This window comes from Vibrio sp. Y29_XK_CS5, assembly GCF_024181835.1.
Classification (GTDB): Bacteria; Pseudomonadota; Gammaproteobacteria; order Enterobacterales; family Vibrionaceae; genus Vibrio; species Vibrio harveyi.
Genome location: NZ_JAMZAM010000001.1, coordinates 346,030 through 460,168 on the forward strand (window position 1 = coordinate 346,030; position 114,139 = coordinate 460,168).

The following is a 114,139-nucleotide window of genomic DNA, read 5'->3' on the forward strand; positions in this document are numbered from 1 at the left end:
AGGGAGAGCGTAATTGCTGCCAGTAATGAGATGCGACTACTTACTGGTGCAGAGTTGCTGGTAAAGTCCATAGTAACCGTCTCGGAATTTGTCGATGGTGTATAACTTGGCGCGATTAACTGAGTACTCGCTTGCTCTGTTGTACATTTCTTGGGTGGTGCAAAGTTGAGTTAATTTGTGGGCAAGTTGCTTTGAATCTCCCAGATCAAACAGGTATTCGCTGCTGCCCATGACTTCATCTAATCCAGGTACGTCAGAAGACAATACTGGCAAACCTGCTGCCATCGCCTCAACCGCAGCTAAACCGAAGCCTTCCACTTTAGAAGACTGGACGTATACGTCGATGTCGCTCAGGAATGACGGAATATCAGAGATGATGCCGTGAAAATGAACCCTTTCGGCAATATTGAGTTGATGACTAAGAGACTGTAGTTCGGTGCGTTTACTACCATCTCCCGCTAAGTGAAGCTCATAATTGGTCGGCATTAGGGCAGTCGCACGAATCAAGGTTTCATGGTCTTTATGCTCATGCAGTCTTCCGACCATACCGATATTAATAACTGGCTTTTGTAGCACTGAACTGGCGGACTTTGCGACCATTGGAAAACGTTCGAGATCAACGCCATTGTGTACAACACGATATTTGTGTTGGTAGTGAGGCATGAATTTCACGAGCTCTTCTTGCACTTTTTCACTGATGCTAACAGTAAGGTTATGACCTCTGTAAAGCAGGTGTTCCATGAATTTGAATAGGGGGTAGTCACGGCGGCGGTTATAAGAACAATGCTCGGTTTGAATTCGTTTTTTCCCCACAGCTAATAGCGCGAGATAGATGGAAGGATATAGGTGACCATGAACTAAATCAGGCCAACGCAACAGTGACCACTTTTCTTTTAGTGAAAGCGTTTTCCAGTTAAAACATTCGATGCCTTGAGCAGATAACAAGTCCAGATAGTCGTTGTCATCGCACAATACAAGAATCTTTATATCGTATTGAGGTGCGTGTTCCATCACAAGATCCACAAGGAATTTTTGCGCGCCCCCATTTTTGGATAAGTCATTGATGATATGAAGTATTTTTGTTTTCATAATTAGGCAGATAAGTAATCTTTTTTGAACTTTTCGATCTCAGATGCAGAAAAGAAATGCTTAGTGAATTTAGAAGTGAGCATTTCTTCAATGAGCGCTACTTTGGGATGAAAAGTACGTTTAAATTCAACAAGAAGAGGGGAGTACCACTTGTTATCGGCTTGGTTGTCATGCTGCACCTTTACTTCTTGTTGTAAAAAGGTGCTAATTGCTTTTTGTGACTGATCGAGTTTATCGACACGAACAACCATAAGAGAGAAGTTGTCCTTTTGGTAAACTTGATATCCAAGCTCATGATCAAAAGGGTGTGTAAACACGTCGATGCCAGTGAGTGGCTTGATTTCATTATCAAACCATTCCAATGGATATTGATGGTTTACATGCTCCTCAAAAGCTTCATGTAACAATTGAGAACGTTCAGAGCGTACTGCACTGTCATCGTTTAAGTACTTTGCCGCCATCCAGAATGGTAGGGATTGGAAGAACATGGATATGTTTCGACCAATCGGCTCACGCACTAAAGAAATGATGCGGACTTGTTTCTTACGCTTGAGCATGCGACTCATGATCAAGCGCTTTAATAAGCGCTTGATGTAGTTGGTCGCAGGGTTATGCAGTTGTGCACGAACTGGAGATATCTGTTTTTCTGCATCGATAGACATCAGATCGTGTAGATGAATCGATTTTGGAATCGATTTCTCCAACGCGCTCGACCCCACTTTTCCCATTTGATAAATCAGTACCGGGCTGTCCTGCTCCTTTAACAGTTGGTACCACTGCATGCTAAGGCTAATAGGCGTACTGCTGGACATAATTCGCTTCTCCTTCCTTTGATTTTGCCTTAGTAATCAGAACGCCAAGCGAAGGAACTGAGTGTTGAATTTGTTTAGATAGCGCTGCGTTAACCAATGATGCCTTGGTCGATTCTGATCGGATTACCGTAATTAATCCGTTTGCTTTCTTACCTAGAATGAGTGCATCGCTCACTGATAGCAGTGGAGGCGTATCAATAATGATGCGGTCATATTTCCCCTTGAGGTATTCGATCAATTTGTCGAAACGATCGGATGCCAACAACTCTTGTGGGTTTGGTGGAATAATCCCTGCAGGCAATACATCTAGATTCGCCTCCTCGCTGCGAACAATACACTCACTTAGCGATGTATCCATCGTAAGGATATTGGTGAGTCCAGGGCTCGACTCCGAGATATTAAAACGTTTGGCGATCGATGGTCTGCGTAAGTCGCAATCGATGATCAAGACTTTCTCCATGGTGGAAAAAGACACTGCCATATTGATGCTCGTTGATGTTTTGCCTTCTTCTGGAATAGCTGAAGTGAAAGGGAGCACTTTCTGTTTCGAGTTTGTTAATCTGAGCAGGAGAGAGGTTCTGACCGAGCGGCAGGCTTCGCTGAACAGTTTCTCATCTTTGTCGAGATAAGCGGTATAGCTCACCCCACCTTTGCGTAGATTACGCTTTTTCACTCTTGGTATTGTGCCTAGGCAGGTGACACCCAGCTTTTCTTGTACATCTGAAGAAGTACGAATCACTTCACGCAATGTTTCTAAAATGATGACAAGCGCACAGGCAATAGCAAAACCAAAGAAGGTTGCAATTAACACCAGCTTCATACGTTGTGGTGCAATTGGGAAAAGCGGAATGATTGCTGGATCAGTAAAACGCGCAGTGACGTTTTTGTAATCGCTAGTGGCGCTGGTCTCTTTCTCGCGGTTCAAAAACGCTTCATACAAATCTTTGTTCGATTCGACCTCTCGCTTCAGTTGCTCATACTTGGCTTTTTGGGAGCCTAACATTTGGAAATCTGACTTTTTGCTGTCTAATTCCGCGCGAAGCATATCTTCTTGCGCTTTCGCTGCGAGTAAGTCTTGTTGTTTGCTGAATGAGATTTCGCGAATCAGCTGTTGAGTTCGGGTGCGAATTGAATCTAGCTGAGCCCTAGCTTGAACCATACGGTCATGCTTTGGTCCATAGCGTTGAGAAAGCTCAGAGACATTTTTCTCAGCTTGAGCTTCAGAAAGTTTAAGATCGCGGATCTGCGCTTGGTTTGCAAATTCGTCGATAGACAGAAGGCTATCTAAGTCTTGTGAAGATTTACGCTTCAAAAGGTCGATCAGAGTCTGCGCTTCAATACGGTTATTAATCGCGGCATTTAACTTGCGGCTTAGCTCTTCGAGTTCACTGGCGTAGATATCATCAATACCATTGATATCAATAAGACCTTCTTGCAATAAGAAGTCTTGTAGCGCTTGCTCAGACGTTCTCAAGCGTTGTTCTAGCTTTTGTGAGTTATTGGTCAACCAAGTCGCTGCGTTTTGAGTAATTACTAACTTGGCTTCGAAGTTGGTATCGATGTATGCCTGACCGACGGCATTCGCAATCTTGGTAGCAAGCTCGGGATCAGTAGAGCGAAAGCGAATTTTCACTAGCTGAGTGTTACGTACAGGTTCGATCTCTAGCTTCTCTTTGAATGCTTGAAGAGCTTGGTAGTATGGCTTTGCATGCTGTTGAGTTTCTTCAGGGTTTGGAGACACTCGTAACACATCTTGTACTAGTGGGATGGACTTAATCTCATCGATTTTCTGCTCAAATCTACTTGACCCTGTGAACTCAGGGTGCTGGGTTAAGTTAAGCTGAGTAATCACTTTGTCGGCAATGTGATTTGATTTAAGAATGGCGATTTGAGTTTGAAAGTACTCTTTTTTAGTGGTGTCCACGCCGTACACTTCTTCAATTGAGAGTGCACTTTTTTGCTCTTCTTGAATAAGAAGGGTAGCAGTGGCTTGGTATACCGACTTTTTCGAATAGATATACCAAGTGCAAGTGAGAGAAAAGATGATGGTAAACGCTAAAATGCTTAACCAATTCTTTTTAAGTGTTCGGTAGTGATGCCCAAAACGAATCAACTCGATGCGATTGGAAGAAGGATGAGTAGAATGAATTCCGTTCATTGAATTGCCTGTCATTAGAAGAAGCTCTGATCGATAAATACAATGTCGCCAGGCTCTACCGAGCGCTGCATGTTGACGCTTTCAACAGTTTTACCTGTTGCATGTTGGGTAAGGTTGATACTTTTTCTTGATGCTCGGTCGGTCAAACCACCGGCTAGAGCGATCGCTTTTTCTATGGTGAGCCCTGGTTGATATTCAAACCCACCTGGTTTTCTTACTTCACCGTTCACATAGAAAAGTCGAAAGCTGTTGATTGTGACCATGACTTTAGGGTTAATGAGGTAATCACCTTTTAGCCCGGTTTCTATTTCGTATTTCAGCTGTTTTGGTGTTTTGTTGATCGCCTTGATGCGTCCTAGGTATGGGTAATCGAAGTAGCCATCTGACGTAATTAGGATGTTTTTTATCGTCAGATCTTCTTCGCCATACACTTGTACAGAAATGGTATCGCCTGTATCGAGCAAATAATCTTGCTCACTGGTATTTGCCGAAACAAAGGCGCTAAATAGAACCAGCGTTAAGCCAAGCAGCGTTGTTAAAAGGTTCATTGATATTCCTTGTTATAAAGAGAATCGGGCACTGATAGACCAAACGTTTTGGTCAAAACTATAGCCCTGCAAGTTGGAGTTTTTATCTTGATAGCGCCAATCTGCCTTAAGTAGTACCCAGCGCTTAATTTGATAATCCACACCTGCGGACAAGGCGTAGCGATCCTCGTGACGTGTGACGCCGGTATAGTCATCTTGCTGATAGAGCGCTTCTAACCGTGTGGTTAAGTAGCTGTTCCAATCTTGCTTGAGTGCTAGCGTATAACGAGTTTGCAAGTTGTAATCGCCATCCTGATCTGGACTAACCGCAGCTTGAGTCGTCTTTAAGGTCAGGAGCGTGTGTTCCTGTGGTTGCCATTCCAATCCGATATCCCAACTAAATCCCTCAAAGGTTTCTCTTTGATGACTATCGAAGTCCTTTATTTGGTAACCCAATCGCGCGATACCTTGTGTTTTCCCCGTGACTTCCCACTGAGCACCGGTGTAATAGAAGCCCGAGTGATTGTCTTTGGAAGGTACATTTGGATTATCTGTTTGATAATCTGTTAAGGTTTGTTTTGTTCCGATTAACCAATAAGTCCTGGGTGTGGCGCGCAAATAGAATTCGAGATGCGCGCTCGGCGCTCGAAAGTCGTTGTATTTGGTTTTAGAGTCAGGCTTTCCTGGCAGTCCATCACGGTAGTTCTGATAGGTTTTATCTTGGTAACCTATACCAAACTCAAATCGTCCTTTTGAACCGTCAGAGCCCAATATGTAATTGGATCTGAAAACATTGCGATGAAACTCCAACGGATCGGTAATTTGGTTGCCTTGCCCCTCAGTAAACTCTTCACCTTTTTCTTCATGCTGAGCGCGAAATTGGTAATCCAAGACCAAGCGGTTACGATGATTAAACTCAAAGAAGTTAGTGAATTGAATAAGATGATCATCGTAATCATTTTGTTCATCAGAGGAGAAGCCCGCGCTTAACTTATAAAGCAAGTCTGCACGGTATTGATTGCGTTCAATCTTTGTTAATAGGCTTGGCTCAACACCCCAAATATTTACTGATTCAACGTTTTCACCTTGGTCAGCTTTCGCAATGTTGTCATTGCCTTCATAAAACACGCCTACGGTAGGAATAAACTCAATGCCTGATTCGGTTCTGTAAGCCATCGGTTCTGCCATTGAAGCAGCAGAGCTTAGTACCAGAACAACCCCCAAGTACGTCTTTTTTATCATGATCGACTTAGTACGCATTTGAACCTGTAAATCCTTTGAATATCGTCAGGAAGATGATTTTGATGTCCATCCAAACTGACCATTGGTGGATGTAATCCAAATCGAACTCGACACGCTTTTCCATTTTATCGAGTGTATCGGTCTCACCACGGTAGCCATTGATTTGCGCCCAGCCTGTGATGCCTGGTTTTACTTTGTGTCTTAGCATGTAACGGTCGACGATTTGGCGATATTCCTCATTGTGTGAAACCGCATGCGGACGCGGGCCGACAATCGACATCGTGCCTTGCAGAACATTGATAAACTGGGGTAGTTCATCAAGAGAAGTGCGACGTAGGAACCCACCAAATGGTGTAATGCGAGGATCGTTTTTGGTGGCTTGTTTTACGTCGTTCCCTTGCTCCATCGTGGTCATTGAACGGAACTTCCAAACTTCAATTTTTCTGCCATCCAATCCGTAGCGGAATTGCTTAAAGATAACCGGACCTTTAGATGTAGCTTTAATGCCGATAGCAATTGCGAGTAGGATTGGTGAAATAAGAAGCAAGATAATGCTTGATAAAACAATATCTTCTAGACGTTTTACCCATGATGAAATACCAGCGAAAGGTGTATCGAAAACGCTGAGTGTTTGAACTTGACCTATTTGATCCCAACGAGAGTGCAGTAAGTTATAGGTAAAGAAATCAGGGATAAGGTAAGTGTTCGCCGTGGTGTCTGAAAACTGAGTCAGGAATGATGCAATACGCTCGTTAGCGTGCATTGGCATAGCGATATAAACGTAATCCACTTCACCGCGTTTAGCTCGTTCTAAGGCTAGACCAACATTGCCTTTTATTGGGTATTCGGATTCTGGCAATCGGTCTTTAGAGCGCTCATCGTAGAAACCATCAAATAAGACACCATGCTCTGTGTGGCTTTCTAGTTCATTTGCAAGTGTTAAGCCGTGTGGCGTTTGACCAATAATAATTGCAGTTCTAGTGTTGTAGCCCATCTTTCTCATGTATGCCAAGACCGCACGAAACGCAACGCGCCAAGAAAGAAGTAGTACTGGTGTAATTAAGAACCAAGATGCAAGAATGTAGCGCTCGAACAAGACATGTACTTGAGAAAAGTACAGAACCATAAACAGGAAGGTGCAGGTCACTAACCATGAAATGCACAGGATAAATATTTGTTCTTTAAATGAACTGGTGCGCCAAGAACGATATAGCTTTCCGCTCTCAGCCATGATGAGGAAAGAAACGCTGCCTACGAAAGATAGGATAACGTAATCTTTGTAGAGTGACGTGTTGGCATCTTTGACAACCAAAAACAGCATAAACGAGACGATGACTACGAGATCAGAGATGCGGTATAAAAATGCGAATTCCATCTCATGAGAACGTATGAGTCCTTTGTGTTTCATAACCTAATTTCCCTTAAGACACGCTACCGCCATTGGGTGTCGTTTCCCAATATCCGTGTCGTTAACGCTTTTTAGTGATAAATAAAATGTGTTTGTCGGTGACCGCAGAAAACCGATCTATCAATCACCATAATTCGGAAATTAGTTTAAAAATTCGCTCTGTTTAGGTAAGTGGAAATAAGAATGAAATTTAGACCTTCGGCTAATATTGGCAGTTTAGGAAAAACTTAATACTTGTCTGAGTAGGGCGGGTAAAAGTACTAATCGTAAAGGATTGAAAAGAAACTAAGGTTTTAATTTGCTTATGATCTATCGAATTAATTCTTAGGACGGAAAATTAATACGTTAGTTTCGGAAATAAAAAATCCCTCTCGAATGAGAGGGATTGGTAGCAAGCAAAGGTGAAAGAAGTTTTACTCGAAATCTACGCCGTTTTCTTTATGTAGTCGGCGGCATGCGCGACCATCGCTGTGGAATAGGTGACAACGATGTGCAGGGATACCGATTTCTAGTTTGTCACCAGACTCTACTGGTAGTGTATCTGGTTGACGGTAGATAACGTCTGCGTCCGCACCTTCTAGGTTTAGGTAAACTTGAGTCTCGTTACCTAGTTTCTCTACGATCATCACTTCACCGTGAATTGTCGCATCAGCGTCAACGGCTTGAACTAAGTGCTCTGGGCGAATACCTAGTGACATACGGTCACCGCGGTTCACCGTCGTACCATCTACTGGGATCCAGAATGATACACCGTTAGAAAGTTGTACTTTTACGCGCTCTGATTCGACTTCGTCAATGAAAACACTCATAAAGTTCATCTTTGGTGAACCAATGAAACCAGCAACAAAACGGTTTTGTGGGTAGTGGTAAAGCTCTAATGGCTTACCAACTTGTGATACATAACCACCATCAAGAACGACAATTTTGTCAGCCATTGTCATCGCTTCAACCTGATCGTGCGTAACGTAGATCATGGTACAACCAAGCTGGCGTTGTAGCTTCGTGATTTGCGCACGCATGTTTACACGCAGTGCTGCGTCCAAGTTTGATAATGGTTCATCAAGAAGGAATACATCTGGTTGAGACACAAGCGTACGACCGATCGCAACACGTTGACGTTGACCACCAGAAAGTGCTTTTGGTTGACGCTCTAGCAGGTGACCCAACTGTAGAATTTCTGCTGCGTGTTCAACACGCTTATCGATTTCAGCTTTGTCAGCTTTTGCTAGTTTCAGACCAAATGACATGTTGTCATATAGGTTTAGGTGTGGGTAAAGAGCATAAGACTGGAACACCATACCAACACCACGTTTGGATGGTTCTACGTCATTCATGCGCTGGTCACCAATATACAAATCACCTGAAGTAATGTCTTCAAGACCGGCAATACAACGTAGCAGGGTAGATTTACCACAACCTGATGGACCTACGAAAACAACGAATTCACCTTCGTTGATCTCTAGATCTACGTTCTTAGAAATCAGTACGTCGCCATACGCTTTACAAACATTTTTTAACGTGACACTCGCCATGTAGCTCGTCCTCGATCAATTTTTATTATTCACCGCTCATCATTATATGAATTATCTAGCGAGCAGTAACAGTAGGAATCGGTAAGTTATTGGGATTGGTAAGAAAAACAGGGTAGCGCTCCAAATGTCCTGAACTGGAGCACTACCCATCATAGCCAAATACGAGTTTCTCTCCCCCACATTATTCGTGTTGTCTCCCCCGTGAAATAATTACCACAAACAACACCAATAATGACATTCCACTCGTATGGCAATGAAAAACCAGCAAATCTTTTCACCTATAGGGTAGGTACTGCTGGGAAAGGGTTCTTACCATCCACTCTTGGATGACTGCAGTTTCTAAGATTGTGTTCACTGCTACATCCTCCTAATCGAAATAATTGTAGGGGGAGTAGGCGGGGAGGAGTCAAAAAGGAGGAATAGAGTGGGAGTTGGGCTGAAATCACATTATTGCGTGACCTAAAGTTGAAACCGATCACAGGAAGCATTCATTTTGTGATTTGAGTCTCTAACCCTTGGCGATTCAGATCACGAAAATACGTCATAATTGCAAGGGCGTAGGGATTAGGAGGATGAGACATATAGGATTATTTCAGATGATATATGTCGAAATACGGCTGAACCTCAATGGACTAGCCCTACATCAAAAATATAAAAAGGATACGAACATGAAAAAATTAAGCGCTGTAGCACTAGGTACTCTTGTTGCTTTGGGTTCTTTTGGTGCTAATGCTGCCATAGAAGAAGGACAACTGACTATCTGGATCAACGGCGACAAAGGCTATAACGGTCTTGCTGAAGTTGGTAAGAAGTTTGAAGAAGACACTGGCATCAAGGTAACAGTGGCTCACCCAGACGGTCTACAAGACAAGTTCCCTCAAACTGCAGCGACAGGTGATGGTCCTGATATCGTATTCTGGGCTCACGACCGTTTCGGTGGCTACGCAGAATCTGGTCTACTAGCTGAAATCAAACCATCTAAAGAAATTCAAGACGGCATCGTTGATTTTGCATGGGATGCAGTTCGTTATGACGGCAAACTTATCGGTTACCCAGTAGCAGTTGAGTCTCTATCTCTAATCTACAACAAAGACCTTGTTCCAAACCCACCTAAGACTTGGGAAGAAGTAGCAGCGCTAGATGCGAAGCTTAAGAAAGACGGTAAGTCTGCGATCATGTGGAACCTAAAAGAACCGTACTTCACATGGCCACTAATGGCAGCTGATGGCGGCTACGCGTTTAAATACACATCTGAAGGTTACGACATTAAAGATGCTGGTATCGCGAAAGAAGGCGTGAAAGACGCGATGAACTTCGTTAAAGGTCTAGTAGACAAAGGCGTAATCTCTGCGGATATGGACTACTCAGTATCTGAGTCTGCGTTCAACCAAGGTACTGCAGCAATGACTATCAACGGTCCGTGGTCTTGGGGCAACATCGAGAAGTCTGGCATCAACTACGGTGTAACAACACTGCCTAAATTCCAAGGTCAGTCTTCTAAGCCATTCGTTGGTGTACTAACTGCTGGTATCAGCACTGCATCACCTAACAAAGACCTAGCGGTAGAGTTCATCGAGAACTACTTACTAACTAACGATGGTCTACGTATGGTTAACAACGACAAGCCTCTAGGTGCAGTAGCGCTTAACTCGTTCCAACGTGAGCTAGATTCAGATACTCGTATCGCAGCAACAATGGACAACGCGATGAACGGCGAAATCATGCCAAACATCCCACAAATGAACGCATTCTGGGGTGCAGCTAAGAACGCTATCATCAACGTTGTTGACGGTCGTCAAACTGTAGATGCTGCTCTAGCAGATGCAGAAAAACAAATGACTAAATAATTCAGTAATACCCTTTTTAAGGAGGGGGCAACTCCTCCTTACTTTTCTATATTTATCCTATATTCGCTAGCAGGTTCCCTATGCAGTCAGTTCAAGGTACAGATGCTATGACAGCACCAGAAGCCAGCCTACCAAGCAGCAAGAAAGTGTTCACCAAATGGGCACTATTGGGCACAGTCGGCATTATCAATGGCTACGCAACTATCTTAATGTATTCTCGCGGTGAGATTGCGTTTGCGCTACTTACGATTATTCTAACCGCATTAGCGCTATTCATTTTTGGTAGTAAGAAAACTTACGCTCACCGATACATCTACCCTGGTATTGCCGGGATGATTCTATTCATCCTGTTCCCTTTGGCATATACCGTCGGTCTGGCGTTTACTAACTACAGCGCGAAAAACCAGCTTTCTTTCGATCGTGCACAGACTGTACTGTTAGACAGAACTTATCAGAGTGGTGAAAGTTTTCCATTCACTCTGTACAAGACTGAGCAAGGTCACCAAATTGTTGTGAAGAAAGGCGACGAGCTATTAGCAACGCCAACCTTCCAACTTGACGGCTTCTCTGCAACGGATCTTGTTTTAGCGCCTATCACTGAAGCGACTGGTGACAAAGAGCCAATCAAAACTATCGTTAAGAACCGCAGTGCACTAAGCAGCGTTGACTTGCACCTTCCAAGCGGCGATGACATTCGTATGAGCGGTCTACGTAAGTTCGCAGCTGTGGTTCCGCTATACACACTTCAAGATGATGGCGAATCACTGTTCAACAACCGTACTCAAGAACTATTGCGTCCAAACATGGATGTGGGTTACTACCAACCCGTTGATGAGAATGGTCAGTTTGTTGGCAACACAGTTTCTCCTGGTTTTGTCGTAAACATTGGTACAGATAACTTTGAGCGAGTTTGGAAAGACGACGGCATCAAAGAGCCTTTCATCAGTATCTTCATCTGGACGGTCGTATTCTCAATCCTGACGGTTGTGTTCACGCTAGTTATTGGCTTAGTTCTAGCGAGTGTTGTTCAGTGGGAGGAGCTCAAAGGTCGAGCAGTGTACCGAGTACTATTGATTCTGCCTTATGCGGTTCCGGCGTTTATCTCAATCCTAATCTTTAAAGGTCTCTTCAACCAAAGCTTTGGTGAGATCAACATGGTATTGAACGCTATCTTTGGTATTAGCCCATCTTGGTTCTCTGACCCATTCCTAGCGAAAACCATGGTAATGATCGTGAACACTTGGCTTGGTTTCCCTTACATGATGATTCTATGTATGGGTCTACTAAAAGCGATTCCTGATGACCTTTATGAAGCGTCTGCAATCGATGGTGCGAACTTCGTCCAAAACTTCATGAAAGTAACGTTACCTATGATGATTAAACCTCTGACTCCACTACTGATTGCGAGCTTTGCGTTTAACTTCAACAACTTTGTAATGATTCAGCTATTGACTGGCGGTGGTCCAAACATGATTGGTACTTCAGAGCCAGCGGGTTACACCGACCTACTAGTAAGCTACACGTACCGTATCGCGTTTGAAGGTGCAGGTGGTCAAGATTTCGGTCTAGCAAGTGCAATCGCAACGCTTATCTTCCTATTGGTTGGCGCGCTAGCACTATTGAACCTACGTTTCACTAAGCTATCTCAGGACTAAGGAGTAACGACCATGGCTATAGTACAAGGTAAATCTTTAAAGTACCGTGTATGGGCGACCCATATTGCTCTTTGGGCTTTCCTGTCACTGATTATTTTCCCACTGCTGATGATCATTGCGATCTCATTCCGTGAGGGTAACTTTGCAACGGGTAGTCTGATTCCAGACAACCCATCGCTAGAGCACTGGAAGTTAGCACTAGGCTTCTCGGTAACAAATGCAGATGGTTCTGTAACACCGCCTCCATTCCCAGTACTAACTTGGCTTTGGAACTCAGTAAAAGTTGCGGGTATCACGTCAATCCTTATCGTGGCACTGTCAACAACTTCGGCTTACGCGTTTGCACGTCTACGCTTCAAAGGTAAGAACACCATCTTGAAAGCGATGATGATCTTCCAAATGTTCCCGGCGGTACTTGCGCTTGTGGCTCTTTACGCATTGTTTGACAAACTAGGTCAGTACATTCCGTTCCTGGGGTTAAACACGCACGGTGGTTTGATCTTCTCTTACCTAGGTGGTATTGCACTGCACGTGTGGACCATTAAAGGTTACTTTGAGACGATTGATAACTCGCTAGAAGAGGCCGCGGCATTGGATGGTGCTACGCCATGGCAAGCGTTCCGTTTGGTACTACTACCACTATCTGTGCCAATTCTAGCTGTAGTGTTCATCTTGTCATTTATCGGTGTTGTAGGTGAGGTACCGGTAGCATCTCTACTACTTTCTGATGTAAACTCCTACACACTAGCAGTTGGTATGCAGCAGTACCTATACCCGCAGAACTATCTATGGGGTGATTTCGCAGCTGCAGCAGTATTGTCTGCACTACCAATTACAATCGTATTCTTGCTTGCACAACGCTGGTTAGTCGGTGGTCTGACAGCTGGTGGTGTGAAAGGATAATCTCAGTTGGTCTCTGAGAGAAAAGAATAACTAGAAAAGGGCGACCAAATGGTCGCCCTTATATTTAGCATCGATATTACGCTTTTGGTTTGGCCGCCGATCAGTAATATCAGGCTTTATTGGCGTTACGCATAGCTGGCTGTTAGCTTAGTTCCTTACGCTTTAATCACTAACAGTTTCTTGTAACCATAACCTGAGTCTCGACTCAGGTTTTTTTATACCCGTAGAATCTCTATGCTTTCTTGTTTCCGACACAGACTAACCAGTTTGCAATGGATTACACAGTGACATCAGAATGCCCTGCGTATCACTTCACAGAATTAATTTAAGCGTATTTAGAGGGAAGGGGCTGGATTTTCTGAGAAAGCGTTAAAACTCGCGGCTAGAGGGAGCACAGCCTACATATTGAAGTAAGGTATATAAACTTTCTTGCTGTAGAGCAACACGGCGGAATAGATCGGCAAAAGTTGAGTCACCACCAAAACAAGTTTGTATGTAATGGTTAATTTCTTCTTCGTTATAGCCTTCGACATACATGGTTCTGACCCACTGATATTCGACCGCTTTTAAATTGGTTAATGTATTTTCACTTAATGTGGTCTTTTTTAAGCTCAAGATCCAAACTCTACCCAACACCAAAATTGTGGGTGGATTTAACCAAATCAAAGTGAAAGATTTATGACAATTTGAACCTGGCATGAAGTGAATGACAGAACCATGACATTACTTCACGGGTACACCCAAGTGTCTGGAGGACACTTGGGTATATAAGTTGATTTATTTGAGATATTTGACGTGAGCTTCCATTTCTTCGCCAATCTGCTTGCGCATATTCATTAGGCGAATAGCCGATTGTTCGAGCGCTTTATCTTCTTCAGACTCCGGTTTCCACTTAGGAACATCAGTTGGCTTTCCGTCTTCGTCAACCGCAACCATGATGACGATGCAATGTGTTGTAAGGCGGTTTTTCAATTCTTTTGGATCGCTGGCTTGTACATCAATAGCAATGTGCATTGAACTGCGCCCCGTATAAATGACCTTGGCACTGACCTCGACTAAATTCCCAACATGAATTGGGGCGACAAAGCGAATACCACCAGCGTACGCGGTAATGCAGTATTTTCCACTCCAAGCTGCACTACATGCGTAAGCTGCTAAATCGATCCACTTCATTACGGCGCCGCCGTGTACTTTGCCACCGAAGTTTACGTCTCCAGGTTCTGCAAGAAAACGAAGGGTAATGTCTCTTTGACCACTGCTCATCTGTCATTCCTTTGTGCGTTGTTTAGCTTCAATGTAACAGCAATGCAACGACTCTTAAATACGTCAGCAAAACATTTATCACATCAGTGTCGTTTCGAGTTGGATTAAGTAATCCGAAAGCTGGCTAAAAATCCTTCAAAAATCGAGTTTTATCATTTTATAGATAAAACATAAGTCACACTTATTAAAAAAATACACTATTGATAAAAAGCGCACTAATTCAATTAATTGAATATCTGTTTTGTTGGTTATCTTACTTTTGAGAATGATGTGTCTTTGTTTGTAAGGGTTGTGTAAGGACCTGTAATTGTGGAATGAATATCACATAATTTCATTTGTGAATAAATATTCATTCGGAATGCTGTTTGGTGATTGTTTGCTCAATTGCATACGGTTTAATTATTTCGTATGGTTCTGACCGTTTTTAAATAACACTTTATGGTTAGTCTCTTGTTCCGTGTTTTAAGTCTTAGTTTAGCTATCTCACTAATTAGTATAAAGATATATGCAGGGGTGGACTCTGGGTATCTGTATGCTTCAGGATTTGGTGACGCTGAACATGTCGCTCTAAAAGATGCTAAGAAGCAATTGGCACTTAACTTGATTAGTGTTATCGAAGTGAATGAAAAGTCATCTATTGTTAAGACTTCCCATGGTGTCGACTCCTCTTTTTCTCAGGATTCATCCATACATTCACTTCCAATTGAAATCCCTCACTTGGAAGTTTTAAGTCATGAATGTGGCGAGAAAGGTTGTGAGTATCGCTATCGGCTGAGTAAGAAAACCTGGCAGAAACAGATTGAGCATGATTTGACGGTCTCGTACCAAACGGCTGCGATAAAACTTAAAAATCTCAACAACAACTGGCGTGGTGTGAAGGACTACTTTCATGCTGAAGAGCTAATGACGAAAAGTGCCGTTCAGCTCGATGTGCTCGGTATTTTAGATTCTGATGCTGCACAGTCATACCGTGCACAACACCTACAGATTAGCGAAACGATGAACGCGAAGAGAGAAATGCTCTCGATTTCGTTTGTCGCATCGAATGATGCTTTTTCTCATCAAATTCACGAGTTGCTATCACGTCACGCATTTGCGTCGAATCATGGTGGCATCTCCGTTTATATCAAGACGAAATCCCAGCAGGGACGACAAGGGAAAGACTTTGTCGCCAAGCAAAGTATTCAACTTAAAGTCTTCGATTCAAATTCATCTCATATGGTGACCCAAAAGGTGATCACCGTGTTAGGTAAATCCCAAGCTAGCTCTGCGGCGGCAAAACACGCTGCTGAGCAAAAAATAATTAAAAAGCTTACTAATAAATCTATCTATTCAGTATTGATCTAAAGGATACAGAAATGTTTAAAAAAACAGTCATGGCTTCTCTATTTGCTACCGCACTAGCAGGTTGTTCTTCAATGCCAGGTATGGAGTCTGCGACGGTTGACCGCAACGAAATGAGTGCAGCTCTTGTTAAATCTTGTACTGAGCTAGGCTCTGAGTACACACCAGTATCTTACGCTGTAGACAAAGTATCTAAAGTGATGGTGTCGATTCAAGAGCGTCAATGTGCTGTATTCCAAGACTACCGCACACTAGCAGACAAGCATGCAGACGTAGCAGGTTTCCTAAAGATCAATGCTGATAAGAGTGATGAAGAGCTTCTTGTTGCGATGAATGAATTCGATGAAGGCAAAGCTGAAAACAAGAAAATTCGCCCACAAGTTGAAGCGTACAAAGCGGCGTCTGATTCAATCTTTGACAAGAACGTTGAGCTAGCGAAAGACATCGCGCTTGAGGCAGCTGAAATTGCAATTATTGCTTCAGACAACGCGGCAGTAATTGCGCAAGATTCTGCAATGGCGGGTTTAGGCAACGCACTTTCTTTCCTATCGAATGAGTCTGAAGAAGAAGGCGAAGCGGATGCAGAAGCAAAAGAAGAAGTGCCAGTTGTTGAAGCTTACAACGAGATGAAAGCACGTTCTCTTCTTGTTTACGACGCAAACGACATGATTTCTCTAGACCAAAACACAATCGAGCAACTAGAGAACCTAGACAAAGTTTTAGCAGAGAAAGTTAAGTCGTAATGAAATATTCAAAGATCGCAACACTTGTCGCTGCTGGTCTTGTTTTGGCTGGGTGTAATAGCACGCCCAGCCAACAAACTTACGCAGTTGAGAGTAACGCAGGCAACTCGTCTTTAATCATTGGTAAGTCAGCGTTTGAATTCACCAACAGTGACATCGAAGTTCCAGCATACTTCAACACTCAAGGTCTTCAATTCTGTACTTACGAAGCAAACGAGAAAGACAGCCGTTGTCCGTTAGCAAAAAAGACTATTCGCCTTTACTTCGGTGACGTTCAAACTGACGTTAGCGAGAACCTTCAAGGCAAATCTGCCGATGTATTCAATGCAATGCATTCAAGTATTGGTAAGTTCGAAACGAAAGCGCTTGAGAACACGTTAGAAAACCAATTTGCGGGTGTGAACCGTTTCCGTATCTTGACGCGTGACACTAAGTCAGTAAACGCGGCGATGGAAGAGATTCTTGCCGATGAAGGTGCAGCAAAAGTCGCACAAAAAATGAGTGGTCGTGACAAGTTATCGACGGACTACATCATGAAGGTCGACGTGCTTAAAACTGGCGATATGCTCTTTGGTTCTACGCAGTCTTTATTCCAAACATCAATGGAAATGACGACGGGTGTTATTGACCCGTACACTCGTGAAAAGCTGAGCTACCCGAATATCGGTAAGATCCGCGTTTCTAACTTTGATGTTCGTGATAAGGAAAGCTTCACAACCGTAATCGCAAATGGTGACTACTACCGCGGTTTTAACTACACCAGTAGTAAAGACGTTGATTCTGTGATGAACGAAATGGCGTCACGTGGTTTCGATATCATGTTGACTCGTCTGCTAAAAGAGATGCCAGCAACAGCACAAGTTATGGGCATTAAAGGCGACCGAATCTCGCTAGATCGTGGTCAAAATGCTGGTGTATTACCAAATGAAACCATGGTTGTATTTGAGTACAGTGCAGGTTTTGTTGAGCCAATCGGTGTGGCGACGGTTAACCCTAGCCAACAAAGTGCTCAAGGCAAAATTGTCCGCTGGAAAGACAGTAAGCTTGCTGATCAAGTGAAAGACGAAGCTGCGCAGGGTATTTACCGTCCAGATCGTCAGCGTCGAATCTTTGCAGTTAGCGTCGGTGTCCCGATGGAATTCATGAAGGAACGCAGCACATGGGCGCAAAAGGGATAAGTCTTAGTCTTACCCTCGGTGGATTGCTTTCGGCTGCACCTGCAGCTGCGCTTGAACTTGATAAGAGCCAGTCAACACTGGCTCTTGTTGAGCAGGGGTGCGCATATGGTCGTGGTGCGTTAGCGATAGAGGGGGCGAAAGCGGATGCGATCAATAACCTGCGACTGTTTTTAAACGGGCAGGTTTCACTTTCTTTATCTTCTGAAGATTCCGAATTACTCAACGAACAGTTTAATCAAGCTGCTCGAGAAATGTTAGTAACTGGAATCGAGAGAGGGATGATCACTGCGGATTTTGGGCAACCTGAGATCTACGGCGATGATACCTGTGTGAATGTGCGTCTTATGCCACCAACGCAAACAGAAGAAGACTCAGACGAGGGTATTGTTTGGGGTTCTGACTCGACGGTTTCTGTTGTGGTCATCGGTGAGGGTATCCCGAACGCTAAGCAAGGTTTAAGTGCGCGCCAAGCGGCTGAGCAAGATGCATTTCGTCGTGCTATCAGCCAAGTTTTGGGCGTGATGGTTAAATCTGGCTACCTTCAGCAAACCTATTCAAGCATGTCGGCAAATGCGGTCAGTGATGACTTTAACTTGCATGATGTGGCTGTCCAATCCTTATCAATGCAATCGCAAGGTATGATTACTGGTTGGAGCGAAATTTCTAGCCAAACTAAACCAAATGGTGTGCTTGTCGTGACGCTCGATGTGTCTGTTGAACGCCAAAAGGTTGAGGCTAAGATCGCTCAACTTATCAAGAGTCTAGGGCAACCTGCCGTTTACGTGGATGCGCACCTTCCGGTTGTTCAAACCACGTTCAGTAGCTCTCTTGCTCAGATGGGCTTCGATCTCTCTGGTACTCCAGAGCAGGCAACCATCATTCTTCAAGTTCAAGAAAAAGAGAAAGTGACGCCTTCCGGCTTGCAGTTGGAATTGGCGGCTAAGCTATTAGACCGAGCGGGTAATGAATACGGTAATTGGCACAACGATCCAACACTGATGACCCTTCCTAACAAAGAGGGGATGCTGAATGAACTAGCGTCAGTGCACTTGGCTGTCGATCAAAACCAGAAAATGCTGACTCAAGCGTTACATAGCGCCGTCCAAAAAATGGCAATGCGTGGTGGCCCGGTTAGAGAATTGATCTTTACGCCGAAAGCGGCGGGTCAACAAGGTCAACTTTATACCTTGCTTAGTGCGATTAACGGCGTTTCTGATATCAAGATTGAAAGTCGTTCTGGCAAGGTGATTGTCCGACTTCGCTCATTAAACAACGCCAATGACCTTGCTCAGTTTATCCAGCCAACGTTGCGCATTCATCAGCCAAATTATCAGTCCAAGCTACGTGTTTTGAACGATTACCAAATCAACGTGCTTTAAGACCTCTACAGGATATTTATGTTTAAAAAAACACTTCTTTCATTGGTACTAGCAAGTGCCTTTGGTTCTGCACATGCAAATGTAGATTTTGACCTTAATGATCTCGTTCCTGCAACCGATGCACCTTCTGAAACACAAGCTGTAAATACAGATGACGTAAAAGAGGTGGGTGATCTAGTTGTGGCGGCAGACCCGAAAGCCGCGGTACTTGTTGCTCACCAAAGCCTGATCGAAGACGAAGGTGATGGCGTTAAGATGATCGCAGTTGGCTCGGGTATCGGTATTCTATCTACGGGTTCTGGTAGCTACGAAACTTACGAAAACCGTAACGCGACGTTGTTATCTAAGCGTGGTGCATACATGAAAGCTTTCCAAATTGCGAAAAAGCAATTAGTGGAAAACATGGAAGGCATGAGCAACATGTGTGCGACAGCGATCAACGAAACCATGGATGTGATTGATACTGCGACAGAAGGCGCGGCAAACACCACAAGCATGATGAGCGATAACTGTGCTGAGTCAGTAAAAGGCGCGTTGGCAGGTTACGTGACGTTCGATGTGTATGATGATCCAAGTGAAAACCTAGTTCGTGTTAGTTTGATTTCAACGCCGAAAACACGTGAGCAAACGAAGCGTAAAGTGGGCGCTCTGACTCAGACTACAGAACCAAACGTGATTTTCAAACAAATCATCGCTGATCTGCAGGCGGGTGTGATGCCTCCTGTTGGTGCGAAAGTGATTACCAACGCTGAAACGGGCGAGTCGTTTGTACTTGGTTTCGGTTCTTCGATCATTCGTGACAACAAGAATAAGAGCGTGAAACGCAAGCTGCTTGGTATGTCTAAATCTCAAGCGCAAGCAAAAGCGAGAAACGGTCTGATTGCAGTAATGCAAGGTGAACAAGTTTACTGGGAAGGTGGTTTCACAGAGAACCAGTTAGAGAAGAATGAACAGTTCGAGTACCCACCTGAGAGCGTTAACCCAGCAGATGCGAAAGTATTGGCAGAAGACAAACATACGTTCATGAACAACATCAAGAGCTTTGATTCGTACAAGTCATTTGCAGCGGGTCAAGTTCCTCCAGGTGTTTCTGTTAAAACCTTTAAGAGCAGCGATGGTGACTGGATGTTAGCCGTTGCGGTTTATGCCCCTTCTCTAGAGGCGACGGCAAAGCAAGCAGCTGCAGAAAACAAAAAGCGCGTTCGTGAAGGTCAAAACGCAAGCTCAGACCACAAAATTTCAACAACCGGTGGTCTGACTGACGGAAGCAACAATACTCAAGGACCATCTGGTCAAGTGAGTAACGCAAATGATCTGTAACCACAGATACTTGCTTGTTCTGGTAGGCCTTTTAGGTCTACCAGTTTTTGCTTCCGACTCTCATTCTTGGTCGTTCAACGGCACGGATTATGAGCTTAAAACCAGTGACTCAGAAGTGTCAGTTGAAGTGAAAAGACAGCATGAACTGACCACGAAACAAATGAAGTCATTGTGTCGTAAAGGGCTCGGTTTAGAGCTTCGCAAAAAATACGAAGACAAGTTGCTTGAAGGTGGTTTCATTCGTGAAACTTTAGATTCGTGGCCTTTTGCGAGTCTAACTTACGAACTGACCAATATTCAGTTTTCTTCAGTGAGTAAGAGTCAAGCTCAGTGCCGTGCGAATGTGAATGATACTGGCTACAAAACCAATCTCCAAACCACAGCGCTGAACTATGCCGTTGCGTATTACTCAACAAAGCAGTACCAGCACATCAAGCCGATATTACCGTTGATCATCAAAGAACCTAGCGTTGCGATGGATGCCGCAGGTTTGGTCACCTTGCTCTTATCTCAATCAGACGTGACCAAAGCTGAAAACTACTATCAACAGTATGTCGATGTTCCCGCAATTTCCAACAGTGAAATCAAACACTGGCTAGCTCAATGGCAGTTTGAGCAAGGAGAACTTGAGGAAAGCTTGTTCATCGCAAAGCAGTGCTCAAGCAAAGAATGCGAGCGTTTGGTGATAGACATTGAAGATCAAATGTTTGAGCAACAAGCTGAGAGTGTCGGAGATCTGTCTTCTTATTTCTGATTTAACAAATTACGGTAACTCAATTTATGAAATTGAAATATTGCGCACTGGCTGCGTTGTTAAACCTAATTGTGATGCAACCAAGTTTTGCAAATGATCCTTTTGCTGAACTGGACCAAGAAATCGAACAATTAACCGCTGATGATACGGATGAGTTTGAGCAATGGTATGCCGCCCAAATTCAAGAGTTCAATCAATGGCAGCAAGCTTACTTAGCGGATTGGGACAAAAAACAGAAAGCCTCTATTCAAAAATGGGGTGACACCAAAATACCTTCTCCGGATGTGGTAGTGGTTTATGACGAACAACATAACGCACGAACCGTTGTTGATTTGGAGAAAGGTGAGATTACGGTTAGCTACTTACCGCCTGCGGAAGAAGAAAAAGCCGAAGCTCCAGTTGTTGAAGCTGAAGTCGTCAATGCCGTTATCGAGAAAAACGCCAAGGTGTTTGAAGAAGTTGGTGTAACTCAACCTAAAAAAGCCGAGCCAACAATGGTTTTCGTTGAGGAAATTAAAGTAGAACCAAAGACTTTCGAAGAGGTGAAGAAAGAGATTGAGGCGCAAACTGAGCGCCAAATGAGTCAACTTGACATCTTTGCTGCTGAGAAAAGTGCAGTGTTAAGTGAACAAAAGCAAGAGCAAGTGATTGTTCAGCAAAAACAACAAATGGTGAAGCTGGAAGAAAAACGCATTGCTGCTGTGAAGCAAGAATTAGCTCAGCAAGAAAAGCAGCTAAAGCAACAGCCTAAAAAGATTGTTGAGTATAAGGTCAAGATTCCAAAATCATCACTGGCGAACCGCGCCAATCAGTACCTTCCTGCGATTCAACAAGAAAGTGCAAAGCGAGAACTACCGCCTGCACTTGTTTTGGCAATCATGCACGAAGAGTCGCATTTCAACCCGAAAGCAAAATCTCATGTGCCAGCATACGGGCTGATGCAAATCGTGCCGACAACCGCTGGTCATGACGTGAATAAGCTATATCGCGGTAAAGATAAGCCGATGAAAGCGAATGACTTATACGATCCCAATTTGAATATCGAAACTGGCACAGCGTATCTAAAAATTCTTCAGAGTCGATACCTAAAAGGCATTAAAGACCCACAAAGTGCGACTTACAGTGTGATCGCGGCTTACAACACCGGGTCAGGTAATGTGGCCAAAGCATTTGGTGAGCGACGTGTTTCTAGTGCGATTAAGAAAATCAATACCATGAGTTCTGATGAAGTATATGAGCACCTTATCAAGAACTTACCTTATAACGAGACTCGCAAATATCTCAAAAAGGTCAACGATAGAATGAAAACCTATCATGCGCAGTCCAACTCAATTATCTAAAAGGAATTGAAGATGAAATATCAAATTCTTACCGCTGCAATCAGCGCAGTGATCTTATCTGGTTGTGCGAGTCAAAGTGGTTCTGAAAACACGGCGAAAGTGGAAACCAACAAAGGCAGCAATGTGCCTAGCTGGGTACTAAACCCAACTTCAGCGAATGGCTTTGCAGCGTCAAACTGTGTTACGGCGTCAGGTAACTTTTCTGTTGATCGTAACCACGCTATCTCTCTAGCACGTAACACGCTTGCGCAAAACCTTGATATTAAAGTCAGTGTGTTAGAGAAGAACTATCAAAAAATTGATAGCTCAGTTGACGGTCAAACCTCTGGCACATCTTTTGAGCAAATCGCTAAGCAAATAACTAATACTTCAATTCAAAAGAGCCAAGTTGAGCAAGTATCACTGGTTGAAATTGGTGGTGTAGAGCAAATTTGTGCGCTAGTAGTCATGCCAAAGATTGAATCAGAAAAGATGTTTAACTCTGCTGTAACGGCAGGTACGGACATTGATCCAACGGATAAAGCGGCGCTATACAAAGAGTTTGTGAGCCAAAAGACAAGCAAAGAATTGGAACAGCAGGCTGAAGCCCTTTAATCCAAATGAAAGCAAAAAGAAAAGAGCCATGATGGCTCTTTTCTTTTTAGTTGCTATGAGCTCGTTGCAGTTTGAGCTTCTGGGTCGATGGCTTTGCCTTTTCTGTGTACTTTAATTTGCGACAAGATAACGCCAGAGATAACCAGCATGCCGCCAATGATGTGGTAAACATGAACTTCTTCGCCGAGCATGGTTGAAGCGAGAGCTACCGAAACCACAGGCATCAGGTTCATGAACATGGCACTTGAGTCTGCACCAATCAAGTCAATCGCTTTTACCCACATCAATGGAGCAAAGATAGACGCGGCAATACCAGCGTAAGCAATTAAAGGTAATGCGCTTTGGCTTGGTAGAAGTTGATCGCTGCTTAGCCACAATGGCGCAAGCATAACCAATGAGAAAAAGCCTTGCATGTAAACCAAAGTCATACTGTTGAAAGGCATCTTCCAGCGTTTTAGTAACACACAGTAAATTGCGTAGCAAAGCGCAGCCAGCAGCATCAAGCTGTCACCTTGCGTCATATCTTGATGCAGGAAGTAGGTGATATCGCCGTGCCCTAACATAAACGCCAAGCCGCCTAATGAAACCACGCCACCTGCCACGCTCAGCATGGAAATCGACTTGCCAAGTAAAGGTACACTCAAGAAAACACTGATCAAAGGAACGAGAGACGTAATCAGTGCCATATTAGAAGCGGTCGTTGTTAGCCCTGCGTAATAACCTAGGGATTGGTTTAGCACCATGCCTAATAGTGCGAGGAAAGCCAATTTAGCCAAGTATGGGCGAATCACATGACGTTGTTTGATCACTGCTGGTAAGCAAAATGGCGTTAAAAGTACCATAGCAACAAACCATCGGTAGAAACTCATTGCGCTAGGTTCGATTGCACTTGCTGCCATTTTATTTACGATGGAATTCCCACCCCAAATCATGACAGTAAAAAACGGAAGCAAATAAACCATGAGAACCTCATCGCAGAATAATTAATGGCGCTAGTCTGACAGGTCTTTATAATGAAAAGTATCTCTGGAAAGACATCGTAAGCGATAGGAAGACAAATTTGAAAAAGAGCACAAGGAATCTTCATCCGTCATTATCAATCGATAGAGCACCATCAGATGTGTTTATGAATTTTGAAGCCTTTTTGTCGAATACAGAAACTCGCATTCACAGCCACCCGTGGGGACAAGTTCAACTGATCAGTGGCGGTATTCTAGAAATGGATGCGGAAGACACACGTTTCTTAGCGCCTCCGCATCTTGCGATTTGGGTACCGGCTGGGATCCGTCACACCAGTTATAATCGTAAGCCTTTGGAATACTGCTCGTTAAATATCGACCCAGAGTTGACTCAGCACTTTCCATCCAAAACGAGCTTGATCAAAGTGACGCCCATTGTTTCGGCGATTGTGGAAGACTTTCGCCAACGTGATATTAATGTTGCTAAGAGCGAAGAAGATAAACGCCTCGTTCAGGTCTTGTTGGATCAGCTAGCCAAACAAGAAGTCGAACATCACTTTTTGCCAACCACAGACAACAAATATCTGGAGCCAATTCTTAAAGCCGTCGAAGAAGCGCCAACTGATGAAATTAGCTTGGGGGAATGGGCGGAAAAGGTTCATACCACGGAGCGCACTTTAGCTCGCCATTGCCAAAGTGAGTTAGGGATGAGTTTTACCGAGTGGCGATTGCGAGTGCGTTACTTGCATTCGATGGAGTTGTTAAGGAAGGGGCAAACCGTAAAAGAGGTGGCGTTGACATTGGGTTACAACCAGGCCAGTCCTTTTATCGCCATGTTTAAGAAATACTCCGGCATTACACCGGAGCAATATAAGAACCGCTTGTTATAGCTGAGTAAGCACGTAATCTAAACCACCTACAACTGCTGCAACTTGAGCGTCGTTACACTCTTCATCAGTGACTTTCGGGCTGTCTGGGTAAACTTCTGTTGTAGTGCCGTAAGTGCAGTTGGTGACGCCGCCACACAGACCCAGTTTCACCATTGGGTAATTAATCACACCAAATTGCACCACTGGCGAACCAATGATTTCGCCTTTATCGTCAGCAGGTGCAATGTGCGTTACTTTCGCTACTGACTCGATGACGGCTTTTTGGAACTCAGGTTGCGGGTTTTCTGTATCGCCCACCGTGTAGAAACCATCTGGGATCATGCCTTCGATGTATTCAAGACCATCACGTGCTGCAAGTGCAGGGCGGAATTCGGTCTCGTCAGAATCGGTGGTTTCGTGCAGGTCGATGTGCATTAGAACATCACCTAAGGTCGCAACAAGCTTAATCAAGTTAGCTGACTCTTCCGCAGGGCTATTTGCGTAGAAAGAGCGGTTTGGGTCAATCGCATTTGGATTCCAGCGGTTGATCACCTCGTACCCCCAAGGGCTGACACATGGTGCAACGACAATATTGAAGTGTTCTGCATAACGCTCTGCCTGCGTATCAACAAACTTCAGCGCACCATGTACGCCACTTGTCTCGTAGCCATGTACGCCGCCAGTTACTAAAACAACCGGTTTTGCAGCATCCCAGTTACGAGTCTTGATACAAAACAGAGGGAAGCGTGCTTCGTCGTAAGAGAGTGCGCCGTATTGCTCAACATCAAAACGCTCGCGAAGAGCATCAATTTTGGTCACGACTTCTTCTTGGTAGCTACGTTTTACGTCACGTTGCTCACGCCAAGCTTTACGTTCTGCTTCACCCCATGACTGACCTGGGGTACCAATTGGGTAAGTGTATCCGCTTTTCATCTATACTTTTTCTTTTGTGTGCGTGAAAGGTAAGACAAGACTAGTCCTGTCTCAAAGCCACGGCAATAGAAAACACAATTTGTGACCTTATTCTTTGCGAAATCATAACTTTGCTGAGTAGTTTATTGGTGTTACATTTTGTTACTTATTCAATTCCATAAAAGAGATAAATAAATGGCTGGAGCAAGTTTACTAACACTGTTGGATGACATTGCAGCTGTATTGGATGATGTCGCGTTGATGTCGAAGATGGCGGCGAAAAAGACCGCTGGTGTACTGGGCGACGATTTAGCGCTAAATGCGCAACAGGTGTCTGGCGTAGCGTCAGAACGAGAAATCCCGGTGGTTTGGGCGGTGGCAAAAGGGTCGTTTAAAAACAAACTGATTCTAGTGCCATCGGCGTTGTTGATCAGTGCCTTCATTCCTTGGCTGATCATGCCATTACTTCTCATTGGTGGTTTGTTTCTTTGCTTTGAAGGGGCTGAGAAGATCTTAGAAAAGCTTTTTCCTCATGCGCACCAACATGAAGAGAAGAAAGAAGAGCTCAATACCGGAGAATCGGTTGAAGAGTACGAGAAGAGAAAGGTCGCCGGTGCGATTCGTACTGACTTTATCCTCTCTGCAGAAATCATCGTGATTGCTTTGGGTACGGTGACAGGCTCAAGCATCGTAACGCAAATTCTTGTGGTCAGCTTAATCGCGGTATTGATGACCATTGGTGTTTACGGCTTAGTCGCTGGCATCGTTAAGCTTGATGACTTAGGTTTTTACCTAGAACGCACATCAAATGGTGAAGGACTGAAAGCCAAGCTAGGTGGAGCGTTAGTGGCGTTTGCGCCTAAGTTGATGAAGATGCTTGCTGTGGTGGGTACTGCGGCAATGTTCCTTGTTGGGGGCGGTATTGTTGTCCATAACGTGCCTGCAATTCATCATCTGATTGAACCGATCATCATGGATTTCCGTGGTCATACGATTGCGACGGCGATTGTGCCGACATTGCTTAATGGTGTGATTGGTGTCATCGCTGGCTTGGTTGTGGTTGCAGCTTGGACTTTAGTAGAGAAAGTTCGTGGTAAATAATTACTCTGTAGACAGTAGACAGTAGACAGTAGACAGTAGACAGTAGACATAAGGCTTTATAGGAGCCAAAAGAAAAGGGTCATGCGTTTCCATATCGAATATGGTGGCATGACCCTTTTTCATTTCGTGGAGATGATTACTTCACTTCCCACTCAATCTTTTCATTTGCACGGATTGGCACAACGATATCGCTACCAAACGGCATCGTTTCTGGCACATCCCAAGCTGCTTTTTCTAGCGTTACAGTGTCTGAGTTGCGAGCTATACCGTAAAAATCAGGACCATTTAAGCTTGCGAATGCTTCTAGGTTTTCGAGTTTGCCTTCATTCTCAAACACTTCTGCATAAAGTTCTAGTGCTGCGTGTGCGGTATAAGAACCTGCACAACCACAAGCTGATTCTTTTGCGCCTTTTGCGTGCGGCGCTGAATCTGTACCTAGGAAGAATTTCTTGCTACCGCCTGTTGCTGCTTCGATAAGCGCTTGTTGGTGGGTATTGCGCTTAAGGATTGGCAGGCAGTAGAAGTGAGGCTTAATGCCACCGACTAGCATGTGGTTGCGGTTGAACAGCAGGTGGTGAGCAGTGATGGTTGCTGCGACGTTATCAGAAGCGTTCTTAACGAAGTTTGCGGCATCCGCCGTCGTGATGTGTTCAAGAACGATTTTTAGGTTAGGGAAGTCGTTAACGATAGGAGCAAGAACCGTGTCTAGGAATTCCTTCTCACGGTCAAAAATATCAACGTGGTTGTGAGTCACTTCTCCATGAACCAAAAGCAGCATGCCAACTTCTTCCATCGCTTCAAAAACGTGGTAGATGTTCTTTGCATCGGTTACGCCAGAATCAGAGTTGGTGGTTGCACCTGCTGGGTAAAGCTTTGCTGCGACAATTTTGCCTGTTGCTTTGGCTTTGCGGATTTCATCTGGCGTGGTGTTGTCTGTCAGGTATAGCGCCATAAGAGGTTCGAATTGCTCGCCGTGTTGCTCAGCAAGGATTCGATCACGGTAGGCTAATGCCATTTCAGTATTGGTCACTGGTGGGACGGTGTTTGGCATGATCAGCGCACGGCCGTTATAACGGCTAATATCGCGAACGGTATCTTTTAGAACTTCACCATCGCGTAAGTGAACGTGCCAATCGTCAGGACGAGTAATAGTCAGTGTTGTCATTAATTGCTCCCACCATTAAAAAGTTATGTTTGGAGCCTAAACGCTGCATTTACCTCAAGAGCAAACGCTTGCGCTTAGGCGACAGGATGATAGAGGAATTGCAGTTCTATTTCACCCCATTTTTCACATTTCTTTACGGTAGGAGCTCAGTTGGTTACTTCATCGTCAACCAAAGCGCGTGAATTGTGCCGGGTAGGAAGAAGAAGAAAGTCAGGATCAGGTTGATGAAGAAGTCTTTCTCTAGACCTTTTTCCATGTAAACCGCCACTGGTGGAAGGAAGATACAAAGTAGAATTAGAATCAGTTTATTAGTATCCATGGTCTATGCTCCGGATAGATTATCTATAGTGTCAAAAAGTTGGCGAATTATGTGCTCTATATCACATCTTGGCAATCCTAGTTTCGTCAATACTATGCAAATTTATGGGACTCCATTCATAAAAAGAAGTTCTTCCACCTGCAAAGCAAGTGTCATATCGGGTGACTGACGAAGGTGCGGTTATAAATCGATATTTTATAGAGGCTTGGGTCATAACTGTTATAAGGATATGATAGTCCAATAATGAGAAAGTACCTGTAGGAAGAAGGCTATGTCGCAATCAGTTTTGTCCCAAATTAATGTTTTTCCAGTCAAATCCGTCGGAGGCGTTGCGTTATCTTCCGCTTGGGTAGAAAAACAAGGATTGAGTTTTGATCGTCGATTTATGATTGCGACGTCAGATGGCTCAATGGTGACAGCTCGAAAGTTCCCTCAAATGGTGACCATCAAGTCCGCGCTGTTGTCAGACGGAGTGGTGTTTACCAGCCTTGGCGAAGAGCCACTAAAGATTCGCTATCAAGATTTCAAAATGCAGGAAGCACCTGCAACGGTTTGGAAAGACAGTTTTACGGCATATACCACCACGGATGAAGCGGATGATTGGTTTAGCAAAGTATTAGGTCTTCGCGTCGAGTTACTTTTTACTGGTGAGCAATCAAATCGCATAAGAGAGAAACTGGGTCACAACGTCAGCTTTGCCGATGGCTACCCAGTACTTGTCATCAGTGAGGCATCACTGGAAGAATTAAACCGCAGAAGCTCTGAGCTGCACTCAATGGATCAATTCCGAACCAACCTTGTGGTATCTGATACCAAGCCATTTGAAGAAGACTCATGGAAGCGTATTCGCATTGGCGAAGTGGAATTTGAATCAGTAAAACCATGTGAGCGATGTATTCTAACTACCGTTAATACTCAGCGAGGCACATTTCGAGAAAGCAAAGAACCACTGAAGACATTGCAAGAGTTTCGTGCAAACGAGCGTGGGGGCGTGTTCTTCGGTCAAAACCTTGTTGCTCTGAACGAAGGCATTATTCGTTCTGGTGACAAAGTTGAAGTGCTGGAATACAAAGAGCCAGAGTTCTATCCAGACAACTCTCCTCAGCGAATGACGCTAACTTGTGTCGAACGAGAAGAAATCGCACGCGACTTTGTCACCTTGTGGCTTGAGCCAAGCAAAGGTCAATTACCAACGTACTTACCGGGACAGCATTTACCTATTGAAGTGGATATAGACGGTAAGAAAGTAGGGCGTCGTTATACGCTGTCATCTAGCCCGTCTCGCCCGGGACGCTACGCAATTTCGGTGAAACGTGTTTCTGGTGGGCGCGTATCCAATGCTTTGCTTGACAACCTACAAGTGGGGGATGTTCTGGAAGCGGAAACGCCAGGTGGTCAATTTCATCTAAAAGAGCATTCTGTTCAGCCTCTATTGCTGTTGTCTGCTGGTAGCGGCGTAACACCAATGCTGTCGATGGTTCGTTACTTGGCTGATCACAACCAACTCGATGATGTGGTGTTCTACCATCAGTGCAGCAGCGAGATTGATATTCCATGCAAAGATGAGTTAAACGAGTTAAAGCGCCAACACTCGGGGTTGGATGTAAAGATCTGCTTAACGCAACCGGCGATAGATTGGTTTGGCCTTAAGGGGCGAATCAGTCTATCTCATATAAAACAGATCAAAGATGTTGAACAGCGCCAAGTGTTTGTTTGTGGTCCTGACGGCTTTATGCAAAAGGCGAAAAACCTATTGCTTAAGAAGGGCCTTCCAGAAGACAATTATCATCAAGAAGCATTTGGTGTTGCAGCGACAAAAGCTAAGCCAGAGAAAAGTGTTGAGATTGAATTCAACGGCTTTAAGTTGATGGGTAACAACCAACAAACGTTACTTGAGCAAGTTGAGAATGCCGGTAAAAGTATTACCAATAGTTGTCGTGCGGGCTTGTGTGGTGCTTGTAAGGTTCAATTAGAATCAGGACAGGTAGAGCATCCTGACGTGCCTGCACTGAGCGCAGAAGAGCGCGCGATGGGTAAAGTGCTCGCGTGTTGTGCTATTCCGGAAACGGATGTGACGCTAACAGACTAACGTTGCTGAGCATAAACACTGCTTGTAACAAGCAAACAAAAACGCCGCTAAATTAGCGGCGTTTTTATCTATAGCAGAACGATTTAAAAACGAATCGTTGATGTGCACAATCGTGATTTAGTCGTAGATCGTTGGGATCGGCTGACGCTTGTGCTGAGTCATTTTGTAGATAGCCACAAGGCGATCGCTGACTTCTTGAGATACTGGCTTGCCTTCTAGGAAGTCATCGATTTGTTCGTAAGTTAAACTCAGAGCATCTTCATCAGCTTTTTGAGGATCAAGCTCTTCTAAGTCTGCCGTTGGTACTTTCTTAACAAGTTGCTCAGGTGCCCCCAATGTTGCTGCAACTTCGCGAACTTGACGTTTGCTCAAGCCGAATAGTGGTGCCATATCGCACGCGCCATCACCGAACTTAGTGTAAAAACCAGTGATGTTTTCTGCTGAGTGATCAGTACCAAGAACCAAGCCACCAACGTAACCAGCAATTTCGTATTGAGCGACCATGCGTGCACGCGCTTTTACGTTACCCTTCACGAAGTCCACTTTTGCAGCATCCGTTGGAAGAAGGTCTGTTCCTTCAAGTGCGATGTGAGAAGCGGCATGGAGACCATCGACACCAGCTTTAATGTTTACTGATACAGAGTGCGTTGGTTGGATGAAAGAAAGTGCGAGCTGTGCTTCATCTTCGTCTTTTTGTTCGCCATAAGGCAAACGAACAGCGATAAACTGGTAGTTGTTGTCACCAGCTTCTTCGTTTAGTTGGTCTACAGCCAGTTGAGCCAAGCGACCACATGTCGTTGAGTCAACGCCACCGCTAATGCCAAGAACAAGAGACTTACAGCCTGCTTCTTGCAATTTACGCTTAATAAAAGCGACACGGCGTTCAATTTCGAAATGCGGATCGATAGAAGGGAGTACTCGCATTTCATCGCGGATGGATTGTTCCATTTAGGGTTCCTTTTCCTGCAAATATGTACGACACCAAGTGAGTGTGAATAAATTCATACTGTCGCAGGCGTTTATAGTTCACAAATGGCGATAAACCATGCAGTTGATGTCTATAAACGTCGCTTTAGTGTCAAAAAGCTCTAAAGATTAGTAGTATCATACCGAATTCATCGGATTAGAAAACTCTCTTCAACCAGGTAATCACCGGATATGAAAAAAATCGCCGTTTTTGGCAGCGCATTTAACCCACCAAGCTTAGGTCACAAGAGTGTGATCGAGTCACTGAGCCACTTTGATCTTGTGCTACTAGAACCAAGCATTGCACACGCTTGGGGCAAAAATATGTTGGATTACCCAATTCGGTGCAAACTGGTTGATGCCTTTATTAAAGACATGGGGCTTTCTAATGTTCAACGCTCAGACCTTGAGCAAACTTTGTACCAACCAGGACAAAGTGTGACGACTTTTGCGTTATTAGAAAAAATTCAAGAAATCCACACGCAAGCCGATATAACTTTTGTCATAGGTCCTGATAATTTTTTCAAATTTGCTAAATTTTACAGAGCAGAAGAAATAACCGAACGTTGGACTGTGATGGCGTGTCCTGAAAAAGTCAAAATCAGAAGCACGGACATTCGTAATGCACTATTAGAGGGTGAAGACATCAGTGCATTCACGACACCAACGGTCAATAAATTATTACTAAGCGAAGGCTTATACAAACAATCGTAATCTGAAAACGAAGAGGTCAGATTTTCATGGTCAGAGTTGTGGTTCTTAGTGCATGCGCGCTGCTTGTGGCAACACAGGCTAGCTCTGCTTGTAACTATTTATCTGATCGTTCCGTCGTGTTTGCTGATAACACCATGCCAGTTTGTGAAGACATCTTTGACAGTGTTGGCGTTCTTAGCATCGATACGCTCAATTGGTATACCGCAGAAAAACAGATAGAAGGTCCGACAGAAAGTTACTGGGATCAATGGGCGTTCAAGTCTGAAGACTCTCCAATACTTACTCAAAATTTAGATAGTAACTATTTTGGGCTCGGGTTATGGATGCCAGAAGAACTGCGTGATGATGAAGCCAAAATGAGTACAGAAGAGTGGCTGAGAAGTCATGGCTTAATGTTCAGCATCGGCTTTGGTGACAAGAACGGCAGTGAACCACGAATGCGTGTTGATTATCGCTGGCATGAATACTATGACGCTGATTGGATGATGCAGATCGAAGTACCGTTTTAATATTCGAATCAAAATAAAAAGGACGCACATTGATGCGTCCTTTTTGTATTCTATTGCGACTTACCCTTTATAGCGCTTCCCCAAACACCAAAAAGCAAAGCTGTTCGTATTCTTCTTCATTGTCGTTAAATAGCTTCGCAACGATATCCGCTTGTTTTTTGCCGGATAACTTCATCTTGCGTGCTTCTCGAAGCGTTAATACTAGACAAAGCTCAATGGAAATCTGAGATTCACAGCCTGGTTTCCACTTATTGATAGAATCCGTTAATGCTGAACTGGTAAGCATTGGTTTGAGTGTTAGCACTTCGTGTTTCACAACCGCTAGCAAGTCGAGCTGATGTTCACTGCGTGCTTTTGTCATCACCAACTTTTCAATCAGCGCTGACAATAACACTGGTAGTTTCACGTAGCCTGCTTGTTGAGCAAATGCATCAGTTAAGCGCACAGAGAAGTCACAGCGAGTTACTCGTGTGTTAGGTAAAAAGGTGAGGGAGCTCAAACATCCCTGAGGAATCCAGAAGTGTTGACCCGGTTCAATGGCATACTCATGTTTACCCAATTTAATGATCGCCAAACCTTCCACTACTGATAGTAAGCTGTGTTTTAGCGCTTTTTTACGCGCAGCAACATTAAGAAAAGGGTAATTAGCGTCGTGAAATTCAATTGCGTAGTTCATTGTGAATACCAGAGTTTTTGGGGCGCTAAGGGTAACGCTAAACCCCTAAATTGCCAACCGGATAACAGATTTTTTTGCGAATAGAAATTGTAATGCTACTGGTATGACCATGTTAAAAGTATGGTCTGAAATGCTGCGGGTTGGCAAAACAATGCGTAAAATGTGCCAGCTTTTTTTGAAATGAATTGAATAATGACTGCCAATAACGATCCTTATATTGAAATTCGTCCATACAACGACGAAGAAATTCCAGCTGCGCTGGACCGCCTGATCAAAGACGATGAGTTTATCAGTGCGATTTTAAACCACCGTTTTGCAAACAAAGCGGCGTGGTTCAAAACACTCATGAGTCCGATTATCCGTGTCTACTTAAAAGCGAAGTGGAGTAAACTGGATTCTGTGGAAGCCATTCAGCTAGAAGTGAAGAAGTACCTTAAAGACACACTAGATACGACTACTGACGGAGTTACTTTTTCTGGTTTGGACAAACTCGACAAGAACACATCGTACTTGTTTGTCTCTAATCACCGCGATATCGCAATGGACCCCGCGCTTGTTAACTTTGGTTTACACCAAACAGACCACCGTACAGTGCGTATTGCGATTGGTGATAACCTGCTTAAGAAACCTTGTGCGACGGAGCTAATGAGACTCAACAAGAGCTTTATCGTAAAACGTTCTGCGAAAGCACCACGTGAAATGATGAAAGCGCTTGGTCTACTGTCGGGCTATATCAAGCACTCTTTAGATACCGGTAACTCAATCTGGATTGCGCAAAAAGAAGGTCGTGCGAAAGACGGTAATGATTTCACTGACCCAGCAATCTTGAAGATGTTCCATGTTGAAGGTCGTAAGCAAAAAATCAGCTTTGGTGAATACACTCGTTCACTGAAGATTGTGCCTGTTTCTATCTCTTACCAAAATGACCCTTGTGATATTGCAAAAGCTAAAGAACTGTATGAAAAAGCAGAGAACGGCAGTTATGAAAAAGGTGAGTTTGAAGATATTGAAAGCATCATCCAAGGTATCGTGGGTTACAAAGGTAAAGTGCATGTCGCATTTGGTGATGTGATCGATCAAGAGTTCGAGACGCCGGATGAGTTGGCAAACGAAATCGATCGCCAAATCCACAATAACTACCGCGTATTCCCTATCAACTTGCTCGCTGCGGGTCGTGAAGACGAATCGATCACTGAGTCAGTAAAATCTCAGTTGCAAGAGAAACTTGAACAGCTACCGACAGGTGCGCACAGTTACTTGGTTGCAAGTTACGCTAACCCAGTAAATAACCAAGAATAACCTTGCTATTGTCCATTGCGCGAAGTAGCAATGGACATTCAATTGCGAGGAACGGGACCTAATCGGAATCTATCTCAGGCGTGTTATTTGTTAGATTCTGAGCTCGTTCCTCACTTCAATTACTTTTATGGTGCAACCGAACCGCCTAAGGTCAAATTCGTTGGCCACTTTGTCACTCGATTTCCTCCCAAGAAGATGCTGCCTTTGACTGTCATGGTGTCAGGAAATGTTGTGACCTTTGAACCTCCTATATAGAGGTTACCATCCACCACCAATCCTTCTGGTAGTTCGGTCAATGGTGTCTGAATGACGCTCAAGTCGCCTTTTACTCTTAGTCTTGCTGGTAGGTTAGCTAACGGGGTATCGGTTAAATTCAAATAACCACCCAGTTTTACACCGCGAGGCCAGCGTTCAACTTTACTACCAAGTAAATTTGCATAGCCTTTAATTTTAACTCCTGGTCTTATCGTTTTGAGGGCGCTATTCGTTGCTTCAAGGCTGCCTTGAACATCGAGTCCTTTAGGAAGTTTAGTAATCGGTGTCTGGGAAATATTGAGGTTTCCTTTTACGACAAGACCATCAGGTAGGGTCGTATAGGGCTTGTTGCGGAGATCGATATTACCGTAGTTGTCGGTATGACCGAATTTAGCATAGTAATCAAGCTCGTAAGCGATAGAAGAGCTCGAGAAAAACACCAGAGCTAATAAAAGAGGAAAAATGCGCATAGCAGCCACAGTATTGGTAAAAGCGAGAAAAGGATAACGTAAAGCTTGGGGGGCTGCTACCTATCCATGTCTCAAGAATATGAGATGCTGCCAAGAACTGAAAGCACTTCTTTGTTAGTTTTATGGCTCTTCATTAAGGGGATATTCATGAATGTAAGATCGATTTCTGTTTTGCTTGCAAGCGTTGCTGCTGTTTTATCAAGTTTTGCGATGGCGAAATCCTATAGTACGCCAGATTCAAAAGCGTTAGTGGTGGCAGACGGTAAGCTAGGGCAGCGTGTTTGTTACTATGACGACAAAGCCTACACTACTGGGGCAGTGCTAAACGTAGATGGGGTGCTACTGATGTGTACCGATGAAAATGATTTTGAAACTAATGGCTCGTTGAAGTGGGTTGTGTTTCAGAAAGACAAGAAATAGATAGGTTCATCAGAGATCAAAAAAGCGAGCTGGATGCTCGCTTTTACCTATCTAACGATGAAATATCGACGATTAACGCGCTAGAGAGCGAGTCTTAAGTTCGAAGATTAGCTTTTCAGCGCTTACTTCAAACTTGAATCGAGCAGTAAGCTCTTTCGAATCTTCCGTTAGTTCAGAAACGTTGTATTCAACGCCTGCACAAACTTGTTTTGCTAGTTCGATGTATTTCGCCAACTCAGCTTCAAGTGCTGCTTTAGTCTCTGCGAAAATCGTTACGTCAGCGACATCGTCGCCTTCTTTGATGATAAAACCCATTTCACCAGCGCAACCGCAAGCTTCACATACTTGGTTTTCTTCTAATTCGACACTCATAACGAATCCTCTTGTAAATACTGTCAGTATTCTATCAGGTATTTGATCTCTATCTACAAAAATGAACGATTTTGGATAAAAAAAGGACAGTATGTTATGTTGTTAATAGAGGGTTAACTAATTTTATTAGAACTTCCTTAAGGAAATTAGTGTGATATGTATCAATATTTAAAATCAATTAACCTAGATATTCGTGAGATTTCTGTCAGGTGAGTTGAACTGGGGTTCAATTTATAAGACTATTTCCGGATTAATTATTTTTACATAATTATCATTCTTAGCCTGAGAATAGTTTCGATGAATGATTTGGTGCAAGGTTTTGATGGAGTGGACTTTTCGCCATATTTTGAGTCACATGTATTGACAGAAATATCACTGTAAATTGCACGTTACGCAGTGCAGTTTAGTTATGATTGGTCCTCTAACTTTGATGTTTGAGGTATACAGTACATAATGCTGAGGATGATTTTCATTCTGGCCTCATTTAATTGTGAGTTAGATGGATTTACAAAGAGAAGAGCTTAAAATATGCCAAAGCGTAGTAAAGAAGATACCGAAATCACTATCCAGAAGATCATGGATGCCGTTGTTGATCAGCTTCTGAGACTTGGTTATGACAAAATGTCTTACACCACGTTAAGCCAGCAGACAGGTGTATCGCGTACAGGTATTAGCCACCATTTCCCTAAGAAAACGGACTTTACCGCCGCTTTAGACGGTCGTATTTTCAAAATGTTCGTTGAACATCTAGAATTCGATAAAGGTCTAGAAGCGTTTTCAAAGAGCTGGATCACGGCTCTAGAAGACTCTGAATTCTTAGCGATTTTGCGTCTATTATTCCACCATATTGTTACTTCTGAGAGCGCGCACGAGTTTGCGGCAAACGGCATTGATCGTTTGTACAAAATGGCTGAGAGCCAGTTTGGCGTAGGCAGTGACAAAGAGCTAGAGTGGTTGATTGGTCGCTCATTGATCCAAATGAGCAAGTAACACCACAGTAAATAGCTAAAACCAAGAGGCTGTTTGGCTCTTGAGTATGTTTAGACCTGAGTTCAAAGTGTTTGAAGTCAGGTCTTTTAATTTCTTTATGTTGGTGTTTAGCCAACGTTTTTGCTTTCTATCTTTCTCATTAAACGCAGCATGTTTGATGGCATTAACCTTTCCTATCTCCTCTAGACTTCACCCCCATCATCTCTTTTCTTTGCTGCCTATCGAGTCGAAGATCTTCATACATTGACAGCAGGAATGTAATGTATGTATGGCGTCAGACGATGAGTTCATTTACAAATTTGCGTCGTCATTTATTTCTTTTTTCAAAATAATCTTACTGTCTGTTTTGTTATTTTTGTGTCATAGAGAGTTATCGAGCGCAAAGAATTCATGCACTTCGGTTGGAAACTGCGCCAATCTGTTCTTATGCTGAATAATAACCTCAAGTTATTAACGAAGTGGAACATGGCTAAAGATCTATTCTCAACTCTTGACTTAAACCTGCTCAGGACATTCATCATTCTTCATCAAGAGCGCAATATGCGGCGCGCTGCTGAACGTTTGTTTGTTTCCCAACCCGCCGTGAGCAAAGCGCTACAAAGATTGCGTGATCATTTTGAAGATGAGCTTTTTGTGAAAACTCACCATGGTTTGCGAGCAACCGAATATGCCAATGATCTTGCAGAGAGCTTAGCGCCTTTGTTGGATGATATTTCCATAACGTTAAATGGTTCCAAGGCATTTAACCCATTGGAAATGAACGGCACGGTAAAGATCGCTCTGGCACCATTTATTCTTAGTTCTTACGCGAGTGAGATCTTTCAAGCCATCAGGCAAGCTGCCCCTCATGTCCAAATTCATTTGCTGAATTGGTCTCGCTCAACCATGGAAGAGATCATCAAGGACGAAGTTGTGTTAGGAGTTAATTACGAAATAAACCATGCACCCAAAGAGCTTCTGACCAAAATGATCGTTAAAGATGAATTCTGTGCTTATGTGCGAAAAGATCATCCTCTGCAAGGTCACCGACTGCAGATATCTGATTGCAATGATCTAGAATTTGCAACTGTCATCGCTGCTGACTGGAACTCGAACATTTCTTTTTCAGAAAAGATCATGAAAATTAAAGGGGTAGAGCCAAAAATTGCTTTTAGATCAGAGCTTCCATCAGCCATCATCGACGTAGTCGCAAACTCAGATATGGTGTTTCCTGCATCAAAAACCGTCAATGTCGATAAACTTTATAAGCTACGTAGGTTGGATATTGAGTTGGATGGCATGGTGATAGAACCGTGTTTGAACGCTTACTTCCATCATAAGAATCGTCGCAACGAAACCGTGCACTGGTTACGTAATATCGTGACCGAAGTGATCATTAGTCACCTCGAACGCCCTCAAGAACAATAATAACCATCGGTTATCAAGCTCTCTACCTTGGTTTATTAATAACCCGCCGTTAATGGCGGGTTTCTTATAAGCGATTAGAGCAATAAAACACCGCTCAATATACTTCTCTTCATCGGGCAGGGAGTCCACTGAATCTGCAAGAGGCAGCCCTGAATTTCGACAAATTAAGAGAGTAAATCATGAAAGTTAAATTACTAAGTGCAGTTATCGCAGCGTCTTTTCTAGCCGGTTGTTCATCATCTGGTTCTTCGGACTCCCCAAGTGAGCCTGCAGGAGTTGCATCGGTACAAACCTTCGAAGGTGAGCACTTTGATGGCATGGCAATTCAAGGTGACAACGGCGAATACAACACAGTGGCTATTCGCGGCGTAGAAGGTAACACCGTATTCAACGTTGGCGGTGAGCTGTACTTCACTGACGGCGATGTGGTGAAAGACGCTTCTGGTAACGTAGTTGGTAACATTGAAGTTCGCAATAATGAATTGGTGTTTGTGAATGACAAAGGCTTTATTCACTTATCTGTTGACGATGGTCGTCTAGTAGTCGAAGAGGTAAAACCTAAGATCGAGCATCCTATTGAAGAAGATGTAGATCCTGGTTACGGAGGCGGCGTTGTTCCTACATATGGTGACATCATCGAGCTTGAAGGCGCTGCGGTTATCGTTGGTGATAATGGCAACCATGTGTTCATCAGTAAAGACGAAACAGACACGATAAACATTGCCGTTGGTGATTCGGGTGCCTCTTACACCGTTAATGGTAGTGAGATTCGAAATGAAGACGGTGAGGTTGTCGGACACACTTCAAAAGAGGGTGATAACTACATCGTACGCTTAGAAGATGGTACAGAAGTCGTATTCCGTAATGAAGATGGTCGTTTATTCGCAGGCGTTACGAACCGCCCGGATATTAGCCATCCAATTGAAGGTGTGCCAATGCATCCAATTGAACTGCCGTCGCCAGTTAACCCAATCGAGCCGGAAATTGGTCACCCGATCGAAGGTCCAGTAAATCTTCCTGCAAATGAGTTAACCAAAGAACAGCGTGCGGAGCTGAAACAAAAGGTTCAATCTCTGTCACAAGAGCAACGTCAGCAAATAAAAAGAGCGATTCGTGACCGCGTTGAGCGTTCGTAAGCTAATCGCATAAGGGTAAGTAGCAAGGAGCCGCTTGAATAAAGTGGCTCCTTTTTTGTTTTAACTCTTCTTCACAGGTCTCCCTAATGAATAAATCTTTGACATTGCTTTGCGCGCTCTTTGCTGTCCCGTGTTTTTCCGCTGACTATAAAATGCCAGAGTTTGGATTGGACGTATCCAATACAGATGATGAATGGATTGTCACTGCCAGCGGCTACTTACAAGCAACGGAAGAGTGGAATATTTCAGCGGAAATCGACTCGACTGGTTACCTAGAACTTGGGACTGGATATGGTGTCATGCTGGGACAGTTTTATACCGAGGCTTTTGTGAGTTACGGACGTGCTGATTTGTTTGATGTGTATGACGCCGGCGTATTTACTGGGACAGCGTTGGGTGAAGATTGGATGGTTTATGCCAATAGCTCTCACGAATGGAGAAAAAGCGCTATTGGTAAGTCATTTCCGGCATTCGAAAATACAACAAGAGAATGGAAAAACACCATCGGGGCAAGTTATACACCAATTGAATTTGTCAGCCTCGGCTATGCTTATAACTACGATAAAAAGCTCACGGAGGGCGGTCATCGTACAAACCATGAAGTGCGAATTACATTAAAACCAAAGTGGGTTGAACCTTACGTGAAATACACATTTGGTGAACATAGAGTCTCTCCAGGTTCCACGAAGGTAAGTGAAGAAAATAGTGTGGAGCTAGGCGTTAACTTCAACTTTTAAGGAGTCGATATGAACATACAATCAACGATGATTGAATACGCAGTGGCGATTATGGGGTTGCTCTTGACGGGAATCACCCTCTAAGTCGGAAGCTTAGAGGGTTTAGTAAATTAACGATTGATATTGTAGCGAGCCATTGCTGCTTCTTTTGTTGTCACGACTGTTTTACCGATCGGAGCTAGAGAGATAACCGCAAGTTTCAGGTGTTGAAGGGCAAACGGGATGCCGATGATGGTGACAAAGCACGCTACGGCAGAAAGTACGTGACCGATTGCCAACCAGATACCTGCAAACACAAACCAAATTACGTTACCAATGACACCAAGTGGGCTCGTGCCTATGTCCATTTCATTGGTTAATTCATCTCGTGAGACTGCTTCTTTACCGAATGGGAAGAACGAGAAGTTCCCCATTACAAAACAAGCGCGTCCCCATGGAATGCCGATGATGCTGATGAATGCTAGAAGTCCAAAGAACCACCATAGCAAACCCATGAATACGCCACCGAATACAAACCAGATGATGTTGCCGAGTGTTCTCATTTAAAACCCTTTTTGATTTATAGCGTTGTGTTAAGTATGTCACACGAATCTTAACAGAGGATGAATGGACACACTTTATCTTAAATAAGCAATCATTGATGAGAATACAGATTTAATACAGGTAATAGACCGCATGAGATGGAGTAAAGAAAAGGCTCTCAACGAGAAATGTCGAGAGCCTTTCAGGTTAGGCAGTAGCTAAGTTCAAGCGAGGGACTGGCTTGTCATTGATTGGCAGGTGAATCAGTGCTGCAATAAATGCTAATACAACGGTTGACCACCAGATTGGGTCGTACGAACCGTAGTAATCGTAAATACGACCACCAACCCAAGCTCCTAAGAAGCTGCCTACTTGGTGCGTAAAGAACACCAAGCCATACAAGGTGGAAAGGTAACGAGCTCCAAAGATTTGACGAACTAAGCCGGAAGTCAGTGGCACTGTGCCTAACCAGCAAAAGCCAATTGCACCGCCAAAGATAGCAGCGGTGTGTTCGGTGACAGGTAGCGTCACAAAAGCACCGATTACGACTGTGCGCATCAAATAAAGTGCAGACATAACATGACGCTTGTTAAAGCGGTCTGCCATTACACCCCAGAAGTACGAGCCAAAGATGTTGAAAATACCGACGTACGCTAGCGCCATTGCCGCCGTTGATGCGGGTAAATCTTTATCGGCTAAGTAACTCGGCAGGTGAGTCGCGATGAACATTACGTGGAAACCACAAACAAAGAAGCCAGCATGGATTAGCCAATAGCCTTTATGTGAAAAGGCTTCTTTCAATGCTTCTTTTAGAGTTTGTGTGTCTTCTTGAGCATTAGTTGCATTGCTCGCTTGTGGTTTCGCCGTTCTCATGAACAGTGCAAACATGATTATAAAGCTACACAGTACAGCGAATGCTTGAAGCGCGCCTTGCCAGCCAAAATCACTCAACAGCGCTTGGGCACCTGGGATCATGGCGAACATACCGAATGAACCAGCGGCTGTTGTCAAACCAAATGCTTTCGCAGCATGTTGCGCAGGGACGACCTTTGCAACGGCACCTAGCACGATCACGTAACTGGTCGCGCTCAGACCAAAACCGACCAAAACGCCAAGTGACAGGTACATCATGGTTGGTTCAACTGCGATGGAAGTCAGGTAGAGACCCAAAGCGTAAGAAATGGCACCTAAAATGATAATACGCTTCGCGCCCCAACGATCTGAAGCCATACCAACAAACGGTTGGAACACACCAAACAACAAGTTTTGCAATGCAATAGCAAAGCTAAAGAACTCGCGACCAGTGTGAAAGTAGTCTGAAATTGGCATCATGAAAATGCCGAAAGATTGTCTGATCCCTAGACAAATAATCAAAATCCCTATTCCAAGCCAAACAAGAATTGGAAATCGGAAAATACTCATAATTTGCTCTTATTAATGATGATGAGAATGATCATGATGCTCGCCGTCGCCTGTGGTTTGGTGACAGCCGCTGTTGATGGCTTGCTCTGCTAATATTTCCAGCAACCTAGGAGAGTGATGGACGATAACTAAAGATAGCCCCAACATGACGGACATTCTCAGCACCTGAGCGAAAATGGATTGAGAAAAAAGCATGCATTGTGCGCTCAAGTAGAAAAATGAGCGCGAAGTGTAGAGATAATTGTCTAGCGAGACAAATTACAAAAAGTGAATAGAGGTATGCGTTCTATGCATACCTCTATAATATTTCGTTTATAGCTTTTGTTCTGCAGTTATTAGGGGGACGCGGGTAGAGACTGCGTGTAAGGCAATGTTGTGGATCATTTCGTCAACCGTTGTGCAGCAGTCCATAAGAATTGAGACATCATACTTTTCTGCCGCTTTAGAAATCGCAGTATGAGTGACACAGTTTTGCGTCATCATACCGCATACCAATAGTTCTGTTACCCCATGTTTTTGCAGCACTTCTTCAAGGTTTGTTTGCTCAAAGCTGTCTGCAAAGTGCTTGATAACTACATCTGCACTCGGCGCCAGCGATAAGATCTCAGGGTGAATATCAGCACCTTCGGACCCCTCATTAAAGAAAGGTGCAATACCCATTGCCGGATCCGCAATGTGCTGAATATGAATGATAGGAATATTTTTCTCATTCGCTTTAGCAATTGCGCTCTTGATGTTGTTTAGTGTTGCTTCTGTATTCCATAGAGGAAATTTACCGTTTGGGAAGTAGTCGTTTTGTAGATCGATAACAAGAAGTGCTGCTTGGCTCATGGTGTTTTCCTTTTGTTTTCAGTGAATGTATTGCTTTGGTATGGGAGCTATTATGCGTGCTTTCTTTTATCTTGCTCAGTGTCTAAAATGACAAAAAATAGGTTAAAAACGACAATTGGAATGAACAAGATAAACATTGCTATTGTGAACTATCCGGGGGCTTCAAAAGCGTCAGTCTATGGTTTGCAGGAGCTGTTTGAGATGGCAAGCCACGCTGCGATTGAGTTGGGTGCTGAATGTCGCTTTGATGCAGACATCATTGATTGGCAAGAAGACGTTATTCGAGATGGTGATTTCACGGTCGTCATATTGCCGCCAAGCGGCGCGGAGCAATATTATCTTTCGCCAAGTGAGGCGTTAACGTCTTGGCTGTTTGAGCAACACAAAGCAGGAGCGGTTGTTACGTCTGCATGTGCCGGGGCTTTTGTTCTCGCTCAAGCTGGTTTGTTGAACAACAAAGCGTGCACGACACACTGGGGGCTGGCAGGGTTATTCAGAGACAAGTTTCCTAACGTGAGGCTTAAGCCAGAATCCATCCTTATCAATGAGGGCAGTGTCATCACGGCTGGTGGCATGATGTCTTGGCTCGATCTGGGGCTGGAGTTGGTATCTCAGTTAAGCACGCCTTCGGTGATGCGGTTATTGGGAAAGATGCTGGTGGTTGATACTGGTGCCAGAGAGCAACGTTTTTATCAGCAATTCATGCCTAATTTTCAACACGGCGATAGTGCCGTTCTTAGTGCTCAGCACTACATGGCCGATCATTTCTCCCATGTGATTTCAAACCAAGCTCTATCGGAGATCAGTTGTTTAACTGAGCGCACGCTTCAGAGACGTTTTCAAAAAGCGACAGGTTTGAACTTGAATCAGTATCTACAACACCTCCGGGTACAAAAAGCATGTAACTTGCTGGAATCAAGCAACCTCGCTTTTGAGGCGATTGCTTACCACGTGGGGTATCAAGATGCGAGCGCGTTTCGAAAAGTATTCATTAAAACCATGGGACTGGCACCCAAAGCATTCCGCGCTCGTTTTAGTGCTTAATTAACGACGTGCTACGTGTTCGATATGAAGGCAGAGCGCTTCTGCAAGTTGATGACTAGCAATGTTGCGCTGGACAATTTCAGTGGCGACTTTACCTGACTGAATGACGTTAAACCAATCAAGCAACATAGAGTGGAAACCTTTACTGGTTAGCATTGGCGTCCAATCTTTCAAGCTGAGCTTTTGCTCTTGATTGTCTTGCCACATTTTCCCTTCAACAAATGAATCAAATTCAATCGCTTTATTTGAATAGCAAGCTTGGACTCGCTCCGTTGTGATACCAAAATGGCGGTTCATTGATGCGTGAAACAGTGTCTCACCATGCTGCCATTGGATATCTAAACGAGCCAGTTGGTCGCCTTCCATTTGGTGAGTAATGTAAGCGTCTTGTAGATCTGCTTTTTTCGTAATGTTCACGCTATCGAGAGGGTGGATGAAGTCATCGAAAATGAAGGTACGAATATCCCCCGGTAATTGATGACGATTCTTCTCCCAACGTATTGATTTCAAGCCTGAAAGTTCGCCTTGCTGTACGCCCGGCATATGCTGATTGTAGAGCGGAATGTGACGGCGATTGAAACCGACATACAAAGGCTGATTCACGCGTTCTGCTAGTTCGTATAGCTTTTCCACCTCAGCAGCGCTGTCTGCCAAAGGTTTGTCAACAAATGTCGGGATGCCTTGTTCTAAAAAGAAAGATGCGATTTGAGGGTGAATGCTCGTCGCTGCATGAATCATTACTGCATCCACACCCATGCCAACCAACTGTTGGTAGTCCTGACAGGTTTCTGTGATGCGATATTGTTGAGCCAGTGTGTTAAGTGTATTTGCGTTACGGGTACAAAATACCAGTTCAACATTTGGAATCTGGGTGATAACTGGAAGGTAGGCTTTTTGAGCAATGTCGCCCAAGCCAATGATGCCAATTTTCATTTGGTTCTACTTTGTTCGTTGACGGGATAAACATTATAACGAGAACCTGTTGGATTTCTGAGAGCAAAAGGTCATAAAAAAGCCTGATTCATATGAATCAGGCTTTATCGTGCTGTTTGATACTAAGATGTTCTGCAGGTTTTAAAGATATCCAAATCTCCATCATAAGCATCGGTTTCTACGTCCATGATGCCGAGTAAAGAGTGGAATACATTATCGTGAGAGTGCGTCGCGGTTTGTTGCGCCTCTTGTTCCAAACAATCAGTATTGATGTGTTTAGCTTGCTTAAAGCCCGGAGACATCCAAAGTATCATAGGAACACGCTTTTGGAAATCAGGCGCCAATCCGTAAGGCATGCCGTGTAAGAACAAGCCATTTTCACCTAAAGACTCACCGTGATCAGAAACATAAATCATGGCCGTATTGTATTTGTCTTCTAGCGCTTTCAATTTCGCTATAGTTTGATCCAAAACGAAGTCCGTGTAGCGAATAGTATTGTCATAAGTATTGACGATTTGTTCAACGCTACAGTTTTCGATGTCTGCACGAGGGCAGTCTGGTTGGAAGAAGGCTTTGTCTTTTGGATAGCGTTGGAAATACGTTGGACCATGACTACCAATGAGATGCAGCGCAACAAGGCGGTTACCTTTCATGCTTGCGATTTGATCATCTAGGTTATTTAGCAATGCGATGTCATAGCAAGTGCTGCCGTTGCACTGTTCATTTTTCTGGCTGCGGTCCACATCCATCTTATTGATCTTATGCGCGACGCCTTTATCTCCGCCGTCATTGTCTTTCCACATCAAATCAATGCCAGCACGTTGCATTATATCCAAAGCATTGTCTTGGTTATCTGCTGTACTACGATCGAAGTCGCTACGAGGCAGTTGCGAAAACATACAAGGAACGGACACCGCTGTTGCTGTACCGCAAGAGGAAACGTCTTGGAATGAAATGACGTCTAGCTTGCTGGTGTATGGGTTGGTTTCGCGATCGTAACCGTTGATTTGGTAGTTTTGAGTACGCGCAGTTTCTCCTAATACGAAGACAACCAGAGTAGGCTTCTCTTTGGCTTGTTCTAAAGCTAGCTGAGATTGCTTAGCATCAGTGCCAATCTCACGGTATGGTTGTGGCGTTGTCAGGTAGGTTTCTTTGACATAACTAGAGATCGCATACACGTACTGAGTAGGGATAATGATTTTCTTTAGGTAGCTATTATTACGACCAACGGATGCGTAGTCTTGGTAATACAAACCAGCAATCACGGCAATGATCACTAAAGAAGCAAGCATTGAGACGATTTTAGTTAATGTGAATCTTAGCCAGTTTCCTTTTAGCGGTTGAAACTTCACTTTAAAGACAAGTAATGCAGGAAGTACCCCCATCAAAACTGTCCAGATCAACGAGTAAGCGCTGAAGTAAGAACTTGCTTCACTGGTATCAGTTTCGACAATATTGGTGATCATGTCGGTATCGAAGAGTGTGCCGTAGTTGTAGCTCGCGTAACTCACTATACCAGAGGTGATCAGCAATAAGATAAAGAATGGTTTACTGATCCAAGGCCAACTGAACAAGTTGAATAAGAAGTTCAGCGCTGCAAAAAAGAAGATGGGAATGGTAATAATGAAACCGATCTTAACTTGATCGAGATTAGTAAGGATGTGAACCAATTCCTTGTAAATGGGAATGTTCACCACAAGGGCGAAATACAAGGCGAGTAAAAGCGTAAAGGTAACGTAAGAGAGACCTTTAGTTGGTAGTTCAATTGTCTTCATAATTGACGTACTTCGATGTAACTAAATTAAAATCGACGCCCAAACAAATAGGGCGAGAACAAGCGCAACAAATACTGCTGCGGAACCAATGTCCTTGGCTCTTCCACTGAGTTCATGCCAGTCATCGCTGACACGATCGACAACCGCTTCGATGGCGGAATTAATCAATTCAACTATTACAACCAGCAGCAAGCTGCTGATCATCATTGTTCGTTCAAGCATGGTGACGGGAAGCAAGAATGCAGCGATAGAGAGTACTAACGTCAGTACTAACTCTTGTCTAAATGCTGCTTCGTTAATCCATGCTGCTTTCAATCCTTGAAGTGAATAGCCGGTTGCGTCCAATATCCGGCGAATGCCTGTTTTTCCTGGTTTCAAAATGGGGCCTATACTGCTGAGCCAAAAAAGAAGGGGCGCTTGAGGGATAAGCATCCCCTGATAAAAGAAAAGGCATCAAATTGCGAAAGTTGAGAGTAATAGGTCGAGCGTGAAACATTTGTGAAAAAGATGTCGCCTGACCATTATTTTATGCAATTGATGCTAATTTATACGTTATGAATCAAGGTCGTATACGGTATAGCCTTTATTTGCTAGGCATTTACGAAGCACGAGCGATTGGGTTTTGGTTGAGTCATTTGCACCGCCAAGTGCACCTGCGCCAGCACCGACTGCTGAACCAGCTACGGCACCTACGGCAGCACCACCGACGCCATCTTCTAGTGCGCCAGCTACGGCACCAACAAGAGCACCCGTCACAGCTCCATTTTTTGCTTCAGTTTTCGCCGCTTCGCCTTTGTCGACTTTTTCGGCATAACCTTGGCAATAAGCGAAGTCTTGCTCGTATTGAGCTTGGTCGACATTGGTCATATCAACGACAGGCTTTTGGTTGTAGGCACAAGCAGCAAGTGTGGAAGAAAGGGTGAGGAGAAAAAGGTGTTTATACATTTTTGTAATCCATTATTGCTGTGAATTGATGGATTAAATGTACACTGTTTTATTTTTGAGCTCTGTCTATCGTATGTATTGAAATGTCGTGTTTTGTAACAACAAGATAGGAGTTACTGATAAGTTTATGATTTTATTTTTGAAAGCATACCGTAAAGCATGCGCCGCCCAAAGGACTGTGAGAGACAGACACGCAGCCATCTTGTAACTCGACAATCTGTTTTACGATGGCGAGCCCTAAGCCAAAACCACTGGTGCTTTTGTTTCGCGCTTTATCGGCGCTATAAAATGCATCGAACAAGTGAGGCCAGTCTTTCTCTTCAATTCCGCAGCCGTCATCGTGGATCTGAATACAGCAGTGGTCGGGAGTATCAACCAGCTCCAAAACGATCTGCTTTTTCGCATAACGCATTGCATTGCGAAGTAGGTTATCGAGTGCACGTTTGAGCAGTGTTGGATCGGCGTTGACAACCACGCCTTGTGATTCGGCATCATCAATCACAATGGATAAAGGCGTATCGCGCTGCCATTTAGGAAGAAGCGATTGAAGAAAGCGAGATAACACCACGGTAGATGTTTGTATCTCGGAATTTGGTCGCTCCATTTTTGCGTAGTAGAGCAGTTCTTCAACCATTTTTTCCATATCGTCAATGTCTTCTACAATGCTATCGACGTATTTTTGCTGATGCTCATTTAACGAAGCGTCCGCCAGAAGATCGGCTTGCCACTGGAGTCGGAAGATTGGTGTTCTTAACTCATGAGCGACAGCATTGGTTAGCATTTTGTTACTCGTAATAAGACGAGAGACCTTCTCTGCCATATGGTTAAAGCTTTTGTTTAATGTTCCCACCGACTTCGCGCTGGAAGTATCGGCGCGAGCATTAAAATCACCGGATGCAAAATCCATCGTAACCTTCTCTAATGCTCTTACGCGGCGGCTTAAAAACCAAATCAGCAGAACACAATACAGTGCAAATCCAGCGAGGAAGAACAGCCAAACGATATTGTCGTCAAAATTAATGGCTTGAATGATTGGGCTGTTGGGGTTTTGGCTTAATTTGAATACTGGCGAGCCTGGTTCAAATCGAAACCATAAATCTCGATCCTCATCAAACGCGGTATTGACGGAAGGATCTTCATCGAAAGCCTGTTGAACCTCAAGAGGGACACTAGTCATCTCTTGAGCGATCAACAACATATGGCTAGAGGTTGCGAATTTCTCCAATTGTTGAATGGTGTAGTCTTCACCTTTTTCACGATAAATCGGATAAATAAGCTCATGGAAAGCTTGCGCCTCATGCTCTTCCAGTAGGTAATCGTAGTCAGTGTTCAGTTGATAAACAATGATTTCGTAACCAACTAAACTGGCGACAAAAAGAATAATCAGACCTAAGAAGCTTTCCAGATAAATACGTTTCATTACGCATTCCAAGCATCAGGCATAAACAAGTAGCCTTTACCACGCACAGTGATGATCTTTTGTGGTGGAGTGGTGCTGTCGCCCAGCTTTTTGCGTAAGGTAACGATGCGGTTATCGATAGTACGGTCAGTGCCGTCATATTCGATACCACGTAAGGTTTTTGTTAGCCACTCGCGAGAAAGAGTTTGTTCAGGGTGGTTTGCGAGGACCCAAAGTAAGTCAAATTCACCATCGGTTAGGGCAATGGGCTCATGATTTAGAGCGCAAGCCTTACGTAGGCGGTTAAGGCATAATAACCCCACTTCTAGACAAGTATCGGAATCAGACGTCGTTGCCTCCTTACGACGCAAAAGCATGCGGATTCGAGCAAGCAAAACTCGTGGTTTGATTGGCTTGTTTACGAAGTCATCTGCGCCGATTTCAAGGGCAGCGACGTGGTCAAAATCATCGTCGCTAGCAGTTAGCATCAAGACTTTGCCTTTAAAGCACTCGCGAATCTGGCGGCAGACGCTCAATCCATCTTGGCCAGGCAACATTAAATCAAGCAGTACGAGGTCGGGCTGAGCCTCTATAATCGCATCTGGAGCATCTGTTCCATTATCGATACAACGGACGTCGAAGCCTTGTTCAACAAAGTATTCGCTTAACATGGCTTGCAGTTTAGGATCGTCTTCAACGATGAAAATTGATTGCTTAGTGTCTTGTACATTCATGGCAGTGATGCGCTTTGTAGGAATTCTTCCTGAAACTTAAACAAATTTGTCAGTGATTTCAATAAACATCAATAGTCTTGTGGAATTTATAGACGGTAGTGATTGAACTTAACAACCAATAAAAAAAGCTCCGACGTTTATCGGAGCTTTTGAGAGTTAGAAGTCGATGCTAGCTAGCTTGAGGAGCGGGTGTCGAGTTTGTTACTTCAACTTGTTGCTCTTGTGCTTGTTTTGCAAGAAGTTCGTCTTGTTGGCGTTGATGCTCCATAATTTGTCCGTAGTTTTGCTTAAGGTATTGGAGTGTTTTAACCGCCGCGATGAAGAACACTGGCACGATCAATACGATGATCAGTACAGGGAACGCTTTAAGGATATTCAAGTCAGCATTAATCAGTAAGAAGATGATTGGTAGTGCTGTTAGCAATAAGCACCAGAACAGACGAAACATTGGGTTTACGTTTGCTTCTTCATCTAGCTGTTTAGTTGCGATGCCTGCTAGTGAATACGAGGTGCCATCTAGTGTTGTTACTGTAAACAGAATCATCGTGACTAGGTAGATAGCGGTTAGCAACATTGGAATAGATGTTGAGTCAAATACTTGCTTCACCAACTCAGTTGGCTGACCTTCACCAATCAGTTTGACACCATCAACGACGCCGTTGTTTACAAGATCCATTGAGAAGGTGCCACATACACCGAAGATAACCGCAGAGCCCATTGTGCCGCCAATCACGAGGATGAGAACCACGTCTTTTAGCTTCTGACCTTGGATGATCTTAGTGATGAAGACACCTACACCCGGTGAGTAAGAAATCCAGTTCGCTAGGAAGAATACCGTCCAGTATTGAGGGAACAACGTTGTGCCATATGGATCTGTGTTGGTGCTCATGCGGATGTATTCAGTCAACATGATACCAATGCCATTGGTTAAGTTGTTCATGATCAGAGCTGATGGTCCGATGATGAAGATGATGCCAACAAACGCTGCACAGATATAAATGGTTGCACTAGATAGGCGGGCCATGCCTTTCTCAATGCCGATGTAAGAGCTGAGAGAGAAGATCACTGACAACCCAAGGATAACGCCAATACCCAACATTAAATTGTCTGGAATGCCCGTTAAGCTCGCTAGGTTAGAGGAAATCATCGGGATGCCCAAACCTAATGTTAATGCGGTTGCGGCAAGCGTTGTGATGATAAACAGTAGGTCAATAAACTTTTGCGCCCAAACCGGTAATCGGTCATCAAACAGTGAGTTAATGACACCACTTAAGCTCATTCGACGGCTTTTCTTTAGGTAGAATACGACGGCGAATGGGATGGCTACAATGAGGTAGATAAACCAGCCTGCTGCGCCCCAGTGGAACATGTTGTAAGCCGTAGCGTATTCCATTGCCATGGCTTTATCTGTAATACCGAACTGAGGGTCCATGAAGTAGTATACCGCTTCAATAAAGCCCCAGTACATGGTGCTTGCACCCATGCCCGCAGACAATGCCATTGCGAACAGTTGGAATTTCGTAAACTTAGGTTTGGTGTCACCCATACGAATATCGCCATATTTAGAAAAGGCGAGGAACAATAGGGCACCTGTTGCAAAAAGTGTGTACCAAAGGAAACCAGAACCGAAGTTAATGACGGTAAAATCTAGCATGCCGCTCATGGTGCTTTTTACGGCTTCTGGGTATACCACTGCAAGAATACCTAGAAGCAGTACAAATCCAAAACTGCCAAAAGTAAGTTTCCAGTCGATTTCTGAAGTATTCAATTTCATTGTGACTTTCCAATATTGTCTATTAATGAGAATACTCGGACGGCCTTGTTTATTGTCACTGACACTCAGGGTGTCTGCCTTTCTCCCGTTCCCATACGAGTAATTAGAAAGGCAGACAGTGTAGGGGTAGAGGGATGTCAGTCTTTTGCTGTCTCTGTATTAATTGTTTATGTCGTGAAGCATGCGGTTTATTCGAAAACGTACGACGCCACAGACATTTCTTTCACTTTGTCCCAATCCATTTCAACACCTAAGCCATTGCCTTCAGGAGCACGGACATAACCTTCTTTGTCGGTGCGGATAACGGTTTTCGACGCTAGCTCAAAGTCTTCGTAAGGGTAGAATTGTTCAAAGAATTTACAGTTGTTATGCGCAAGAGCGACGTGCAGGTTTGCGGCTTGCGTTAGCGTGTAACCCATTGATTGGATCTCTAGGTTCTTAGAGAAGCCCTCTGCAATGTGGAAGCATTTGTTTAAAGGTGTAATACCACCGCAAACTGTCGCGTCTTGGCGAATGTCAGACCACATCTCTTGTGATAAGGCATAGGTCACTTCTTGCAGTGTTAACAAGCAGTTACCATGACTAGAAATCTCAAGGTCAGTGTTTTTAACTAGGCGTTTATAAGTGTTGTAGTCGTAATCAGAAACTGGTGCTTCTAACCATTCCCAGTGGTAGCGTTCTAGGCGTTTGGCCATTGCCATTGCTTGTTCTGGCGTGTAGAAGGTTGCCGTATCAAGCATGAATCGAATGCCTGTTTTGCCGTAACGAGCCTGAACTGCGTCAACAAGGGCAACGTCCTTTTCGTACACGCAGTAGCAGTGAAGCTTGATTGCTTTAAAGCCGTGTGCAATACAGTCGTCTAGGTACGGGAAGTACTCTTCTACGGTGTCGAACATTGGCGTCGATGCGTAAGACAACATTTTGTTTCGAGCGCCACCTAAAAGCATGTAAAGAGGCATGCCCGCTTTTTTGCCTTTGATGTCCCATGCTGCAATATCAATTGGCGCTTTAGCCGGCAGACCACCCCAAGTACAACGCGCCATTAACCAGTTGTAGAGCTCTTGAGTTGCCAATGGATTTTTACCCAGTAAACCTGGAACTATGGTGCGTTGAGATTCGATAATGCAGCGGTCAAAATCGTTCTCTGTGTAGCTGATTGTTGCGCCTAACCCCTCTGTACCATCGTTACAAATTAGACGGACGATGTTATTGGTGTATAACAAAGGTTCTTGGTTATCTGCCCATGGTACAGGTGCTGCATCGCGGTCTGCTACAGCGTAAAGTTCTACACGTTCAATTTTTAGTTCGGTCATTTTTCAGTCCTTACAGGCGTGAGCCATTTTTAATCATGGTGGCGCGAATCTCCGCGACATTTAAGTCACGAATCGCCGTATTTGTATCAATCGCTTGTGCAGCAGCAACGCCAGCTGCATGACCAAGCTCAAAGCATTGCGCGGTGACGCGAGCAGAAGCAAGCGCTTCGTGTTCAGCGCTCAAGCATCGGCCAGCAACAATGATGTTTTCACCAACCACTGGCACTAGCGTATGGAATGGAATGTCGTAATAATCGTTAATTAGCCAGTGCAGTTTTGGTTTATCGCCGGAGTGCAATTCAATAGGCCAAGGGGTACGGCAAATACCGTCTTCACGCTTGCGACAGTTAACAACGTCTTCATTAGTTAGCGTTTCGATACCAACAATAGAGCGCGTTTGACGAATGCCGACTTCTACACCGGTGTCGACAACGAATGCCTGTTCACAACCAGGAACAAAGTTATTCAAGAAACGGGCGTACTCACGAACTTGGCGACGACCGAACACTTCGGCTTCTGTGAAATCTTCAGGATCAATGACGTTCAGCATGCGTCCATCTTGACCTGCAAGGCGTGTCGCATTAACCATCAGCTCATTCGCGCGTGTGGTCGGGAAAATCCAAATCTTATGACGTGGCAACTGGTATTCGCCGCTTTCGTTGGCTGCAAGAATATTTTCGGTGACTTTTGGAGGGCAGATCGTGTCGTTGCCGTAGTAGTCAAGATAAGTGTCCATATCGACACCGCCAAAACGGAAGAACATGGTTGGGTTTTGGATACGACCATTGTCGCCAAAGTAATAATCCATGCCCGCACGAGCTACCACAGCAGCATCACCAGAAGCGTCGATGATCTGTTTACTTAAGATGATACTTTGACCTGCGTTTGATTCGATGATCACGCCTTTAAATGTGTCACCTTCCATGATCACGCCAGTGACTGACGTATGGAATAGAGTTTTGACATTTGCTTGCTCTAGGAAATCATCAGCAACTTCACGCCACATCAAAGGATCGTGCGTCACTGTGTACGTTTTACCGTAACGCTGTGGAGCAGTGACACCACCTTTGTTTTCTAATGCTTGACGAAAACGTTCTGTAAAACCGAATACTACTTGTTCTGGCTGTGCATTTTCATCGTCCGATGCCATGTACATACCACAAATAGTGCCAGATAAGCCCGCGACGGCAGCACCACCGCAAAAACCGTATTTCTCAATTAGCCAAGTATTCTTACCTAGACGACCAGCCGTTTCAGCTGCGGCAACACCAGCAGGACCTCCGCCAATGACTAACACTTCTACTTCAGCCAAAACAGGTAGGTCAGGAGTGTGTTCATAACGACGGATAATGTTCCAAGATTTCATTCTTACCTCACTAATAGATGACTGATGTTCATCTGATATATCAGTTGTATGTTTTTAATATATTCGTATTTCTTTTTTTGGTACAATGGCAAAACTTCTTATCGTGAGATTGCTCACTAAAAGATTGATCAATGGAATAGGAACGAGAATGACCGTAAATTCAGTCAATAAGACAGAAGTTGCATACAGCAAACTTGAAAAAATGATCATCTTCCGCGAATTAGAACCAGGGAGTATGGTCAGTGAAAAGCAGTTGGCAGAAGAGTTAGAGCTTGGGCGAACGCCAGTTCGAGAAGCGTTACAAAGATTGGCTTATGAATGTATGGTTGAGATCCACCCGCGACGTGGAATTCAAATCCCAGCAATCTCTGTCGAGAGCCAACTAAAGATCCTAGAAGTCCGTCGCGACATTGAAGCCTTATGTGTCAACTACGCTGCCTCGCGAGCAAGTGTTGAAGAGAAGCAGCAGATGTTAATGTTGGCTGAGCAGTTAGAAGCTTGTGCAGAAAACAAAGATGACCTGCTTTACGCGTCTTTACTTAAAGAAATCCATACCTTGCTCGTCAAAGCTGCATGTAATGAATATCTACAGTTAGCGATGGCACCACTACAAGGTTTATCCCGTCGCTTTTGGTTTGCATTTAAAAACCAAGACTCAGATTTGGTTGAAGCATCTTCTCTTCATGCTGCCGTTTTACGCGCTGTCAGCCATACTGATGCCGAGGAAGCGGTCACGGCATCACATCGCCTAAATGACTACCTAACTGATGTGGCTTATCGAACGATTAAGCCGAGGAAGTAAAGAAGGTTTCTTCTTCAGTGTTAGCCGATTGAGCCGAGCAAGCAACTGCTCGGCTTTTTTGTCTACGAAGTGCACGACCTCTTACAAACGCTTACGTGGCGACTGTGTGGTTATGAAATAATTTTCTTCATTACTTTGGTGGCTTGCTTGGATTTGTAGAGAGATAGATTATGAGGAGAAGCAAAGGGTTTACTTTGTTAGAGCTGGTTATTGTTGTCGTTGTATTGGCCCTCGTGTCTGTCACTTCTGCACCTCGAATTTTAGGTTTTTTTAGTGATGGACGCGTGGCAAAATTAAAAGAAATCGAAGCGGTGATGAAAACAGGCTCGGATATTGTGTTCTCTAAGGCCCTGACTCAAGGCCTTGAAAACCAGTGTTATACCTATATCGATGACATTTATACCTGTAATGGGTATCCCACTGCACACCGAGATAATGTTTTGCGGAGCTTTAATATCGATGCTGAGCAAGTTTACGTTACAAACAAAGGCAGTGATGCCGCGGGTAGGGAAGCGTTTATTGGCTTTACGAAAGATAACGTGTGGCACAAGAAATGCTACGTTTATTACAAAGATGCTGTCTCCGGCGGTAGCGTTACGGTCGCCTCATTTACCGAAGATTGCTGATTCCATGAAGAGCGTTGATTACATAAAGAGAAAAAGCGGCTTTGAAGCCGCTTTTTGAATTTCGTCGTCTTAAAATTGTATAGATTAAGGCTGTTGCTTAGTTGGTGCTAATGCAATTTCACGGATGCAAACGTTTTGTGGCTGCTGGTAAGCAAATACAACTGCACGTGCGATGTCATCAGCAGCAAGAACGCCGCCCATGTCCTCTTTCCATGCGCCGTAACCATCTTTGATTTCTTGCGATGTTGTGTGAGAAAGCAGTTCGGTTTCTACCGCACCTGGGGCAATTGTTGTTACACGAACATTCGATGCTGCGACTTCTTCACGAACGTTTTCAGAAATCGCGTGAACCGCAAATTTAGTACCACAGTAAGCTGCGTGATCAGGGAACGTTTTCTTACCTGCGATTGAGCTGATGTTGATGATAGTACCGCTGTTACGTGATTTCATTGGTGCAAGCACAGACTGCATGCCGTTTAGCAGACCAAGTACGTTCACGTCGAACATGCGTTTCCATTCTGATGCATCTTGTGTGTCAATTTGACCAAGTAGCATCACACCTGCGTTGTTTACTAGTGCATCAGCTGGACCAAATTTCTCTTCCGCTTTCGCAATCGCAGCTTCAAATGAAGACTTGTCTGTTACGTCTACTTTCTCACATAGCGTGTTTGGCAGGTTTAGGGCTTCCAAACGTTCTACACGACGAGCAAGAAGAAGAAGTGGGTGACCTTCATCGCTTAGACGACGGGCAATTGCTTCACCGATACCAGAACTTGCACCTGTAATTACAATCAGTTTTTTCATCTTTTGTTTCCTTCATCTCTTTGTTTGAGAGTTGCTTTTGTATGAGAGCAGCTTTTAGTTAAGAACATCTATCTCGCTGCGATGTGGGTATATTAAGGAAATGACTTTTGTTGATATATATCACTTTAGGTAAAACACTGTTGTTGTATAGCAACAATTAATGGTAACTCGATGAAAAATTGGCGATAAAAAAGGCGCACTGAGTACGCCTATCTTTTCTGTCTGTGTGATTAAGCTGGTTGCTCTTGAGTGCACACGACACTGTTATCACTGCCAAAACCATTTGGTACGTAGGCATCCGCTTGTGGGTCGTTTTCCCACTCAGCTTCGTTAAATAGGTAACGGAACTGAATATTCTGTTCTTTCGGCAAGCGTGTTTTAAATTTAAACTGTCCACTTTTCTTCACGAGCTTCATTGGTTCTGGTTGCCAGTTGTTAAAGTCGCCTGCAATTTGAATCGACTCCCACTGGTTTTTGTCTAGCTCGAACGTGACTTCGACTTCGTCTTTTGTTTTAAAGAATCTCTTTTTAAGCATTAATCTTTCCTTGTTTGTACAAAAACTGATCTAACTATTACTCAGGTTTCATAAGGATTTCAAGTGTTATCGGCATTGCAGTCGGTATCGAGTGTCAGAATCCTCTGGTTTGTGAACGTGCTACTAAGTGATTGGCTTGTATGAAAAGAAGGATTCTGTATGATGAAGATTCACCATATTTTGAAGAAGTTGTATGCCGAGTTTTAACCGTACATTCCTGACGACAATGCTTTGTCTATTAGCCATGTTGCTAACGGGTGTCGTGTCGAGTGTGCGTGCAGCAACGGCACCAATTGATGTGAGTTCAAACAAAGACCCTGTCGCTGAACTTCATCAAAAAATGGGTGTAGATAATAAGGATTGCATCGAGTCGCACCATAGTGATCACTTGATGGAAAAAGGGCAGCAAGCACATACCAGTTGCAGCTCTTCCTGTATCGTGAAAATTCCAACTAACCTTTTGCAAGATGATGTCATCTTGCTCCCGCATAGCCTCGCACTGATCGATAAATCACCCACACCGAAAGCAGTGACTGTGGTTTATAAACCTTACCGTCCTCCTATTGTTTGATCCTTTTATTCATCACAAACCAGCCCTGCTGGGCTTTTTAAAAACTCACTAATGAATACGGCACACGTGTGCCTGAAGGAATCAAACATGAAAAAGCTATTTGCTCTTTGTAGCACTCTATTACTGGCATTCACTGCTCACGCTGCGCAATTTGAAGCGGGTAAACATTACAAAGTGTTGGACGTAGAGAAGTCGAAGAAACCGACAGTAACCGAATTTTTCTCTTTCTATTGCCCACACTGTTACAAATTTGAATCAGTCATCGATAACCTAAAACCATCGCTACCAAAAGACGCGAGTTTTGAGAAAGTACATGTCGCATTTATGGGCGGCAATATGGCGGTGCCGATGGCGAAGTCATACGCGACAATGGTGTCTTTGGGCGTAGAGAAGACGATGGTACCGGCGATGTTTGCTCAAATTCACCAGAAACGTCAAGCACCTCAAAATGAAGCTGAATTGAAGCAAATCTTTGTGGACAATGGGGTAGATGGTAAGAAATTTGATGCGGCATACAACAGCTTTGCCGTAAACTCGATGCAAAAGGGTTTCGATAAGCAGTTTAAGCAAAGTACGTTGACTGGTGTTCCGGGGGTGGTTGTTAACAACAAGTACATCGTATTACCGAACGAAATCCGAAGCTACGATGAGTACAACAAGTTGGTAAACTACTTACTAACGCTTTAATTATAAAATGAAAAATGGCGACCAATGAGGTCACCATTTTTTTGTTTTGTTCGCTTTAGCGTAGGACGGCTGTGCAAGCTGCTGTTGGCATATCGGTCATAAAGATCGCGTTTGGGTAAAACAAGCTCGCCATGGTGACGGCAACGTTACAAGGTTGGGCTATAGTGGTTTTCACCACGGTATTTAAAACCACGCCAGTGTTATTCACCGTATTGACCGCAGCTTGATGAGCTTGGTAAGACACGCAACCTGCTGTTGCGTTGATAACTGCAGTACTAAAAAGAAGTTTACGAAAAAACATATTCATATCCTTTGTGAATGCTTTTGAGTACTTATATGCTTGCCTGTTCATAATTGGAACAAAACAGTGTTCAAAATTGCTATAGATTCACGAAATGAACATTGTTTTATATAACAACAGTAATTTTGTGATCTGGTAGGTAGACAGACCAGATTATGCAATTAAAACCAACCCATGCATGAGCACTACGCCTGTCGTGAGCTTGCCTCGCATCATCTGGTAACCTTTTGGCTCCGCCTCTTTTTCTATTTTCCGAATCAGCTTTTCCGCGTACCAAACGGCAATGTAACCAGCAGCCAATAACAGAGTTGCAATCACATAGTGTTTGTTACCTTGTAGTAGCGCTCCCCAAGCGAGTAGGACAAATAAATTACTGAGCACCAATGCATTGCGACTCAAGCGGTGATAAAAATGATCAATAGCATTGCCCCAAAGTACCCCTGAGAGAAAACTCAAAATCACTGCACTGTAAGCGATAAAAAATTGTTCCCCAGACAAGTTAAACAAAGTTCTTTCCGTAACGATGAGAACCAAGCTGAACAGAAATGGCAACAGCCCCAAATAACCCAATTGCAACATCGTCGTACGTGTGGTTGTCATAGCAGCCTTCCTTACAGTTGCTGTTCAATCATGTTAGTAAGCGTAGTACTTGTTGGAGAGGTTGAGCTTGGGAAGGTCGCGACGACTTTGCCTTCTTTATTGATCAAGAACTTGTAGAAGTTCCATTTCGGTGTAATGCCCGCTTGGGTACTGATCTGGGTAAATACTGGATTTGCATCCTCACCTAGGACAGACGTTTTAGCCATCATAGGGAAGGTGACACCATAGTCGAGGTAACAGATTTTTGCGGTCTTCTCTTCGCTACCACGGTCTTGACGAAAGTCGTTACTAGGAAAGCCGACAACTGAAAAGTTTTGATCTTTGTACGTTTGGTGTAGCTGTTCCAGTTGCTCGAATTGGGGAGTGAAGCCGCATTGGCTCGCGGTGTTCACAACCAATAGTGTTTTGCCTTTAAAGGCATCACACAGGGCTATTTCTTCTGTTGAATTGATAAGTCGTTGCTTACCTTGCAAGATATCTGGGCAACTCGATGCAAAAGTCAAAGAGCTGGTGGAGAGTAGTGTCGCGATAAGTGCGCTGCGAGTAATTCCTTTCATGATGTTGATTCCTTTTATTTTTACTAAGTATAACTACTAGAAAAGGAACCAAATCGATCAAAAAAGCCGCTGAGTTCAGCGGCTTTTTACTAGAGCAAATACGTGTTGATTACGCTAGCTTCAAATCAAATTGATTACGGTAAGCAACCATATCTTCGATGGTCAGTACTGGCATGTTGTGTAAACGACCAAACGCGACGATCTCTGGTGTTTTTGCCATAGTGCCATCTGGATTTGTCACCTCACATAACACGCCAGCAGGCTGCAAACCTGCCATTTGCATTAGATCGATAGTGCCTTCTGTGTGACCACGGCGAGTCATTACGCCACCAGGACGAGCGCGCAGCGGGAACACGTGACCAGGACGAGCCAAGTCGTCTGGTTTTGCATTTGGATTAGCAGCTGTTTTGATGGTCGTCACGCGGTCAGCGGCAGAAACGCCAGTTGTTACACCATGTTTTGCTTCAATAGAAACTGTGAAAGCCGTTTGGTTTGCGCTGTTGTTGTTTACAACCATTGGTGGCAGTTCCAACTTGTCTGCTTGAGCATCGGTCAGACACAGACAAACAATACCGCTGCATTCGCGGATCATAAGAGCCATTTGCTCATTGGTTAAGTGCTCTACGGAATAAATGATGTCGCCTTCGTTTTCACGATCTTCATCGTCGAGAAGAAGTACGCCACGACCTTCTTTAAGTGCGATAAGTGCGTTTTCAACGCGAGTAATTGGGTCGCCAAATTCGGCAAGTAGTGATGACTGATTCATGGTTAACTCCTAAATATCACCAGAATCAGGGCGGTATGAGGGATCGTCACATTTTATGCATGCGCTGAGCCGCCAACGGTAAGTTGGCACAAACCCACGCAATAAAAATGCGATCCAAAAAGAAGTGCACCAGTGTTCATCAACAAAGAACGTTGAGGAAAACGCTGATGTTTTCTTATTCTCTTTCATCCGGACTATAACCGTCGGCTCTGGCATCTCACCAGATCTGCTGACCTCGACGAATCGAGCGCTCGCGGGCTCACTCAAAAGAGTATACCGCCGGTGGGGAATTTCGCCCCGCCCTGAGAACATTGAATCCAACCAATATGGTCAGAAGTAAAAAACTCCGACACTCAAATGAGTGGTCGGAGTAGGGATAGTACTGCGAACGCCTTGGCTTGAAAAGTAGATTGCAACTACTTGATGGAAAAGTGCGCTATCGGCTGAAGTGATCAGTTTTGATAAAGTGATCAATCTGTGCAGGCACGTAGGTGTTGTATATAAGGCTGGTATGAGTTTGTTTGGTCTCAATATGGTCTTGCATGCCCTCTAAGCGTGTCTCATCGACAGTAACCGTACCGTCAGACATGGTGTTGTCTCTGTGCATTAGAATGGGTCTTGCACCAATTGCCATCGTGCCAGCGATGCTGCCAAGCTTTTGTGGGAAAGTCCAACTGTCCTCGTGCTTATTCAGACCATGGTATGGTGAGTTACCAAGAATCGCACCTAAACCTAAATCCTGAATGCGAGTCACAATGGAAGCGCCTTTCAGCGGTGAGCCAATTGCAACAACGTGAGAAACGAGGCTTGTCGATGGTTTTCTGCTTGCGAGGTATCGTTTAATCATCAAGCCACCTAGGCTATGACCCACTAACACATTAGCAGTCAACGGGTTAAGCGCTTTGTCGATGGAGTTAAATAGCGATTCTTCATTAATTGAAACCGTGTTGTAACTCAATACTTGGGTCTCGTAGCCCAGCTTTCTCAGCTTTTGGCTAAGAGGCTGCATGACCAGCCCATGCATATAAAGACCATGTAAGATGATGATTTTCATAATACCTCCTAGATTTATGATGTTGACTTTATCCTACTAAATTCTCCACAGGGCTACTGTCAGCGAATTAGCAAATCTTGCACTTCTTTTTGTAACAAATGGCGATCTAGTGTGGCTGGTTGCAATAACTCACCGATATTGACTTCGATACGAGACCAAAAGCGAGTAGGGCGTTTAGTTAACGCATGTCCATTTTTGTGACTGAAGAAAGATCCCCATAAGCCTTTTAACGCCATTGGAATCACGGGTACAGGTGTACGCTTTAAAATCTTCTCAACACCGGGTCTGAACTCGCCTAGTTCGCCATTTGAGGTCAAGCGACCTTCAGGGAAGATACAAACAACTTCATCGTTACTAAGAGCCTGCTCAATCTGTTCGAAAGCTTTTTTGTAAGTCTCTGCGCATTTGCGTGGAGAGCAAATTGGGATGACGCCAGCATGGCGGAAGACGTATTTAAGAACAGGCAGCTCGCTGATTGATTTGTCCATCACAAATCGCACAGGGCGGGTTGATGTGCCCATTAGAATCAAAGCATCTACATAGCTCACATGGTTTGCCACAATCAGGGCTGCACCTTGCTCTGGGATGTGCTGACGACCAGTTACGGATACTCGGTACAAACAGTGGCTTAGTAAGTAGCTAACAAAGCGCTGAGTAAACTCAGGTACTTGGCGGTAAACGTAGACAGCTACGATGAAGTTACCGACGGCCAAAATGGCAAACAGTTCAACGATAGAGAACTCTAAAACACTTAAGATCAAGATTGAAACAGCAGCAGAAGCGACCATAAATAGTGCATTCATTATGTTATTGGCTGCAATAGATTGAGCACATTCGCCTTCTTCAGAGCGTGATTGGATAAACGCATAAAGGGGAACAATAAACACACCGCCGCTCACACCAACCAAGAACAAATCGAACATCACTCGAATATGCGAAGACTGAGTAACAAAGTTATGTATATCGTAATACTGACTCGGAAAAGATTCGATTGCAGGCACCGCCCATAAAAGGTCTGCACTGAAAATTGTTAAGCCCAAAATACCAAATGGCAGAATGCCCAGTTCTACTTGATTGAAAGACAACTTCTCACATAGCCATGAACCCGTAGCGATACCAATTGAAAATAGAGCCAATAATAGAGAAACCACAGTGCTGTCTGCGAATAAGTGTTCGCGAGCAAAATTTGGAAATTGGGTCAGGTAAGTTGCGCCCATAAACCAGAACCAACTGATGGCTAGAATCGACATCCAAATACCGCGTTGTTTTTGTGCCAGTTTGAGCGTTTTCTTCAAACCAGTAATAGGCTCGAACTTTACTTTGTCACTTTTCTTACTTGGCAGAGAAGGGATGTTAGCGCTGCTTAACAGACCAAGCAGAGATAGCGTAATCACAATGCAAGAGGCGATAATCATGCCGTTTGGAACTGCGAGTAATAGACCAGCGCTTAATGTACCAATCAGAATCGAAAGGAAAGTCCCCATCTCAACCCAAGCGTTACCTTTCACTAGTTCATTCGACTTTAGCGCTTGAGGAAGTAGAGCGTATTTCACTGGACCGAAATAAGCCGATTGAGTACCAGTCATGAAGAGGAGGACGAGCATCAGGATAGCACTCTGCGTCATAATGGCAGTCGCAGCGCAACTCATGATCACTAATTCAATAAGTTTTAAGCGGCGGATCAATTTTGCTTTGTCCATGTTGTCTGCAATCGCACCTGCGTGGGCAGAAAACAGAAAAAAGGGAAGGATAAACAAGCCAGCAGCAAGGTTAACAAAAAGGTCAACCGACATTGGCAGTGAGCCAATTTGGCTGTACGTCACCATCAGTAAAAGAACATTTTTGTAGATATTGTCGTTCAGTGCACCAAGGCACTGAGTGACGAAATAAGGGAAGAATCGTTTAGTGAGAAACATGCTGGCTCCGTAAAGGCGAAATAGCGTTGAGATGGGAGCACTTTAAAGGCTTGGCTTTAGGAAGCCAGTGTGAAGAAAAGAGTTACGTTATGAGAAACCAAAAGTAACACTTAATGCTACTTTTGATTGCATAAATTCGTGATTTGATACGAACTGGTGCTTTTATGTATTACGAGTATGAATTTAGTGTCGGAACCAGACACTGAGCATTCTCAATGTGACAAATAGGATGAAGCCAGATAATCCTATAAAGCCCAAAGCAATGAGATAAAAAAACAGACGTACCATGCGAGCTTTCATTCGTTTGAAAAAGCCAAGGCTTGGCGTAAGCTCTGGAACATGCTGAAAGCTTGAGATCATCACCCAAGCGGCAAGAGCCCATAAAGCCGCTACACCACTCGGAATCAGATAAGACTCTTTAACCATATTGGAAAGTTGCAGAAGCGTGGCAACGAACACAGCAAAACCACCAAATGCAATTAACACGAATAAAGGGAGAACAGGTCTTGTCTTAATAGATAGGCTTTTGAGTTTATCGAGCATCAGGTATTCCCTATTTACGTTCCCAAGGCTTAAACAGCGGAAATGTCCAGCGACGCATGGCAATCACTAGAGAAGTACCGTGTTTCTCGTTCATGTCTAATGAGTCGTCGCTTTGGCAGATTTGGTAAAACTCATCAATGACCTTCTGTAGCTTCTGTTGCATCTTTTTGTTTGTTGGCAAGCTCATCAGCCCCGTCGCCATCACCAGTTTTTCATCTTCGGCGGAGAAATAGCTTTGGAAGAAGGCATCTTGAACTTGTTGTTGGAAGAAGCGCTGAATAGGACCGCCAGTGTGCCAACGAAAAGTCGGGGAGATACGTAGACGAATCTTATTACCTGGTAGCAAGTCAATGATATTGAGACGATCGAGTTGGGCGAGCTTTTGTATGAGCTCCAATTCATCAAAGGTGTATTGCTCGATGATTTGCTCGAAGCGATAACCATTAACCACACATACCGCAACAAGCAACAAGCCCTTATCGTCGACCAGCTGCTTTTCTTGTTCTAACGTGAGCGATTCCAGCCCTTTGTTACGTGCCGCTGATAGCTTAAACAATTCTGCCATTTCCAAACCAATTAGTTGACAGATTCGCTCCAACCGATCGAGGCTAATTTGACTGCCTTCTGCCAATAAGCGCTTTACGGAACCTTCGCTTAAGCCCAAGTGTTTTGCTACATCGACATAGTGTATACCGGACAACTTGAGCTGGCGTTTAAGCTCTTTAATTAGGTTGTGACTTTCCGACATATTAACCTTCTACTTCTTGGCGCAACTGTTCTAGGTAAGATTGCATAAACGCTTTACGCTTCACAGCTTCTTCATACGCCGCTTTGGTGTTCATCGTATCTACAATTTTAAACAGTTTGGTTTGGAAGTGATCGATGGTGAATCGTTTATCTTCCAGTTCTCGATGCTCTGCAAACATATCCTGTTCGTTATACAAAGTGGCATCAAATAGCGTGCTGACTTGAATACAGCGTGTAACGCCAATAGCGCCAAGCGCATCTAAGCGGTCTGCGTCTTGGACGACCTGAGCTTCCAAAGTATTTGGCGTAATATTGGCGCTAAAACTGTGCGATTCGATCGCGTGGGCAATGGCGTCATGGTATTGAGCAGGGTAATCGATACTTTCAAGAAACGAAATGGCTTTGGTTGCAGCAATAGCAGAGCTTTGTTTACGGTTTGGGTGATCTTTGGGATAGGTGAAACAATCATGCAAATAGGCTGCGGGTAACACAACTGCTAACTCAGCGCCTTCTTGAAGTGCAAGCTGGCGAGCTGTCTTGACTACGCGGCGGACATGGCTGAGGTCGTGAGCCGCATCGGTTTGCATCTCTTGTTGCATAAATTGAAGGAACTGAGACTCAAATCGGTTGAGCTCTGATGTATTGAGTTGAGACATGGATTTCTTCTAAAAAATAAAGGCTTAGACAGAGTATGCCTAAGCCTTTATTAAATTGCCAAATGAGACGTTGTTATTGCGATGTTACGATGAATACGTTGTCGTTTTATTGTGTACGAGTGAAGCGGAACGTCTGCACTTTTTGCTCTGCTCCGTCGATGTATGCATAGCTATCGATGGTCCAAACGTTTGGACCTGCGAAACCTAGTTCCACACGTACATCACCGGTTGGAATTCCTTGATAGATAACGTCGTTAATGTTCATCGGATAGAAGTTGTAGCGATTGCTTTGCGCTTGTTGCTCGCCTGCAAATGCGACCGATACATCTTTTGCTTGGTTAGTTAATGTCAATTGATAGCCAGCTTGTTGGTCGAACGTGAATGCGGCATTAAGGTCAACACCTTGCGAGTTGGTCACCTTAATATTTGCTTCTGTTGTTTTCGCTAGAGAACCGTGCGCTTGTAAGCCGTCTAAGCCTTTAAAATCGCGATTGTGGTTTTGGATGTTTACGTTCCAATCCCCAACAAAGTTATCGATTTCTTGCCATTGCTGAGGTGCGTTGGTGGTTGCTGTATTCTGATCGCCATTGATGCCACCAATCGCTTCGTTACGGCTATCATGGCGAATGTTTTCTCGATTGTTGTGAATATCTGCGCCAGCTCCTGCTACTCCGCCAGCAACACCACCTGCGACAGCGCCTTTCATTGCAAGCTCTGCGTCGCCAGTTAATGCGCCCATAGTAAGACCGAGAAGTGCACCGCCAGCGGCTCCTTGTTTTGTTAATGCATTTGGATCGTCTTCTCCCGGAGTCACGCATCCTGCAAGTAGGGGAAGAGATAGCGCCGCGACCAATGTTGTTTTGTTGAAAATGTTCATGTGTTCACTCCGAGATGTTTGGTTCGGAGCTATTATTGAACGCTGTTTGATTGTGAATCCACTTATCTCGCTGATAACCGTCAGTTATCACATGTAAATAATTTTTATTAAAAAGCTCAAATCTTAACTGAATAGCTCGATAAAAAAGAGATAAAGAAAAGGGTCAACATCGCTGTTGACCCTATATGGTTTTATTCTTTTATTTTATAAGCACTAATTTTGACGTTGTTAGTGGTAAATCTACTTTGGGCGATTTTTGGCTTTTTAATATAAAGCTCAACTAACTTGCTAACTTTAGTGCTTGTTCAACACGAGTGCAAATATTTATTACGTAAACTATCTATATTCTGAAATATAATTTGAAGTAATATCACAACAGATAACAATCTAAAATGGTGGAAATAGCGCAAGATCGCTTGTGCTGTCTCATGTTTGAGCCAAGCATAAACTGGATCGCCATTTTGTGATCTGGATCAATATTAATCCTCCTTCAGAGGGATAGCATTCACGCGAAATTGAGAATTATAAATTGAGCCCAAGCTATGCAGGATTTATATGAGCTAGAGCGTAAGTTGGTGGAATACGGCGCAGACATGAAAGGCTTAAAGGTTGTTCCTGCAATCATTGATCAAGATGGCAAGGTTGTTTATTTAGGGAATACACCCTCGTTGCTAAGAAATGTCATTAGTTGCCGTAGACAGCTAACGCAACGCGTAAAGAAATAAAAAAGGGTCTGATGCAAGTCAGACCCTTTTTTTGTATGTGCAGATTAGAGATTAACGCTTGTACGTTACTTGCTCTTGTTGACCAAGGTGAATGTGCGTTGTTGCCGGTTGAGTTTCAGCAATGACTTTACCGTGGCGAACAGAGTAGCGAACAGGTACTTGGCGGCGCACTGCATCAAAACCATTTTCTGCAGGAAGGATAAGCAAGCTACCTGGCTTACCTGCTTCAATGCCGTGTTTGTCTTGAATGTTCAGTGTGCGTGCTGAATTGGTGCTGATCAGATCAAGTGAGTTGTTGATTTGGTCGTAACCCATTACCTGACATACGTGCAGACCCATGTGCAGAACTTGCAGCATGTTTGCTGTGCCTAGTGGGTACCAAGGATCAAAGACGTCATCGTGACCAAAACATACGTTGATGTTGGCGTTCAGCATTTCTTTTACACGAGTCACACCACGGCGTTTCGGGTAATCATCGAAGCGACCTTGAAGGTGGATGTTCACCAATGGGTTTGCAACAAAGTTGATGCCAGACATGCGTAGCAGACGGAACAGGCGAGATGCGTAAGCACCGTTGTAAGAGCCCATCGCCGTTGTATGGCTTGCGGTTACCTTGTGACCCATGTTGAACTTGTGCGCTAGCGCTGCAAGTGTTTCAACAAAGCGTGATTGCTCGTCATCGATCTCATCACAGTGTACGTCGATCAAACGGTCGTATTTCTGTGCCAGTTCGAAAACGTAGTGCAGAGACTCGATGCCGTACTCACGAGTGAATTCAAAGTGAGGAATAGCACCAATAACGTCAGCACCCAACTGAACTGCCTCTTCTAGCAATTCTTTGCCGTTCGGATAAGACAGAATGCCTTCTTGTGGAAACGCAACGATTTGGATGTCTACCCACTCTTTCATTTCTTCGCGTACTTCTACCATTGCTTTTAGAGCAATTAGAGTAGGGTCAGAAACGTCAACGTGAGTACGAACGTGCTGTACACCGTTTGCAATTTGCCACTTAAGTGTTTGTTTCGCGCGTGATTTTACGTCTTCAATCGACAGCATTTCTTTGCGCTCAGCCCAACGCTCGATACCTTCGAAAAGGGTACCAGAGATGTTCCAGCTCGGCTCACCAGCGGTTTGCGTGGTGTCTAGGTGAATGTGCGGCTCACAGAATGGCGCGACAGCCATGCCGCCCTCCGCATCAAGAGTGTCACCTGTGTAATCTAGTTCTACATTATTGTCTTCAATACGCTTGAATTGACCATCCTCAATCAAAATCTGCTGGAGACCTTCCTGTCCCTTAAGCGTTGCGTTCTTGATCAATAGTGTTGTCATGATGGTTCCTTACGCTGGCTGCTGTGCCAGTGTCTTTTTATTAAGAATAGGATTTAGAATCAGGTAGCTGATTGTGCCGCCTAGTACCGCGTTCACAGGTACTACGCCCGGAAGGAAGTGACCTGCTGCAACGCCAATCGCTACTGCGATAATGCCAGCCCAGTTGACTGTTTGGAACTCTGCTGCTGCGAAATTTTTGTAACGTTTACGGTTCATGAAGAAGTCCGCAATAATGACGCCACCAATTGGTGGAATTGCAAGCGATAGGAAGGTTAACCAGCCTACAAAGTTATTGTACAGCCATAGTGCGCACAATGTACCTATTAAACCGTTTGCCATAGAGATGTATTTACTTGGCAAGCCTGTGATGTTGGAGAATCCTAGACCTGATGCGTAAAGCGCATTGTCATTGGTTGTCCAGATGTTTAAGCCAAGCACGATGATAGCTGGGATAAGAAGACCTTGCGCAATCATCACTTCTGAAATGTCTGATTGACCGGTTACTGCGGCACCTGCGGCACCGAAGATGAACATCAATGAGTTACCGATGAAGAATGCCACCATTGTGACCATCACGGCACCTTTTGGCTTTTTGCCGAAACGTACGAAGTCTGCAGTTAGTGTCCCTGCACTGACAAATGAGCCAACGACCATTGCTAGCGCTACAGAAAAGTCGATAGGTTGCGCTGGTTGTACTTTTTGTAGCTCAGCTACACCACCAACGCTGTTTACCGCTTCGACTACTGAGTAACCACCAAGCAGAGCAATCGCTGGTACTGCAATCGCTGAAAGTACCATTAGTGCAGAGATACCGAAGTAAACCGTTGCGGTCATGAGTAGACCAGAAATGATAATGAGTGTGTTTGTGTCAATGCCTGTTGCTTTGTTTACTGGAATTGCAAACATAGCCACGCCAACACCAAACCAACCAACTTGTGTGCCGCCAAGAAGAGCGGAAGGGAGCCAAGAGCCTTTAGAGCCAAATGAGAAACGAGCAAGGAGGTGAGTAGAGAGACCAGTAGAAGCGCCGATGTAACCGAGGAAAGAAGTGTAGATGCCGAGGATTAGGTTACCAATAAGAACAGCGAGGAAGAAATCATCAAAAGAAAGTCCGGTACCGAGCGAACCGCCTGTCCACATACTTGCGGAGAAGAAAGTGAGTCCCAACATTACCATGGTTAATGATGCAACACCCTTTCTGGCAGTGTTAGGAACCGGTCCAAGACTGTAGTTATTGTCTGCAGCCATTTTTACCTCCGCAAAGAAAATTAAAACGAATTATAGATCCCAATTTCTGGGCAAACGGCGCGTATTATCGTGATGTAAATCTCATAGTCAATGAGTTTTTTGTAACTTAAGCGTTTGCTTTAAGGTTTTTATTTATTAATGCTTTTTAAAACATGGTGTTATGGTTTTTTGAAAAATCAAAAAAGTTTAGCTACAAGTGGGTTTTGTTTTCTGTAATGTGTAATGAAATCGGTGTCATTGGTGGTTCGTGGTTATGATGTCATATTTATGTGGTTTGTTTATAAAATTGCGATTTGATTGATTTTAGTGATGGTTGGCAAACGTTTTTATGAGCTTGCTGGTAACCGTTGTTTGTTATTTAATCGAAAGGCAATTTGTAAGCTTATTCTTTTGTGAGTTTGACTTGATGATTTGGGTTAAGTTGGTATTTATAACAGATAACGTCGTAACTTTTACGTGTGTAATCGATTGTAAAGTTATTCAATAAGGTTGATTGCTGAGCGCGGGAGGGTAAATCGAAGAAGTTGGAGACGGAATAGACAAAAAAATAGCCAACCGCAAAGAGTGCGATTGGCTTATATACTTGTGAACAAATTCAAGTTCACTAACAACGTCAGTTGGCTAGGTGACCCTCGGCTTAAGAAGGGTCACTTTAAATAATGCAGTTAGTGTGCCAACTTTAAAACCACCGAAAAAACACGGTTTCTGTGATATGAGTTGCCTAAATTTAGCTGTTTGTTGCAAATTGCAAATGCGGATTGCAATTTGTAATTATAATGCTAATGATGAATTAATTAACTAGAGTAATTCTTTTTATAACATTACTAGGCTTGCGGTACCTAAGAAGGCAAAGAAGCCAACGACATCCGTTACCGTGGTCAGAATCACTGAGCCCGCCAATGCTGGATCGAGTTTGAGCTTGTCTAAAACTATTGGGATAAGCACACCAAATAAGGCTGCAGTAACAATATTGACGATTATCGCCAGAGCAATGGTGCCGCCCAATACGGGAGATTGGAACCAAAGCCCTGCTAAACCACCGATGATCAGCGCCCACAGCAATGCATTAAGAGAGCCGATTCCCAATTCGTTTTTGAGTAATGCAAAACGGTTACCTGGAGTGATCTGGTTTAATGCCATAGCACGAACCATCAGGGTCAGTGTTTGGCTACCAGCGATACCACCCATTGAGGCTACTATTGGCATCAGCACAGCAAGGGCGACCACTTGCGCAATCACGTCTTCAAATAGACCAATGGTGACGGAGGCTAGAATTGCAGTGAGTAAATTTATACCCAACCAAACTCCACGCTTTTGCGAACTCTTTAAAACAGGGGCGAATAAGTCATCGCCTTCGTCCATACCGGTACCCGCCATCAAACGTGCTTCGTAGATTTCACGTTGAGTACTCAATGCAAATTGCCAATCCACTTCACCGATCAGGGTTTGATCCGCATCGGTAACCGGAAGTGCCGGAAGCGCACTGTGCTCAAGTGCTTCCACTGCTTCCGGAAGTTCCATTTTACTATCGAGTACGGTGACGGTCTCAATCGCTAAAGTTTTAAGGCGGACGTCAGCTTCACTACGCAAGATTTCATAGTAGTTTACCGCACCACGAAACTGTTTCTTACGGTTGATGAGATACACTTGCTGTGGTGTATCGTAGCTATAGCGCTCCATCAAGCGTCTTGCTTTACCAACGGTGATATTAAAAGGGAGGGTGATTATCTTACGCTCTGCCCAACGACCGAGTTGTTCGTCTTCGTATTCGTTCGCTTGATCATAAAGCTCAAGTTCATCTTTCTCGATAAGCTCTAGTGCTTCATTGATGAACTCTTCTGGCAGAGAGTCTGCCCATTCGATTAAAGATAAGTTATCTAGCTTGGCTAGCGTGAGCTTTAGCTCTATTTCCGATAATGCTTCGATGATAGAAAGACGCACTTCAGCACGCATTTCCGTTAGTACATCAATATGTAGCTCTAGTGGTAATGCACGCCACAAGCGCACACGATCATCGATAGGAAAGGCTTCGAGGATAAGCGCAACAGCACCGGGCTCGAGACCGCATTCGATAGAATCATTCAAAGCGGTGACTTGATCCGCTTCGTCTGCTTGGACAATTTGTTCGATTAGAGTGGAGAGGTCTTGAAACTTACTCACCGAGCACCCCGACAGTCAGATTATTCTTATAGGCAGCTGATCAAGGTACTCGAAAATAGCAGAAAAACAATAGCCTATTGGTTACTTATCTGTAGGTAAGGTGAGACCAATTGGCGAATGTTCACTTTTGCGCCAATACGGGCTGCCAGCAAGTACATTCCGCCGATCTTTCTATGTAGGAATAGGGCATCTGCTGGTGGCGTGTGCCAGTAGTCTTGCTCCATGCTTAGAATGGTGCCAGCTTCTCTAAGTTTCTGAGCTAAACCGCTGGCTCTGAAGTCATAAGGCTCATCCACTAACATTGGCTCACATGCCATTTTTACCAAATCAAGAATCGCTTGGCGCTGCGTAGGCATGATGGTTGTGCTGAAGAAACCAATCTGTTCCAGTGCATCGTTCAAGCCTTGTTCGTCGTCGTTAACAACCGATGCAAAAGCTTGGCGATAACCAGTGCTGAATCGTTCGCTGTACTTGCGAGTCGCACCGAAATCTAACAAGCCGATTTGACGGGTGTTCTCTATGTATAAATAGTTGGCAAAGTTGGGATCGGTTTGCACCATCTTGAATTCGAACAGCTCTCGGAATAGCAATTCGAGCAGGCTGTGCATAACGAAGTCACGCGTATTTTGGTCATAGTATTCAATTTGCTCAATCGGGCTGCCATCAATGAATTCCATAGCGAGAACGGATTCTGAACAACTTTCAGTGTGAATCTTTGGCACGACAAAATGAGGGTGATCCTTCAAAGCGTCATGATAACGAATGGCAAATTGCGCTTCTCGTGCGTAATCGGCTTCATCATGCAGTTGCTTTTTGGCTTCTTCCAGCAACCCTTTGTAATCAACAGACTCGGGAATCAACCCAACGACTTTGAGCAAAGTACCCACGTTGTCTACGTCGCTGTCGATGCTCTTTCTTATGCCAGGATATTGCACTTTGACTGCTAGGTTATCACCTCCGTCGCTGTAGGCTTGGTGTACTTGTCCGATTGAGGCACTGGCAATTGGCTTGAAGTTAAAGGACAGGAACTCGGCTTTCCAATTCGTCCCTAATGAACTTTCCATTACTCCATTTAGCTGTTTGGCTGGCATCGGGTCTGCGTTGGAGCGAAGGCGAGAGAGAATATCGGCGAGTTCAGGTTCTAAAACATCACCAGCATCCATTGAGAGCATTTGACCAAGCTTCATTGCAGCGCCACGCAAGTGAGCAAGTTGGTCTGTTAAACGCGCGATGTTTTGTGGCGTCAGCAACAGGTCTTTCGCTTTAGGTTTATTACCTTTGGCGATTTGTTTAGTGCCTTCTGCAATTACGTTGCCTGCGACACGGGTTGCAAGGGAAGCAAACTTGCTGAATCTTGAGATACGATGGGTAGGTAGGCTTCTTTCCTTTGCCGACATGAATCTTCTCCGCTTATGACTAACTATTTGTTATACGGGAAAAGTACGTGCTTGGATACAAATGAAAAGAAAACCGCCAGCAGAACTGGCGGTTTATGAGTTTAGATAGAGTAGAAGAAGTACAGTTGAGACTTCATTCGGATGATGATGCCACGAATCACATCCAAGAACGCTAGGAAACCGATCGGCTTCTCGCCGCTGACCCATGCTAAGCCAACCGAACCGACAGGGATATCGTAGCCTTCTGGCTCGTCAATCTTAAGGCGGACAAAGTGATGCTTATTCTGTAAGTTCTTGCCAGTTGTCGCGCGAACGGAATCATCCAAACCAAGTAGGTTGCCTTGTGACTCACCAGTCGCTTCAACAATGCCCTCTACGGTTGCAGAGAAGATCTTGCCAGGATAAACCGAAGAAGAGAATTCCGCAGGTTGACCTGGTTTGATGTTACGAATCGCTTGGTGATTGACGCGCATCAGAACGTACTTCTCGTTGGTGTACATATTGATACGCGGCATCATCGAAACACGTTGACCTTCACGCAAGATAAAGTTGGTCACAAAGCCATCTGCTGGTGCGTGAACTTTCGTACTGCTCAAATCCCATTGTGCTTTTGCAATTTGCTCCTCAGCTTGGCGCAATTCAGCCTGTTTGGTTTCAACTGCTAATTCTGCTTTATGAATTGCCAGTTTTGCTCGTGAGATATCAACTTGTTTCTTCTTAATTTGAGATTCAAGAGTTAACACGTTGTGGCGTGCCATATCAACGGCACTCGATTGTTTGTCGATGTCGCTTTCCGTGATGGTGTTTTGGACCACACGGTTTTGTTCAACGTAACGATCGAGCATCTTTTTCTGCAATTTGTAGTCAACTTTCGCCGCTTCTAATTGGCTCTTGGAGGTTTCTAGATCTTGTACCAGAGCTTGATGGTTTGCTTCTTCAATCTCGATATCACCTTGTGCTGTTGCCAGTGCTACTCGAGCCGAATCAGCTGACACGTTTGCTTGGTTCAATGCGATCTCATACTGCGTTGGATCGAGTTCGTAAATGAGCTGACCTTTCTCAATCTGTTGATTTGGTTTGATGTAAATATGGTCAACTTTGCCTTTCACGTTGGTCGAATCTGGACGCAATTGGATGTGCGGTGATTGCACAACAGAGCCGCCAGATAAGTCCATAGGCGTGAAGTTAATGAGACCTACCCATACGAACATTAACCAACCTAAACCGCCAAGATAAGCGAACGATTTGGTTGCTTTGTTCCAAGGCATACCGACTAAACGGAGCAGGTAGATGAAGAGTGCCCATACCGCTAAACCTTCTAACATTATGCCTCCTCTTGTGGCTGTGTTTCTGTTTGCGGTTTACTTTTCCATGTATCACGCAGATTGATGATGGCTTTTTCCATATCAACGAATGCAAAGATTACGGCTAACACCCATACCCAGTGCCAGACAAATCCTATCCAGGTGAGGGCGGTGATAAGCCCTATCTGGTGATGGTCTTTGCTGTGTGCCTTATTGATTGGCAACTCATGGATTTTCCAAAAGCCGTAACATGCGCCAGCGACACTCGCGATTAAAACGACGGCAGCGACAACATGTAACGCTGTATCTGCGCCTGTTCCGACAAATGGGACACTCAGTAAACTCATTAAACACTCCTCTATCAAACTGTTGGCGTATTGTGATCTGGAATTGAAATAGGTGAGGGTTTGTGACAAATTCAATCACTAGAAGATTAAATTTGATGTGATTGGTTATGAAAACGGTTCGATTTATTCGCGCGATGGGTATTTTAAATATGCATAACCTCGCGTTATCTAAGTATAATTTGAGCTCTGAAGAGCTTGGGATCCCGTCGTCGGTGTTTCATAACCCAATGACATTGGTGCCTTTAAAGGCGGTCGCGGAATGGTATCGACGTGTTGAGCAACTCAGTAATGATCCTGATGTGGTGCTTAATTTGAGTCGTGGCATCGAATTGCAGAAACTCGGTCCTGTCGGTCGATGGTTATTTTCTGGTAACGATTTAGCCAGTACGATTCGACGTGTGAATTACGGAGTGAGTAACCTGCAATCGGGGGCTTTTTTTGCTGGCGAGCAGTCAGGGAAGATCATCAAGTGGACTTACCATAACCCCTTCGTTGAAACCTCAGTGAAAGTACATGACAGCATTCGCTGTGCGATTTTCATGATTAAGATTTTACGTGAATTTCTGGAACAAGATTACAAACCATTGCGCGTGATGATTTCTGGCTCTAGGAAAAACGGTGAGCTCTATAAAGAGTACTTTGGCTGTGAAGTAGAATGGAGCCAACCCAAGACCGAAATATGGATTAACGGCGATGACCGTCTTGCTTCTCGACAGGTAATTCATCGCGAGGACAACCGTTTAGCAATGAGTTTTTCCGATTTGGATGATTTACTCAATATGCCCGATCCAGAAGATGAACTGAAAGTGATATATGAAGTGGTGCACTACAGCAGTCATTACGGATTACCAACGCTAGAGCGTGTCTCTGCGTTGTTAGGATTATCTGACCAGCAGTTTCAGCGCCGGCTTCATAAACTAGGTCTCAATTTCTCCACGGTATCGGGTTACGTATTGAGCAATGTTGCTGCGGGTTTGTTGAGTAAGCACGTCAGCATTGAAGATATTGCGGCGCGCCTCGGTTACACCAATGTGGCCAGCTTTAATCGTATGTTCAAAAAACATCGTGGTTTAACGCCTAAGCAATATGCGGCTCGATTGGAAAAATAGCCTTTGTAAGAACAAGTGTTGTTAGTAAACAAAAGCCGCTCGTTTTAGCGGCTTTGGTTTTTAGGGTATGAGACGTTTACTGCTCGGGACGCCAGCTCAGTGCACTTGCAACCGCACCGATAGCAACAACATCTTTTTGTTGCTCGCTAAGTTCTGGCAGCATCTGTACTGCGATTGTGCCGTTGGTTTGCACTGCCGCAATTTCTTGTGTGCCTTGTTTAAAGCTGTAACCCAATGGAATGTCTACCGCCATCATGGAATCAGGGCTAGTGTGTACGGTTTCCACATTGAAATGAGTGTCGCCAACGCGAACGGTGCCTGTTTCTTTCTTTTCTAAGCTGATATCAATCAGTGCCGATTTAGGCTCCATCGCAAACTCACCGACTTTTACACCGTCTTGGGTGATTTGGCATGTGTAAGGATCGTTTCCACCGAAATCGACGCCCATATAGTTAACTGACATGCCGCCGCCCGTGCAACTCAATAGCCAAGTTTTACCATTGTCGATGCGCGTGACTTCTGCACCCATCGCCCCATCTTTAAACGATACGCGATTGAACCAGCTCGACTTTGAGGCGCTACGTGAGTATTTTCCTTTGTACTTACCAGCAAAGTCGAAATAGCCATCAGCACCAAATCCCCAGAAATCGCCATCTGTTTTGACCAACATTTCAGGTTGTGCTTTCACCGCATCGGATCGATCCATTACGGCAAGACCACCACAACCGACAAGGAACAAAGGGGCGAGCAAAGTAAGTTTCTTCATGTTTTTCATCATTTATCGCTTGGTTACATCTAGGATTTGATCGGTAAATTGAATGTTGTGTATATCGAATAATTCATCGGTACCAGTGCTAGGGCAGGCCACTGATACGTTCTTCGCAGTTAAAAGGGTACAGTCTGCGAATGCGTGCGGAACGATATAAGTGTTAACGCCACCTTCGCCGTAAATACGGTTGTTTTGCCCGTTGCCTTCAAATGTATTATTTTGATCATTCCCGATGACATCCATCGCTTGGTCGCCAATGATCTTCACGTTTATTAGCCATTGAGATTTATAGGTGTATGCTTCAACTACACCGTTTTCATTTGGTGACATACGGAAGGTAGGAACCGTACCTGGTCGCGTGTTATCTGTGTAGACTTTGACGCCTTCAGAATCGATGTGTGCAGTGTATTGTAAGTGGCTGTGGAAGAGTTCACTAATCCACTCAACGGCTGATGGATCTTGCGTGTGCATCGCTGAACGAGTCAGTGCTTGATAGCCATCTAAGCCATGCCCATTTGCTTTTGCTACGCCCATGTAGGCTTCAAAAGCGGCAGCAAAGTATTCATGAGAATAAGATCTTCCCGTTTGTTTTACACGTTCAGGATCAAAGTCGTCAGACTCCCAATCTTGCCAATCACGCTGAGTCGGTTGCCAGACAGTTTGCTTACCTGCTTGAGCATCGTTGTAGATGTTTAGCGCGTGTGTTTGGATTTCATTTTGCAATGACGAAGTCGACGGGTTAGGTGCAATACCTTGCGCTTGGACCAAGTGTAAAATTTCTTCAAAAGCGGCATCTCGATCGGCGTGTTCTCCGAGATAGGCGCAGTAATCCGAAAAGTTGCTCATGTAATGACAGTCACCTTCGACTGTCAGCTCTCGATACATCAAAGATTGACTGTTTATCAGCCAATTTGGCGTGTCTTGGCTGCTCATTAATGTGGACGTGATGGAATCGATGAGAACATCCATATCGTCCTCACTCAATACCGTCATGCTAGCAACAAACTTTTCTATAGAATCGGTATCAAAACTGTGTGTTAAACCAGAATCTAATACCGCATCACTCAATTTGTTTTGGCGAATCAGTTCCCCAACAAAAACTTTAGTTAATAGCTCATTGCTTTGATCATCGTCTCTCGTCAGCATTAAAGTGGCATCGTGCTCAGCTAGTGTCTTAGCGATCTCAGATTTGTCGGCACCGAATTTAGACCCCGGTTGGTTTGTGAGTAAGTGCTGGATGATTTTGGCTGCGCGAAAAATTTTCTCATTATTTGCTCCATCATCGACCGCAATGATATGAAATGATTGGTCATCGTGGGTTGCTGGAACAGAAACTTTCAAGTAGTGGGTAAACCCCGCATCAGAAGCGACTTTTAACTTCGGTGGAAACTGTGAAGAGACGGCTGCTGGGATAGATACGGTGCTTGTGATTGGATTTGGTTGAGGTGTTGACGTATCCGAACTGAATTCATTGCTACCGAACGAAGATAGGCTGACCACACACAGCATTGCTAAAGGTGTTAATTGAGCGAATTTCATCTTTTTGTACTCACAAACTGAAGGTTCGCCGAGGAATGTAGGGGGATAGGAAATTTCTGTCTATATGCGCAAATATAGTCATAACCACTAAAAATGGTTAGTTGTAAGGTTATTAATTCGATAAAACTAAAATAATAACGGGTTTATATGTGATTATTGGTTTTATTTCCGAATTAAAGTTTTGATATTCATTTATAAAATAGAGGGTTGTTCTGTTTCCTGACTCTTACAATGATACTGCCGATTGTAAATGTATGGTTTGTAAGGCTTTGTAAGCCGTTCTGTGTATGAAAAAGTGTCGGCAGTGTGGGTTGCACCCTACAAAACGAACGATATACTTCTCCTGTTTTATAGATGGAGTGAATAGATCATGGTTGGCAATAAAATCTTGCTCGTAGAGGATGACTCTGAGATTGCTCGATTAACCAAAATGTACCTAGAGGCTGAGGGCTACCTAGTGACAGTGGTCGACAATGGTCTAAATGCACTAGATGCAATCAAAGATTTGAAGCCTGATTTGGTGTTGCTGGATCTGATGCTCCCGGGTAAAAATGGCGCAGAGATATGTCAGGAAGCACGCGAGTTTTTTCACGGGATCATTATTGTTCTGACTGCAACAGACGATGAAATGAGTGAAGTAAGCTTGTTTAAGTTTGGTGCTGATGATTACCTAACCAAGCCCATCAAGGGTAATATTCTCTTAGCACGGATTGAAGCCGCCTTGCGTCGCTATTGCCGTCAGGTCGATACGGTTGAAGAGACAGAATTGAGCCGATACGGTATTGAACTGTGTACGCGTCGCTCTAAAGCGTACTATCTAGAACAAGATATTGACCTGACGGATTCTGAGTTCGAAATCTTGGAACTTTTGATGCTCAATGTCGACAAACCTGTCTCCCGAGAGTCATGCTGCCGCTTAGCGAGAGGTATTGAGTACTGTATTACCGATCGATCAATTGATATGCGAATTTCATCGTTACGTAAAAAATTCGCCAAAGCGCACATCCACACCGCAACGATTAAAACAGTGCGTAATCGCGGTTACATGCTGACGGGCAAATAATCGATGTTCTCTGTGTTTTCCCGTCTCTATGTAGGGCTGGTGACAGGTCTTGCGTTAACGATTGGCTTGTTCCTTTTTATGGGGGGCGAGTATATGCGCAAAACAGAAGTCAGTGTTTTTCTCAACGATGGTGCTTACTTTGTTGATCAATACATTGAACAACGAGGTACGCCGGATTCTCTCTACAAAAAGTTAACGGCAAACGGAAAGCAAGATTTCTTCATCTTTGATTTAACGCTTGTCGACAATTGGGATGGCACGCCACCTTGCTTGGACTGCGAGTTACTTTATCGAATGCAAGGCGTTCCGGTCTATTTGATTGATGGAAGCATATACGCCGCAGTGTTTCCTTTGCCTAATACCACTCAGAGCTTAGTGTTTAAAGAAAAGAGTGATTTTTTTAGCCCGGATATTGATTGGGATGAAGACTCCGAAATCATCTTTATTTTGACGCTACTGCTCACGGTGATTTGTAGCCTCGGAGTTATGGTATACATCCCTGTACGAAGGTTGGATCGTCAGATTCGACAACTGACCAAGGCACAAGGATTATTTGGCTCAGGTGAGCTGAATACTCGTGTTAAGTTGGAACAATACTCTTCACCGATTAAAGAGCTGGCGAACGGCTTTAATGGTATGTCTGAAGAAATCGAAAGAAGAGTGCGTCAAACACACATTTTTACTCAAGCCATCCCTCATGAAGTTCGAACGCCACTTAGTCGAATCCAATTAGCCACTGATTTAGCAAGGCGTACTGAGGGTGAGATGCAAGCTGAACTGCATGATGACATTGAGCGTTACGTAGACGTCGTTACGGATCTGACATCCGACATCGTGATGCTTTCTCGACTTAGCCTTAAGAACCATTCGTTACAAGACTCTATCGAAACGATTGAGTTGCCTTTGTGGTGCAAGAGTCGCATGAATTATCGTGGGTTAGAACAAGCAAAGCTGACCGTTGAAAATGATCTCGATTACCAGTCTATCCATCTACAGCCAACGTTAGGGAACTTGGTTCTGGATAACTTACTGCAAAACGCAAAACGTTATGGGGAATTCAGCGTAGAGGTCACGATTCGTTCTGTAGAGCACTTTTGGATTGTTGATATTGAAGACGATGGTCCTGGCATTCCGGAAGAGAAACGTGAAGAAGTGTTTATCCCGTTCTCACGTTTAGATGGGAGCCGTAACGCCGACGTGAAAGGGTTTGGCTTGGGGTTAGCCATTGCAACCAGTGCAGCAAGGCAACTGGGTTGGGAGCTTTCTGTCGGCGAAAGCCATTTAGGTGGGGCGCGCTTTACGGTGCTTATTCCTGCCAACGATTAGGGTAAGCACTACGATAATCTGGTTCTAATATACCTTCATATAAATCGTCACAAGCTTGAAGCGGACCTACCACAGTCCGGTACGGCAAGACTCCCGCCCAAACGGGAAGATCCATGTCTTCTGCATCGTCGTTGACGCCAAAGTTACTGACTTTGACCGATGCTTCCGCCAAGGAGATGCGCAGTAACATGGTCGCTTTGAGCTCTTTTTCGTTACTCAAACGCACTTCTTCGGTTCGACCTGGCGCAATTTGCTCAATAAAATGATTCAGAAGTCTGTCTTTCTCATTATTATCTTCTACGACTTCAAACTGCCCAAAGACGACGGCACTGCGATAATGTGCGCTATGATGAAAAGCACTTCGAGCTAACACCCAACCATCAAATAAAGTAAAGGTTAGGCACGTTTGTACTCCTTGTTTGAGCGAGCGTAATAGCCGGCTGTTGTTCGCGCCATGGATATAGACATAATTGTCGACACGCCAAGCCAACATAGGGATAACCACCGGACCCGTATCATTGGTTATTGCAATATGAGCGATCAAGCTTTCGTCTATTATGGCGTGTAGCTTATCGACATCCGTCACCGCCTTATGTGCGCCTTTCTTTATCTCGGTTCTATTGGTGCTGGATAACATTTTTTCTCCTTATTTACTCATATGGGTAAGCACTTGCTCCTCAATCTTTGATTGCAATGTAGCGCTTAACTGGTAGCTTAAAGAGAGCCAGTTTTAACTTATGGATGGATCCAGTTTGTCTTTGATTGATATTGGTGACTTGTACTTAAAGCACAGTGATGGGACGCGTCAACAGGCGCTATTTTTCGCAATTCGCGAGAAAATTGTTCAAGGATTGTGGGCAAAAAACGGAAAGTTACCTTCAACACGAAAACTCTCACAAGGGCTTAATATCAGCCGGAATACGGTGATCGCAGCCTATGAGCAGTTGGTGGCGGAAGGTTATTTAATCAGCCAAAAAGGCTCGGGATTTTATGTCGCGGTGGAATTACCAGAGCAGTATCTGCCTGAGCCTAATTCAGAAAAGAAGGGCTTATCACCGAAAAGTAACTTTGATATCAACTGTGCTTTTGCACCGGGTGTGCCTGATTTGGACGCATTTCCGATGGCTCAATGGCAAAAGTTACTCGCACGCCATATGTCTCGCACGTGCTTGTTGGGCAATCAAGATATTCAAGGAAGCTGGGCATTGCGTTGCGCTTTGGCTAACTACCTTGCATCAAGCCGCTCTGTGAGTTGTTCCCCTGAGCGGATAATTATTACCTCCGGGGCTCAGCAAGCGTTGTCGATTGCCACTATGGTTACTCTTAAGCCGGGTAGCAAAGTCTTGATGGAACAACCGGGCTACGCGCAAATGCGTAAGTTGATTCAATTCCAGCAATATCAATTTGAGCCACTCTATATTCGAGAGCAATTGGGTTTCGATGTGGAAGCGGTAACGGCCAGCAATGCAGATGCTTTATATGTCACGCCAAGTAACCAATATCCGATGGGCACAACGCTTAATACCGAACAAAGAGGAAAGATCATTAACTGGGCGGTGCAACAGTCACGTTGGATTATCGAAGATGATTACGACAGTGAGTTTCAGTTTGCCCATCGCCCATATACCAGCTTGCAAGGGCTTGCAGCCCAAATGGGACGTGATGATCGCGTTCTTTATGTAGGTTCTTTTAGTAAAGTCATGTTTAACGGGTTGCGGCTTGGGTATCTTGTTGTACCGGATGCTTTAGTTGAAGAATGCTTAGTGATTAAAGATGCGCTAAGCGGGGATTCTCCCTCTCATACTCAAGAGGCTTTGGCTGATTTCATCACTGAAGGAGGGTTACTCCGCCATATTCGTAAAATGCGTCGACTGTACAAAACCAAACATGAGCAATTGTGTATGGCGATAGAAAAACACTTTGGTGATAAAGTTAAGGTGATCAGTCAAGCTGCCGGTCTTCATATTACGTTGAAGTGGCAACAAGGTATTGATGAGAACGAATGGACACAGCAAGCGAAGATTCGAGGTATCGTGCTGCGCCCGATGAGTTTTTATGAGCACCCAGAGTATAAAGTGAGAGATTGGCAAGGAGTGGTTCTTGGTTATGGCAATGTCGCGCTTGGTGAGATTGATGCTCTGGTTGAACAGATTTCTGAGCTGTTTGAATAAGAGTATCAGTCTTGCTCAATCACCCGTTTAGGGTTCTTTTTTCGCCATTGCTTCCACGGTAAAGACAGCATGGCAAAAATAGTGATGGCGTAAAGCATAGACCAACCCAAACAAATGAACACTGCGGTGCACAATACCAAAGAAATTCCCGCGAGCGTCTTTCCCCAGCCTTGCAACAACTTATAAGCGGCAAGCATAGCGAGCAGGTAGACCAGAACAAAAATGCCATTCGCGAGCTTAAGGAAGAACTCCAAATCCAGTCCCGATAGCGAACCAATAACACAAGAAGCAAGCAAAATGGCGCCAACGACTAGCGTTGCATTGGCAGGAACGCCCCGAACGGACACTCTCGCGATAGCACTGGTTGGCTTGTGTTCTCTTGCTTGCGCCCACACCATTCGAGCCAGACTTTGAGTGTAGAGGTTTACACTAGCGAAACATGCTAAGAAACCAATAATACTGATAAGCCATTTCACATGATCACCAAATAGATGTGCGCTCAACCAAGGAATTGATGCGCTGTCGAACTCAGCACTGCCGTAAGCACCAAACTTCAATATCACGACAGAGCATGCCCAATAGGTTGCACCCGCGACAAAGCAGCCAACGATGATCGCGATCGGGAAGTCTCGTTGTGGGTTCTTAAACTCTTCTCCCATGTGTGCAAAGGCTTCTATTCCGACAAAACACCAGAACATGACACCAAGCGCTGCAGCAACTGACCATGTCGAATCCGTCGTTATCTTAGGCATGCTTAAATCAACAGGTCCCACATCGCCTTTCCATAAAAATGCACCGACTAAAGCAAAAATGCTCAATGCGATGACCGTCTGTAGCCGCCCCGATGATTTAGTGCCAAGTAGATTAACGACCACTAGCAGAGCCACTGTGAGAATTTGAGCGAAAAGGTGGTTACTAATGAACTCTGGTAACAGTTGTTGTAAAAAGCCGGCGGCAAGTGCGACAGCAGCAGGGACACCAACAGGAATAACACTAACAAATAACCACGCGACGCTGCTCTCTAGTTTGCTATTAAATGCTTTACGAACAAAATACGCCGTGCCGCCAGCACTTGGATAGCGCTTGCCCAACTGAGCGAAAGTCAAAGCGATGGGACAAATAGCAATGAATAAAATAATCCAAGCCCAAAGTGAGAAGTGCCCTGCAATGCCAGCGGCAATCGCTGGAATCATAAATAGACCCGTACCCATTAAGGTTGTCGATAGCTGACCAATTCCTGATATCAGCGTAATGTCTTTTTTGAGTTGTTCCATAACGACCTCGAACATCTAGGTAATGCAAGCCACAAGCATATCTAAATTCTGCATATCAAAATGATGTTGTCGACCGTCAAAATGACGGTTGTTTTACCGATAAACAGCAAATTGTCGGTTTTCAATAAGTTGTAATTGAGTAGAATGAAAAAATTAAGGAAAGCTTGGTGATGTTATGGACAAATTTGATCATCAGATCATAGAACTATTACGGCAGAATGCCCGTCTCTCTATTACTGAAATCTCAGAGCAAGTTAGCTTGTCACGTTCTGCTGTGACAGCTCGAATCAAAAAGCTTGAAAATGACCAAGTGATCCTTGGCTATCATGCCGATATTGCGACATCCAAAGAGTCGACGATTTGTGCATATATGGCGCTGAAGTTTGATACATCAGCCTCTAGTCATCACTGTGATAACTACGCGAATGATCTGTACAAAATTGATGGTGTGAAATGGTGCCATGCAATCAGTGGTGAAACCGATATGATGCTGTTTGTCGAAGTTCCGAATATCGCTCGCCTCAACGAGATTCGAGATTATATCCAAAGCTATCCAGAGCTTCGTAACGTGATGACACATACCGTGTTAACGGAGTTTTTCAATACGACAGGGAGCAAGTTCGTAAAATGACCGAGAAAGACATCGTCCTCAACTTCTGGAAAGTAATGGCAAGCAATGACTTCTATGCAGCAGCGGAACTCCTTGCGCCTGATTGTGAAGTAGTTTGGCCACTGACGAAAGAAGTGATTCGTGGCAGAAAGAATTTTGCCCAATTGAACTCTGCTTATCCAGCAGAAGGTGAGTGGACCTTTACTATAGAGCGTATCGTAAGTGACGGTGAGCAAGTGGTCACTGACGTCATAGTAAGCGATGGCGTCCGCTCCGATCGGGCGATTACTTTTCACACCGTGCGAGATGGGTTGATTTGCAAACAAGTTGAATACTGGCCAGAAGAGTATGCCGCCGCAGATTGGCGCGCGAAATGGGTAGAACGTGCTGAATAACATCAATCTGAATCTGCTGCGCTCTCTGCATGTATTGCTTGAAGAGTGCCATGTGAGCAAAACTGCCGAGCGTTTGCATATCACCCAATCGGCGGTAAGCCGTCAGTTAGCGCAGTTACGTGAGTTGTGCGGCGATCCCTTATTGGTTCGGCAGGGGAACCAACTGATTCCAACGCCAAGAGCACTACTTCTAAAAGAGAAGTTGGACGACTTATTGGCTGAGTTCGATCATCTTCTCGATGACAAGCCTTTTGAACCCGCAGATTGGAAAGGGGAGCTAGTATTGGCATCGAGTGACTACGTCGCACAATACGTACTCCCTGACATTGCCTCGCACTTGAGTGGCTTTGCTCCTCGGTTGGATATGGCGTATCGATTGTGGCAACCAGACTTTCTAGATAAGCTTCATGAGACTGGTATTCATATCGCGTCTTCCATGTATCCAGAGAAGCCTCAAGGTGTGTCTAGTGTGAAGATTGGTGAAGACTCATCAGTCTGTTTGATGAAAGCCTCTCACCCTTTAGCAAAGCAAGATAGCATCAGCGTTGAAGATTTAATTTCTTACTCTCATATCAAAGTAACAGGCGGTGGAGATAAAGATTCTTACACCGATTTAGCGTTAAGAGGGCTAGGGCATACACGTCATGTCACGTTCAAAGTGCCTTTCTTCTCTGCTGCTATCAATCGCCTAGTTTCTAGTGAACATCTGATGGTGGTTCCAGAGCATATTGCGGTCAATCTCGCAAAGCATTGGGACTTAGCCCATAAAGCACTACCTCTCGAAACGCCTATTCATCAGTATTGGTTAATGTGGCATCCAAAATACGATACGGATCCTGCACATAAATGGGTGCGCGAAGAGATTCGTTCGGTCATGCAGATTTCAGAGTATTCCATTCGATAATAAATGCATTGTTGCCTTATGATTTCAAATCATGGCTAGTATGAAAAACTTTGATTTCTAATTATACCTATTCCATTGATAGATTAGCGTCAAAGAGGGGAGATTCTTATGACACTAACAGTTTGGCTATCACTTTTTACCGTGTGTTTACTAGGGGCGATGTCGCCAGGACCGAGTTTAGCGATTGTTGCTAAGCACTCGTTGGCTGGTGGTCGTGTGAATGGTTTGGCTACCGCATGGGCACACGCGTTTGGTATCGGTATTTATGCTTTCATTACCTTGATCGGTTTGGCCGTGGTACTTCAACAAAGCCCATTGTTATTTAAGACTATTAGTTTAGCTGGTGCAGCTTACTTGGCGTATCTTGGTTTCAATGCATTGCGTTCAAAGGGGGGCGTAGCGGCGAAGTTAGAATCCGGTGAAGAGACGACGGTTTTGCAATCGGCGCGAGAGGGTTTTCTGATTTCGATTCTAAGTCCGAAAATTGCACTGTTCTTTATTGCACTGTTCAGTCAATTTGTTGCGTTAGGTAATGACCTAAGTAACCAAATGATTATCGTCGCGACCCCATTTGTTGTTGATGGTTTGTGGTATACGTTCATCACATTGGTATTGTCTAACTCACGAGTTGTGGACCGTATTCGCTCAAAGGCAGTATTGATTGACCGACTGTCTGGCATCGTTTTAATGTTGCTGGCAGTGCGTGTGGTTGTGACGATTTAACCAAGTAGAATGCACTGCTCATGAAGTTAAAAGGCTACCGTAATGGTAGCCTTTTTTGTCGATGACCAATAAAAAAACATCCTAACTCTTAACGAGATAGGATGTCAGCAAAGAAGGTTGCTCAGGAACATAGGGGGAGTGTGGAACCTTCAGAAGCGTTAGCGACGAACTTCTTCAAACTCGCCTTCAATTGCGTCGGACTTACCCGTATTGAATTCATACTCTTCATGCATTTCTTGCTGCATTTGCTTCACGCGCTTTTCAATACGTTTACCAGTAATCAGGGCTGCGATGGTCAATGGAATCGCCATGATTAGGCTAAATACCAAAGTAAAAAAGCCAGTAATCAGTGCCAATGCAGTAACGATAATTCGATTCATAATCATGACCTCTCTTTCAATCTATGGGTTCATACTACGATTTTGAATATGAACGAAACATGAACATACCCAAATAACCTCAAAATTCTAGTTTCAGCAAGACAATTTGCCCTAGGGAGCGTGTTACTAACGCCAATTCTTTGATAAATCCCTCGGCAATAGTGAACTTTTACGCAAGCGATTTATCTTTGAACTAGCGCTAGTAACAACGCTCTGAATTCTGAATATTGAGGTCATTTGGGTATCTAACGTTCAATTTCGCATCGATTTGTCTGAGGAATGTCAAAGTGTCTTAAAACGAAAAAACGCCTGAGGGTCATCAGGCGTATAAGCGGGGAAGTATATTAGTAATGCGCAAGGCGCTTATTATTTAAAACAAATGCTGGGGTGTTGCTCGTTACACATTGTGGTTAACGTTGTGGAGCAAGGTTCACCTTATCGAGGGAATGTTTGGTAACGAACACCCATCATTTGTTCCATACAGTGTACAACTTGACAGCTGTAACCAAATTCATTGTCGTACCAGATGTACAGTACACAGCGCTTGTCTTGAGCGATGGTTGCTTGGCCATCTACCACTCCTGCGTGGCGAGAGCCCACTAGATCGCTTGATACGATTTCTGTCGAATCTGTGTAATCGATTTGCGCAGAAAGCTCAGAGTTTAATGCCATTTCACGTAGGTATTCGTTCAGCGAATCACGGTCTACATCTTCACCCAAGTTAAGGTTTGCAACAGCCATTGATACGTTCGGAGTCGGTACACGAATTGCGTTGCCTGTAAGCTTACCTGCAAGTTCTGGAAGTGCTTTTGCTACCGCTTTCGCTGCGCCTGTTGACGTAAGAACCATGTTCAATGAAGCACTACGACCACGGCGATCGCCTGAGTGGAAGTTGTCGATTAGGTTTTGATCGTTGGTGTAAGAGTGAACGGTCTCAATGTGTCCAGAAAGCACACCGTACTTGTCGTTCAGGGCTTTAAGAACCGGAGTGATAGCGTTAGTCGTACAGCTCGCTGCGGAGATGATAGTGTCATCTTCTTGAATCACAGATTCATTCACACCAAATACGACGTTCTTGATGTCGCCTTTACCTGGTGCAGTAAGCAGTACTTTCTCTGCACCGTTACACGCTACGTGTTGGCTTAGACCTTCGGCATCACGCCAAACACCCGTGTTATCAACAACTAGTGCATTGTTGATGCCGTAAACTGAGTAGTCCACATCACTTGGGTTATTCGCGTAAATAATTTGAATGTAGTTACCGTTCACGATCAGTGCTTTACGCTCTTCATCAATCACGATACTACCGTTGAACTGTCCATGAACTGAGTCACGACGGAGCAAGCTAGCACGTTTTTCTAGATCGCCTTTCTTTCCGCCACGCACAACAATTGCACGCAGACGAAGTGGGTAACCCGGACCACTCTTTTCAATCAACAGGCGAGTCAATAGGCGGCCGATACGACCGAAGCCATAAAGAACCACGTCACGAGCTGCTAGAGAAGAGTCGGCATCACGAGCACCTTGAAGTGCTGTGTGTAAAAAGTCACTAAGTGCGGCAGTATCTTCGTGATCTTTCCAGTACATACCAGCAAGCTGACCAACATCAACACGACAAGACGAGATGCTCATTTCGCACAGCGCTTGGATGATTGGCATGGTTTGTTCAAGAGAAAGAGGGCTTCCGGTGTAACGTCTTGCAATACGGTGAGTTTTGAGAATGTCGATGGTTGTTGCGTTGATAAGTGTTTTACCAAACAGAACCACTTCGATTCCTTTTTGACGATATAACTTACCAATAAGAGGGGAAATAGATTCAGCAATCGTTTGGCTAGTTTGCCAGTCTTGGAGATATTTCTCTGGACTCATTGTTGTTTTGGACCTTTCACGTTTTGGGGGCTGACCTTACTTTCTGCTGTTACCTCAACGGTAGAGCGTGAAGTGAGGGTGTTTTGTAATTGGGTTGTAATAATTATGTGTGCGGATTGTACGGGTGGAGGTCTTATTCTGCTAGGAAAAATAAATCCAGTTAAAAGTGTGGGGTATGATTCATTTTTTGGCTTATTAATGTGACTAAAGCGGCGTTTTATAGGGATTGACTTTTCCTATCTATAAAACTTATTTCGCGACAATAAAGGTTCATCTCAAAGTGACTATATGTAACAAGGTGAACTTCCTTTTAAATAATGTGATATGGATAATCTTTAACACTTAAATGGTAAACGTTTTTCGCCATTTTAGGCGGTATCTTTAAGTTCGCCCATGGTATGAGTTGGTTTAACTAAATCTGTTTAAAAATGATGCAGCAAAATTTTGCAAGCAATCACATTTTTCCTTCTTATGACCTCAATGTATAGAAGGGTAATGAGTGTGTTTTTAGCCGTTTGGGCAGTTCAGACCGATTAAGTTGCCGATAAAACACTTCATACAAGTTCATATTCAATCTATGAAAGTGGTCTAGTATTAATTCGAGAGCCTTTTCCTAACACGGGCAAACGGATGATAAAACTTTCTATAAAATTACGTTTAGCTCTACTCGCACTGTTACCCGCGGTGGTTATTTCTGTGTTTGCCGTTCACCAATTTGTCGTTAACTCTCAAAGAGTCGACCAACTCAATCAAACGGTCAGTAATATTCAAGGCTTGAAACTGATTTCCGAAGCGTCTCATTTTGTCTATGACATGGAGAAGGAGCGTCATCGATATGGAGAAGAGCAGCCTTTACCAATTGAAGTGAAAGTACAACGTGATAGAGCGCTTTCTATCTACGAGAAGTTTATACAGAACAGTTATACTGCCGAGTATTCTGATGACCTTAAGCGAGCGATGTTAGATTTGATCTCTGGTGACTTGAGAGACAGTGTGGATGCCGGAGATTGGTCGTTTCGCCTGTTGCAAGAAATGTCTCAATCACTGGTTCAACATAATCACTTGTTTGATAGTGATGAAGCGCATTGGATGCAAGATTTCATCGCTTATCTTGCTCAACTTTCTTACTGGACGCAAAAAGAAGCGTGGTTGACGTATCGGTTGGTGCTACAGCCTGATAGCCAACCGAATCAAAACATGTTCTTTCAAGCCATTGAGCGCCAACAGCAAAGTCTGGAAGGATTCTTAAAGTTAGGTGCATCAAATGAGCAGGTAGAAAAGCTCCTTAGTTTGTATACGTCTCCTCGTTATTTGTCGAGTATAGAAGCCCGAGGACGTTTATTGGCAGGAGAGATGTCCCAATCTGACTATGTGACTTATTTACGAGATCTTGACCACCGTGTTCAACGCTTGCAAGTCATGACCGCAGGTTTCACGCAACAGGTTGAAAGCGCATTGTTGGTCCAAGTCAGTTCGCAAAAGCAGAGCATAACGCTCATGACCTCGGGCGTGATGGTCATCATCATCCTGTTATGTTGGTTAGGCTTTGGTACTTGGTATCGTGTGCATAGTAAATTGGACTCGATTATTCATTCGCTTAACACCTTAATCCATGAACATGTAAAGGGGGAGAAGGTGGTGGTTGATGGCAATGATGAGTTCACGATCTTTGCACAACAAGTTAATCGAATGATGGAGGAGCAAAACCGACAAACAGAAGAGATTTTGCAAACCAAAGAATCTGCTATTTCGGCAAACCGCGCAAAGTCGGTCTTTCTTGCAAGCATGTCTCATGAAATTCGAACCCCTTTGAACGGGATTATCGGGATGACAGAGATCCTGTCACAAAGCGAACTTTCAGATCATCAAAAAGAAGTCTTAACCGATATTGATACCTCGTCGCATACCTTGCTCACGTTAATTAATGACATCCTTGATCTATCTAAGATTGAATCAGGTCATTTACAGCTTTCTCTTATCGAAACAGATATTCGTGAAGTCGTGTACCAATCGATGATTTTGTTCCAGTCCAAAGCCACGTCCAAGCAATTAGAACTGAATATCAATTTAGATGAGCGTATTCCCGCGCGCATCAAGGTTGATGACCATCGAATCAAGCAAATCGTCATGAACTTGGTATCGAACGCGGTGAAGTTCACAGAGAAGGGCTGCATCAATGTGGATGTTGACTACCAAGAATCCACCACACAAAAGAGCGTATTTTTGACTTTTCGAGTATCCGACACCGGTGTAGGTATAGAAAAGGACAAGCTTGATTCCATCTTCGAGCCTTTCACTCAAGAAGACGAAGGTATATCACGTCAGTTTGGAGGGACAGGACTAGGCTTGGCCATTTGTCGTCAACTGGTGGCTATGATGGGCGGCAAGTTAACCGCGACGTCTTCAAAAGGAGTGGGAACCAGTTTTGAGTTCTCAATTGAAGTGGAAGTGTTGCCGACCGTAGGTTGGCGCTCAGAAACCATTCGTAACGGTATTCTCATTGGAGATAACTACGCGTATGCCGATCAAATTATGAAAGAGTGTCGTTTAGCTGGTATTCAGCTTTCAGAGGTAAGCAGCATTAAGGATTTACCGACTTCTACAAAGGGGCTGGAAGTGATCTTTTATTGTCATGATGGCAGAGTGGCGTTGGATTCTGTAATAGACGAGTTAGCGCGTACGGTTGATATTAGCCGAATCATTGTTTGCCAACATCATTTGATCTCTACCTACACCAATTCTGAGCGTATTCATTCTGTGCTGACTTTACCTTTTTTAGGTAACCGCTTTAGGCATGCCATTGATGAACTCGCACACATTGAACAAAATACTCAAAGTTACCATGTCACACATTCGGCAGTGGTTCATAATATCAACCAGTCACGTACACATCGTCGCATTTTGATTGCTGAAGATAACTTGATGAACCAAAAGATAGCCAGCTTTTTCTTAGATAAGGCGGGATACGATTATCTGATTGCCAGCAATGGGCAAGAGGCATTAGAAGCCATCACTAAGGGGGAGAAGTTTGATGCAATTCTTATGGATTGCATGATGCCAGTTATGGATGGTTTGACCGCAACAAAAGAAATTCGCCGCTGGGAGAAAGAAGTAGGAAGTGGGAAGATCACCATTATTGCTTTGACAGCAAGTGTGCTCGAAGAAGATATTCAAAACTGCTTTGCTGCGGGAATGGATGCTTACTTACCGAAACCTTACAAGTCGAATCAACTGTTTGAGTTGTTTAATGAACTAAAGCTTGCTTAAATCGTGTCTGCGAGCCGAACTCCTTACGGCTTCTAGAACGATAAAGAAAAGGAAGTAACATGTTCAAACTTGCTGTGATCGGGACGAACTGGATCTCTCAACAATTTGTTGAAGCTGCGCTCCAGACCAAAGAATTTTGTCTTCAAGCTGTGTATTCACGTGATGTTGAGAAAGCGCGCGAATTTGGCAAGCCTTATAATGCGCAATCTTATTACGATAGCTTAGAAGCATTGGGGGCTGATAACGATATCGATGCGGTTTACATAGCGAGTCCAAATTCACTGCATGCGCCTCAGGCAATGCAAATGCTTAAAGCGGGTAAGCACGTGATTTGTGAAAAGCCAATGGCTTCAAATTATCCTCTTGCTCAGGCGATGTTTAAGACCGCTGAAGAAAATAACGTCGTGTTGTTCGAAGCTTTCATGTCACCATATACGCCGAATTTTCAAGTGCTAAAAGACAGCCTACCAGCGATCGCCCCTCTTCGTCATGCCACGATCAGTTATTGTCAGTATTCTTCCCGATATCAGAAATATTTAAATGGTGAGAATCCAAATACATTCAATCCAGAATTTTCTAACGGTTCGATTATGGACATCGGCTACTACTGTGTTGGCTCCGCGATTGAGTTGTTTGGCGAGCCTAACAGCATAGAAGCAAGTGCTCACATTCTGCCTTCTGGCGTCGATGGTTGTGGCAGTGTGACGTTGGCGTATGACGGCTTTAACGTGAACCTATTACATTCCAAGGTAAGCGATTCGCTAATCCCAAGTGAATTCCAGGGTGAACAGGGCAGTGTGCTGGTAGATATGATTGCCACAGGACGTGGTGTTGAGCGCATTTTGCGAGGTGAGAGTAAACAAGTACTAACATTACCTCAAGAAGAGAACCACATGTTCTACGAAGCGCAAGCATTTGCTAAGCAACTCAAAGTTGGCTCGATTGATCCTCAAATGAAGCAGCGCTCACTTATCGTTGCTAAAGTGCTCACTGAGGTGAGAAGACAGACTGGTGTTGTGTTCCCAGCGGATAAAGTGGCGCTAGGCTAACGTCTTTCTTTACAAACGTTGCCCAAAGGGTTCGGCTAGGCGTTCACATCTGAGTGAAATTTAACCGCGAAAGATCAACAGACCCTAGTGTATAAAAACCATAAAGCCCTCAATGCGAGGGCTTTCGTTTTTCTTGCTTATTTAAGCGGCAGCATGCGCTTCTGTGAGCTTACGAATTGTTTTTCTATAGGTTAAGTAAGCCGCGATACCAGCTAAGATATTACCCAAACACGCGCCAATAAGTAGCCCTTGAATCCCACCCATTTGTGCACCGATCCACAAACACGGAAGGAAGAACAAAAATAGGCGCAGTGCCGAAATGGTCAGTGCAGTGTAGGACTTACCAAGGGCGTTACAGATCGAAACCATCAACATACATACACCAAGCGAGCCCAAACTGATAGGTACAATCATCAAGTGCATTTCGAGTACATGGGTGACTTGCGCGTCGCTGGTCATCAATAATGCCAGTGGGTCTGCAGCGATAAACGTAATCACAGCAATCAGCAATTGGAAACCAAGTATGAACTTAACCGCAATCGAGATGAGAGACTGAATGTCGGTGTAGTTTTTCGCTCCTAGTAGACGACCAACCATCGGCGGCATTGACATCGTCAGTGCAAGTACAGAAACAATAGCAAAAAACTCATAACGAGAGCCTAACGCCCATGATGCTACCGCTGCGGTACCAAAGCCCGCCAATAGTTTCGTCGCCAGCATAGAAGAGAGTGGTGGTAATAATTGGCTGATCATTGCTGGTCCCATAATGTGACCGATGGAGCGAACGCTTTTCACAACATCCAGCTCTTGCCATTGGAACGTCGCCCAGTGATTTTTTTGTACGCGAGGCGCCACAACCAAAATGCCAAACCCGAACGCGATTATCGTAGCGATAGCGGCACCGTTGATGCCTAAATCAAAGGTGAAAATGAATAGTGGATCGAGCACTAAGTTCACTACACTGGTGACCATCATCATAGTGCCTGGCAGCATGGTATTACCATTAGAACGACAAATACTGTAATAGAAGTACAGCACAGCACCCGTCCATGAGCTTAGCAACCACCATGGCCAGTAGCTGTCGATAATTGGCATGACGGTTTCTGGTGCGCTTAATAAAGAGAGAATAGGGTAACGCAATAACCAAATGATCAAACCAAGTACAGCTACGCCGACAGAGCCAATCATGAGGACTAACCCACCTAATTGTTTTGCGTAGTGGGTGTCGTTTGCTCCTAGTGCTTTCGATATCACTGCGGTAGTGGCAATACCCAAACCAACTTGAATGCCAATAACCACCATTTGTAATGGTAAAGTGAAGCCTTGTGCCGCAAGTGGTAAAACGCCCAGTTGCCCAATGAAGGCACTGTCGACAAGTTGGAAGCTCATCAATGACAATACGCCAAACAGCATTGGCCAGGTCATAGTGAAAAGTTGTTTTGCTAACGTTGGTTGCACGCTAGAAGAAGTAGAAGACATAGAGAAATTGGGTGTTTTGGGAACAAGAATTGGTGTTATTGTACACACTGGTTTTGTAAGTTACAAAAAGAAACCCCGAGCAAGTTATCCCTGCTCGGGGTTAAATTCTACAACTATTTGGGCTTATTTTTTGCCGCTAGTTTGTTTGTCTTCTTCAGTCAGTTCGCGAATACGACGGCTGATGTCACGACGTGCTTTAGAAATTTCTGCACTCTTGATGATGTGATCGTCAACGCGGTCTTCGTAGTCTGCTTTCATGTTCTTGATGATTGCAACGATTTCGTCGTGAGACATTTCTGGTTTGATGTAGTCTAGAAGGTTTTCTAGTAGGTCTACACGTTTACGGTTGTCACGAACTTTTTTCTCGTTATCAAGCAGCTCACGTTTTAGTTTGTTTTTACGACGAGCTTGGTTCACGATTTCAAATACGCTACTCATGGTTCCCTTTCCTAATTTGTGAATATCTGATTCGATTAAAGCACAACATCTCGTGGCATAACAGTCTTTAGATCAAACGTCATGCTGGGTTGGACATTTATCCATCAATTCTGATGTGGCATTAACAATCGAGTGCTAAAAGCGTGAATGTTGCTCACTTGAGTGAAGGGACTCGTTGTCATGGTGGAGCCTTCGCTATATCATCAACTTCATTCAATACAAAAATATGAAGCTCGAAATGAACTCTGGGACTATTGCGGAGCAAGTCGAAAGCCAAGAGATCGATAACCAAGACGATTCTTTGGCTACCAAACTCAAAGCAGCGTATGTGGCTGCTAGAACGCAACTCGAAATCACTGAAGTCGAACTCAATCGTTCGAAGATAATGATGATTGACGAGAATGGAAAAATGACCAAAGTGTCGATTCTATCAGAGCATTAAGACCTAACCCGATTCGCAAAGGGTGTCAGGTCCATGCGCTATGCTTTAGCCTGATACCCAGTTCAAATGCAACAATAATAAGGAAATGCATTATGAAAGTTGAGCTAACGGCAATTGAAGCACGAGTAATTGGCTGCTTAATCGAAAAAGAAGTCACCACCCCCGACCAATACCCCCTAAGCCTTAACGCGCTGACGAACGCATGTAATCAAAAAAGCAACCGCGAACCTGTCATGTCATTGTCTGAAGCAGACGTACTAGACGCGGTTGATGCACTCATCGAGCGTCGTCTTGTCAGTGATGAAAGTGGTTTCAATAGCCGTGTCAGCAAATACCAACACCGATTCTGTAATACCGAGTTTGGCGACCTACAACTTACCGAGCAAGAGAAAGGCATCGTATGTTGCATGCTGCTTCGTGGTGCTCAAACCCCTGGCGAAATTCGCACGCGCACTAATCGTCTAGCAACATTTAATGATGTAAAGGAAGTTGAAAACGTTCTTGAGCACCTTGCAAGCGAAGAGAAAGGACCTCTTGTGGTTAAACTGCCTCGCGAGGCGGGCAAGCGTGAATCACGTTACATGCATCTATTTTGTGGTGAGGTAGACATCAGTGAGTTGGCTGTGGCAAGTGCGGCGCCATCATCAGCCAGTTCTGAGCGCATTAGCCAGTTAGAACAAGAAGTGGCAGAACTTCGTGCAGAGCTGACCGCATTAAAAGAACAGGTTGAATCTCTGCTTTCATGAGTGAGACTGCCGAGCAAAGTTGGAGCGTCTATCTAATCCGTAATAACCGCAATGCGCTGTATTGTGGTGTAACGAATGATGTGGATCGACGCTTCAAACAGCATCAGAGCGGGAAAGGTGCAAAAGCACTGAAAGGGAAGGGACCATTAACCTTGGAATGGTTCTCTTCTTTTGAAAGCAAAAGCGTCGCGATGAAAGCGGAATACTTTATCAAGCAACTGACTAAAGCTAAGAAAGAGCTCTTAGTCAGCGAAGATGCTGAAATTTGTATCGATGAAAAACATGTCCTTGCATTTCAAACACGAGTGAAGTGTTCCAATTAATCAATGATTTTCGCAAGTGACATTTTCGACCAATATTGAGCTGTACAACTTCTAATCAACTAAAAAGTCCAAATATGTGCTGCTAGTTCAATGTTGGGCAATTTGAATTAACACTATGCGTATTAGAGAGCAAACCGCCTTCAAATGGCGGTTTATTTTTGTCTATTATGGGTATCATTTCAGGCGACAGTAACACATAATACATTGATGCCCTGCTAGGCTTAATATCAAAAAAATTTATATAGAAGCGGGCAATTTATGGATATCAGAATTATAGGGTAAAGGATGACTCGGCTAGGTAATAAAATAGAGCAGTTCCATGCTCCATAAAAAACTAAAAGAGCAACAGATGAAAAAAGCGTTACTATTTTCCCTGATTTCTATGGTCGGTTTCTCTCCTGTTTCACATGCAACGCAAGTGCTCAATGGCTACTGGGGTTATCAAGAGTTCTTGGATGAATTCCCGCAGCAGCGAAAACTCACTAATGCTTTAGCAGAAGCCGTTCGTGAACGTCCTGTACCATTCTCTAAAAACAAAAAGCGTCCGCTTAAAATATCCGTGGTTTATCCGGGGCAGCAAGTATCTGATTACTGGGTAAGAAACATTGCGGCATTTGAAAAGCGCTTGGACAAGCTAAATATCAACTATCAGATCAACCAAGTTTTCACACGCCCTAATGCGGATATTAAGCAGCAAAGCTTGTCGTTAATGGAAGCGCTGAAGAGCAAATCCGATTATTTGATTTTTACGTTAGATACAACCAGACACCGCAAATTTGTTGAACACGTTCTTGATTCAACAAACACCAAATTGATCTTACAAAATATCACGACACCAGTGCGTGAATGGGATAAACATCAACCGTTTTTATATGTCGGATTTGATCACGCGGAAGGCAGCCGTGAATTAGCGACAGAATTCGGAAAGTACTTTCCAAAGCACACCTATTACAGTGTGCTCTATTTCTCGGAAGGGTACATTAGTGATGTGAGAGGTGACACGTTTATTCATCAGGTTAACCGTGATAATAACTTTGAACTACAATCAGCGTACTACACTAAAGCAACAAAGCAGTCGGGATATGATGCTGCAAAAGCAAGTTTAGAAAAGCACCCAGATGTTGATTTTATTTATGCGTGCTCGACTGATGTTGCGTTAGGCGCTGTTGAGGCGTTAGCAGATTTAGGGCGAAGTGATGTTATGATCAACGGTTGGGGCGGTGGTTCAGCAGAGCTTGACGCTATTCAGAAAGGCGACTTAGATATCACTGTTATGCGTATGAATGATGATACTGGTATCGCCATGGCAGAAGCCATTAAGTGGGATTTGGAAGGAAAACCTGTCCCAACCGTATATTCTGGTGATTTTGAAATTGTTACCAAAGCTGATTCACCGGAAAGAATCGAAACGCTGAAGAAGCGTGCATTTAGATATTCAGATAATTGATGACAATAACTCGATCAAACATAAAGAAGCGTCGCTCACTGGCGACGCTCATAACAAAGATCATCATTCTTGTTCTTGCTCCGATCATTCTAGGGATTTTTATTCAGAGCTATTACTTCTCTAAACAGATAATTTGGCAAGAAGTCGACAGAACGAAGCAACAAACCTCTGCATTGATCCACAATATATTTGATAGTCACTTTGCGGCGATTCAAATACATCATGACAGCAACTCAAAAAGTGAAGTGATTCGTGACTTTTACACCAATCGCGACACTGATGCACTTAACTTTTTCTTTCTCAGTATCGATCAAAGTGACCCATCGCACACGCCAGAGTTTCGCTTTCTGACCGATCATAAGGGCATCATTTGGGATGATGGTAATGCACATTTCTATGGTGTGAATGATCTTATCCTCGACAGTTTGGCGAACCGAGTCACCTTTAGTAATAACTGGTATTACATTAATGTGATGACCTCTATTGGTTCTAGACATATGCTGACGCGTCGCGTGCCAGTGTTGGATCCTGCGACAGGTGAAGTGCTTGGCTTCTCTTTTAATGTTGTAGTGCTTGATAACAACTTCGCTTTGATGGAGAAGCTAAAAAGCGAAAGTAATGTCGACAATGTGGTCCTTGTGGCGAATAACGTCCCTTTAGCTAACTCCTTAATTGGTGACGAGCCATACAATGTTGCGGATATTTTGCAGCGCAAAGGTTCAGAAAGAAGGCTCGACAAACTTCTAGTGATTCAAACTCCAATAGAAGTGAATGCCGTGACGACAGAGTTATGCTTGCTTACTGTGCAGGATAACCAAAGCGTTGTTACGTTGCAGATCCAACATATCCTAGCAATGTTGGCTTCTATCATCGGTATGATCATGATTGCGTTGCTCACTAAAGAATGGATCGAGAGTAAGGTAGCGGCTCAGTTGGAGTCTCTGATGTCCTACACTCGTTCCGCGCGTGAGGAAAAGGGCTTTGAGCGCTTTGATGGTTCGGATATCGAAGAGTTCGATCATATCGGCTCTACTCTTGAAAGTACTTTTGAGGAACTAGAGGCGCAGAAGAAGTCATTCCGAGACCTGTTTAACTTCGCGTTATCACCGATTATGGTGTGGTCTGAGGAAAGTGTTCTTATCCAAATGAACCCTGCAGCACGCAAAGAGCTCGTTATCGAAGATGACAATGAAACCATGCATCCTGTCTTCCAAGGCTTCAAAGATAAATTGACACCTCACCTGAAGATGGCAGCGCAAGGTGCGACGTTAACAGGCGTCAACGTTCCAATTGGGAATAAGATTTACCGTTGGAACCTATCACCAATTCGTGTCGATGGTGATATCAGTGGCATCATTGTGCAAGGGCAAGACATTACGACTCTGATTGAAGCGGAAAAGCAAAGTAATATCGCACGTAGAGAAGCAGAGAAGTCTGCACAAGCTAGAGCTGATTTCCTTGCGAAGATGAGTCATGAGATCCGTACTCCAATTAACGGTATCTTAGGTGTTGCGCAATTGCTTAAAGACACGGTAGAAACTCAAGAGCAGAAGAACCAAATTGATGTTCTGTGCCACAGTGGTGAGCACTTACTTGCCGTACTGAATGATATTTTGGATTTCTCCAAGATAGAGCAAGGTAAGTTTAATATCCAGAAGCACCCGTTCTCATTCTCCGATACGATTCGCACATTGGAAAATATCTATCGTCCAATCTGTACAAATAAAGGGGTTGAGCTGGTTATCGAAAACAAACTGGATCCGAATGTCGAAATCTTTACGGATCAAGTTCGACTCAACCAAATTCTGTTTAACCTTGTTAGTAACTCCGCCAAGTTTACTCCGTCGGGTTCTATCCGGATCCATGCCGAGCTTGAGCAATTTTATGGTGCAGAGAACAGTGTATTGGTTGTTGAAATTACTGATACGGGGATCGGGATTGAGTCGGACAAGTTAGACCAAATGTTCGAACCGTTTGTACAAGAAGAAGCAACAACAACACGAGAATACGGTGGTAGTGGTTTAGGCTTAACCATCGTTAAGAATCTTGTCGATATGTTGGAAGGCGATGTTCAGGTTCGTAGTAGTAAAGGGATGGGCACAACTTTCGTTGTGACATTGCCGGTAAAAGACCGTGAGCGTGTATTCCGACCGTTAGAAGTCAGCCAACGCGTTAAGCCTGAAGCTTTGTTTGATGAGAGTTTGAAAGTGTTGCTGGTGGAGGACAATCACACCAATGCCTTTATTCTTCAGGCGTTCTGCAAGAAGTACAAAATGCAGGTTGATTGGGCAAAAGATGGATTAGAGGCGATGGAGTTTCTCGCGGACAATACTTATGACCTTATCTTGATGGACAATCAATTACCGCATCTTGGTGGTATTGAAACAACTCATGAGATCCGTCAGAACTTGCGACTTGGTACGCCTATTTATGCCTGTACGGCTGATACAGCTAAAGAAACTAGTGATGCATTTATGGCGGCAGGGGCGAATTATGTCTTGCTCAAGCCAATCAAAGAAAACGCATTACATGAAGCGTTTGTCGATTTTAAGCAGAGATTTTTGCTAGAACGGACGTAATGCAGAACTAAAAAGGGAGCATGATGCTCCCTTTTTAGTTCTTTACGGTTGAGAACCTCATGCAGCCTAAATTGTGCTGGCTGAAAAAGAATGCTCTAGTAACTCATTCTTCAATTCTTCGGACATATCAAGCGGTACCTCAAATTTCACGCCTATAATCCAACCTTTTGGTAGCTTCTTAATATTGGCAACTGAGCAGTGGTTTTCTTCGTCGATATAGCCACTTAAAGGGGATTCAATCGTAATTCGTTCACCGATTTCAAACTCGGGTTCAACCAACGTCGAAATTCCACAGCCAGAAAGAGAGAAGTCGACCAAACTGCCATCATATTTATTGCCAGTGTGGTCTATTGCACAGTCCAATTGCAATTTATAACGCTCATGCTCACGTACAGGCTTCGTCGCGAAGGTGGCAGGAATCCGTACAAACAATAACGGAGACGGTCGGACCAAGTTCATCAGCACACTGGTCTTAAAAGCAATCACATGCCCCAGATCTGTATCTGACACACCACGGATAACAACGTCCACATTGGTGAGTTTTCTTAGCGCTTGCTCTTCTAATAACCGAGCGGGTATGTCGAGAATGATATAAGCGTTTTCTTTAAGCCCTAAATAAGTAGCAGCGTAAATGTACTTTTCTTCCTGACCGAACTCGAAATTTACCGAGATTCGCATCCCTGTTTTTAGGAATTTATGCAGTTCATCTTTTGTATGAGTTGAAGGCATAACATCTGACGTTTAATTTATTATCGCAACAGGTTATCAAAACGCTATTTTGGCTTTCAATAGGTGCCTGTAAAAAGTTATGCAATTTTATTGTTATCTGTGAACAGGTGGCTGATATTTCTGATTAGGGTCTTGTTTCATCAGGATATTACTCGCCACGATACTACCGCAAGTCACCAATATTAAAGCACACCATGTAAGGGTATCAGGCTGCTCATTAAACACTGGCATTGCGAGTAAGGTTGCCAATACTGGTGTGAGAGATCCGAATGCGGCGCTGGCTTCCGCTCCAATGGTTCTGATTGCGTAAAGAAAAGTGAAAGATGCTAATAGACCTGCTCCGATACCTTGTAATACGAGATGACCAACAAGCTCTTTCCATGGCCAATCAGTGATAGGTGTGATGGCTAAATAACTATCCAACCAACCGAAACCTACAGCGACAATCAGCAATGCAAACGAAATGACTGAAACAAACCCAGCGCAAACATAAGCACTTAAATTTGCAACGCGAGCACTGATGGTAAATACCGCCCACATTAAGCTGCCGACTAGAAACAGTAAGTGCCCTTTTAATTGTGCCCAGTTGTATTCTTCACCGAGATTGGACATCAGGAACACCATAATCCCAAGTAAGACAGCAGACAAACCGACCATACGATGTTGGCTAAGAGGTTGCTGGTAACAAATGACCGCAATCGCAGAGACAAACAGAGGCAAAGTGCCAGGTATCAGAGCACTGCCATGGGCGACTGGGGCAAAGTGCATAGCGGTACCAGCAACGAGCAAGTAAGGGAGTCCGCTTCCTATGACGATACCGATAAGATATTTGTTCGGTACTGCGCGTGCTTTATCCATGGATTTGAGGACGAAAGGAAGTAACACCAACGCCGGAATGAAAAAGCGAGTTAAGGCAATATCGGCAGGTTGAAGAGCTGAAATTGCGCCTCCACGTAGCGATAGAAAGAAACCAGACCAAAGAAAGAGCGTTGTGATGATTGCGGCGTATCCTAATGCCATGGGAGGTTCCGTTTATTTGTAAATAATGTGTTAATTATCGAATGAAAGTGACGCTCAATGGTGGCAAAATATGACTTAATACAGTTAGAACTTAGTGAATTTCGGCATGGAATTAAAAAATCATGGCGAAATCTGGCAAGGAAGGCAAGATGGATAAAATTGACCGACAGTTATTGGATTTGATCCAGCAAGACGCCACAATGACAACAAGCGAACTGGCAGATAGAGTGGGGCTTTCCGCTTCCCCTTGTGCGCGAAGAATTAAACGCTTGGAACAAGAAGGCGTGATCAGTGGTTACCGCGCAATGGTTTCTCGCGAACAAGCGGGAATTGCAATGACGGTATTCGTTGAAGTAAGCCTTAATAATCACCAAGCCAGTTCAATAGATGAATTTGAGCAAGCGGTAAGCGAAATGGAAGAAGTGATCTCCTGCCATGTTGTTTCTGGGGCGTACGATTATCTATTAGAAGTGGTGAGTAGAGATCTCACTGGCTATGAAGCTTTTACGCGAAAACTCCAGATCCTTGAAAACGTCAAAGATATTCATACGCACTTAGCGATTCGCCAAGTGAAAGGAAATGGTAACTTACCGATTTATACCTAGGTAACCTTGAGATGCTAGGTTCTTCGAGAACGATTTGTCTTGTAGACGCGGCGTTGTTTTCCTTGACCTCGAATCAATGACAATGCTCAGAATTCTGCATCTTGAAGTTACTGGGTATACTCATAAATACGGTTATTCACAAACCCAACAAACAAAGCAATCATGAAGTGGCTCGACAGATTACGCATCGCACATTATCACCGAAAAAGACACAAACAATTTGGCGAAGACAGAGCCAGGACGCTGGGGTGGCAAGACACTTTCAGCCAAGTCACACGCTTTGAAGCCTTATGTCGGGATTTAGACCTTAATGGCAAAAGTATTCTTGATATTGGTTGTGGATATGGAGATTTGTTGGCGTATATAGAACAAAAAGGCAATAGCCCCAGTCATTACATCGGCATTGATCAACAAAAGCGGTTTATCGTGGAATCTCGCAAGCGTCATTTCATTACTGATACGCAGTTTATCCGGGGCGATTTCTCTAACTTGATTTTGCCGAAAGCGCACTATGTATTTGCATCTGGCTCGCTCAATTACCAATCTGCCAACCCAAATCATACAATCGAGATGATTGAGAAAATGTATCAGACTGCGAGTATTGCTTGTGTGTTTAATCTGTTGGATGAGGCTAAGTTACCCAGCATGCGGATGTTAGAGTCTCACAACAAAGATGGTGTACTGCGTTATTGCAAGCTGCTGAGTGAGAGAAGTTACCTAATTGAAGGTTATTCCGATCATGATTTTACCATCGTGATGCCAAAATAACCGACAATAAAAAACGGAGACAGTTTCCTGTCTCCGTTCGAATAGTCTTTTAAGCCTTATTGGCATTTGTATTTTGAGATCTCACAGTTACCTGTGTGTCTATCAACCCTAAAAGAGAAAGCAGCTGAATGGTATTCCCTCCCATCACTCCAAATTGTTTCTCCGAAGATTTTACATAGGTCCAAATCACTGATTGAACCGAACTCTTTAACATGCCTAACTACTGACAAAAACTTGGCTTTGGTAGCATTAGGACAATCCCTGTTACTTAATCGATTGATAACCATTGGTTTAGCATCATCTCCAGCCAAATGTGACTTTATATTAAATTTTGTTAATGGGTAAATTACCCAAAATCTGCTCGTAAGTAAAGCGTTATTGTGACGTACCTCTCTATAAATTGACCTGTTTGCCTATTAATTGCTCAATTTCAATAAAGGGAACAATCCCAATATGAACAGACTTAGTCAGATTCATTTTGCACGTATTTTAATGCGTTGGCTTCTTTATCGTACAGCTGCGCTAAACCAAGATATTGTGTTGCCAGTTGCGTATAATCTTTAGCGAGTTGAGAAGCGTTTGTTTGATACCATTCGGCGCTAATTTGGTTGGCTGTGGCATCAGAAATTTCACATTTACTTGCGAGTTTTTGCCATCCGTTTGCCATCCAATTTGACTCAATGCTGAGTTTCTCTAACTCTCGCGCTTTACTGGTGAGTTCTTCGCGATATTGAATCGACGCCTTAAGCTGACTTTGAAAAGCTCGTTGGTTAGTTTGTGCCTGCCACAACAAGGTAAGTTCACGTAGGGAGAAGGTCTGAGAGAGCAGTTGTCTTTGTTTGTGTTCAGTGAGAAGCGTATTGAATGTCTCAACGTATCTATTGTAATTGGACTCTAAACGGTTGAATTGGGTAAGATTGTCATTCCATGATGCGTGGTCACACTGAATGCTTGCGTAAGCAGGAAGTGGAAGCAGTAGCAATATCCATTTGAACTTATTCATCATTGTTTTCACACTAATTAGCTTTCTCGTTGATTAGTTTTTGCGTCCGTTATGCACTCTCTATCAGTATAGTTAGTGTGACGGTGCTTACTGCGTAAGGAATGAAAAAGGAACGGAATATGAAGAAAGCCTTGATCTTAATAGTTGTCTTGCTCTTGTTAGGGGGAGCGGGCGCAGGGTATTACTTCTTCTTTATGCAGCAAGACGACCCTGTCGCTGAACAGGAAAAAGAGCCAGAGAAACCAGCCGAACCTGCAGAAAAACCCAAACCGATTATGGATCTTGAGGCGCCCGCACCTGAGGTCACCGAGTACTATGTGATTGAGCGCCGGATCGATGTTTACAATAAGCCAGATCATCAGGCGTTGATTATTGATGCGCTGTATAAAGGTGAGAAGGTATCGGTTTTGGAGAAATCTAATGGCTGGTTCCGCTTGACGGATTACATTGTGTATGAAGAGGGTGGGGAAGAGACCGCTGAGTGGGTAGACTCAAAAGGATTATCAGACTCAGAACCTGTCATCAAAGAGCAAGAGCGCTTGGAGATCCTTGATGGGTATTTGCAAAAATCAGACGATTTAAAAACGCATCTCGATATGTTTCGTAACAAAACGCAGCAACTGCTCGATGATGAGACTTGCGACCCAAGTGATTTTGAAGAATTAGGTGGGTGGGTGCGTTCTGTCACTTACAAAACCCGCAATGTTTACTTCATCTACTGCGGTGGCTTGGAACAAGAAAACAAAATCTATTTGGATGTCGATAAAGGTGAAATATTTTATCGATGAATACCGCTTAAGGCTTGCTGGCAACTGCGTTCCACGGTTGGAAACAGAGATTTATAACTTTTTAGTTGTTAAGTATAAGCAATAGGAATACTATCACCGAGCTGAGTTGAAGAACTCGGCTCGTTTTGTTTTAAGTGAGCTACCATGCCTTGGATTTACGTTAGAAAACTGTTTTTGCTGCTTCTTGCAATGGCTTTATCGCCAATGCAGGCGTCGGCTGCACAAGCAGAACAGAAATCCTACTTACCTCACTTTTCTAAGTTGCAGCCATTTACGGCGAGCAACTCTGCATCGAACTCTCCAGTTGATTTCTCAGAACTCTCTGAGGAAAGCACCCAATCTCCAGTATCTGAAGGTCATGCTTTCCAAGATTCGTTTGCCATCTTTAATTCTCAACGTTGGACAACGCACCTTCGTGAGAACATTGACGATGAACACATTGATTTCATCGGCGATTTAAATGCCCCGTTTTATGCTGATGCTGGCTATGCCTATAGCCTTATGGATATCAGCTGGCGTCAAAGCCAATCGACATTTAATCACTTTGTTAGCGACCACCGCCTTTCTGGTTGGAAAGAAACCAATGCGATGTACGTCGCCCTCAATAGTCAGTTTTCTGCTTAAACACCATCACTCTGCACATTTTGTGCATTTCTAACACGGCAATTCTTCAACAGAGCAACTGAAGCTCTGGGCATTCCATACCTGTATGTTGTTCAGGTGAGCGTTTTGTCGTGTCTTGAATCTAACTAAATAAAACTTCACTGAGCAGTGAAGGGATGATGTTTACATGAAGAAAACACCAAAACCACAAAAGAACAGAAAAGTGCTGAATCACTATTCAGCATGGAAATACGTCGTTTTAATTACGACGGTTATTATCTTAACCCTTAGCGCCATCCCAACTTGGTTTGGTGAGCAGCCTTCTATTCAGGTGACGTTTGCTGACCAAAACAACAGTGCGATGTCAGTGGTTCAGCTCGACCAGCTGTTAAAAACGCACCATATTCCAGCCTCTAAAATCATTGAAAAAGACGGTAAGACCACCATTGTTTTTGATGGTGAAGATGCGCAAAGTAAGGCTCGTGTATTGCTTAACGATCAGTTAGGCAAAGATGACAGCATCACGTTCTCATACGTGTCTGTTGCCCCAGAATGGTTAAACGAGATGGGTTTCAGCCCAATCAAGCTTGGTCTTGACCTTCGTGGCGGCGTTCAATTCCTATTGAATGTAGATGTAAATAAAGCGTTTGAAGAACAGCGCGACGCATTGGTTGATGAGATCAAAGCGAGCCTGCGTGAGCAACGTGTACGTGGCGTTCAAGTTCGTGCTGAAGCGCATAACCACATCGCAGTAAATAGTGAAAACGAAGCGGGCTTAAAAGCGGCGAGCCAATTCATTCGTCAAAACTACCCTGGTTGGACAATGACAAGCTCAGATCGTGGCTTTGAACTTCAACCAAGCGAACAAAACATCCAAGAATTCCAAACAACGACACTGCAACAAAACTTGAAGATCATGCGTGGTCGTATCGAAGAGCTTGGTATTACTGAAGCGTTGGTACAACGCCAAGGTAAAGAGAGCATTCGTATCGAGCTACCAGGTGTTCAAGACCCTGCACAAGCGAAAAACGTCATTGGCGCAACAGCAAGTCTTGCGTTCTACGAAGTGAAAGACGCAGGTCAAGCACGTAGCAGCCAAGACCTTGTCCTGAAAGACAACGATGGTCGTACAGTGATTCTTGCTAAGCGTCCAGTACTAACGGGTGAACATATTGTAAATGCGCGCGCGGGCGTTGATAAAATGGGCATGTCAGAAGTAAACATCTCTCTAGACCACGCTGGTGGTAAGAAGATGAGTGACTTCTCTGCAACGCATATCGGCAAGCCAATGGCGACAGTCTACCGTGAGTACAAAACTAACGAACGTGGTATGACAGAGCGTAGCGAGCGCGTTATTAGTGTTGCAACTATCCAGTCTCAATTGGGTAGCCAATTCCGTATTACTGGTGCGGGTAGCATGGATGAAGCACAGCAACTTGCCTTGCTTCTACGTGCGGGTTCATTGACCGCTCCGGTAACGATTGTTGAAGAACGTACAATCGGTGCTTCTCTAGGTGCAGAAAACATCCAAAACGGTTTCGCAGCTCTTGCTCTTGGTATGGGTCTAACACTGACATTTATGGCACTTTGGTACCGTCGTCTTGGTTGGGTTGCGAACGTGGCTTTGTGTGCAAACATGCTTTGCTTACTTGGTCTAATCGCACTACTTCCTGGCGCCGTGCTAACACTTCCTGGTATCGCAGGCTTGGTATTGACTGTCGGTATGGCGGTGGATACCAACGTAATTATTTTCGAACGTATTAAGGACAAGATGCGTGAAGGTCGTAGTTTTGCACAAGCTATCGACTTAGGCTTCGACAGCGCGTTCGCTACTATCCTTGATGCCAACATCACAACCATGATCACTGCCGTGATTCTATACGCGATTGGTAACGGTCCAATCCAAGGCTTTGCGCTGACGCTAGGTCTGGGTCTGATGACCAGTATGTTTACTGGCGTATTCGCTTCTCGTGCAATGATCAATTTAATTTGGGGCCGCGATGCCCGTCGTGATGTGAGGGTTTAATCATGGTCGAAATGCTAAAACAAAATATCCGTAAGATTCGTTACTTCACGACAGCTGTATCGGTTGTGTTGACGATTATTGCTCTGGTTGCTCTGGGTATGAAAGGGTTAAACCTAGGTCTTGATTTCACTGGTGGTATGGTTACTGAAGTGAAAGTCGATAAACAATTGACTAACCATGATTTGCTTAATGCGCTGCAACCAAAGCTTGGTGAATCAACATCTGTAACCCGTTCAGGCGAAGATGGTCGTTGGGTTATTCGTTACTCAGCACCGGCAGAAGGTCATACATTACCTAATGTTGCAGATGTACTTAAGCCTATTTCACATCAAGTAGATGTAGTAAGTAACAGCATCGTGGGTGCTCAAGTGGGTCAGGACCTGTTCGACCAAGGTGGCTTAGCATTATTAGTATCGGTACTGACGATTCTTGGTTACTTGTGTTTCCGCTTTGAATGGCGTCTGGCAAGTGGCTCTCTATTCGCGTTGGCGCACGATGTTATCTTAGTATTGGGCTTCTTTGCGATTACACAAATGGAGTTCAACCTGACGGTGTTTGCGGCGATTTTGGCGATTCTTGGCTACTCGCTCAATGACTCGATCATCATCGCTGACCGTATTCGTGAACTGCTTGTTGCGAAGCAAAATTGGAAAACAGAACAGATCAACGATGAAGCGGTATTGGCGACATTCTCACGTACTATGGTGACATCAGGTACTACTTTAATCACTGTTGGTGCGTTGTGGATTATGGGCGGTTCTGCATTGGCAGGTTTCTCTACCGCAATGTTCATTGGCGTACTGTCTGGTACGTGGTCATCAATCTCGATTGGTACGGTGCTTCCTGAATGGTTGAAGCTAGAACCAAAACACTACCTACCAGTAGAGATCGACACTGCACCATAATACTTGGTGTTTAAGGTAAAAGTGCTTGCGCCACTCTTCTGAGTGGCGCTTTTTTATCTGGGAAAAGGGAAAAGGGAAAAGGGAAAAGGGAAAAGGGAAAAGGGAAAAGAAATAGAATCGGACGCTACTTCACGCGCATTAGTCGATGCTTGACTGAACCTAAATCAAATTCGATGATCTGAGATCGCTTCATTGACTCGACTTTGGTGAGCATTGCTCCTTTATAGCCCTTCTTTTTCATCCATTGTAACGGTTCAGAAAAGCTGTCCTCATTGACCACGTAAGACTCACCTTTATGTTCGCCAGCATAGACGTTCACTACCCACACTCGGGCTTGAAAATCCAACACCTCACCAAAGGATTGTTTGAGCCTGCTTAAAATGTTCTTCATAACTTGTTTTTCATCACTAGACCTGTTTCATCAATACTGCTTTTTCTAACCCATTAAGAGCCAAATACCCACTCCCATCATCAAAGTGCCAGCGATTCGGTTCATTAAGCGTACATTTTTGGATTGACCTAGCAATCGCTTCAATCCTTTACCACCCGTTGCGTAAAGAGACATACAAATGAACTCGAACATCAAAATAATAGAAACAAGCACGATGAGCTGAGGAGCAAGAGCCGCAGTTTGATCAATAAAAGGCGGCAAAAGTGAAATCATGAACGCCCAGCCTTTCGGGTTTGCAATTGCGGTGACAAAGCCTTGCAAAACCAAATCCCAGTTACCGCTAGTAGGAACATCAATGCTATCAACATTAATGGCAAGTTTGCCTCGTGAGCGCCACATCTCAACCCCTAAATAAAGCAGATAACCGCCGCCAATCAATTTTAGTACGGTAAAGAGCCAAGGGTAAGTGAGCATGATGGCTGCGATACCGAGCACCGCAGAGATTGAAACTAAAGCAACACCAAACAGTTCGCCAATCATCATCCAAAGGGTGCGACGATATCCGATACTCATACCTAACGTTAAGGCAAGCGTCATACACATCCCAGGTGTAATGGATACAAAGAAAAAGGTAGGGATGAACATAGTTAACAAGGCGGTATTCATGAATATTGATGAGTGTGTAAGTAAATAAAGAAGTATCAAAGATAGTGCAAACTGGCATTCAATGCCACATCTAAAAACAGTGGAGGTTGGAGGTATAGGGTTAACATTCAACTGTTTAATAAAATTTAAATAACAATTAAATGTGTGCGACATATTAGTGCGCTGTTGCACCAAATAAAATCATTTATAAATTAATATGAGATAAATTAGTTGTAGAAATTAGTTGGTTTAATTACCAGTTATATTATTTTTTAATTGGTATTTATGTCATTTTGACCATGTTTTACTTAGATTAAATACTCAAGGTAGGATATAAGCTAATGATATATTTCATAATTATTGATTGAGCTTTGTTAACTATTGACTCGATAATTTAATTGCGATCTATTAGTTTCTAAATGAAAGATGATCTTAAACCATTTGCAAATGCAACATAGATAGAAATTCGTATAACTTACTGAATGCAAAGTGATTTACAAAATTAATAATCAAATTGTCTTTAGTATTTATTCTTTTAAAACAGTGGTTTATGTACGTTTAACTTTTTTATAACATTTCATTCCGAATGAGATCTAAATCAATCTTATGCAAATGAATGAGTTTTTTATTTGAAATGTCATATTTCTAGGTTAACTTAAAATAAAAGGCAGCAGAGGAATTGTTGCCAAAAGAATAAATTAACACGTCAGTTGGCGAAACATTTCGTCAGTGTCTTAATTCGCTTTTTTAATGCCGTTAAGAATGGAGTCTTCAATGAAGAAAGTCGCTTTGATCACTGGATCAAAAGGCGGAATTGGTTCTGCTATTTCCTCTCAATTAGTAAATGATGGTTATCGAGTAATTGCTACTTATTTTACAGGTAATTATGAGTGTGCTTTGGAATGGTTTAATGAAAAAGGGTTTACCAAAGATCAGGTACGCTTATTTGAATTAGATGTGACAAACACCACGCAGTGTGCTGAAAAACTGGCACTTTTGCTTGAGGAAGAAGGGACTATAGATGTTGTCATCAACAATGCAGGTATCACACGTGATGGCGTGTTTAAAAAGATGACTGCACAAGCTTGGAATGACGTCATTAACACCAATCTAAATAGCTTGTTCAATGTGACTCAACCTTTGTTCGCGACTATGTGTGAAAAAGGTGGTGGTCGCATCATTAACATCTCTTCCGTTAATGGTTTGAAAGGACAGTTTGGACAAGCAAACTACTCAGCGGCTAAGGCTGGCATGATTGGTTTTTCAAAAGCTCTGGCATATGAAGGTGCTCGTTCTGGTGTGACTGTGAATGTTATCGCTCCGGGATACACCGGCACCCCAATGGTAGAGCAGATGAAACCGGAAGTGCTTGAATCTATCACCAACCAAATCCCAATGAAGCGTTTAGCAACGCCAGAAGAAATTGCAGCATCAGTAAGCTTCCTAGTGAGTGATGCCGGCGCATACATCACCGGTGAAACATTGTCGGTGAACGGCGGCCTATACATGAGCTAAGGAGTAGAGTGATGGAAAAAGTATTTATCGTTGCAGCAAAGCGTACGCCAATTGGTGCGTTTGGTGGAAGCTTAAAAAACACCTCAGCAGGAAATCTAGCTGCAGTAGCAATAAAAGGTGCGCTTGAGGCAGCTTCTTTGGCAGCAGATAAGGTCGATGAAGTTATTGTTGGTAACGTTGTTGCAGCCGGTCAAGGTATGGGTGTTGGACGCCAAGCTGCACTGTTTGCAGGTATCCCGGAGTCAGTCCCTGCATACGGCGTAAACATGGTATGCGGCAGTGGTATGAAAACCGTCATGGATGGCGTTTCGCATATTCGCAGCGGTGATGCAGAAGTCGTGGTAGCTGCCGGCGTTGAGGTCATGTCACAAATCCCATTCATCGTGCCTAGCAGTGTGCGAGATGGCAACAAAATGGGTCACATGGAGCTGAAAGATCTCCTTATCTCAGATGGCTTAACGGATGTTTACAACCAGTACCACATGGGAGTGACGGCTGAAAACGTTGCAAAAGAGGTAGGGTTGTCTCGCCAACAGCAAGACGAATACGCACTTTCGAGTCAGCAAAAAGCTGTCGCGGCTATCGAGGCAGGTAAATTCAAAGATGAAATTGTTCCTGTTGAAGTTAAGCAGCGTCGAGAAACGGTCGTGTTTGACACCGATGAATACCCGAAAGCCAATGCCACACTTGAAGGTTTGAGCAAGCTGCGCCCTGCGTTCGACCGAGAAGGTACAGTGACAGCAGGTAATGCATCGGGCATTAATGACGGTGCAAGTGCCATCATTTTGGCCTCAGAAACTGCAGTTCAAGCGCATGGTTTAACACCAATTGCCGAGGTAGTGAGCTACGCACAATCTGGTTTAGACCCTCAAATTATGGGGCTTGGTCCTGTTGAGTCAGTGAACAAGGCACTACAAAAAGCCGAGCTGAAAACCAGCGATATCGATGTTTATGAATTAAACGAAGCCTTTGCTGCTCAGGCATTAGGCGTGATTCATAAACTGGCTGAAACCAACCAAGTACCAGTAAGCTCGATTCAAGATAAAGCCAATTTTAATGGTGGTGCTATCGCATTGGGTCACCCACTTGGTGCATCAGGTAACCGAATTTTGGTTACGTTGGTTCATGAACTTCACAAACAAGACGGTCAGTACGGGGTTGCTTCACTTTGTGTGGGCGGCGGTATGGGCACGGCTGTGATTGTAAAAGCAGTTAAGTAGTTATTTAAACGGACATTTTTAATTCTTTCTCTAGGAGATAAACCATGTACACTGATTTCTTCAAAACTTTTAGCGATCAAACTGAAAAGAATCTAGAACCATACTTGAAGTTCAACAAGCTAGTAACAAAGAACGTAGAAGTGCTTACTGAGCTTCAACTGAACGCGATCCGTACTTACAGCGAAGTGGGTCTAAACCAAATGAAAGCAGCGTCAGAAATCAAAGACGTGACTTCTCTAACGGCTTTCAACAGCCAACAACTTACCGTTCTTACTAAACTTTCTCAGCAAATGATGGACGACAGCAACAAGCTGCAATCTATCGCAAAAGAGTTCAAAGAAGACGTTGAGAAAATGACTTCGGAAAACCTAAAGACTGTTACTCCAGCGTAATACGTCCGCTTGCGCCGCCCGCTTTTTGGGCGGCGTTGTTTTTTCCGAATATAGGAGTAAGACTATGTTTCAACACTTCTTTTCGGACTATCTTGTAAAGCTTCAGGAAACCAATCAACAGTGGTGGCATGATTTCGAAGTGAACAAGGCAGTCGTGAATTCTCCTTTGAACAAGGCCATGCAAGAAGTGAACTTTGAAGATACTGCTAAACTGTTCGAACAAGCGGCAAACCAACCCGCTGCAATTTTGAAGTTGCAAGCAGAGTGGTGGGAGCAGCAGCTTCAAATTTGGCAGAATGTGGCTCTCGCAGGTAATCAAACGCAACTTATCGAAGCAGAGAAGGGCGACAAGCGTTTCTCAAATGATGCTTGGCAGCAAGAGGCCATGTACAGCTTCATCAAGCAATCATATTTGTTGTTTAGTAAAACCTATCTAGACACGCTCGATTCCATCGAAGGTCTTGATGAGAAGACGAAAGAGCGTATTACCTTCTTCTCTCGTCAGGCTATCAACGCACTTTCTCCATCTAATTTCATCGCGACCAACCCAGAACTGCTTAAAC

The 114,139-nt window shown here is 44.0% G+C and carries 116 protein-coding genes and 1 riboswitch (2 of these 117 running past the window's edge); of the genes, 53 read left to right on the forward strand and 63 right to left on the reverse strand.

The annotated features are described in order from the left end of the window. From NL647_RS01655 to malK, 8 genes are all read right to left on the reverse strand, one after another. Positions 1–71 carry the 5' end (the start) of an O-antigen ligase family protein gene (locus NL647_RS01655; protein WP_017188676.1) on the reverse strand. The gene continues 1,180 nt to the left of window position 1, outside the view, so 71 of the gene's 1,251 nt are visible here — the first part of the coding sequence; its start codon is at positions 69–71; the stop codon falls past the left edge of the window. Beyond that, positions 37–1,089 carry a glycosyltransferase gene (locus NL647_RS01660; protein ID WP_009697146.1) on the reverse strand — a complete coding sequence of 351 codons (1,053 nt, stop codon included), beginning with the start codon at positions 1,087–1,089 and terminating at the stop codon, positions 37–39. Before NL647_RS01660 ends, NL647_RS01655 begins: the two co-directional genes overlap by 35 nt. Positions 1,090–1,091: 2 nt before the next feature. Continuing rightward, positions 1,092–1,901, reverse strand: a complete 810-nt coding sequence (locus tag NL647_RS01665; RefSeq protein ID WP_017188677.1) for a putative capsular polysaccharide synthesis family protein — start codon at positions 1,899–1,901, stop codon at positions 1,092–1,094. Beyond that, positions 1,879–4,074 (reverse strand): polysaccharide biosynthesis tyrosine autokinase, encoded by a 2,196-nt coding sequence (locus tag NL647_RS01670; protein ID WP_253649528.1) that lies wholly within the window; start codon positions 4,072–4,074, stop codon positions 1,879–1,881. Before NL647_RS01670 ends, NL647_RS01665 begins: the two co-directional genes overlap by 23 nt. Then, positions 4,074–4,607, reverse strand: coding sequence for a polysaccharide biosynthesis/export family protein (locus tag NL647_RS01675; protein ID WP_005453398.1), 534 nt, complete (start codon positions 4,605–4,607; stop codon positions 4,074–4,076). The genes NL647_RS01670 and NL647_RS01675 overlap by 1 nt, the downstream gene beginning before the upstream one ends. Positions 4,608–4,619: 12 nt before the next feature. Continuing rightward, positions 4,620–5,828, reverse strand: a complete 1,209-nt coding sequence (locus tag NL647_RS01680; protein WP_253649529.1) for an outer membrane beta-barrel protein — start codon at positions 5,826–5,828, stop codon at positions 4,620–4,622. Positions 5,829–5,835: 7 nt separating this feature from the next. Then, positions 5,836–7,236 (reverse strand): undecaprenyl-phosphate glucose phosphotransferase, encoded by a 1,401-nt coding sequence (locus NL647_RS01685; protein ID WP_005453401.1) that lies wholly within the window; start codon positions 7,234–7,236, stop codon positions 5,836–5,838. A 413-nt stretch (positions 7,237–7,649) separates the two neighbouring features. Further along, the gene (gene malK / locus NL647_RS01690) at positions 7,650–8,768 is read right to left on the reverse strand and encodes a maltose/maltodextrin ABC transporter ATP-binding protein MalK (protein WP_005453403.1); all 1,119 of its coding nucleotides are present in this window, start codon (positions 8,766–8,768) and stop codon (positions 7,650–7,652) included. 668 nt (positions 8,769–9,436) lie between these two features. Here malK and malE point away from each other — a divergent pair. From malE to malG, 3 genes are all read left to right on the forward strand, one after another. Continuing rightward, on the forward strand, positions 9,437–10,615 hold the full coding sequence (malE, locus tag NL647_RS01695) for a maltose/maltodextrin ABC transporter substrate-binding protein MalE (protein WP_005453405.1): 1,179 nt from the start codon (positions 9,437–9,439) through the stop codon (positions 10,613–10,615). 80 nt (positions 10,616–10,695) lie between these two features. Next, the gene (gene malF / locus NL647_RS01700) at positions 10,696–12,270 is read left to right on the forward strand and encodes a maltose ABC transporter permease MalF (protein ID WP_253649530.1); all 1,575 of its coding nucleotides are present in this window, start codon (positions 10,696–10,698) and stop codon (positions 12,268–12,270) included. Between the two features lie 12 nt (positions 12,271–12,282). After that, positions 12,283–13,173, forward strand: a complete 891-nt coding sequence (gene malG, locus NL647_RS01705; protein WP_005432001.1) for a maltose ABC transporter permease MalG — start codon at positions 12,283–12,285, stop codon at positions 13,171–13,173. Between the two features lie 369 nt (positions 13,174–13,542). Here malG and NL647_RS01710 read toward each other — a convergent pair whose 3' ends face one another. Together NL647_RS01710 and NL647_RS01715 are read right to left on the reverse strand one after the other, a co-directional pair. Continuing rightward, a complete protein-coding gene (locus NL647_RS01710) occupies positions 13,543–13,788 on the reverse strand; it encodes a hypothetical protein (protein WP_005453409.1) in 246 nt (81 codons plus the stop codon). A 162-nt stretch (positions 13,789–13,950) separates the two neighbouring features. Then, complete coding sequence (locus NL647_RS01715; protein WP_005453411.1) at positions 13,951–14,436, reverse strand: acyl-CoA thioesterase; 486 nt, start codon at positions 14,434–14,436, stop codon at positions 13,951–13,953. A 450-nt stretch (positions 14,437–14,886) separates the two neighbouring features. Between NL647_RS01715 and NL647_RS01720 the strand changes: the two genes are divergently transcribed. From NL647_RS01720 to NL647_RS01755, 8 genes are read left to right on the forward strand one after another with little or no spacing between them, the layout of a single operon-like run. After that, the gene (locus tag NL647_RS01720) at positions 14,887–15,783 is read left to right on the forward strand and encodes a hypothetical protein (RefSeq protein WP_234331539.1); all 897 of its coding nucleotides are present in this window, start codon (positions 14,887–14,889) and stop codon (positions 15,781–15,783) included. Positions 15,784–15,794: 11 nt separating this feature from the next. Continuing rightward, positions 15,795–16,523, forward strand: a complete 729-nt coding sequence (locus tag NL647_RS01725; protein WP_009697141.1) for a hypothetical protein — start codon at positions 15,795–15,797, stop codon at positions 16,521–16,523. Further along, complete coding sequence (locus NL647_RS01730) at positions 16,523–17,701, forward strand: hypothetical protein (RefSeq protein WP_154202357.1); 1,179 nt, start codon at positions 16,523–16,525, stop codon at positions 17,699–17,701. Before NL647_RS01725 ends, NL647_RS01730 begins: the two co-directional genes overlap by 1 nt. Then, positions 17,683–19,080, forward strand: a complete 1,398-nt coding sequence (locus tag NL647_RS01735; RefSeq protein WP_017188683.1) for a hypothetical protein — start codon at positions 17,683–17,685, stop codon at positions 19,078–19,080. The genes NL647_RS01730 and NL647_RS01735 overlap by 19 nt, the downstream gene beginning before the upstream one ends. Before the next feature lie 18 nt (positions 19,081–19,098). Then, positions 19,099–20,400 (forward strand): hypothetical protein, encoded by a 1,302-nt coding sequence (locus NL647_RS01740; RefSeq protein ID WP_005453420.1) that lies wholly within the window; start codon positions 19,099–19,101, stop codon positions 20,398–20,400. Beyond that, on the forward strand, positions 20,390–21,154 hold the full coding sequence (locus NL647_RS01745; RefSeq protein WP_038214212.1) for a hypothetical protein: 765 nt from the start codon (positions 20,390–20,392) through the stop codon (positions 21,152–21,154). Before NL647_RS01740 ends, NL647_RS01745 begins: the two co-directional genes overlap by 11 nt. A gap of 26 nt (positions 21,155–21,180) precedes the next feature. Next, positions 21,181–22,494 (forward strand): transglycosylase SLT domain-containing protein, encoded by a 1,314-nt coding sequence (locus NL647_RS01750; RefSeq protein ID WP_017819342.1) that lies wholly within the window; start codon positions 21,181–21,183, stop codon positions 22,492–22,494. Positions 22,495–22,506: 12 nt separating this feature from the next. Then, a complete protein-coding gene (locus tag NL647_RS01755; RefSeq protein WP_017819341.1) occupies positions 22,507–23,088 on the forward strand; it encodes a hypothetical protein in 582 nt (193 codons plus the stop codon). A 53-nt stretch (positions 23,089–23,141) separates the two neighbouring features. On the opposite strand, the gene NL647_RS01760 is transcribed toward NL647_RS01755, so the two are convergent. Next, a complete protein-coding gene (locus NL647_RS01760; RefSeq protein WP_154202359.1) occupies positions 23,142–24,050 on the reverse strand; it encodes a DMT family transporter in 909 nt (302 codons plus the stop codon). A 98-nt stretch (positions 24,051–24,148) separates the two neighbouring features. Here NL647_RS01760 and NL647_RS01765 point away from each other — a divergent pair, with 98 nt between their 5' ends. Next, positions 24,149–24,937, forward strand: coding sequence for a helix-turn-helix domain-containing protein (locus NL647_RS01765; RefSeq protein ID WP_005453431.1), 789 nt, complete (start codon positions 24,149–24,151; stop codon positions 24,935–24,937). On the opposite strand, the gene NL647_RS01770 is transcribed toward NL647_RS01765, so the two are convergent. Continuing rightward, a complete protein-coding gene (locus NL647_RS01770) occupies positions 24,932–25,849 on the reverse strand; it encodes a M14 family metallocarboxypeptidase (RefSeq protein ID WP_005453433.1) in 918 nt (305 codons plus the stop codon). The two genes, NL647_RS01765 and NL647_RS01770, sit on opposite strands and share 6 nt — an antisense overlap. A 174-nt stretch (positions 25,850–26,023) precedes the next feature. Here NL647_RS01770 and NL647_RS01775 point away from each other — a divergent pair, with 174 nt between their 5' ends. Further along, complete coding sequence (locus NL647_RS01775) at positions 26,024–26,929, forward strand: DUF808 domain-containing protein (RefSeq protein WP_009697135.1); 906 nt, start codon at positions 26,024–26,026, stop codon at positions 26,927–26,929. A 136-nt stretch (positions 26,930–27,065) separates the two neighbouring features. Here the strand turns inward: NL647_RS01775 and pyrC are convergent, their stop codons facing one another. Together pyrC and NL647_RS01785 are read right to left on the reverse strand one after the other, a co-directional pair. Continuing rightward, positions 27,066–28,094 carry a dihydroorotase gene (gene pyrC / locus NL647_RS01780; protein ID WP_005453436.1) on the reverse strand — a complete coding sequence of 343 codons (1,029 nt, stop codon included), beginning with the start codon at positions 28,092–28,094 and terminating at the stop codon, positions 27,066–27,068. A gap of 154 nt (positions 28,095–28,248) precedes the next feature. Continuing rightward, entirely contained in the window at positions 28,249–28,413 is a 165-nt protein-coding gene (locus NL647_RS01785; protein ID WP_005453437.1) for a YqaE/Pmp3 family membrane protein, read from the reverse strand. 271 nt (positions 28,414–28,684) lie between these two features. Here NL647_RS01785 and NL647_RS01790 point away from each other — a divergent pair, with 271 nt between their 5' ends. Next, positions 28,685–30,502 carry a hybrid-cluster NAD(P)-dependent oxidoreductase gene (locus NL647_RS01790; RefSeq protein WP_253649531.1) on the forward strand — a complete coding sequence of 606 codons (1,818 nt, stop codon included), beginning with the start codon at positions 28,685–28,687 and terminating at the stop codon, positions 30,500–30,502. A gap of 117 nt (positions 30,503–30,619) precedes the next feature. On the opposite strand, the gene nadE is transcribed toward NL647_RS01790, so the two are convergent. Then, on the reverse strand, positions 30,620–31,450 hold the full coding sequence (gene nadE / locus NL647_RS01795) for an ammonia-dependent NAD(+) synthetase (RefSeq protein ID WP_005453439.1): 831 nt from the start codon (positions 31,448–31,450) through the stop codon (positions 30,620–30,622). Between the two features lie 210 nt (positions 31,451–31,660). Here nadE and NL647_RS01800 point away from each other — a divergent pair, with 210 nt between their 5' ends. After that, positions 31,661–32,182, forward strand: a complete 522-nt coding sequence (locus NL647_RS01800) for a nicotinate-nicotinamide nucleotide adenylyltransferase (protein WP_253649532.1) — start codon at positions 31,661–31,663, stop codon at positions 32,180–32,182. Between the two features lie 26 nt (positions 32,183–32,208). After that, a complete protein-coding gene (locus NL647_RS01805) occupies positions 32,209–32,691 on the forward strand; it encodes a hypothetical protein (protein WP_253649533.1) in 483 nt (160 codons plus the stop codon). 67 nt (positions 32,692–32,758) lie between these two features. Here NL647_RS01805 and NL647_RS01810 read toward each other — a convergent pair whose 3' ends face one another. Beyond that, positions 32,759–33,367 (reverse strand): hypothetical protein, encoded by a 609-nt coding sequence (locus tag NL647_RS01810; protein ID WP_009697130.1) that lies wholly within the window; start codon positions 33,365–33,367, stop codon positions 32,759–32,761. Positions 33,368–33,559: 192 nt separating this feature from the next. On the opposite strand from NL647_RS01810, the gene NL647_RS01815 reads away from it, so the two are divergent. Continuing rightward, positions 33,560–34,666 (forward strand): 1-acyl-sn-glycerol-3-phosphate acyltransferase, encoded by a 1,107-nt coding sequence (locus NL647_RS01815; protein WP_005453443.1) that lies wholly within the window; start codon positions 33,560–33,562, stop codon positions 34,664–34,666. 125 nt (positions 34,667–34,791) lie between these two features. Here NL647_RS01815 and NL647_RS01820 read toward each other — a convergent pair whose 3' ends face one another. After that, entirely contained in the window at positions 34,792–35,391 is a 600-nt protein-coding gene (locus tag NL647_RS01820; RefSeq protein ID WP_253649534.1) for a hypothetical protein, read from the reverse strand. 147 nt (positions 35,392–35,538) lie between these two features. On the opposite strand from NL647_RS01820, the gene NL647_RS01825 reads away from it, so the two are divergent. Then, positions 35,539–35,811 carry a YnjH family protein gene (locus NL647_RS01825; RefSeq protein ID WP_005453446.1) on the forward strand — a complete coding sequence of 91 codons (273 nt, stop codon included), beginning with the start codon at positions 35,539–35,541 and terminating at the stop codon, positions 35,809–35,811. A gap of 72 nt (positions 35,812–35,883) precedes the next feature. Here the strand turns inward: NL647_RS01825 and NL647_RS01830 are convergent, their stop codons facing one another. Continuing rightward, positions 35,884–36,183, reverse strand: a complete 300-nt coding sequence (locus tag NL647_RS01830) for a YfcZ/YiiS family protein (RefSeq protein WP_017188691.1) — start codon at positions 36,181–36,183, stop codon at positions 35,884–35,886. Between the two features lie 528 nt (positions 36,184–36,711). Between NL647_RS01830 and NL647_RS01835 the strand changes: the two genes are divergently transcribed. The 4 genes from NL647_RS01835 (at position 36,712) to NL647_RS01850 (ending at position 40,453) form a co-directional block, all read left to right on the forward strand. Then, entirely contained in the window at positions 36,712–37,173 is a 462-nt protein-coding gene (locus NL647_RS01835; RefSeq protein ID WP_029790077.1) for a TetR/AcrR family transcriptional regulator, read from the forward strand. 465 nt (positions 37,174–37,638) lie between these two features. Further along, positions 37,639–38,580, forward strand: a complete 942-nt coding sequence (locus NL647_RS01840; protein ID WP_253649535.1) for a LysR family transcriptional regulator — start codon at positions 37,639–37,641, stop codon at positions 38,578–38,580. Between the two features lie 179 nt (positions 38,581–38,759). Continuing rightward, positions 38,760–39,716: a hypothetical protein gene (locus NL647_RS01845; protein WP_009696275.1), complete on the forward strand. Its 957-nt coding sequence runs from the start codon at positions 38,760–38,762 to the stop codon at positions 39,714–39,716. A gap of 86 nt (positions 39,717–39,802) precedes the next feature. Continuing rightward, positions 39,803–40,453 carry a hypothetical protein gene (locus tag NL647_RS01850; protein WP_005453457.1) on the forward strand — a complete coding sequence of 217 codons (651 nt, stop codon included), beginning with the start codon at positions 39,803–39,805 and terminating at the stop codon, positions 40,451–40,453. 110 nt (positions 40,454–40,563) lie between these two features. Here the strand turns inward: NL647_RS01850 and NL647_RS01855 are convergent, their stop codons facing one another. From NL647_RS01855 to NL647_RS01870, 4 genes are all read right to left on the reverse strand, one after another. Continuing rightward, complete coding sequence (locus NL647_RS01855) at positions 40,564–40,995, reverse strand: YccF domain-containing protein (RefSeq protein WP_253649536.1); 432 nt, start codon at positions 40,993–40,995, stop codon at positions 40,564–40,566. A 187-nt stretch (positions 40,996–41,182) separates the two neighbouring features. Beyond that, entirely contained in the window at positions 41,183–42,397 is a 1,215-nt protein-coding gene (locus NL647_RS01860; protein ID WP_053049120.1) for an MFS transporter, read from the reverse strand. Positions 42,398–42,409: 12 nt separating this feature from the next. Next, positions 42,410–42,553 (reverse strand): hypothetical protein, encoded by a 144-nt coding sequence (locus NL647_RS01865; protein WP_253649537.1) that lies wholly within the window; start codon positions 42,551–42,553, stop codon positions 42,410–42,412. A gap of 156 nt (positions 42,554–42,709) precedes the next feature. Next, on the reverse strand, positions 42,710–43,228 hold the full coding sequence (locus NL647_RS01870; protein WP_253649538.1) for a cysteine hydrolase family protein: 519 nt from the start codon (positions 43,226–43,228) through the stop codon (positions 42,710–42,712). Between the two features lie 120 nt (positions 43,229–43,348). Here NL647_RS01870 and NL647_RS01875 point away from each other — a divergent pair, with 120 nt between their 5' ends. Then, positions 43,349–44,272, forward strand: coding sequence for a GlxA family transcriptional regulator (locus tag NL647_RS01875; protein ID WP_033008007.1), 924 nt, complete (start codon positions 43,349–43,351; stop codon positions 44,270–44,272). Here the strand turns inward: NL647_RS01875 and NL647_RS01880 are convergent, their stop codons facing one another. From NL647_RS01880 to NL647_RS01920, 9 genes are all read right to left on the reverse strand, one after another. Then, entirely contained in the window at positions 44,273–45,205 is a 933-nt protein-coding gene (locus NL647_RS01880; RefSeq protein ID WP_009696269.1) for a Gfo/Idh/MocA family protein, read from the reverse strand. A gap of 122 nt (positions 45,206–45,327) precedes the next feature. After that, complete coding sequence (locus NL647_RS01885) at positions 45,328–46,980, reverse strand: phosphoethanolamine transferase (protein ID WP_017188696.1); 1,653 nt, start codon at positions 46,978–46,980, stop codon at positions 45,328–45,330. Between the two features lie 21 nt (positions 46,981–47,001). Then, positions 47,002–47,358: a diacylglycerol kinase gene (locus tag NL647_RS01890; protein ID WP_005453489.1), complete on the reverse strand. Its 357-nt coding sequence runs from the start codon at positions 47,356–47,358 to the stop codon at positions 47,002–47,004. A 174-nt stretch (positions 47,359–47,532) separates the two neighbouring features. Then, positions 47,533–47,925, reverse strand: a complete 393-nt coding sequence (locus NL647_RS01895) for a glycine zipper family protein (RefSeq protein ID WP_009696267.1) — start codon at positions 47,923–47,925, stop codon at positions 47,533–47,535. A 133-nt stretch (positions 47,926–48,058) separates the two neighbouring features. Then, positions 48,059–49,345 carry an ATP-binding protein gene (locus tag NL647_RS01900; protein ID WP_009696266.1) on the reverse strand — a complete coding sequence of 429 codons (1,287 nt, stop codon included), beginning with the start codon at positions 49,343–49,345 and terminating at the stop codon, positions 48,059–48,061. Then, entirely contained in the window at positions 49,345–50,058 is a 714-nt protein-coding gene (locus NL647_RS01905; RefSeq protein WP_005453495.1) for a response regulator, read from the reverse strand. The genes NL647_RS01900 and NL647_RS01905 overlap by 1 nt, the downstream gene beginning before the upstream one ends. Before the next feature lie 169 nt (positions 50,059–50,227). Further along, a complete protein-coding gene (locus tag NL647_RS01910) occupies positions 50,228–51,832 on the reverse strand; it encodes a BCCT family transporter (RefSeq protein WP_005453498.1) in 1,605 nt (534 codons plus the stop codon). Between the two features lie 188 nt (positions 51,833–52,020). Continuing rightward, positions 52,021–53,145, reverse strand: coding sequence for a mandelate racemase/muconate lactonizing enzyme family protein (locus NL647_RS01915; protein WP_009703179.1), 1,125 nt, complete (start codon positions 53,143–53,145; stop codon positions 52,021–52,023). A 10-nt stretch (positions 53,146–53,155) separates the two neighbouring features. Beyond that, complete coding sequence (locus tag NL647_RS01920) at positions 53,156–54,511, reverse strand: FAD-dependent oxidoreductase (RefSeq protein ID WP_009696263.1); 1,356 nt, start codon at positions 54,509–54,511, stop codon at positions 53,156–53,158. Positions 54,512–54,659: 148 nt separating this feature from the next. Here NL647_RS01920 and NL647_RS01925 point away from each other — a divergent pair, with 148 nt between their 5' ends. Further along, positions 54,660–55,313: a GntR family transcriptional regulator gene (locus NL647_RS01925; RefSeq protein ID WP_005453503.1), complete on the forward strand. Its 654-nt coding sequence runs from the start codon at positions 54,660–54,662 to the stop codon at positions 55,311–55,313. Between the two features lie 170 nt (positions 55,314–55,483). Further along, complete coding sequence (locus NL647_RS01930; RefSeq protein WP_005453505.1) at positions 55,484–55,939, forward strand: prepilin-type N-terminal cleavage/methylation domain-containing protein; 456 nt, start codon at positions 55,484–55,486, stop codon at positions 55,937–55,939. 84 nt (positions 55,940–56,023) lie between these two features. On the opposite strand, the gene NL647_RS01935 is transcribed toward NL647_RS01930, so the two are convergent. Beyond that, positions 56,024–56,743 carry an SDR family oxidoreductase gene (locus tag NL647_RS01935; protein WP_005453507.1) on the reverse strand — a complete coding sequence of 240 codons (720 nt, stop codon included), beginning with the start codon at positions 56,741–56,743 and terminating at the stop codon, positions 56,024–56,026. A gap of 230 nt (positions 56,744–56,973) precedes the next feature. After that, positions 56,974–57,279 carry an isoamylase early set domain-containing protein gene (locus tag NL647_RS01940; RefSeq protein WP_009696260.1) on the reverse strand — a complete coding sequence of 102 codons (306 nt, stop codon included), beginning with the start codon at positions 57,277–57,279 and terminating at the stop codon, positions 56,974–56,976. A gap of 193 nt (positions 57,280–57,472) precedes the next feature. Here NL647_RS01940 and NL647_RS01945 point away from each other — a divergent pair, with 193 nt between their 5' ends. Together NL647_RS01945 and NL647_RS01950 are read left to right on the forward strand one after the other, a co-directional pair. Further along, positions 57,473–57,850: a hypothetical protein gene (locus tag NL647_RS01945; protein WP_017188701.1), complete on the forward strand. Its 378-nt coding sequence runs from the start codon at positions 57,473–57,475 to the stop codon at positions 57,848–57,850. Between the two features lie 87 nt (positions 57,851–57,937). Then, the gene (locus NL647_RS01950) at positions 57,938–58,537 is read left to right on the forward strand and encodes a thiol:disulfide interchange protein DsbA/DsbL (protein ID WP_005453513.1); all 600 of its coding nucleotides are present in this window, start codon (positions 57,938–57,940) and stop codon (positions 58,535–58,537) included. A 55-nt stretch (positions 58,538–58,592) separates the two neighbouring features. On the opposite strand, the gene NL647_RS01955 is transcribed toward NL647_RS01950, so the two are convergent. The 10 genes from NL647_RS01955 to NL647_RS02000 form a co-directional block, all read right to left on the reverse strand. Then, on the reverse strand, positions 58,593–58,838 hold the full coding sequence (locus NL647_RS01955) for a hypothetical protein (RefSeq protein ID WP_005453516.1): 246 nt from the start codon (positions 58,836–58,838) through the stop codon (positions 58,593–58,595). Positions 58,839–58,991: 153 nt separating this feature from the next. Next, positions 58,992–59,438 carry a DUF3429 domain-containing protein gene (locus tag NL647_RS01960; RefSeq protein WP_017188703.1) on the reverse strand — a complete coding sequence of 149 codons (447 nt, stop codon included), beginning with the start codon at positions 59,436–59,438 and terminating at the stop codon, positions 58,992–58,994. A gap of 11 nt (positions 59,439–59,449) precedes the next feature. Continuing rightward, the gene (locus NL647_RS01965; RefSeq protein ID WP_253649539.1) at positions 59,450–59,995 is read right to left on the reverse strand and encodes a glutathione peroxidase; all 546 of its coding nucleotides are present in this window, start codon (positions 59,993–59,995) and stop codon (positions 59,450–59,452) included. 109 nt (positions 59,996–60,104) lie between these two features. Next, a complete protein-coding gene (gene ribB, locus NL647_RS01970) occupies positions 60,105–60,761 on the reverse strand; it encodes a 3,4-dihydroxy-2-butanone-4-phosphate synthase (RefSeq protein WP_005453519.1) in 657 nt (218 codons plus the stop codon). A 173-nt stretch (positions 60,762–60,934) separates the two neighbouring features. Then, positions 60,935–61,075, reverse strand: a riboswitch (FMN riboswitch). Positions 61,076–61,197: 122 nt separating this feature from the next. After that, entirely contained in the window at positions 61,198–61,815 is a 618-nt protein-coding gene (locus NL647_RS01975) for a cob(I)alamin adenolsyltransferase/cobinamide ATP-dependent adenolsyltransferase (RefSeq protein WP_005453520.1), read from the reverse strand. Between the two features lie 59 nt (positions 61,816–61,874). Continuing rightward, positions 61,875–63,731, reverse strand: coding sequence for an MFS transporter (locus NL647_RS01980; RefSeq protein WP_253649540.1), 1,857 nt, complete (start codon positions 63,729–63,731; stop codon positions 61,875–61,877). A gap of 183 nt (positions 63,732–63,914) precedes the next feature. Continuing rightward, positions 63,915–64,274 (reverse strand): hypothetical protein, encoded by a 360-nt coding sequence (locus NL647_RS01985; protein ID WP_017188705.1) that lies wholly within the window; start codon positions 64,272–64,274, stop codon positions 63,915–63,917. Between the two features lie 10 nt (positions 64,275–64,284). Continuing rightward, on the reverse strand, positions 64,285–65,022 hold the full coding sequence (locus NL647_RS01990) for a helix-turn-helix transcriptional regulator (protein WP_029790062.1): 738 nt from the start codon (positions 65,020–65,022) through the stop codon (positions 64,285–64,287). Position 65,023: 1 nt separating this feature from the next. Beyond that, positions 65,024–65,677 carry an HD domain-containing protein gene (locus NL647_RS01995; protein ID WP_017819324.1) on the reverse strand — a complete coding sequence of 218 codons (654 nt, stop codon included), beginning with the start codon at positions 65,675–65,677 and terminating at the stop codon, positions 65,024–65,026. A gap of 106 nt (positions 65,678–65,783) precedes the next feature. Further along, positions 65,784–66,554, reverse strand: coding sequence for a hypothetical protein (locus NL647_RS02000; protein WP_253649541.1), 771 nt, complete (start codon positions 66,552–66,554; stop codon positions 65,784–65,786). A gap of 542 nt (positions 66,555–67,096) precedes the next feature. Here NL647_RS02000 and NL647_RS02005 point away from each other — a divergent pair. Continuing rightward, positions 67,097–67,279, forward strand: coding sequence for a hypothetical protein (locus NL647_RS02005; protein WP_005453531.1), 183 nt, complete (start codon positions 67,097–67,099; stop codon positions 67,277–67,279). Positions 67,280–67,330: 51 nt separating this feature from the next. On the opposite strand, the gene NL647_RS02010 is transcribed toward NL647_RS02005, so the two are convergent. The 6 genes from NL647_RS02010 to NL647_RS02035 form a co-directional block, all read right to left on the reverse strand. After that, positions 67,331–68,608: a cytosine deaminase gene (locus NL647_RS02010; protein ID WP_009696249.1), complete on the reverse strand. Its 1,278-nt coding sequence runs from the start codon at positions 68,606–68,608 to the stop codon at positions 67,331–67,333. Positions 68,609–68,617: 9 nt separating this feature from the next. Next, positions 68,618–69,856 (reverse strand): cytosine permease, encoded by a 1,239-nt coding sequence (codB, locus tag NL647_RS02015; RefSeq protein WP_005453535.1) that lies wholly within the window; start codon positions 69,854–69,856, stop codon positions 68,618–68,620. Between the two features lie 813 nt (positions 69,857–70,669). After that, positions 70,670–72,016, reverse strand: coding sequence for a magnesium transporter (locus tag NL647_RS02020; RefSeq protein WP_009696247.1), 1,347 nt, complete (start codon positions 72,014–72,016; stop codon positions 70,670–70,672). A gap of 74 nt (positions 72,017–72,090) precedes the next feature. Further along, positions 72,091–73,413 carry an AarF/ABC1/UbiB kinase family protein gene (locus NL647_RS02025; protein WP_253649542.1) on the reverse strand — a complete coding sequence of 441 codons (1,323 nt, stop codon included), beginning with the start codon at positions 73,411–73,413 and terminating at the stop codon, positions 72,091–72,093. Between the two features lie 101 nt (positions 73,414–73,514). After that, complete coding sequence (locus tag NL647_RS02030) at positions 73,515–74,738, reverse strand: HlyD family secretion protein (RefSeq protein WP_009701696.1); 1,224 nt, start codon at positions 74,736–74,738, stop codon at positions 73,515–73,517. Further along, a complete protein-coding gene (locus NL647_RS02035) occupies positions 74,738–75,064 on the reverse strand; it encodes an MFS transporter (RefSeq protein WP_005433326.1) in 327 nt (108 codons plus the stop codon). Before NL647_RS02035 ends, NL647_RS02030 begins: the two co-directional genes overlap by 1 nt. A gap of 107 nt (positions 75,065–75,171) precedes the next feature. Between NL647_RS02035 and NL647_RS02040 the strand changes: the two genes are divergently transcribed. After that, positions 75,172–76,173 carry an AraC family transcriptional regulator gene (locus NL647_RS02040; RefSeq protein WP_253649543.1) on the forward strand — a complete coding sequence of 334 codons (1,002 nt, stop codon included), beginning with the start codon at positions 75,172–75,174 and terminating at the stop codon, positions 76,171–76,173. A 76-nt stretch (positions 76,174–76,249) separates the two neighbouring features. On the opposite strand, the gene NL647_RS02045 is transcribed toward NL647_RS02040, so the two are convergent. Both NL647_RS02045 and NL647_RS02050 read right to left on the reverse strand, forming a co-directional pair. Continuing rightward, positions 76,250–76,939 carry a hypothetical protein gene (locus NL647_RS02045; protein ID WP_049536526.1) on the reverse strand — a complete coding sequence of 230 codons (690 nt, stop codon included), beginning with the start codon at positions 76,937–76,939 and terminating at the stop codon, positions 76,250–76,252. A 12-nt stretch (positions 76,940–76,951) separates the two neighbouring features. Further along, positions 76,952–78,481: a hypothetical protein gene (locus NL647_RS02050; RefSeq protein ID WP_253649544.1), complete on the reverse strand. Its 1,530-nt coding sequence runs from the start codon at positions 78,479–78,481 to the stop codon at positions 76,952–76,954. Between the two features lie 370 nt (positions 78,482–78,851). Between NL647_RS02050 and NL647_RS02055 the strand changes: the two genes are divergently transcribed. Together NL647_RS02055 and NL647_RS02060 are read left to right on the forward strand one after the other, a co-directional pair. Next, the gene (locus tag NL647_RS02055) at positions 78,852–79,544 is read left to right on the forward strand and encodes a response regulator transcription factor (protein ID WP_005453547.1); all 693 of its coding nucleotides are present in this window, start codon (positions 78,852–78,854) and stop codon (positions 79,542–79,544) included. Between the two features lie 3 nt (positions 79,545–79,547). Next, positions 79,548–80,870, forward strand: a complete 1,323-nt coding sequence (locus tag NL647_RS02060; RefSeq protein ID WP_050932255.1) for an ATP-binding protein — start codon at positions 79,548–79,550, stop codon at positions 80,868–80,870. Here the strand turns inward: NL647_RS02060 and NL647_RS02065 are convergent. Beyond that, on the reverse strand, positions 80,851–81,507 hold the full coding sequence (locus NL647_RS02065) for a pyridoxamine 5'-phosphate oxidase family protein (RefSeq protein WP_050904392.1): 657 nt from the start codon (positions 81,505–81,507) through the stop codon (positions 80,851–80,853). The genes NL647_RS02060 and NL647_RS02065 overlap by 20 nt on opposite strands. Before the next feature lie 100 nt (positions 81,508–81,607). On the opposite strand from NL647_RS02065, the gene NL647_RS02070 reads away from it, so the two are divergent. Next, positions 81,608–83,041: a PLP-dependent aminotransferase family protein gene (locus NL647_RS02070; protein ID WP_253649545.1), complete on the forward strand. Its 1,434-nt coding sequence runs from the start codon at positions 81,608–81,610 to the stop codon at positions 83,039–83,041. Positions 83,042–83,046: 5 nt separating this feature from the next. Here NL647_RS02070 and yjeH read toward each other — a convergent pair whose 3' ends face one another. Continuing rightward, a complete protein-coding gene (gene yjeH / locus NL647_RS02075; protein WP_253649546.1) occupies positions 83,047–84,315 on the reverse strand; it encodes an L-methionine/branched-chain amino acid transporter in 1,269 nt (422 codons plus the stop codon). A gap of 175 nt (positions 84,316–84,490) precedes the next feature. Here yjeH and NL647_RS02080 point away from each other — a divergent pair, with 175 nt between their 5' ends. The 4 genes from NL647_RS02080 to NL647_RS02095 all read left to right on the forward strand — a co-directional run bounded on the left by NL647_RS02080 (position 84,491) and on the right by NL647_RS02095 (position 86,947). Continuing rightward, positions 84,491–84,946, forward strand: a complete 456-nt coding sequence (locus NL647_RS02080) for an Lrp/AsnC family transcriptional regulator (protein WP_005453556.1) — start codon at positions 84,491–84,493, stop codon at positions 84,944–84,946. After that, positions 84,943–85,320, forward strand: a complete 378-nt coding sequence (locus tag NL647_RS02085; protein ID WP_009703354.1) for a nuclear transport factor 2 family protein — start codon at positions 84,943–84,945, stop codon at positions 85,318–85,320. Before NL647_RS02080 ends, NL647_RS02085 begins: the two co-directional genes overlap by 4 nt. Next, on the forward strand, positions 85,310–86,224 hold the full coding sequence (locus NL647_RS02090; protein ID WP_253649547.1) for a LysR family transcriptional regulator: 915 nt from the start codon (positions 85,310–85,312) through the stop codon (positions 86,222–86,224). The genes NL647_RS02085 and NL647_RS02090 overlap by 11 nt, the downstream gene beginning before the upstream one ends. Before the next feature lie 108 nt (positions 86,225–86,332). Continuing rightward, positions 86,333–86,947: a LysE family translocator gene (locus NL647_RS02095; protein WP_005433441.1), complete on the forward strand. Its 615-nt coding sequence runs from the start codon at positions 86,333–86,335 to the stop codon at positions 86,945–86,947. A gap of 158 nt (positions 86,948–87,105) precedes the next feature. Here NL647_RS02095 and NL647_RS02100 read toward each other — a convergent pair whose 3' ends face one another. Beyond that, positions 87,106–87,327 carry a hypothetical protein gene (locus NL647_RS02100; RefSeq protein WP_005442428.1) on the reverse strand — a complete coding sequence of 74 codons (222 nt, stop codon included), beginning with the start codon at positions 87,325–87,327 and terminating at the stop codon, positions 87,106–87,108. Between the two features lie 435 nt (positions 87,328–87,762). Beyond that, the gene (locus NL647_RS02105) at positions 87,763–89,196 is read right to left on the reverse strand and encodes a glyceraldehyde-3-phosphate dehydrogenase (RefSeq protein WP_041053522.1); all 1,434 of its coding nucleotides are present in this window, start codon (positions 89,194–89,196) and stop codon (positions 87,763–87,765) included. A gap of 630 nt (positions 89,197–89,826) precedes the next feature. On the opposite strand from NL647_RS02105, the gene NL647_RS02110 reads away from it, so the two are divergent. Further along, positions 89,827–92,463, forward strand: a complete 2,637-nt coding sequence (locus NL647_RS02110) for an ATP-binding protein (RefSeq protein ID WP_253649548.1) — start codon at positions 89,827–89,829, stop codon at positions 92,461–92,463. A 59-nt stretch (positions 92,464–92,522) separates the two neighbouring features. Further along, positions 92,523–93,512: a Gfo/Idh/MocA family protein gene (locus NL647_RS02115; protein ID WP_253649549.1), complete on the forward strand. Its 990-nt coding sequence runs from the start codon at positions 92,523–92,525 to the stop codon at positions 93,510–93,512. 141 nt (positions 93,513–93,653) lie between these two features. Here NL647_RS02115 and NL647_RS02120 read toward each other — a convergent pair whose 3' ends face one another. Together NL647_RS02120 and NL647_RS02125 are read right to left on the reverse strand one after the other, a co-directional pair. Continuing rightward, positions 93,654–94,991 (reverse strand): MATE family efflux transporter, encoded by a 1,338-nt coding sequence (locus tag NL647_RS02120; RefSeq protein WP_029790049.1) that lies wholly within the window; start codon positions 94,989–94,991, stop codon positions 93,654–93,656. A gap of 123 nt (positions 94,992–95,114) precedes the next feature. Next, a complete protein-coding gene (locus NL647_RS02125) occupies positions 95,115–95,429 on the reverse strand; it encodes a DUF496 family protein (protein ID WP_005453573.1) in 315 nt (104 codons plus the stop codon). A gap of 238 nt (positions 95,430–95,667) precedes the next feature. Here NL647_RS02125 and NL647_RS02130 point away from each other — a divergent pair, with 238 nt between their 5' ends. From NL647_RS02130 to luxQ, 5 genes are all read left to right on the forward strand, one after another. Continuing rightward, entirely contained in the window at positions 95,668–95,871 is a 204-nt protein-coding gene (locus NL647_RS02130) for a hypothetical protein (RefSeq protein WP_026000173.1), read from the forward strand. 92 nt (positions 95,872–95,963) lie between these two features. After that, positions 95,964–96,617, forward strand: coding sequence for a YceH family protein (locus tag NL647_RS02135; protein ID WP_038899269.1), 654 nt, complete (start codon positions 95,964–95,966; stop codon positions 96,615–96,617). Then, the gene (locus NL647_RS02140) at positions 96,614–96,940 is read left to right on the forward strand and encodes a GIY-YIG nuclease family protein (protein ID WP_050924767.1); all 327 of its coding nucleotides are present in this window, start codon (positions 96,614–96,616) and stop codon (positions 96,938–96,940) included. The genes NL647_RS02135 and NL647_RS02140 overlap by 4 nt, the downstream gene beginning before the upstream one ends. A 349-nt stretch (positions 96,941–97,289) precedes the next feature. Next, on the forward strand, positions 97,290–98,387 hold the full coding sequence (locus tag NL647_RS02145) for an autoinducer 2-binding periplasmic protein LuxP (protein ID WP_005453580.1): 1,098 nt from the start codon (positions 97,290–97,292) through the stop codon (positions 98,385–98,387). Next, entirely contained in the window at positions 98,387–100,966 is a 2,580-nt protein-coding gene (luxQ, locus tag NL647_RS02150) for a quorum-sensing autoinducer 2 sensor kinase/phosphatase LuxQ (protein WP_005453581.1), read from the forward strand. Before NL647_RS02145 ends, luxQ begins: the two co-directional genes overlap by 1 nt. 66 nt (positions 100,967–101,032) lie before the next feature. Here the strand turns inward: luxQ and NL647_RS02155 are convergent, their stop codons facing one another. Then, positions 101,033–101,695, reverse strand: a complete 663-nt coding sequence (locus NL647_RS02155) for a PilZ domain-containing protein (protein ID WP_047515332.1) — start codon at positions 101,693–101,695, stop codon at positions 101,033–101,035. 93 nt (positions 101,696–101,788) lie between these two features. Then, entirely contained in the window at positions 101,789–102,715 is a 927-nt protein-coding gene (locus tag NL647_RS02160) for a DMT family transporter (RefSeq protein ID WP_253649550.1), read from the reverse strand. 149 nt (positions 102,716–102,864) lie between these two features. Here NL647_RS02160 and NL647_RS02165 point away from each other — a divergent pair, with 149 nt between their 5' ends. Further along, positions 102,865–103,320: an Lrp/AsnC family transcriptional regulator gene (locus NL647_RS02165; RefSeq protein WP_005453588.1), complete on the forward strand. Its 456-nt coding sequence runs from the start codon at positions 102,865–102,867 to the stop codon at positions 103,318–103,320. Positions 103,321–103,482: 162 nt separating this feature from the next. Next, positions 103,483–104,088: a bifunctional 2-polyprenyl-6-hydroxyphenol methylase/3-demethylubiquinol 3-O-methyltransferase UbiG gene (locus NL647_RS02170; protein ID WP_005453590.1), complete on the forward strand. Its 606-nt coding sequence runs from the start codon at positions 103,483–103,485 to the stop codon at positions 104,086–104,088. 56 nt (positions 104,089–104,144) lie between these two features. On the opposite strand, the gene NL647_RS27220 is transcribed toward NL647_RS02170, so the two are convergent. Together NL647_RS27220 and NL647_RS02175 are read right to left on the reverse strand one after the other, a co-directional pair. Continuing rightward, complete coding sequence (locus NL647_RS27220) at positions 104,145–104,375, reverse strand: hypothetical protein (RefSeq protein WP_367618289.1); 231 nt, start codon at positions 104,373–104,375, stop codon at positions 104,145–104,147. Positions 104,376–104,551: 176 nt separating this feature from the next. Beyond that, the gene (locus NL647_RS02175; RefSeq protein ID WP_017188730.1) at positions 104,552–105,094 is read right to left on the reverse strand and encodes a hypothetical protein; all 543 of its coding nucleotides are present in this window, start codon (positions 105,092–105,094) and stop codon (positions 104,552–104,554) included. Positions 105,095–105,210: 116 nt separating this feature from the next. Between NL647_RS02175 and NL647_RS02180 the strand changes: the two genes are divergently transcribed. From NL647_RS02180 to secF, 4 genes are all read left to right on the forward strand, one after another. Beyond that, a complete protein-coding gene (locus NL647_RS02180; protein ID WP_017819307.1) occupies positions 105,211–105,879 on the forward strand; it encodes an SH3 domain-containing protein in 669 nt (222 codons plus the stop codon). 144 nt (positions 105,880–106,023) lie between these two features. Then, positions 106,024–106,503: a hypothetical protein gene (locus NL647_RS02185; RefSeq protein ID WP_009696226.1), complete on the forward strand. Its 480-nt coding sequence runs from the start codon at positions 106,024–106,026 to the stop codon at positions 106,501–106,503. Positions 106,504–106,669: 166 nt separating this feature from the next. Beyond that, positions 106,670–108,508 (forward strand): protein translocase subunit SecD, encoded by a 1,839-nt coding sequence (gene secD, locus NL647_RS02190; protein ID WP_009696225.1) that lies wholly within the window; start codon positions 106,670–106,672, stop codon positions 108,506–108,508. A 2-nt stretch (positions 108,509–108,510) separates the two neighbouring features. Then, positions 108,511–109,413: a protein translocase subunit SecF gene (gene secF / locus NL647_RS02195; protein WP_005453603.1), complete on the forward strand. Its 903-nt coding sequence runs from the start codon at positions 108,511–108,513 to the stop codon at positions 109,411–109,413. 124 nt (positions 109,414–109,537) lie between these two features. On the opposite strand, the gene NL647_RS02200 is transcribed toward secF, so the two are convergent. Both NL647_RS02200 and NL647_RS02205 read right to left on the reverse strand, forming a co-directional pair. Next, positions 109,538–109,804: a hypothetical protein gene (locus NL647_RS02200; RefSeq protein ID WP_005453604.1), complete on the reverse strand. Its 267-nt coding sequence runs from the start codon at positions 109,802–109,804 to the stop codon at positions 109,538–109,540. 45 nt (positions 109,805–109,849) lie between these two features. Then, entirely contained in the window at positions 109,850–110,470 is a 621-nt protein-coding gene (locus tag NL647_RS02205) for a LysE family translocator (RefSeq protein WP_253649551.1), read from the reverse strand. A gap of 753 nt (positions 110,471–111,223) precedes the next feature. Here NL647_RS02205 and NL647_RS02210 point away from each other — a divergent pair. From NL647_RS02210 to phaC, 4 genes are all read left to right on the forward strand, one after another. Further along, on the forward strand, positions 111,224–111,964 hold the full coding sequence (locus tag NL647_RS02210) for an SDR family oxidoreductase (RefSeq protein ID WP_005453606.1): 741 nt from the start codon (positions 111,224–111,226) through the stop codon (positions 111,962–111,964). 11 nt (positions 111,965–111,975) lie between these two features. Next, positions 111,976–113,184, forward strand: coding sequence for an acetyl-CoA C-acetyltransferase (locus NL647_RS02215; protein WP_017188734.1), 1,209 nt, complete (start codon positions 111,976–111,978; stop codon positions 113,182–113,184). Positions 113,185–113,228: 44 nt separating this feature from the next. Next, positions 113,229–113,576 carry a phasin family protein gene (locus tag NL647_RS02220; protein ID WP_005453608.1) on the forward strand — a complete coding sequence of 116 codons (348 nt, stop codon included), beginning with the start codon at positions 113,229–113,231 and terminating at the stop codon, positions 113,574–113,576. 64 nt (positions 113,577–113,640) lie between these two features. Next, a protein-coding gene (gene phaC / locus NL647_RS02225) for a class I poly(R)-hydroxyalkanoic acid synthase (protein ID WP_017819305.1) crosses the window boundary here: on the forward strand, positions 113,641–114,139 show its 5' end (the start). 1,277 nt of this gene lie beyond the right edge of the window; the window shows 499 of its 1,776 coding nt (coding positions 1–499); the start codon lies at positions 113,641–113,643; its stop codon lies beyond the right edge, outside the window.

What these genes read in the sequence shown, in the direction of transcription:
- NL647_RS01660 (WP_009697146.1), bottom strand. Translation starts at nt 1,089, where the DNA reads ATGAAAACAAAAATACTTCATATCATCAATGACTTATCCAAAAATGGG.
- NL647_RS01665 (WP_017188677.1), bottom strand. Translation starts at nt 1,901, where the DNA reads ATGTCCAGCAGTACGCCTATTAGCCTTAGCATGCAGTGGTACCAACTG.
- NL647_RS01670 (WP_253649528.1), bottom strand. Translation starts at nt 4,074, where the DNA reads ATGACAGGCAATTCAATGAACGGAATTCATTCTACTCATCCTTCTTCC.
- NL647_RS01675 (WP_005453398.1), bottom strand. Translation starts at nt 4,607, where the DNA reads ATGAACCTTTTAACAACGCTGCTTGGCTTAACGCTGGTTCTATTTAGC.
- NL647_RS01680 (WP_253649529.1), bottom strand. Translation starts at nt 5,828, where the DNA reads ATGATAAAAAAGACGTACTTGGGGGTTGTTCTGGTACTAAGCTCTGCT.
- NL647_RS01685 (WP_005453401.1), bottom strand. Translation starts at nt 7,236, where the DNA reads ATGAAACACAAAGGACTCATACGTTCTCATGAGATGGAATTCGCATTT.
- malK (WP_005453403.1), bottom strand. Translation starts at nt 8,768, where the DNA reads ATGGCGAGTGTCACGTTAAAAAATGTTTGTAAAGCGTATGGCGACGTA.
- malE (WP_005453405.1), top strand. Translation starts at nt 9,437, where the DNA reads ATGAAAAAATTAAGCGCTGTAGCACTAGGTACTCTTGTTGCTTTGGGT.
- malF (WP_253649530.1), top strand. Translation starts at nt 10,696, where the DNA reads ATGCAGTCAGTTCAAGGTACAGATGCTATGACAGCACCAGAAGCCAGC.
- malG (WP_005432001.1), top strand. Translation starts at nt 12,283, where the DNA reads ATGGCTATAGTACAAGGTAAATCTTTAAAGTACCGTGTATGGGCGACC.
- NL647_RS01715 (WP_005453411.1), bottom strand. Translation starts at nt 14,436, where the DNA reads ATGAGCAGTGGTCAAAGAGACATTACCCTTCGTTTTCTTGCAGAACCT.
- NL647_RS01725 (WP_009697141.1), top strand. Translation starts at nt 15,795, where the DNA reads ATGTTTAAAAAAACAGTCATGGCTTCTCTATTTGCTACCGCACTAGCA.
- NL647_RS01730 (WP_154202357.1), top strand. Translation starts at nt 16,523, where the DNA reads ATGAAATATTCAAAGATCGCAACACTTGTCGCTGCTGGTCTTGTTTTG.
- NL647_RS01735 (WP_017188683.1), top strand. Translation starts at nt 17,683, where the DNA reads ATGGGCGCAAAAGGGATAAGTCTTAGTCTTACCCTCGGTGGATTGCTT.
- NL647_RS01740 (WP_005453420.1), top strand. Translation starts at nt 19,099, where the DNA reads ATGTTTAAAAAAACACTTCTTTCATTGGTACTAGCAAGTGCCTTTGGT.
- NL647_RS01745 (WP_038214212.1), top strand. Translation starts at nt 20,390, where the DNA reads ATGATCTGTAACCACAGATACTTGCTTGTTCTGGTAGGCCTTTTAGGT.
- NL647_RS01750 (WP_017819342.1), top strand. Translation starts at nt 21,181, where the DNA reads ATGAAATTGAAATATTGCGCACTGGCTGCGTTGTTAAACCTAATTGTG.
- NL647_RS01755 (WP_017819341.1), top strand. Translation starts at nt 22,507, where the DNA reads ATGAAATATCAAATTCTTACCGCTGCAATCAGCGCAGTGATCTTATCT.
- NL647_RS01760 (WP_154202359.1), bottom strand. Translation starts at nt 24,050, where the DNA reads ATGGTTTATTTGCTTCCGTTTTTTACTGTCATGATTTGGGGTGGGAAT.
- NL647_RS01770 (WP_005453433.1), bottom strand. Translation starts at nt 25,849, where the DNA reads ATGAAAAGCGGATACACTTACCCAATTGGTACCCCAGGTCAGTCATGG.
- NL647_RS01775 (WP_009697135.1), top strand. Translation starts at nt 26,024, where the DNA reads ATGGCTGGAGCAAGTTTACTAACACTGTTGGATGACATTGCAGCTGTA.
- pyrC (WP_005453436.1), bottom strand. Translation starts at nt 28,094, where the DNA reads ATGACAACACTGACTATTACTCGTCCTGACGATTGGCACGTTCACTTA.
- NL647_RS01785 (WP_005453437.1), bottom strand. Translation starts at nt 28,413, where the DNA reads ATGGATACTAATAAACTGATTCTAATTCTACTTTGTATCTTCCTTCCA.
- NL647_RS01790 (WP_253649531.1), top strand. Translation starts at nt 28,685, where the DNA reads ATGTCGCAATCAGTTTTGTCCCAAATTAATGTTTTTCCAGTCAAATCC.
- nadE (WP_005453439.1), bottom strand. Translation starts at nt 31,450, where the DNA reads ATGGAACAATCCATCCGCGATGAAATGCGAGTACTCCCTTCTATCGAT.
- NL647_RS01800 (WP_253649532.1), top strand. Translation starts at nt 31,661, where the DNA reads ATGAAAAAAATCGCCGTTTTTGGCAGCGCATTTAACCCACCAAGCTTA.
- NL647_RS01805 (WP_253649533.1), top strand. Translation starts at nt 32,209, where the DNA reads ATGGTCAGAGTTGTGGTTCTTAGTGCATGCGCGCTGCTTGTGGCAACA.
- NL647_RS01810 (WP_009697130.1), bottom strand. Translation starts at nt 33,367, where the DNA reads ATGAACTACGCAATTGAATTTCACGACGCTAATTACCCTTTTCTTAAT.
- NL647_RS01815 (WP_005453443.1), top strand. Translation starts at nt 33,560, where the DNA reads ATGACTGCCAATAACGATCCTTATATTGAAATTCGTCCATACAACGAC.
- NL647_RS01820 (WP_253649534.1), bottom strand. Translation starts at nt 35,391, where the DNA reads ATGCGCATTTTTCCTCTTTTATTAGCTCTGGTGTTTTTCTCGAGCTCT.
- NL647_RS01825 (WP_005453446.1), top strand. Translation starts at nt 35,539, where the DNA reads ATGAATGTAAGATCGATTTCTGTTTTGCTTGCAAGCGTTGCTGCTGTT.
- NL647_RS01830 (WP_017188691.1), bottom strand. Translation starts at nt 36,183, where the DNA reads ATGAGTGTCGAATTAGAAGAAAACCAAGTATGTGAAGCTTGCGGTTGC.
- NL647_RS01835 (WP_029790077.1), top strand. Translation starts at nt 36,712, where the DNA reads ATGCCAAAGCGTAGTAAAGAAGATACCGAAATCACTATCCAGAAGATC.
- NL647_RS01840 (WP_253649535.1), top strand. Translation starts at nt 37,639, where the DNA reads ATGGCTAAAGATCTATTCTCAACTCTTGACTTAAACCTGCTCAGGACA.
- NL647_RS01845 (WP_009696275.1), top strand. Translation starts at nt 38,760, where the DNA reads ATGAAAGTTAAATTACTAAGTGCAGTTATCGCAGCGTCTTTTCTAGCC.
- NL647_RS01850 (WP_005453457.1), top strand. Translation starts at nt 39,803, where the DNA reads ATGAATAAATCTTTGACATTGCTTTGCGCGCTCTTTGCTGTCCCGTGT.
- NL647_RS01855 (WP_253649536.1), bottom strand. Translation starts at nt 40,995, where the DNA reads ATGAGAACACTCGGCAACATCATCTGGTTTGTATTCGGTGGCGTATTC.
- NL647_RS01860 (WP_053049120.1), bottom strand. Translation starts at nt 42,397, where the DNA reads ATGAGTATTTTCCGATTTCCAATTCTTGTTTGGCTTGGAATAGGGATT.
- NL647_RS01865 (WP_253649537.1), bottom strand. Translation starts at nt 42,553, where the DNA reads ATGTCCGTCATGTTGGGGCTATCTTTAGTTATCGTCCATCACTCTCCT.
- NL647_RS01870 (WP_253649538.1), bottom strand. Translation starts at nt 43,228, where the DNA reads ATGAGCCAAGCAGCACTTCTTGTTATCGATCTACAAAACGACTACTTC.
- NL647_RS01875 (WP_033008007.1), top strand. Translation starts at nt 43,349, where the DNA reads ATGAACAAGATAAACATTGCTATTGTGAACTATCCGGGGGCTTCAAAA.
- NL647_RS01880 (WP_009696269.1), bottom strand. Translation starts at nt 45,205, where the DNA reads ATGAAAATTGGCATCATTGGCTTGGGCGACATTGCTCAAAAAGCCTAC.
- NL647_RS01885 (WP_017188696.1), bottom strand. Translation starts at nt 46,980, where the DNA reads ATGAAGACAATTGAACTACCAACTAAAGGTCTCTCTTACGTTACCTTT.
- NL647_RS01895 (WP_009696267.1), bottom strand. Translation starts at nt 47,925, where the DNA reads ATGTATAAACACCTTTTTCTCCTCACCCTTTCTTCCACACTTGCTGCT.
- NL647_RS01900 (WP_009696266.1), bottom strand. Translation starts at nt 49,345, where the DNA reads ATGAAACGTATTTATCTGGAAAGCTTCTTAGGTCTGATTATTCTTTTT.
- NL647_RS01905 (WP_005453495.1), bottom strand. Translation starts at nt 50,058, where the DNA reads ATGAATGTACAAGACACTAAGCAATCAATTTTCATCGTTGAAGACGAT.
- NL647_RS01910 (WP_005453498.1), bottom strand. Translation starts at nt 51,832, where the DNA reads ATGAAATTGAATACTTCAGAAATCGACTGGAAACTTACTTTTGGCAGT.
- NL647_RS01915 (WP_009703179.1), bottom strand. Translation starts at nt 53,145, where the DNA reads ATGACCGAACTAAAAATTGAACGTGTAGAACTTTACGCTGTAGCAGAC.
- NL647_RS01920 (WP_009696263.1), bottom strand. Translation starts at nt 54,511, where the DNA reads ATGAAATCTTGGAACATTATCCGTCGTTATGAACACACTCCTGACCTA.
- NL647_RS01925 (WP_005453503.1), top strand. Translation starts at nt 54,660, where the DNA reads ATGACCGTAAATTCAGTCAATAAGACAGAAGTTGCATACAGCAAACTT.
- NL647_RS01930 (WP_005453505.1), top strand. Translation starts at nt 55,484, where the DNA reads ATGAGGAGAAGCAAAGGGTTTACTTTGTTAGAGCTGGTTATTGTTGTC.
- NL647_RS01935 (WP_005453507.1), bottom strand. Translation starts at nt 56,743, where the DNA reads ATGAAAAAACTGATTGTAATTACAGGTGCAAGTTCTGGTATCGGTGAA.
- NL647_RS01940 (WP_009696260.1), bottom strand. Translation starts at nt 57,279, where the DNA reads ATGCTTAAAAAGAGATTCTTTAAAACAAAAGACGAAGTCGAAGTCACG.
- NL647_RS01945 (WP_017188701.1), top strand. Translation starts at nt 57,473, where the DNA reads ATGCCGAGTTTTAACCGTACATTCCTGACGACAATGCTTTGTCTATTA.
- NL647_RS01950 (WP_005453513.1), top strand. Translation starts at nt 57,938, where the DNA reads ATGAAAAAGCTATTTGCTCTTTGTAGCACTCTATTACTGGCATTCACT.
- NL647_RS01955 (WP_005453516.1), bottom strand. Translation starts at nt 58,838, where the DNA reads ATGTTTTTTCGTAAACTTCTTTTTAGTACTGCAGTTATCAACGCAACA.
- NL647_RS01960 (WP_017188703.1), bottom strand. Translation starts at nt 59,438, where the DNA reads ATGACAACCACACGTACGACGATGTTGCAATTGGGTTATTTGGGGCTG.
- NL647_RS01965 (WP_253649539.1), bottom strand. Translation starts at nt 59,995, where the DNA reads ATGAAAGGAATTACTCGCAGCGCACTTATCGCGACACTACTCTCCACC.
- ribB (WP_005453519.1), bottom strand. Translation starts at nt 60,761, where the DNA reads ATGAATCAGTCATCACTACTTGCCGAATTTGGCGACCCAATTACTCGC.
- NL647_RS01975 (WP_005453520.1), bottom strand. Translation starts at nt 61,815, where the DNA reads ATGAAAATCATCATCTTACATGGTCTTTATATGCATGGGCTGGTCATG.
- NL647_RS01980 (WP_253649540.1), bottom strand. Translation starts at nt 63,731, where the DNA reads ATGTTTCTCACTAAACGATTCTTCCCTTATTTCGTCACTCAGTGCCTT.
- NL647_RS01985 (WP_017188705.1), bottom strand. Translation starts at nt 64,274, where the DNA reads ATGCTCGATAAACTCAAAAGCCTATCTATTAAGACAAGACCTGTTCTC.
- NL647_RS01990 (WP_029790062.1), bottom strand. Translation starts at nt 65,022, where the DNA reads ATGTCGGAAAGTCACAACCTAATTAAAGAGCTTAAACGCCAGCTCAAG.
- NL647_RS01995 (WP_017819324.1), bottom strand. Translation starts at nt 65,677, where the DNA reads ATGTCTCAACTCAATACATCAGAGCTCAACCGATTTGAGTCTCAGTTC.
- NL647_RS02000 (WP_253649541.1), bottom strand. Translation starts at nt 66,554, where the DNA reads ATGAACATTTTCAACAAAACAACATTGGTCGCGGCGCTATCTCTTCCC.
- NL647_RS02005 (WP_005453531.1), top strand. Translation starts at nt 67,097, where the DNA reads ATGCAGGATTTATATGAGCTAGAGCGTAAGTTGGTGGAATACGGCGCA.
- NL647_RS02010 (WP_009696249.1), bottom strand. Translation starts at nt 68,608, where the DNA reads ATGACAACACTATTGATCAAGAACGCAACGCTTAAGGGACAGGAAGGT.
- codB (WP_005453535.1), bottom strand. Translation starts at nt 69,856, where the DNA reads ATGGCTGCAGACAATAACTACAGTCTTGGACCGGTTCCTAACACTGCC.
- NL647_RS02025 (WP_253649542.1), bottom strand. Translation starts at nt 73,413, where the DNA reads ATGTCGGCAAAGGAAAGAAGCCTACCTACCCATCGTATCTCAAGATTC.
- NL647_RS02030 (WP_009701696.1), bottom strand. Translation starts at nt 74,738, where the DNA reads ATGTTAGAAGGTTTAGCGGTATGGGCACTCTTCATCTACCTGCTCCGT.
- NL647_RS02035 (WP_005433326.1), bottom strand. Translation starts at nt 75,064, where the DNA reads ATGAGTTTACTGAGTGTCCCATTTGTCGGAACAGGCGCAGATACAGCG.
- NL647_RS02040 (WP_253649543.1), top strand. Translation starts at nt 75,172, where the DNA reads ATGAAAACGGTTCGATTTATTCGCGCGATGGGTATTTTAAATATGCAT.
- NL647_RS02045 (WP_049536526.1), bottom strand. Translation starts at nt 76,939, where the DNA reads ATGAAGAAACTTACTTTGCTCGCCCCTTTGTTCCTTGTCGGTTGTGGT.
- NL647_RS02050 (WP_253649544.1), bottom strand. Translation starts at nt 78,481, where the DNA reads ATGAAATTCGCTCAATTAACACCTTTAGCAATGCTGTGTGTGGTCAGC.
- NL647_RS02055 (WP_005453547.1), top strand. Translation starts at nt 78,852, where the DNA reads ATGGTTGGCAATAAAATCTTGCTCGTAGAGGATGACTCTGAGATTGCT.
- NL647_RS02060 (WP_050932255.1), top strand. Translation starts at nt 79,548, where the DNA reads ATGTTCTCTGTGTTTTCCCGTCTCTATGTAGGGCTGGTGACAGGTCTT.
- NL647_RS02065 (WP_050904392.1), bottom strand. Translation starts at nt 81,507, where the DNA reads ATGTTATCCAGCACCAATAGAACCGAGATAAAGAAAGGCGCACATAAG.
- NL647_RS02070 (WP_253649545.1), top strand. Translation starts at nt 81,608, where the DNA reads ATGGATGGATCCAGTTTGTCTTTGATTGATATTGGTGACTTGTACTTA.
- yjeH (WP_253649546.1), bottom strand. Translation starts at nt 84,315, where the DNA reads ATGGAACAACTCAAAAAAGACATTACGCTGATATCAGGAATTGGTCAG.
- NL647_RS02080 (WP_005453556.1), top strand. Translation starts at nt 84,491, where the DNA reads ATGGACAAATTTGATCATCAGATCATAGAACTATTACGGCAGAATGCC.
- NL647_RS02085 (WP_009703354.1), top strand. Translation starts at nt 84,943, where the DNA reads ATGACCGAGAAAGACATCGTCCTCAACTTCTGGAAAGTAATGGCAAGC.
- NL647_RS02095 (WP_005433441.1), top strand. Translation starts at nt 86,333, where the DNA reads ATGACACTAACAGTTTGGCTATCACTTTTTACCGTGTGTTTACTAGGG.
- NL647_RS02100 (WP_005442428.1), bottom strand. Translation starts at nt 87,327, where the DNA reads ATGAATCGAATTATCGTTACTGCATTGGCACTGATTACTGGCTTTTTT.
- NL647_RS02105 (WP_041053522.1), bottom strand. Translation starts at nt 89,196, where the DNA reads ATGAGTCCAGAGAAATATCTCCAAGACTGGCAAACTAGCCAAACGATT.
- NL647_RS02110 (WP_253649548.1), top strand. Translation starts at nt 89,827, where the DNA reads ATGATAAAACTTTCTATAAAATTACGTTTAGCTCTACTCGCACTGTTA.
- NL647_RS02115 (WP_253649549.1), top strand. Translation starts at nt 92,523, where the DNA reads ATGTTCAAACTTGCTGTGATCGGGACGAACTGGATCTCTCAACAATTT.
- NL647_RS02120 (WP_029790049.1), bottom strand. Translation starts at nt 94,991, where the DNA reads ATGTCTTCTACTTCTTCTAGCGTGCAACCAACGTTAGCAAAACAACTT.
- NL647_RS02125 (WP_005453573.1), bottom strand. Translation starts at nt 95,429, where the DNA reads ATGAGTAGCGTATTTGAAATCGTGAACCAAGCTCGTCGTAAAAACAAA.
- NL647_RS02130 (WP_026000173.1), top strand. Translation starts at nt 95,668, where the DNA reads ATGAACTCTGGGACTATTGCGGAGCAAGTCGAAAGCCAAGAGATCGAT.
- NL647_RS02135 (WP_038899269.1), top strand. Translation starts at nt 95,964, where the DNA reads ATGAAAGTTGAGCTAACGGCAATTGAAGCACGAGTAATTGGCTGCTTA.
- NL647_RS02140 (WP_050924767.1), top strand. Translation starts at nt 96,614, where the DNA reads ATGAGTGAGACTGCCGAGCAAAGTTGGAGCGTCTATCTAATCCGTAAT.
- NL647_RS02145 (WP_005453580.1), top strand. Translation starts at nt 97,290, where the DNA reads ATGAAAAAAGCGTTACTATTTTCCCTGATTTCTATGGTCGGTTTCTCT.
- luxQ (WP_005453581.1), top strand. Translation starts at nt 98,387, where the DNA reads ATGACAATAACTCGATCAAACATAAAGAAGCGTCGCTCACTGGCGACG.
- NL647_RS02155 (WP_047515332.1), bottom strand. Translation starts at nt 101,695, where the DNA reads ATGCCTTCAACTCATACAAAAGATGAACTGCATAAATTCCTAAAAACA.
- NL647_RS02160 (WP_253649550.1), bottom strand. Translation starts at nt 102,715, where the DNA reads ATGGCATTAGGATACGCCGCAATCATCACAACGCTCTTTCTTTGGTCT.
- NL647_RS02165 (WP_005453588.1), top strand. Translation starts at nt 102,865, where the DNA reads ATGGATAAAATTGACCGACAGTTATTGGATTTGATCCAGCAAGACGCC.
- NL647_RS02170 (WP_005453590.1), top strand. Translation starts at nt 103,483, where the DNA reads ATGAAGTGGCTCGACAGATTACGCATCGCACATTATCACCGAAAAAGA.
- NL647_RS27220 (WP_367618289.1), bottom strand. Translation starts at nt 104,375, where the DNA reads ATGGTTATCAATCGATTAAGTAACAGGGATTGTCCTAATGCTACCAAA.
- NL647_RS02175 (WP_017188730.1), bottom strand. Translation starts at nt 105,094, where the DNA reads ATGATGAATAAGTTCAAATGGATATTGCTACTGCTTCCACTTCCTGCT.
- NL647_RS02180 (WP_017819307.1), top strand. Translation starts at nt 105,211, where the DNA reads ATGAAGAAAGCCTTGATCTTAATAGTTGTCTTGCTCTTGTTAGGGGGA.
- NL647_RS02185 (WP_009696226.1), top strand. Translation starts at nt 106,024, where the DNA reads ATGCCTTGGATTTACGTTAGAAAACTGTTTTTGCTGCTTCTTGCAATG.
- secD (WP_009696225.1), top strand. Translation starts at nt 106,670, where the DNA reads ATGAAGAAAACACCAAAACCACAAAAGAACAGAAAAGTGCTGAATCAC.
- secF (WP_005453603.1), top strand. Translation starts at nt 108,511, where the DNA reads ATGGTCGAAATGCTAAAACAAAATATCCGTAAGATTCGTTACTTCACG.
- NL647_RS02200 (WP_005453604.1), bottom strand. Translation starts at nt 109,804, where the DNA reads ATGAAGAACATTTTAAGCAGGCTCAAACAATCCTTTGGTGAGGTGTTG.
- NL647_RS02205 (WP_253649551.1), bottom strand. Translation starts at nt 110,470, where the DNA reads ATGAATACCGCCTTGTTAACTATGTTCATCCCTACCTTTTTCTTTGTA.
- NL647_RS02210 (WP_005453606.1), top strand. Translation starts at nt 111,224, where the DNA reads ATGAAGAAAGTCGCTTTGATCACTGGATCAAAAGGCGGAATTGGTTCT.
- NL647_RS02215 (WP_017188734.1), top strand. Translation starts at nt 111,976, where the DNA reads ATGGAAAAAGTATTTATCGTTGCAGCAAAGCGTACGCCAATTGGTGCG.
- NL647_RS02220 (WP_005453608.1), top strand. Translation starts at nt 113,229, where the DNA reads ATGTACACTGATTTCTTCAAAACTTTTAGCGATCAAACTGAAAAGAAT.